This is a genomic window from Niabella beijingensis, assembly GCF_020034665.1.
Lineage (GTDB): Bacteria > Bacteroidota > Bacteroidia > Chitinophagales > Chitinophagaceae > Niabella > Niabella beijingensis.
Genome location: NZ_JAIQDI010000001.1, coordinates 3,625,065 through 3,740,407, shown reverse-complemented (window position 1 = coordinate 3,740,407; position 115,343 = coordinate 3,625,065). Strand labels below are relative to the sequence as shown.

98 protein-coding genes, 1 tRNA gene and 1 pseudogene (2 of these 100 cut by a window edge) are annotated in these 115,343 nt (G+C 48.2%); 37 read left to right on the top strand and 63 right to left on the bottom strand.

Features of this window, described 5'->3' with window-relative positions; genetic code table 11:
• The 4 genes in view from K7B07_RS15735 to hpt are tightly spaced (at most 18 nt apart) and all read left to right on the top strand, a layout consistent with a single transcriptional unit that may run on beyond the window.
• Nucleotides 1-1,331: the 3' portion of a sodium:solute symporter gene (locus K7B07_RS15735; protein ID WP_223711206.1), read on the top strand. It extends 148 nt beyond the left edge of the window; the window shows 1,331 of its 1,479 coding nt (coding positions 149-1,479); the start codon falls outside the window, past its left edge; it ends in the stop codon at nt 1,329-1,331.
• Between the two features lie 18 nt (nt 1,332-1,349).
• Nucleotides 1,350-1,988 carry an O-methyltransferase gene (locus K7B07_RS15730; RefSeq protein WP_223711205.1) on the top strand — a complete coding sequence of 213 codons (639 nt, stop codon included), beginning with the start codon at nt 1,350-1,352 and terminating at the stop codon, nt 1,986-1,988.
• Between the two features lie 9 nt (nt 1,989-1,997).
• Nucleotides 1,998-2,972, top strand: a complete 975-nt coding sequence (locus tag K7B07_RS15725; RefSeq protein ID WP_223711203.1) for a glucosaminidase domain-containing protein — start codon at nt 1,998-2,000, stop codon at nt 2,970-2,972.
• Nucleotides 2,973-2,974: 2 nt separating this feature from the next.
• A complete protein-coding gene (gene hpt, locus K7B07_RS15720) occupies nt 2,975-3,517 on the top strand; it encodes a hypoxanthine phosphoribosyltransferase (RefSeq protein ID WP_223711201.1) in 543 nt (180 codons plus the stop codon).
• A gap of 286 nt (nt 3,518-3,803) precedes the next feature.
• Here hpt and K7B07_RS15715 read toward each other — a convergent pair whose 3' ends face one another.
• From K7B07_RS15715 to K7B07_RS15705, 3 genes are all read right to left on the bottom strand, one after another.
• Nucleotides 3,804-4,547 (bottom strand): DUF2846 domain-containing protein, encoded by a 744-nt coding sequence (locus tag K7B07_RS15715; RefSeq protein ID WP_223711200.1) that lies wholly within the window; start codon nt 4,545-4,547, stop codon nt 3,804-3,806.
• A 69-nt stretch (nt 4,548-4,616) separates the two neighbouring features.
• Nucleotides 4,617-6,974: a M1 family metallopeptidase gene (locus tag K7B07_RS15710; protein WP_223711198.1), complete on the bottom strand. Its 2,358-nt coding sequence runs from the start codon at nt 6,972-6,974 to the stop codon at nt 4,617-4,619.
• A gap of 9 nt (nt 6,975-6,983) precedes the next feature.
• Complete coding sequence (locus K7B07_RS15705; protein WP_223711196.1) at nt 6,984-7,565, bottom strand: HupE/UreJ family protein; 582 nt, start codon at nt 7,563-7,565, stop codon at nt 6,984-6,986.
• A 107-nt stretch (nt 7,566-7,672) separates the two neighbouring features.
• Here K7B07_RS15705 and K7B07_RS15700 point away from each other — a divergent pair, with 107 nt between their 5' ends.
• From K7B07_RS15700 to K7B07_RS15685, 4 genes are all read left to right on the top strand, one after another.
• Nucleotides 7,673-8,170, top strand: a complete 498-nt coding sequence (locus K7B07_RS15700) for a DUF6702 family protein (protein ID WP_223711194.1) — start codon at nt 7,673-7,675, stop codon at nt 8,168-8,170.
• Nucleotides 8,171-8,276: 106 nt separating this feature from the next.
• Nucleotides 8,277-9,869, top strand: a complete 1,593-nt coding sequence (lnt, locus tag K7B07_RS15695; RefSeq protein WP_223711192.1) for an apolipoprotein N-acyltransferase — start codon at nt 8,277-8,279, stop codon at nt 9,867-9,869.
• Nucleotides 9,869-10,666 carry an alpha/beta fold hydrolase gene (locus K7B07_RS15690; protein ID WP_223711190.1) on the top strand — a complete coding sequence of 266 codons (798 nt, stop codon included), beginning with the start codon at nt 9,869-9,871 and terminating at the stop codon, nt 10,664-10,666. Before lnt ends, K7B07_RS15690 begins: the two co-directional genes overlap by 1 nt.
• Before the next feature lie 71 nt (nt 10,667-10,737).
• Nucleotides 10,738-11,496, top strand: a complete 759-nt coding sequence (locus K7B07_RS15685; protein ID WP_223711188.1) for an SDR family NAD(P)-dependent oxidoreductase — start codon at nt 10,738-10,740, stop codon at nt 11,494-11,496.
• Between the two features lie 50 nt (nt 11,497-11,546).
• Here K7B07_RS15685 and K7B07_RS15680 read toward each other — a convergent pair whose 3' ends face one another.
• Genes K7B07_RS15680 through K7B07_RS15665 form a run of 4 tightly spaced genes read right to left on the bottom strand, consistent with a single transcriptional unit; the run spans nt 11,547 to nt 19,257 of the window.
• Entirely contained in the window at nt 11,547-12,671 is a 1,125-nt protein-coding gene (locus K7B07_RS15680) for a DUF4998 domain-containing protein (protein WP_223711187.1), read from the bottom strand.
• Between the two features lie 9 nt (nt 12,672-12,680).
• Entirely contained in the window at nt 12,681-13,856 is a 1,176-nt protein-coding gene (locus K7B07_RS15675) for a DUF5000 domain-containing lipoprotein (protein ID WP_223711185.1), read from the bottom strand.
• 23 nt (nt 13,857-13,879) lie between these two features.
• Nucleotides 13,880-15,814: a RagB/SusD family nutrient uptake outer membrane protein gene (locus K7B07_RS15670; RefSeq protein ID WP_223711183.1), complete on the bottom strand. Its 1,935-nt coding sequence runs from the start codon at nt 15,812-15,814 to the stop codon at nt 13,880-13,882.
• An 11-nt stretch (nt 15,815-15,825) separates the two neighbouring features.
• A complete protein-coding gene (locus K7B07_RS15665; RefSeq protein ID WP_223711182.1) occupies nt 15,826-19,257 on the bottom strand; it encodes a TonB-dependent receptor in 3,432 nt (1,143 codons plus the stop codon).
• Between the two features lie 293 nt (nt 19,258-19,550).
• On the opposite strand from K7B07_RS15665, the gene K7B07_RS15660 reads away from it, so the two are divergent.
• Both K7B07_RS15660 and K7B07_RS15655 read left to right on the top strand, forming a co-directional pair.
• The gene (locus K7B07_RS15660) at nt 19,551-20,591 is read left to right on the top strand and encodes an NAD(P)H-dependent glycerol-3-phosphate dehydrogenase (protein ID WP_223711180.1); all 1,041 of its coding nucleotides are present in this window, start codon (nt 19,551-19,553) and stop codon (nt 20,589-20,591) included.
• A 105-nt stretch (nt 20,592-20,696) separates the two neighbouring features.
• Nucleotides 20,697-20,981 carry a hypothetical protein gene (locus K7B07_RS15655; RefSeq protein WP_223711179.1) on the top strand — a complete coding sequence of 95 codons (285 nt, stop codon included), beginning with the start codon at nt 20,697-20,699 and terminating at the stop codon, nt 20,979-20,981.
• Between the two features lie 220 nt (nt 20,982-21,201).
• Here the strand turns inward: K7B07_RS15655 and ftsZ are convergent, their stop codons facing one another.
• From ftsZ to K7B07_RS15580, 15 genes are all read right to left on the bottom strand, one after another.
• On the bottom strand, nt 21,202-23,118 hold the full coding sequence (gene ftsZ / locus K7B07_RS15650; protein WP_223711177.1) for a cell division protein FtsZ: 1,917 nt from the start codon (nt 23,116-23,118) through the stop codon (nt 21,202-21,204).
• 80 nt (nt 23,119-23,198) lie between these two features.
• Nucleotides 23,199-24,581 carry a cell division protein FtsA gene (ftsA, locus tag K7B07_RS15645; RefSeq protein ID WP_223711175.1) on the bottom strand — a complete coding sequence of 461 codons (1,383 nt, stop codon included), beginning with the start codon at nt 24,579-24,581 and terminating at the stop codon, nt 23,199-23,201.
• 11 nt (nt 24,582-24,592) lie between these two features.
• Nucleotides 24,593-25,900 (bottom strand): cell division protein FtsQ/DivIB, encoded by a 1,308-nt coding sequence (locus tag K7B07_RS15640; RefSeq protein ID WP_223711173.1) that lies wholly within the window; start codon nt 25,898-25,900, stop codon nt 24,593-24,595.
• A gap of 23 nt (nt 25,901-25,923) precedes the next feature.
• Nucleotides 25,924-27,312, bottom strand: a complete 1,389-nt coding sequence (gene murC / locus K7B07_RS15635; RefSeq protein WP_223711171.1) for a UDP-N-acetylmuramate--L-alanine ligase — start codon at nt 27,310-27,312, stop codon at nt 25,924-25,926.
• Between the two features lies 1 nt (nt 27,313).
• A complete protein-coding gene (murG, locus tag K7B07_RS15630; RefSeq protein ID WP_223711170.1) occupies nt 27,314-28,402 on the bottom strand; it encodes an undecaprenyldiphospho-muramoylpentapeptide beta-N-acetylglucosaminyltransferase in 1,089 nt (362 codons plus the stop codon).
• Complete coding sequence (locus K7B07_RS15625; protein WP_223711168.1) at nt 28,395-29,726, bottom strand: FtsW/RodA/SpoVE family cell cycle protein; 1,332 nt, start codon at nt 29,724-29,726, stop codon at nt 28,395-28,397. Before K7B07_RS15625 ends, murG begins: the two co-directional genes overlap by 8 nt.
• A 14-nt stretch (nt 29,727-29,740) precedes the next feature.
• Nucleotides 29,741-31,078, bottom strand: a complete 1,338-nt coding sequence (gene murD, locus K7B07_RS15620; protein ID WP_223711166.1) for a UDP-N-acetylmuramoyl-L-alanine--D-glutamate ligase — start codon at nt 31,076-31,078, stop codon at nt 29,741-29,743.
• A 3-nt stretch (nt 31,079-31,081) separates the two neighbouring features.
• Nucleotides 31,082-32,362 (bottom strand): phospho-N-acetylmuramoyl-pentapeptide-transferase, encoded by a 1,281-nt coding sequence (mraY, locus tag K7B07_RS15615; protein ID WP_223711165.1) that lies wholly within the window; start codon nt 32,360-32,362, stop codon nt 31,082-31,084.
• Nucleotides 32,363-32,376: 14 nt separating this feature from the next.
• Nucleotides 32,377-33,837 carry a UDP-N-acetylmuramoyl-L-alanyl-D-glutamate--2,6-diaminopimelate ligase gene (locus K7B07_RS15610; RefSeq protein ID WP_223711163.1) on the bottom strand — a complete coding sequence of 487 codons (1,461 nt, stop codon included), beginning with the start codon at nt 33,835-33,837 and terminating at the stop codon, nt 32,377-32,379.
• A gap of 9 nt (nt 33,838-33,846) precedes the next feature.
• Nucleotides 33,847-35,979 (bottom strand): penicillin-binding protein, encoded by a 2,133-nt coding sequence (locus K7B07_RS15605; RefSeq protein ID WP_223711162.1) that lies wholly within the window; start codon nt 35,977-35,979, stop codon nt 33,847-33,849.
• A gap of 6 nt (nt 35,980-35,985) precedes the next feature.
• Nucleotides 35,986-36,336, bottom strand: a complete 351-nt coding sequence (locus K7B07_RS15600; RefSeq protein ID WP_223711160.1) for an FtsL-like putative cell division protein — start codon at nt 36,334-36,336, stop codon at nt 35,986-35,988.
• Between the two features lie 37 nt (nt 36,337-36,373).
• Entirely contained in the window at nt 36,374-37,330 is a 957-nt protein-coding gene (gene rsmH, locus K7B07_RS15595; protein WP_223711158.1) for a 16S rRNA (cytosine(1402)-N(4))-methyltransferase RsmH, read from the bottom strand.
• Nucleotides 37,331-37,375: 45 nt separating this feature from the next.
• Nucleotides 37,376-37,825: a division/cell wall cluster transcriptional repressor MraZ gene (gene mraZ / locus K7B07_RS15590; protein WP_223711157.1), complete on the bottom strand. Its 450-nt coding sequence runs from the start codon at nt 37,823-37,825 to the stop codon at nt 37,376-37,378.
• A gap of 402 nt (nt 37,826-38,227) precedes the next feature.
• Complete coding sequence (locus K7B07_RS15585) at nt 38,228-39,469, bottom strand: dicarboxylate/amino acid:cation symporter (RefSeq protein ID WP_223711155.1); 1,242 nt, start codon at nt 39,467-39,469, stop codon at nt 38,228-38,230.
• 83 nt (nt 39,470-39,552) lie between these two features.
• Nucleotides 39,553-40,047 (bottom strand): hypothetical protein, encoded by a 495-nt coding sequence (locus tag K7B07_RS15580; protein WP_223711153.1) that lies wholly within the window; start codon nt 40,045-40,047, stop codon nt 39,553-39,555.
• Nucleotides 40,048-40,519: 472 nt separating this feature from the next.
• Here K7B07_RS15580 and abc-f point away from each other — a divergent pair, with 472 nt between their 5' ends.
• On the top strand, nt 40,520-42,121 hold the full coding sequence (abc-f, locus tag K7B07_RS15575; protein WP_223711152.1) for a ribosomal protection-like ABC-F family protein: 1,602 nt from the start codon (nt 40,520-40,522) through the stop codon (nt 42,119-42,121).
• A 37-nt stretch (nt 42,122-42,158) separates the two neighbouring features.
• On the opposite strand, the gene K7B07_RS15570 is transcribed toward abc-f, so the two are convergent.
• From K7B07_RS15570 to K7B07_RS15550, 5 genes are all read right to left on the bottom strand, one after another.
• Entirely contained in the window at nt 42,159-42,587 is a 429-nt protein-coding gene (locus K7B07_RS15570; RefSeq protein WP_223711150.1) for a pyrimidine dimer DNA glycosylase/endonuclease V, read from the bottom strand.
• Between the two features lie 769 nt (nt 42,588-43,356).
• Nucleotides 43,357-43,686, bottom strand: a complete 330-nt coding sequence (locus K7B07_RS15565; protein ID WP_223711149.1) for an MmcQ/YjbR family DNA-binding protein — start codon at nt 43,684-43,686, stop codon at nt 43,357-43,359.
• A gap of 9 nt (nt 43,687-43,695) precedes the next feature.
• The gene (locus K7B07_RS15560) at nt 43,696-44,178 is read right to left on the bottom strand and encodes a DinB family protein (protein ID WP_223711147.1); all 483 of its coding nucleotides are present in this window, start codon (nt 44,176-44,178) and stop codon (nt 43,696-43,698) included.
• Between the two features lie 47 nt (nt 44,179-44,225).
• Nucleotides 44,226-44,852: a chloramphenicol acetyltransferase gene (locus K7B07_RS15555; RefSeq protein ID WP_223711145.1), complete on the bottom strand. Its 627-nt coding sequence runs from the start codon at nt 44,850-44,852 to the stop codon at nt 44,226-44,228.
• Nucleotides 44,853-44,856: 4 nt separating this feature from the next.
• Nucleotides 44,857-45,546, bottom strand: a complete 690-nt coding sequence (locus tag K7B07_RS15550; RefSeq protein ID WP_223711143.1) for an HAD family hydrolase — start codon at nt 45,544-45,546, stop codon at nt 44,857-44,859.
• A gap of 94 nt (nt 45,547-45,640) precedes the next feature.
• Between K7B07_RS15550 and K7B07_RS15545 the strand changes: the two genes are divergently transcribed.
• The 4 genes from K7B07_RS15545 (at nt 45,641) to K7B07_RS15530 (ending at nt 50,737) form a co-directional block, all read left to right on the top strand.
• The gene (locus tag K7B07_RS15545; protein WP_223711141.1) at nt 45,641-46,237 is read left to right on the top strand and encodes a Crp/Fnr family transcriptional regulator; all 597 of its coding nucleotides are present in this window, start codon (nt 45,641-45,643) and stop codon (nt 46,235-46,237) included.
• Nucleotides 46,238-46,364: 127 nt separating this feature from the next.
• Nucleotides 46,365-46,571, top strand: a complete 207-nt coding sequence (locus K7B07_RS15540) for a hypothetical protein (RefSeq protein WP_223711140.1) — start codon at nt 46,365-46,367, stop codon at nt 46,569-46,571.
• Nucleotides 46,572-46,843: 272 nt separating this feature from the next.
• A complete protein-coding gene (locus K7B07_RS15535) occupies nt 46,844-49,291 on the top strand; it encodes a TonB-dependent receptor (protein ID WP_223711138.1) in 2,448 nt (815 codons plus the stop codon).
• Between the two features lie 225 nt (nt 49,292-49,516).
• Nucleotides 49,517-50,737 (top strand): S-adenosylmethionine:tRNA ribosyltransferase-isomerase, encoded by a 1,221-nt coding sequence (locus tag K7B07_RS15530; RefSeq protein ID WP_223711136.1) that lies wholly within the window; start codon nt 49,517-49,519, stop codon nt 50,735-50,737.
• A 4-nt stretch (nt 50,738-50,741) separates the two neighbouring features.
• Here K7B07_RS15530 and K7B07_RS15525 read toward each other — a convergent pair whose 3' ends face one another.
• From K7B07_RS15525 to K7B07_RS15505, 5 genes are all read right to left on the bottom strand, one after another.
• Nucleotides 50,742-51,797 (bottom strand): agmatine deiminase family protein, encoded by a 1,056-nt coding sequence (locus tag K7B07_RS15525; RefSeq protein ID WP_223711134.1) that lies wholly within the window; start codon nt 51,795-51,797, stop codon nt 50,742-50,744.
• Nucleotides 51,798-51,830: 33 nt separating this feature from the next.
• The gene (locus K7B07_RS15520) at nt 51,831-52,709 is read right to left on the bottom strand and encodes a carbon-nitrogen hydrolase (protein WP_223711133.1); all 879 of its coding nucleotides are present in this window, start codon (nt 52,707-52,709) and stop codon (nt 51,831-51,833) included.
• 71 nt (nt 52,710-52,780) lie between these two features.
• Nucleotides 52,781-53,203, bottom strand: coding sequence for a DUF4293 domain-containing protein (locus K7B07_RS15515; protein WP_223711131.1), 423 nt, complete (start codon nt 53,201-53,203; stop codon nt 52,781-52,783).
• Nucleotides 53,204-53,271: 68 nt separating this feature from the next.
• The gene (locus K7B07_RS15510) at nt 53,272-54,552 is read right to left on the bottom strand and encodes a serine hydroxymethyltransferase (RefSeq protein ID WP_223711129.1); all 1,281 of its coding nucleotides are present in this window, start codon (nt 54,550-54,552) and stop codon (nt 53,272-53,274) included.
• 72 nt (nt 54,553-54,624) lie between these two features.
• Nucleotides 54,625-55,896, bottom strand: a complete 1,272-nt coding sequence (locus K7B07_RS15505) for a Na+/H+ antiporter (protein ID WP_223711127.1) — start codon at nt 55,894-55,896, stop codon at nt 54,625-54,627.
• A 217-nt stretch (nt 55,897-56,113) separates the two neighbouring features.
• Between K7B07_RS15505 and K7B07_RS15500 the strand changes: the two genes are divergently transcribed.
• The 4 genes and pseudogenes from K7B07_RS15500 (at nt 56,114) to K7B07_RS15485 (ending at nt 62,843) form a co-directional block, all read left to right on the top strand.
• Nucleotides 56,114-57,103 carry a sugar phosphate nucleotidyltransferase gene (locus K7B07_RS15500; protein WP_223711125.1) on the top strand — a complete coding sequence of 330 codons (990 nt, stop codon included), beginning with the start codon at nt 56,114-56,116 and terminating at the stop codon, nt 57,101-57,103.
• Between the two features lie 278 nt (nt 57,104-57,381).
• Entirely contained in the window at nt 57,382-60,705 is a 3,324-nt protein-coding gene (gene secA, locus K7B07_RS15495) for a preprotein translocase subunit SecA (protein WP_223711124.1), read from the top strand.
• A gap of 273 nt (nt 60,706-60,978) precedes the next feature.
• A complete protein-coding gene (locus tag K7B07_RS15490; protein ID WP_223711122.1) occupies nt 60,979-62,217 on the top strand; it encodes an MFS transporter in 1,239 nt (412 codons plus the stop codon).
• 68 nt (nt 62,218-62,285) lie between these two features.
• Nucleotides 62,286-62,843: pseudogene (locus tag K7B07_RS15485) on the top strand (GNAT family N-acetyltransferase).
• On the opposite strand, the gene K7B07_RS15480 reads toward K7B07_RS15485, so the two are convergent.
• A complete protein-coding gene (locus K7B07_RS15480) occupies nt 62,840-64,891 on the bottom strand; it encodes a M48 family metalloprotease (RefSeq protein WP_223711121.1) in 2,052 nt (683 codons plus the stop codon). The pseudogene K7B07_RS15485 and the gene K7B07_RS15480 sit on opposite strands and share 4 nt — an antisense overlap.
• Nucleotides 64,892-65,031: 140 nt before the next feature.
• Between K7B07_RS15480 and K7B07_RS15475 the strand changes: the two genes are divergently transcribed.
• The 6 genes from K7B07_RS15475 (at nt 65,032) to K7B07_RS15450 (ending at nt 69,633) form a co-directional block, all read left to right on the top strand.
• Nucleotides 65,032-66,435 (top strand): pyridoxal phosphate-dependent decarboxylase family protein, encoded by a 1,404-nt coding sequence (locus K7B07_RS15475; RefSeq protein ID WP_223711119.1) that lies wholly within the window; start codon nt 65,032-65,034, stop codon nt 66,433-66,435.
• An 18-nt stretch (nt 66,436-66,453) separates the two neighbouring features.
• Nucleotides 66,454-67,290 carry a hypothetical protein gene (locus tag K7B07_RS15470; protein ID WP_223711118.1) on the top strand — a complete coding sequence of 279 codons (837 nt, stop codon included), beginning with the start codon at nt 66,454-66,456 and terminating at the stop codon, nt 67,288-67,290.
• Between the two features lie 101 nt (nt 67,291-67,391).
• Nucleotides 67,392-67,898: a GbsR/MarR family transcriptional regulator gene (locus K7B07_RS15465; RefSeq protein WP_223711116.1), complete on the top strand. Its 507-nt coding sequence runs from the start codon at nt 67,392-67,394 to the stop codon at nt 67,896-67,898.
• Between the two features lie 2 nt (nt 67,899-67,900).
• Nucleotides 67,901-68,257 carry a hypothetical protein gene (locus K7B07_RS15460; protein ID WP_223711114.1) on the top strand — a complete coding sequence of 119 codons (357 nt, stop codon included), beginning with the start codon at nt 67,901-67,903 and terminating at the stop codon, nt 68,255-68,257.
• A gap of 12 nt (nt 68,258-68,269) precedes the next feature.
• Nucleotides 68,270-68,668, top strand: coding sequence for a hypothetical protein (locus K7B07_RS15455; RefSeq protein WP_223711113.1), 399 nt, complete (start codon nt 68,270-68,272; stop codon nt 68,666-68,668).
• 71 nt (nt 68,669-68,739) lie between these two features.
• Nucleotides 68,740-69,633, top strand: coding sequence for a TIGR01777 family oxidoreductase (locus K7B07_RS15450; protein ID WP_223711111.1), 894 nt, complete (start codon nt 68,740-68,742; stop codon nt 69,631-69,633).
• Nucleotides 69,634-69,711: 78 nt separating this feature from the next.
• Here the strand turns inward: K7B07_RS15450 and K7B07_RS15445 are convergent, their stop codons facing one another.
• Nucleotides 69,712-70,368, bottom strand: coding sequence for a metal-dependent transcriptional regulator (locus K7B07_RS15445; RefSeq protein ID WP_223711110.1), 657 nt, complete (start codon nt 70,366-70,368; stop codon nt 69,712-69,714).
• Between the two features lie 91 nt (nt 70,369-70,459).
• On the opposite strand from K7B07_RS15445, the gene K7B07_RS15430 reads away from it, so the two are divergent.
• The 7 genes from K7B07_RS15430 (at nt 70,460) to K7B07_RS15400 (ending at nt 76,455) form a co-directional block, all read left to right on the top strand.
• Nucleotides 70,460-72,727, top strand: coding sequence for a TonB-dependent receptor (locus tag K7B07_RS15430; RefSeq protein ID WP_276225267.1), 2,268 nt, complete (start codon nt 70,460-70,462; stop codon nt 72,725-72,727).
• A 6-nt stretch (nt 72,728-72,733) separates the two neighbouring features.
• A complete protein-coding gene (locus K7B07_RS15425; protein ID WP_223711108.1) occupies nt 72,734-73,270 on the top strand; it encodes a thioredoxin family protein in 537 nt (178 codons plus the stop codon).
• Between the two features lie 46 nt (nt 73,271-73,316).
• A complete protein-coding gene (locus K7B07_RS15420) occupies nt 73,317-74,120 on the top strand; it encodes a penicillin-binding transpeptidase domain-containing protein (protein WP_223711106.1) in 804 nt (267 codons plus the stop codon).
• Between the two features lie 72 nt (nt 74,121-74,192).
• A complete protein-coding gene (locus K7B07_RS15415; RefSeq protein ID WP_223711105.1) occupies nt 74,193-74,981 on the top strand; it encodes an MBL fold metallo-hydrolase in 789 nt (262 codons plus the stop codon).
• 24 nt (nt 74,982-75,005) lie between these two features.
• Nucleotides 75,006-75,473: an SRPBCC family protein gene (locus tag K7B07_RS15410; protein WP_223711103.1), complete on the top strand. Its 468-nt coding sequence runs from the start codon at nt 75,006-75,008 to the stop codon at nt 75,471-75,473.
• Between the two features lie 103 nt (nt 75,474-75,576).
• Nucleotides 75,577-75,921 (top strand): tRNA-binding protein, encoded by a 345-nt coding sequence (locus tag K7B07_RS15405; RefSeq protein ID WP_223711101.1) that lies wholly within the window; start codon nt 75,577-75,579, stop codon nt 75,919-75,921.
• Nucleotides 75,922-75,942: 21 nt separating this feature from the next.
• On the top strand, nt 75,943-76,455 hold the full coding sequence (locus K7B07_RS15400) for an O-acetyl-ADP-ribose deacetylase (protein ID WP_223711100.1): 513 nt from the start codon (nt 75,943-75,945) through the stop codon (nt 76,453-76,455).
• A gap of 4 nt (nt 76,456-76,459) precedes the next feature.
• Here K7B07_RS15400 and K7B07_RS15395 read toward each other — a convergent pair whose 3' ends face one another.
• Both K7B07_RS15395 and K7B07_RS15390 read right to left on the bottom strand, forming a co-directional pair.
• Complete coding sequence (locus K7B07_RS15395; RefSeq protein ID WP_223711098.1) at nt 76,460-76,822, bottom strand: DUF4377 domain-containing protein; 363 nt, start codon at nt 76,820-76,822, stop codon at nt 76,460-76,462.
• 47 nt (nt 76,823-76,869) lie between these two features.
• Complete coding sequence (locus K7B07_RS15390) at nt 76,870-78,063, bottom strand: carboxypeptidase-like regulatory domain-containing protein (protein WP_223711097.1); 1,194 nt, start codon at nt 78,061-78,063, stop codon at nt 76,870-76,872.
• Between the two features lie 109 nt (nt 78,064-78,172).
• Between K7B07_RS15390 and K7B07_RS15385 the strand changes: the two genes are divergently transcribed.
• Nucleotides 78,173-79,468, top strand: coding sequence for an amidohydrolase (locus K7B07_RS15385; protein WP_223711095.1), 1,296 nt, complete (start codon nt 78,173-78,175; stop codon nt 79,466-79,468).
• A gap of 217 nt (nt 79,469-79,685) precedes the next feature.
• Here the strand turns inward: K7B07_RS15385 and K7B07_RS15380 are convergent, their stop codons facing one another.
• The 9 genes from K7B07_RS15380 to trpB form a co-directional block, all read right to left on the bottom strand.
• Nucleotides 79,686-80,675, bottom strand: a complete 990-nt coding sequence (locus K7B07_RS15380) for a DUF4302 domain-containing protein (protein ID WP_223711093.1) — start codon at nt 80,673-80,675, stop codon at nt 79,686-79,688.
• A 22-nt stretch (nt 80,676-80,697) separates the two neighbouring features.
• Nucleotides 80,698-81,555, bottom strand: a complete 858-nt coding sequence (locus tag K7B07_RS15375) for a putative zinc-binding metallopeptidase (protein WP_223711092.1) — start codon at nt 81,553-81,555, stop codon at nt 80,698-80,700.
• Between the two features lie 42 nt (nt 81,556-81,597).
• Nucleotides 81,598-83,046, bottom strand: a complete 1,449-nt coding sequence (locus tag K7B07_RS15370; RefSeq protein WP_223711090.1) for a RagB/SusD family nutrient uptake outer membrane protein — start codon at nt 83,044-83,046, stop codon at nt 81,598-81,600.
• 20 nt (nt 83,047-83,066) lie between these two features.
• Nucleotides 83,067-86,414, bottom strand: a complete 3,348-nt coding sequence (locus tag K7B07_RS15365; protein WP_223711088.1) for a SusC/RagA family TonB-linked outer membrane protein — start codon at nt 86,412-86,414, stop codon at nt 83,067-83,069.
• A 156-nt stretch (nt 86,415-86,570) separates the two neighbouring features.
• Nucleotides 86,571-87,617 carry a FecR family protein gene (locus K7B07_RS15360; RefSeq protein WP_223711086.1) on the bottom strand — a complete coding sequence of 349 codons (1,047 nt, stop codon included), beginning with the start codon at nt 87,615-87,617 and terminating at the stop codon, nt 86,571-86,573.
• Complete coding sequence (locus K7B07_RS15355) at nt 87,614-88,174, bottom strand: sigma-70 family RNA polymerase sigma factor (RefSeq protein WP_223711084.1); 561 nt, start codon at nt 88,172-88,174, stop codon at nt 87,614-87,616. The genes K7B07_RS15360 and K7B07_RS15355 overlap by 4 nt, the downstream gene beginning before the upstream one ends.
• A 504-nt stretch (nt 88,175-88,678) precedes the next feature.
• Nucleotides 88,679-89,755 carry a TlpA disulfide reductase family protein gene (locus K7B07_RS15350; protein WP_223711083.1) on the bottom strand — a complete coding sequence of 359 codons (1,077 nt, stop codon included), beginning with the start codon at nt 89,753-89,755 and terminating at the stop codon, nt 88,679-88,681.
• A 253-nt stretch (nt 89,756-90,008) separates the two neighbouring features.
• On the bottom strand, nt 90,009-90,779 hold the full coding sequence (gene trpA, locus K7B07_RS15345) for a tryptophan synthase subunit alpha (RefSeq protein ID WP_223711081.1): 771 nt from the start codon (nt 90,777-90,779) through the stop codon (nt 90,009-90,011).
• A gap of 25 nt (nt 90,780-90,804) precedes the next feature.
• Nucleotides 90,805-92,004 (bottom strand): tryptophan synthase subunit beta, encoded by a 1,200-nt coding sequence (gene trpB, locus K7B07_RS15340; protein ID WP_223711079.1) that lies wholly within the window; start codon nt 92,002-92,004, stop codon nt 90,805-90,807.
• A 176-nt stretch (nt 92,005-92,180) separates the two neighbouring features.
• Between trpB and K7B07_RS15335 the strand changes: the two genes are divergently transcribed.
• Nucleotides 92,181-92,384: a hypothetical protein gene (locus K7B07_RS15335; RefSeq protein WP_223711077.1), complete on the top strand. Its 204-nt coding sequence runs from the start codon at nt 92,181-92,183 to the stop codon at nt 92,382-92,384.
• A 63-nt stretch (nt 92,385-92,447) separates the two neighbouring features.
• Here K7B07_RS15335 and K7B07_RS15330 read toward each other — a convergent pair whose 3' ends face one another.
• The 3 genes from K7B07_RS15330 to K7B07_RS15320 form a co-directional block, all read right to left on the bottom strand.
• Entirely contained in the window at nt 92,448-94,334 is a 1,887-nt protein-coding gene (locus tag K7B07_RS15330) for an OstA-like protein (protein WP_223711075.1), read from the bottom strand.
• Nucleotide 94,335: 1 nt separating this feature from the next.
• Nucleotides 94,336-95,319, bottom strand: coding sequence for an MlaD family protein (locus K7B07_RS15325; RefSeq protein WP_223711073.1), 984 nt, complete (start codon nt 95,317-95,319; stop codon nt 94,336-94,338).
• Between the two features lie 145 nt (nt 95,320-95,464).
• Nucleotides 95,465-96,481: an N-acetylmuramoyl-L-alanine amidase family protein gene (locus K7B07_RS15320; protein ID WP_223711071.1), complete on the bottom strand. Its 1,017-nt coding sequence runs from the start codon at nt 96,479-96,481 to the stop codon at nt 95,465-95,467.
• Nucleotides 96,482-96,634: 153 nt separating this feature from the next.
• Between K7B07_RS15320 and K7B07_RS15315 the strand changes: the two genes are divergently transcribed.
• The gene (locus K7B07_RS15315) at nt 96,635-99,430 is read left to right on the top strand and encodes a putative LPS assembly protein LptD (RefSeq protein WP_223711069.1); all 2,796 of its coding nucleotides are present in this window, start codon (nt 96,635-96,637) and stop codon (nt 99,428-99,430) included.
• Here the strand turns inward: K7B07_RS15315 and K7B07_RS15310 are convergent.
• From K7B07_RS15310 to K7B07_RS15265, 10 genes are all read right to left on the bottom strand, one after another.
• Entirely contained in the window at nt 99,424-100,314 is an 891-nt protein-coding gene (locus K7B07_RS15310; protein WP_223711068.1) for a lysophospholipid acyltransferase family protein, read from the bottom strand. The two genes, K7B07_RS15315 and K7B07_RS15310, sit on opposite strands and share 7 nt — an antisense overlap.
• Nucleotides 100,315-101,211 (bottom strand): vWA domain-containing protein, encoded by an 897-nt coding sequence (locus K7B07_RS15305; RefSeq protein WP_223711066.1) that lies wholly within the window; start codon nt 101,209-101,211, stop codon nt 100,315-100,317.
• A gap of 84 nt (nt 101,212-101,295) precedes the next feature.
• The gene (locus K7B07_RS15300; RefSeq protein WP_223711064.1) at nt 101,296-103,125 is read right to left on the bottom strand and encodes an OmpA family protein; all 1,830 of its coding nucleotides are present in this window, start codon (nt 103,123-103,125) and stop codon (nt 101,296-101,298) included.
• An 84-nt stretch (nt 103,126-103,209) separates the two neighbouring features.
• On the bottom strand, nt 103,210-103,692 hold the full coding sequence (locus K7B07_RS15295; protein ID WP_223711063.1) for a GNAT family N-acetyltransferase: 483 nt from the start codon (nt 103,690-103,692) through the stop codon (nt 103,210-103,212).
• Entirely contained in the window at nt 103,658-103,909 is a 252-nt protein-coding gene (locus K7B07_RS15290) for a hypothetical protein (RefSeq protein WP_223711061.1), read from the bottom strand. Before K7B07_RS15290 ends, K7B07_RS15295 begins: the two co-directional genes overlap by 35 nt.
• A gap of 132 nt (nt 103,910-104,041) precedes the next feature.
• Complete coding sequence (locus K7B07_RS15285; RefSeq protein WP_223711059.1) at nt 104,042-104,674, bottom strand: phosphoribosylanthranilate isomerase; 633 nt, start codon at nt 104,672-104,674, stop codon at nt 104,042-104,044.
• The gene (gene trpC, locus K7B07_RS15280; protein ID WP_223711057.1) at nt 104,671-105,459 is read right to left on the bottom strand and encodes an indole-3-glycerol phosphate synthase TrpC; all 789 of its coding nucleotides are present in this window, start codon (nt 105,457-105,459) and stop codon (nt 104,671-104,673) included. Before trpC ends, K7B07_RS15285 begins: the two co-directional genes overlap by 4 nt.
• 119 nt (nt 105,460-105,578) lie before the next feature.
• Nucleotides 105,579-106,571: an anthranilate phosphoribosyltransferase gene (trpD, locus tag K7B07_RS15275; RefSeq protein ID WP_223711055.1), complete on the bottom strand. Its 993-nt coding sequence runs from the start codon at nt 106,569-106,571 to the stop codon at nt 105,579-105,581.
• A gap of 133 nt (nt 106,572-106,704) precedes the next feature.
• Nucleotides 106,705-107,274: an anthranilate synthase component II gene (locus K7B07_RS15270; RefSeq protein ID WP_223711053.1), complete on the bottom strand. Its 570-nt coding sequence runs from the start codon at nt 107,272-107,274 to the stop codon at nt 106,705-106,707.
• A 164-nt stretch (nt 107,275-107,438) separates the two neighbouring features.
• The gene (locus tag K7B07_RS15265; RefSeq protein ID WP_223711051.1) at nt 107,439-108,857 is read right to left on the bottom strand and encodes an anthranilate synthase component I family protein; all 1,419 of its coding nucleotides are present in this window, start codon (nt 108,855-108,857) and stop codon (nt 107,439-107,441) included.
• 306 nt (nt 108,858-109,163) lie between these two features.
• Between K7B07_RS15265 and K7B07_RS15260 the strand changes: the two genes are divergently transcribed.
• Nucleotides 109,164-109,237 (top strand) — tRNA-Arg (locus K7B07_RS15260).
• Between the two features lie 505 nt (nt 109,238-109,742).
• Here the strand turns inward: K7B07_RS15260 and K7B07_RS15255 are convergent.
• From K7B07_RS15255 to K7B07_RS15245, 3 genes are all read right to left on the bottom strand, one after another.
• Nucleotides 109,743-110,450, bottom strand: coding sequence for a methyltransferase domain-containing protein (locus K7B07_RS15255; RefSeq protein ID WP_223711050.1), 708 nt, complete (start codon nt 110,448-110,450; stop codon nt 109,743-109,745).
• Between the two features lie 307 nt (nt 110,451-110,757).
• Nucleotides 110,758-111,141 carry a hypothetical protein gene (locus K7B07_RS15250; protein WP_223711048.1) on the bottom strand — a complete coding sequence of 128 codons (384 nt, stop codon included), beginning with the start codon at nt 111,139-111,141 and terminating at the stop codon, nt 110,758-110,760.
• Nucleotides 111,142-111,669: 528 nt separating this feature from the next.
• A complete protein-coding gene (locus K7B07_RS15245) occupies nt 111,670-112,599 on the bottom strand; it encodes an SRPBCC family protein (protein WP_223711046.1) in 930 nt (309 codons plus the stop codon).
• Between the two features lie 198 nt (nt 112,600-112,797).
• Between K7B07_RS15245 and K7B07_RS15240 the strand changes: the two genes are divergently transcribed.
• A complete protein-coding gene (locus K7B07_RS15240) occupies nt 112,798-113,787 on the top strand; it encodes a GlxA family transcriptional regulator (protein WP_223711045.1) in 990 nt (329 codons plus the stop codon).
• A 113-nt stretch (nt 113,788-113,900) separates the two neighbouring features.
• Here the strand turns inward: K7B07_RS15240 and K7B07_RS15235 are convergent, their stop codons facing one another.
• Nucleotides 113,901-114,296, bottom strand: a complete 396-nt coding sequence (locus K7B07_RS15235; protein WP_223711043.1) for a hypothetical protein — start codon at nt 114,294-114,296, stop codon at nt 113,901-113,903.
• Between the two features lie 1,016 nt (nt 114,297-115,312).
• Nucleotides 115,313-115,343, bottom strand: partial view of a PH domain-containing protein gene (locus tag K7B07_RS15230; protein ID WP_223711041.1) — the 3' portion only. The gene runs 482 nt beyond the window's last position; 31 of the gene's 513 nt are visible here — the last part of the coding sequence; its start codon lies off the right edge, out of view; it ends in the stop codon at nt 115,313-115,315.

Genomic DNA, 115,343 nt, shown 5'->3' with positions numbered 1-115,343 from the left:
TCGGCACCTCGCTGAGTGGTGTTACCTTTGTAAGTGTACCCGGTGCTGTAGGCAAGGATGCTTTTGGTTATATGCAGGTGGTACTGGGTTATATGATCGGATACCTGCTGATCGCTTATGTATTGCTTCCTTTGTATTACCGGCTGCAGCTTACTTCTATTTATGGTTATTTAAAAACGCGGATGGGCATGCTGTCCTATAAGACCGGTGCCTGGTTTTTTATCCTGTCCCGTCTGGTTGGCGCCACTGCAAGACTTTACCTCGTGGTGCATATATTACAGATTACCATCCTCGATAGTTTTGGCATCCCCTTCTGGGTTTCTACACTTATTATCCTTGTAATGATCATTCTGTACACTTTTGAAGGCGGTGTGAAAACCATCGTGTGGACCGATACCCTGCAAACCACCTGTATGCTGCTGGGATTGATCATCTGCACCATTTACCTGCTGAACCATATGAATATGGGGGTGGGCGAAAGCCTGGAAGCCATGCGTAACAACGGACTTTCACAGATATTCAAGACCGACCCTTCCAAAAATGATTTCTTTATCAAACAGATCCTAGCAGGTGCTTTTATCACACTTAGCATGACCGGTATCGACCAGGAAATGATGCAGAAAAGTATTTCGGTGACCAACCTGAAAGATTCCCAGAAGAACATGATATCACTGGCGTTTATCATGGTGGTGGTGATCGGGCTTTTCCTGTACCTGGGCGGACTGCTGCACCTGTTTGCTGCACAGGAAAATCTTACCGCGAAAGGAGATGCTTTGTTCCCGGATGTGGCGGTCAACCACATGCCGCCCTATATTTCCATTATTTTTATTGTGGCGCTGATCTCGGCCCTGTTTCCCAGTGCTGACGGCGCCATGACGGCCCTGACCTCTTCTTTTTGTATCGATATAGCAGGATTACAGCGGCGTAAAGACATGAACGAGGCACAAAAGAAACGGTTCCGTCAGAAAGTACACTTGCTGGTGGCCTTCTCTTTCCTGCTGTTGGTACTGATGTTTTACTGGATCAATGACAACAGCATGATCGGAATTATCCTGAAACTGGCCGGATACACCTATGGCCCGCTGCTGGGACTTTTCGCCTTCGGAATTTTTACCAAACGCCGCCCGCAGGACCGCCTGGTGCCTTATGTATGCTTTATCGCTCCCATCATCTGTTTCTTTATCGACCGGTATCAGCAGGAACTTTTCGGTGATTTTAAAATCGGGCTGGAACTGATAATAATTAATGCGACACTGACGTTTATAGGACTGTTGATCATCTCGAAGCCTGTTTCTGACCTCTCACAGCTGGAGCAGGATTCGGTTCATTAATGATCCAAAGAACACAAAATGGAACTACTACCTCTTGAATTAGAGCAGTTTGCGGTTAATTTTTCCACAACTCCCGATCCGTTACGACAGGAGGTGGAGGCGTATACCCAAAAAAATCATGCGGAACCACACATGCTGAGCGGTCCGGTGCAGGGAAAATTGCTGGAAATGATCAGCCATATGATCCGCCCCCGACGGATCCTGGAAATCGGCACTTTTACCGGCTACAGTGGGTTGAGCCTTGCCGAGGGGCTAACAAACGACGGTGAGCTTCACACGATCGAGTTCAGAGCCGAAACAGCCGCGATTGCAGACCGTTTTTTCCGGAAATCAACCTGTTTTTCTAAAATAAAACTGCATGTGGGCAACGCGCTGGACATTATCCCGTCTTTAAATGAAACCTGGGACCTGGTCTTTATCGATGCCGATAAACCGGGTTATATGGATTATTTTAAGCTGGTATTGCCTTCTGTTCGGAAAAATGGTTTTATCTTAGCGGATAACATTTTTTTCCACGGACAGGTTTTTGACGAAAATCCAAAGGGGAAAAGTGCAAAAGCCATCAAGGCATTTAACGATTTTGTTCACCAAAGGGAGGATATCGATAAACTGGTTCTGACCATCAGAGACGGGCTTTATTTATTGCGTAAATTGTAATTGATTCAGATGATGCGAAAGTTATTTTTAGCAACCACCTTGTTTATAACAATTACTGCTGCCGCCCAACAATCCGAGAAAGTTGCGGCTTATATCCAACAATACCGGGGCATCGCCATACAGGAGATGCAGCGCACCGGGGTACCCGCCGCTATCAAACTGGCCCAGGCCATCCTGGAGTCCAATGCGGGTGACGGAGATCTGGCATTACGGTCTAACAACCATTTTGGCATTAAATGTAAAACCGGCTATACCGGCCCTTATGTATTGCATGATGACGACCGTCCGCAGGAACGCTTTATAAAGTATGAGCAGCCGGAAGCCTCCTTCCGCGATCATTCCGATTTTCTGAAGGGACGCGACCGGTATGCATTCCTGTTCCAGCTGGATCCCACCGACTATAAAGCCTGGGCATTGGGGTTAAAAAAAGCCGGCTATGCCACCAATCCCAAATACCCGCAGCTGCTGATCGGTCTCATCGAGCGTTATAATCTCGAAGACTATACCCTGATCGCAATGGGTAAAAAAGAAATGCCACAGGAGCTGAAAGCGGCATTTGCAGTGGCAAAAGAGGAAGAAGTGGTTGTAAAAAAAGCTCCCCGGCAATACCCGCAGGGCGATTTCCTGATCAACCAGGCCCGGGTGGTCTTTGCAAAACAGGGTACCGCCTATGAAGCAATAGCAGCAAAATACAACATTCCCCTGACGCGCCTTTTCCTGTATAACGACCTTCAGGAAGACCGGCAGTTGCAGCAGGACGCCCTGGTTTTTCTGCAGCTGAAAAGAACCGAAAGCCCAAAAGCTTTTCATGAAGTGGAAGCCGGGGAAACCCTTTACAATATTGCCCAGGAAGAAGGCATCCGGATGGAGTCGTTGTTAAAATACAATAACCTTACAAAATTTGCTTCGCCGGCAATAGGGTCTAAGCTATATTTGCAGGATATGAGCACCGCGAAAAGTTCCGTGGCTCAAAACACTCCTTAAATATGGCCTCAATCACCATACACGAAAAACGTTTTTCGGTTTATCTTTCGGACGAAGTGTTACAAAAACGCATCCGGGAACTGGCAGCTGCCATCAACGCGGACTATGCCGGCAAAAAGGTATACTTCCTGGCCATTCTCAATGGTTCCTTTATGTTCGCCGCCGATTTTTTCAAATACCTTACCATCGACAGTGAGATCTGTTTTATCAAGCTGGTTTCCTATAAGGGATTAAAATCCTCGGGCGAGGTTACCACAGCGATCGGACTGGAAGAAGACCTTCACGGAAAGAATGTAGTGATACTTGAAGATATTATCGACACCGGAAAAACCCTTCATTATTTTCTGCCACAACTTCTGCACCAGCAACCCAGCTCGCTGAAGATCGTTGCCCTGCTGCATAAGCAGGAAATGACCAAATACGAAGTGCCGATCGATTATACAGGTTTTGTCATCCCCAATAAATTTGTGGTAGGCTATGGTCTGGACTATGACGGACTGGGCCGGAACTATAAGGACATCTACCAGCTGGCGGATGAAGAATAAGCGGTACTTTATAGTGCGGAACTTAAGGGGATTAAATTTTTGAAACATTAAGGCGTTAAGGGTCATTAAGTACTCCGAAACTTTGTGCTTCTTTGTGTCTTTAAGGCTTTGTGGCTGACTGACGCAAATACACGAACACGCCAGGAACTATTAAGGATAATTTTGTGTACCCTGGGGCCGGTCAGTTCTTGAAACATTCAGGCATTAAGAATCATTAAGTGCTTCAAAACTTTGTGCTTCTTTGAGGCTTTGTGGTTACCCGATTTTTAACAGCTCCCACCTGCTTTTATTTGGGGGTTCTGGGCCTTACCCTTTCATATTCATCCCTGCCCTGCTCAGGATCTATAAGATTAAGAGAGGGTTGTCCCACCCATACCCCCATAGCGATCGCGCATTTGATGTAGTAGGTCTTTCCAAATTGTATATTCAGCGGAATGATCGCCTTTGCTTCGGTTTTGGCCCATACTTTCTGTTTTCCTTCCTTATACACCCGTACCTCATAACGGGAATTGTTCACAGCCCGCCATACCACACTATCATCCAGGTTGATATTATATCCGATAGCCGCGCCTGTGAAACTTTTCGGCCGGTAAAAATAAATAGTGGCATAGGTAGCCGTGTCAGAACCGGCAACAGGCTCCGGTACGGCTGCAGCCGTAGCCTGGCGTAAAGAGTCGATGTGCTCTATTGATAAAATATTGCCTTTGATCCGGTAACAGGTGCTCCAGATATCCGGCTCTTTCACCTCTGTGAGTTGTATCGCATTACCGCCGGCCTTTCTTGCTTTCTCCTGGGCTTTTTCAATGACCCGCTGATACTGGCAGTCAGTGGTAAATCCTTTATCCCCGATCTTAAACTGTCCGATCGTTTTTGCTGTTGCAGGGATTTCTTTGTTCAGATCAAATACCAGTATTTCGTCTGCAGTATCCCTGACCTGCGGGATCACTCCGGCAGTTGCCGTTGTGAATAATACGGTACCGGACAACAGCAAGGCCATCGGTAAGCACAGCTTTAATAAAAACTTTCTCATAACGTTATATTTTCGGTATACCAGATAGGTTACTGCTAATATACACCAGTTGCCGCATTAGCAGCAGCATTATTTCTGCTGCTGCATCGGATTGGAACCCGTGCTTTGGCCCCGGGCAGCACCGGTCCGTTGCGAGAATGCCTTAAACCGGGTAGGTTCCGGCAACTGGTTCCATACATTATTGCTTTCATCAATATCGGCGGTCTCCCGGAGCGGATCCAGGCGGATCGACTGTACTTCCTTATCCTTTACAAATAATTTATTGACCCGGTTTTCATTGTGGCGCCAGATCTGTGCCGGGATGCGGTCGACCTGCCGGCTGCCGTCCTTAAAGGTCCATTCAATAATGAGCGGCATTACCATTCCCCCTTTGTTGGAAAAGACCAGTTCATAAAAATATTTGCCGGCGAACCGTTGTTTTGCTTCCGGTGTGAGAGGAACAACAGGAGGTCTCAGTTCTGTTGTGTAGGTCTGTGTAGAGTCGTACCGTTCCTGACCGCGGGCATAACGCCAGTAGAAATCTCTTGCCCCCTGGTCTGCGTCTGTATAGAACGTAATGTTCCGGTCATCCCGGTTCCTTATTTTTGAAATATCATCAAACTCGGGCACCGCGGGTGCATCGATTTTTTTGGTAACCGTTTTTGCCGCTGGCGGCACTGCATCTATATCCGCCCGGGCCACCTTCACGGAGTCCAGTGAAATATCCACCGGGTTGGTGTTGTAGAACCATCCCCTCCAGAACCAGTCCAGGTCCTCCCCGCTGGCGTCTTCCAGCGTGCGGAACAGGTCTGCCGGTGTTGGGTGCTTAAACGCCCAGCGGTGGGCATACTCCTTAAAAGAAAAATCAAAAAGCTCCCGCCCCATAATTGTTTCCCTTAAGATATTAAGACCGGTTGCGGGTTTGGCATAAGCATTGGGCCCAAATTGCACAATATTCTCCGAGTTGGTCATGATCGGTTCCAGCTGATCCTTTGGCAGCTTCATATAATCTACGATCGTCCATGCCGGTCCGCGTTTGCTGGGGAATTTGTTATCCCACAGTTCTTCGGTCAGGTATTGTACAAACGTGTTCAATCCTTCATCCATCCAGGTCCACTGACGCTCGTCACTGTTGACGATCATCGGGAAAAAATTATGCCCCACCTCATGGATCACCACGCCCAGCATTCCATTCTTTGTAGCTTCACTGTAAGTACCATCCTTTTCGGTACGGCCATAGTTAAAACAGATCATCGGATATTCCATCCCGTTGGCAGCCTCCACACTTTGGGCTACGGGATAGGGATAGGGTATCGTAAAGGCGGAGTAGGTCTTGATCGTATGCGCTACTGCCCTTGTTGAAAATTTACGGTACAGACCATACGCCTCTTTTCCGTAGAAGCTCATGCACATCACTTTTTTCCCGTTGATCAGCTGCGGCATGGCGTCCCATATAAATTTCCGGGAGGAGGTCCAGGCAAAATCCCTTACGTTATCCGCCTTGAAATGCCAGGTCTGGGTCTTGGTACTTTTGTTCCGCTCGGCAGCCCTGGCTTCCTCCAGGGTAACGATCTCCACCGGCTCCTTTGCATTGGCCGCCTGCTGGTAACGCGCCTGCTGTGCCGGTGTTAACACCTGCTGGTAGTTCTGGCATTCCCCGGTGCTTCCCACAATATGATCTGCGGGTACCGTCATCTGAACATCAAAATTTCCGAAGGTCAGTGCAAATTCCCCGCGGCCGGTGAACTGGTGGTTCTGCCATCCCTGGAAATCGCTGTATACACATACCCGGGGATACCATTGCGTAATGGTATATAAACAGTTCCCGTCCTCAGGGAACAGTTCATATCCTCCCCGTCCGCCATAAACCATACGATCAGAGATCTTATAGGACCAGTCGATCCTGAACTGGAACCGCTGTCCGGGTTTCAAAGCTGCCGGCAGGTCAACCCGCATCATAGTTTTATTGATCGTATAAGACAGGGGCTTTCCGGTCATATCTGTTATGGATCCGATCTTATGTCCGTATCCGTTATCCGGACCGGACGCTTCCTCCATCTGATTCAGTGCTTTGTCGGTGAGCATAGCCGGAAGCCTGCTGTTATCTTCATAACCGGCATTGTTGCGGTTGCTGTGTTCGTTCTCATCCAGCTGCAGCCATATATAGGTCAGTACATCCGGTGAATTGTTAAAATAATTCAGTGTTTCACTGCCTGTCAATTGCTGTTTTTCTTCATCCAGCGTACATTTGATCACATAGTCGCAGCGCTGCTGCCAGTATTTCGGACCAGGCGCGCCACTTGCGGTGCGGTATTCATTGGGTGTGGGCAGGATCGTTCCCAGCTGTTCAAATTTATTACCATGATTGCTGCCGGGATTGTTCTGGATATCCTGGGCATTTCCTGTTACGTACCAAAAACAGATAACGGCTAATAAAATTTTTCTCATGCGCGCGATTTATGATAATGAAGGGATCCGCTCCAGCGCCATTTTCAATGAAAGCAGGAAAACAAGCGCGGACACCACGAAAATATACATTCTTTGGGGGATTTTCATACGGCCTACCACCAGATTTGTTACCACGAGGATCAGCAGTACCACAAGTACCTGTCCGGCCTCCAGTCCCAGGTTGAAGCCCAGCAATCCGGTGCCGACCGATTCATCGCTTGCCAGCATCAGCCGGATGGTATTGGCGAACCCAAGGCCATGGATCAGTCCGAAAAACAGCGCCAGAAAATAATTGACATTGATCCGTTGCGGTTTGTTCCGCCGGAGGATGTTCCATAAAGCCGTACAGACAATGGTAAGGGGGATCAGGAACTCCACCCAGGATGAGGACACCCGGATAAGGTCGAAAACACTGAGTGCCAGGGTTAATGAATGCCCGATGGTAAAAGCCGTAACCAGCACCAGCACCCGCTTCCAGTCGTTAAAGGTATAGATCACCGCCAACGCAAGGATGAACAGCTGATGATCCAGCGCATCCAGGCTGATGATGTGCTTCCATCCCTCAATAAAATAAAACCAAAAGCTGTTCATAAATGGCGGCGCCGGATTTAATACGGTCAGTCATCAAATATAATTTACCCTATTCAAATATTATCCTTTTATTTGTATCAATGGCTTGGGGCTGCTATAAAAGGAGCATGTTACTGGTAGTACTGGCGGGAATGCTGCTGGCCGGGTTCTCTCTTCCGGGATGGCATCCGTTTCATGTAAGCGCCTCGGAGATCGAATATAACAGCAAACAACAACGCCTGGAGATCAGTACAAAGATTTTTACCGACGACTTTGAGGCCATTCTTTCCAGGGTTTATAAAACACCGGTGGACTTTAGTAACAAAGCCCTTAAAGCTAAAATGGATACGCTGGTTACCCGGTACCTTACCACCCATCTGAGCATTCAAAGCAACGGGCGGGCGCAGCAGCTGAAACTTTTTGGCTGGGAGATCGACCACGAAGCCGTGTATGTTTATACTGTGGTCACCAATGCATCACTGAACACAGGCAATATTCTTGTTGAGAATACCATCCTCTATGATCTTTTCAGCGACCAGATGAATATTGTACATTTTATTGTGGACGGTACACGTAAAAGCAATAAACTGAGTTATCCGGAACGGAAGCTGCAATTTAGATTTTAGCTTTCAGCCCGTCAGCATTCAGCACAACAGGATAAGGGACTATAAAAAACGTTCCGGCTGCCGCATTCCTGATCTTTTGCTACATTTGGGTTCTAAGTAACGGTACATGAATCTAAAGAACAGTTCCGGTTTATGGATGGCCCTGCTGGGTGGACTTCTGCTGTGGGCGGGCTGGCCCACCTCCCCTCTTACGCTGTTGTTGTTTGTAGCCTGGATACCGTTGCTGTACCTGGCAGAAACAACCGCATCCTGGAAGCGGTTCTTTTTGCTGAGCTATATTGTGCTTCTTTTATGGAATGTGCTTACCACCTGGTGGGTGGCTAAGGCGAGTGTCCCCGGCGGGATCAGTGCCTTCCTGGCCAACAGCCTGATCATGTGTGTGCCCTGGCTGGCGTATTTTTTTACCCGCATCCGTTTTAACCGGTTCATTTCGGGTATGTCCCTGATCGCGTTCTGGATGACCTTTGAATGGATCCATCTCAACTGGGACCTGAGCTGGCCCTGGCTGACGCTGGGTAATGCTTTTGCACTGCACCCCAACTGGGTGCAATGGTATGAATATACGGGCGCAGCTGGCGGAAGCCTTTGGATCCTGCTCAGCAATGTACTTGTTTTTAATGTGTTGCTCCGTTACCGGGAGGAAGGCCGCAGCACCGGTTACTTTAAACTGGCAGCGGCCTGGGTACTCACGCTTTGTCTGCCTGTTTTTCTCAGCCGGCTGATCAAACAACCACTGACCCTGCTGCATAACAAATACAATGTAGTCACCGTTCAGCCCAATTATGATCCCTGGGATACCAAGTTTGTGGCAGGCCGGGAGGAAATGCAGCTGCAGGAGCTGATCACCCTGTCTGAAAAACAACTGGACGCCAACACTACACTGGTGGTGTGGCCGGAGACCGCCGTTCCCTATACCGTGCTGGAAGACCAGCTTGGGGAGAACCGGTTCCTCACACCACTATGGGGTTTCCTGAAGCGGCATCCGCAGGCGAATCTTTTAACCGGACTTGAAGGACGCCGGCTCTTTAACACACGCGTCAGCCGGTATGCCCAAAAATTACCGGACGGCAGCTTTGTGGAAGGCTATAACAGTGCCGCACTTTTTGACAGCACCGCTGCACAGATCTATCATAAGTCCAAACTTGTACCCGGCCCGGAAGTATTGCCGGCTTTTCTCAGTTTTATGGGACCTGTATTTGAGAAGTTCGGAGGCACGATGGGTGGCTATGCACGCGACACTACCGAACGGGTGCTGCAAACTTCCAGTCACACATTCCGCGTCACGCCGGCCGTCTGTTATGAAAGCATCTATGGCGATTATCTTTCCCGGTTCAACCGCAAAGGAGCCGATCTGATCTGTGTGATCACCAATGACGGCTGGTGGGGCGATACCCAGGGATACCGGCAGCATATGCAGTATGCACGCCTCCGCGCCATCGAAAGCCGCAAATGGGTGATTCGCAGTGCCAATACAGGCATCAGCTGCTTTATCGACCCTTATGGTAATATTATCCAGCAGCTACCCTGGAACCGGCAGGGCACATTGAAGCAGACCGTTGCCGCTTTTGTGTCAGAAACTTTTTATACGAGATACGGGGACTGGCTTTATAAAACAGCAGCCGGTATCGGCGTGGCACTTTTATTGCTCGCTGTTTATAAGCAATTCATCCAGAAGCAATCATCAATAAAACCTTCCTGATGGGAACAAAAACAATCACGATCAATAACAGCATTATCCATTATGTCATTGAAGGCGTGGGGCGGCCCGTGGTACTGCTCCATGGTTTTGGAGAAGACGGCACGGTGTGGGACAACCAGGTCGAATACCTGCGGCATAATTACCAGGTCATCGTGCCGGATATCCCCGGCAGCGGCCAGTCTGAGCTGACCACCGATGTCAGCATGGACGGTATTGCGGACATGGTCAAACGTATCATTGATGAAGAAGAGCTGGAGTCGGTGACGTTGATCGGTCATAGCATGGGAGGATACACCACTCTTGCGTTCGCAGAAAAATACCCGCATTCACTCGATGGTTTCGGGCTTTTTCATTCCACGGCAGCAGCGGATACGGAAGAGAAAAAGGAAGCAAGACGGAAGGGCATTGCATTTATTGAAAAGAACGGGGCGGCCGAATTCCTCCGCTCCACGATCCCTAACCTGTTTTCCGATACGACGAAACAGGAACAGCCGGAGCTTATTAAAAATTTTGAAGCGTCGCTGCCTCCGTTCTCCAAAGCCGCACTCAAAAACTACTATGAAGCAATGATCGCGCGGCCGGAACGTACCCGTCTTTTTTCCGGAACGGAATTGCCCGTACTTTTTATCATCGGGGAAAAAGATACCCTCATTTCCTTTGAAGATGTATTGAAACAGGCGTCAATTCCCAGGATCTCCCACATTCATATCCTGCGGAAATCCGGACATATGGGAATGCTGGAGGAGGCGGAGAAAGCAACCACGGCTATCGAGGAATTCCTGATGGCACTGAAGTAAGGAGCGGACCCCACCACACAATTTTGAACGCGGCCGCGCATAAAGCGGCTATCTAAAGCTGAAAATAAAAGATGGATAAGATCGTTTTTATAACAGGGGCAACAGCAGGCTTTGGTGAAGCCTGTGCCCGGAAATTTGCCGCCAATAACCATAACCTCATTATTACAGGACGAAGACAGGAACGGCTGCAGCAACTGGCGGAAGAACTGACGGGTACCTATCCCGTAGCAGTGCTGCCACTTGTTTTTGATGTGAGAAACCGGGAACAGGTGCTGGAAATGATCGGCTCGATACCTGAACAATGGAAACGGATCGACGTGCTGATCAATAATGCCGGCCTGGCTGCAGGAAAGGATGACTTTGCCCAGGCAAGCCTGGACGACTGGGATACGATGGTAGATACCAATATCAAAGGCTTCGCCTACGTGGCGCAGGCGGTATCCAACTTGATGATCCCGCATAAACGCGGACATATTATCAACCTCGGTTCGGTGGCGGCTAAACAGGTTTATGCACAGGGCAATATGTATTGTGCTACCAAACATGCCGTGGAAGCACTTTCCCAGGCCATGCGGATCGATCTGCTGCCTTATCACATCAAGGTAACTGCCATTCATCCCGGTGCTGCCAATACCGAATTCTCCACAGTCCGTTTCAAAGGCGACCGCATCGCCGCCGACAAAGTATACGAAGGATTGATTCCGTTGGTGGCAGCTGATGTGGCCGAAACCATTTTTTATTGTGCCGGCCTGCCGGACCATGTTTGTATCAACGACCTGGTGATCACGTGCACACAACAGGCGGATTGTTTTTATTACGACCGGGGATAGGCATCCACAGAGAACATCATAAAATATTATTCCACCGGTACCCGTTCGTCTCAGTTCCCGTATACAAAGACCTCCGCAATACTGGAGAACGGTATACGGTAACTATCCGTCACTATAAGTTTCAGGTAACGCCCGGGTGTTACCGCCGCCGCATTAATCGTAAGTTTGTCACTTACTGTTGACGGATAGGTTCCCTCCCCGATAAGCAGCCAATCCGGGGCGTCAGGGTCATTACTGTTTCCAAGATAGATCTGTATGTGCTTAGCGTCCGTATTGCCGGCTCTCCGGTAGACGTCCAGGTAAGCGATCTTTTTAGGTGAAGTCATATCGACGACGGCCCAATGCGGCAGGGGTGCATTTGAAGGATCCCATTGCGAATGCCAGTAGGTGCTCAGATCACCATCCAGCAATGTTGCTTTGCCACCACCGTCACTGGCGGTTTCGTCGGACACAACCGGCACCGACCACTGATCCCGGGAATACAGGAAAGTGGCAGGAAAGGCTTCCGTATGGGTAACCCATTCTGTTGTAAAGGTATCGATGGCTTCTGCTTCGGGAATATAAAGCGAGCGGTGTTCAAAGGTGGTACCGGGTTTTACTTCAATGGCCACATCAAAAGAAGCGGACGGCATGCGCGTTGTATGCAGGGATCCATCTTTTCCTGTATACCTTACTTCGGTAAATACAAGGCCCTGCGGTGCGGCGTACCAGTTAACGGTGCCTTCCCGGTCTGTAAGCATCATATCTTTTACCCGTCTGTTCAGTAATGTACTGGCATATAATGCTCCATAAGATGAGCCAAACTGATTGTAGAACAGGGACCGGTGCCCGAAATTATCTACGGCATAGATATCAAAGGAATAACTTCTCTCCGTCATATTGGTTATGAGAGCTTCGATGGAGTCCTTTCCATTTTTAAATTGTACGGGAATTACCAGGGAGTCCTTATGGCTGTTCCAAAGTACCACAAGCTGTTTTACATTTACGCCGTTATACATCCACAACCGCATCTTCATCCGGTTATGTCCTGCAATAAATGCAACGGAGTCGGGTTTGGGCGCATACACAAGTTCTCCGTCTTTGATAAACTCTTTATGTACATCCGTGTATTTGTCGCATCCTGAAAGGATCAGGGCGCCGATAATAAAACTACAGATAATGATTAATGCTTTCATAACACATGATTATTTTGGCTGGCCGTAGAAATCCACATCAGCCGGATGTGTAAATGTTGTTCCTCCCCAGGTAGAGCGGATCACGATCCGGATATAGCGCATCGCCGGCTGATCCAGCCCAAACACAAATTCGTGTCCATTCTCCGCTACCCGGAAGTCTTCATCTGTTACAGTTCCTCCCGGCGACGCTGAGGGCTTCACTATCTCACTGCTCATGATCTTGGTCCATTCATTCCAGTCTCCGTTTTGTGACGGCCGGTCTGCCCGGCCGTATACATCAAATTGCTGCGGGTTTCCCCAGTTATAATAGGTATCGGAAAACTTACGTTGAAAAATAACGATCCGGCTGATCTTTGCCATCAGCGACAGATCGACCGTAAACGCCGCAGGCAGTGAATTGGCAGCTGAATGTCCAAATGTATTATGGTCATCATCTATAATATAGTTGTCTTTTCCTTCCCAATTCGTGAAATTCTGGTCGTTTGCAAGCTTCATCACGGTCATCCTTGATTTCCCCAGCTTCTCTTCATACAGGGGCGTTATCTTGCCTCCGGCAGGCATCAGCGAATCGGAACGGTTACCATAGTTATCTTTAACCACAACACTGAATCTACGGGGAACCGGATCATATCCCCTGATACTTTGTGTTGCAGAATCAGCTTTTGATGTGATCACTTTTACCAGCTGCATGCGGCCCAGTGAGTCCGGTGTGAAAAATTCAAAAGTAAGCGGTGCCTGATATTCGTTCTTCCAGCTGTACTGTGCACCGCCAAAGTCGCTGATGATATTCATGGTTTTGATCAACTTGTTAAGTCCCGATTCCAGCGGTTGGATTTTTACAATTACAGGATCGGATAATTCCTGTGCCCGGTTCACAGTAAAAAGGGTTACCTCATGCATTTCTATATCGTTAAACCCCATAATATTGAGCTTATTCTCATAATAAGAAGAGCTGGATTCGAATGTTCGGCCATTGGGGAGTTTATAAACGGCTTTCACACTCAGGATATCTTCCTGGTTCGGTATCTTATAACTGATCACAGCTCCCCCGGGCAGGTTTTGAACAGCGATATCCGTTACCGGTTGGGGTTTTCCAAGACTTTTGGAAATGGGCTCATTTACCTTTTTAGTGCACGCATGCAGCAGAAAGGAAAGGATCAATAATAAAACAGTACTTTTTTTCATACGAGCAATATTTTAGTTGCGGGCTACCATCCCGGATTTTGAACCAATAGAGGATTTTTAATAATATCGTCCAGCGGAACAGGAGCAAAATAATCCCGTACGGTAAATTTCTGAGTATAAATGGTCGTAACTGTATAGTACTCTTCGGGCACGGAGGCATATACATTCCACCCCTGTATCGGCCTGTTCTGTTCCCTGATGGCCGTTTTCCATCTGCGGCTGTCCCAGTAATAGGAGGATTCACAAGCCAATTCGATCTTCCGCTCCTGCTGAATGATCTCCCGCATACCGGCCTTTGTAGCTGGCTTCTGCGGCTGGTTTGAAAAACCGGACCAGCTTTCTACCACTCCTTTCAGTCCGGCGCGGGCGCGTATCCTGTCAATGAGCTGAAACACCTCTGCATCAGGAGCCGGTTTGGACTCATTCAGGGCCTCGGCACAGAGCAGCAGCAGATCAGCAAAACGCATATCCGGATACGGATAGGTTTCTTCCGATACACTATTGGCATCGCGCCAGGTGGTATTCATCGAAATCAATTTTTTTGGCCAGTACCCCGTTGCATTGTATTCTCCCGGATTGAATACGGATGAAAATTCTCCAAAACGGTTTCGCGGATACAGGGCTTCGGCGTCGTTATCCGGATAGTTCTTATAAGAATTGCCGTACCATCTCCCGCGGTCGAACCCCAGTGTGGCATAGTACCGAAGCTCCCGGTCAAAGTTCAGCGAAGCGGTTACGCCATCTTTGGCGATCAGCAGGTTGTGCGCTTCGTCGCCAACACGGGTATTATAACGTGTAGCATAAGGGTACGTCCGATCCTCATTAATAGGTATTCCTTTGTCTGAATAAAAGACCTCCACCGTCGATAAGGGAACGCTTAGGGTACCCGTATTGGAAGAAGGTGTGGAGGTTCCCTGCTCAAACCGGGTAATAGCAGCTATCTGATATCCCCAATTTGCGGGATAGGACGAATTACCCCAAATGATCTCCGGATTCCACTTCTGTGTCACAGCACTTCTCAGCGTATTGATCACAAGTGTTGTATCAGACATTTTTTTTGCGCTTACCGCAAGGTAATCCTCCCTTTGATACAAACGGATACCGGCTTCCTCGCAAACCATTACTGCCGCCCGGCATGCAGCTGCCGCACTGTCCCATCGTTTCGCATCATACGTCTGGTTAAAGAACGGCTCGTTATCCTGGTTGACAAAACCATTGTAATCCGTATTCCCGTTGAATAGGGGACTGGCCCAATAAACCGAAACCAGGGCCTTCATAAAATGTGCCACGGGAAGTGTAAACCTTCCGATCTCGGTAGCCCGGTCTTCGATTATCTTCGGCAATGCGTTGCTGCTGATCGCTTCATTGATCAGGTCCAGAACATATTTAAAACAATCATCTATTTTCTCACGATATACCCTAACCCCTTGTGTAGATTCATTTACAGGAATATTGGTCCGTAAAGGGCAGATAGGGCCGTAATACTTGATAAGATAGAAATGATAATAGGCTTTCAGCAACTTCACCTCCGCCTTCATCCGCTCTTTTTCATATTGATTGAGATCCTTTACCCCATCCACGCGCTCCAGGAAAGTATTACAATCGCGGACCCCGGCATACAGCGACCGGATGAACTCTCCTTTGGAACTCCAGTAATTAATAAGATTTAAAGAGGCGCTGTTCTCTCCCAGCGCGGCCTGCATCCCTCCCTGGTTTCTACGGTCCTTATTAAGGGTTATCTCAAAAGCACCCAACATTCCCGGGTTCTCATTCCAGCCGGCAGATTTGGGCGTTCCCCAATAGCAGGTGGCGAGAAATTTTAAAGTAGTATATCGGTCTGCAAAAGCATTGTCCAGTGTTGCAATATTGTCCGGAACAACATCGAGGTATTTACTGCAGGAACTGATCACCGGCAGCCATACCAGACAAACAATTATTTTTTGAATAAACTGCTTCATATTCGTTGAATTTAAAAGCCAATATTTAAGCCTATATTGTATACTTTCTGAACAGGATATCCCAACCCTTCCCCGGCCATTTCCGGATCCCAGAGTTTAAACGAACTCCAGTAGAACAGATTTAGTCCGCTGAAATAAATCCTCAGGTTGGCGATCTTATACCGGTTCAGCAACGTTTTGGGAACCGTATAGCCAATCTCCGCCGACTTTAACCGGATGAATCCGGCATTTTGCATAAACCAGGTGCTGGTTTGCGTATTATTGTTAATCGTGTAATTGGACAGGCGTGGCCACAAGGCATAGGGGTTGCGGTTGGACTCCGACCAGTAGCTGTCGGCAAAAACCTTTAGCACCGCATTTTGCCCGATCCGTCCATCGTCTGAATCACCATCAATAAAAGGTGTTACATTCTGCATGTTGAACCAGAACGACTGCCGGGCTGTTCCCTGGAAAAACACCGACAGATCAAATCCCCTATATCCCAGTGAGGTTCCAAAACCATAAACGATCTCCGGTGTTACCGGATGACCGATCGGCACCATATCCAGTTCATCGATCTTACCGTCGCGGTTGATGTCGTGATATTTGATATCCCCCGCAGAATAGGCACCAAACGTCTGCAACGGTGAGTTCTTTACCTCGAGTGAATCGATAAATAAACGATCCGCCACATAGCCCCAAACCTGCCCTATCGGATGCCCTACACGCGACTTCCAGGGCGTAGTGGAGTAATCGGGTTCTTCCCATTTCAGTACTTTGTTTGTAGCATAGGTAAATGTTCCCCGGCCGTTGATCCAGAGCCCGCTGCTGAACGACTTATCGTAATTCAGTTCGATATCAATCCCTTTTCCTTCCGCTTCTCCCAGATTGGCTTTCACTTCCGGTATGATACCCATTGTAGCGGGAATGATCCGGCTCAAAAGAATATTTGTTCTTCGTTCATGATATACTTCAATAATGGAGGAAATGCCGTTGACCAGGTTGATCTCCAGTCCCAGGTTCTTTTTATAGGAGGTCTCCCATCCGATCTGATCATTGGCGTAACGGTCTACGCGCACACCCAAAGGGTTTTCGTTCATATTGATGCCCCAGTTTACCATATAGGGAGCATTAAGCGTTACCTGCGACAAATAAAAGAAGCGGTCAAGTGAGCTTCCTATAGCATCATTGCCCACCATCCCGTAAGAACCTCTCAATTTTAGCTGCTTCACCACCGAGCGTAACGGCTCAAAGAATTTTTCGTTGGAAAGCATCCATCCCGCACTTACAGAAGGAAAGAAGCCCCAGCGATTGTTCTTTGAGAAACGCTCCGACCCGTTATAACCAAAGTTCAGTTCTGCAAAATACCGGGTATCATAGTTGTAGGCAAAACGCCCTGCCAGCCCTGCATTCCTTCCGGGCAATGACAACTGGAGATTATCCGCAATTCCCTTTCGTTCCTGCCGTGCCGTAAATACCAGCAAACTGTTGATATTATGCCGGCCGAATGAACCGTTGTATTCCGTGGCACCCTCAAAATAAAAGACATTATTAATGAATCGCTGCCCCGGCAGGTAGTTAATGTATTCCGTTCCCTGGGCGGGGTTCAGACGCATTAACGTGTACGTATCGCGGATCAGGTCGAAGGACTTTAAATTATAATAGAAGGGAAAGTAGGCCCGGGTGACATTATATTCTGAATACCGGTCAAAATTTATCAGTGTACGCGCTGTAAGACCTTTTAAGATCGATTTCAGATTCTGTTTGAATTCAAAAGTAACGAACATCGTATTCTTGCTGTAATCTCTGTATCCCTTTAATGACTCCGCATAAGGATTAAGATAATTGGCATCTCCGAAATTTCCAAACAGAATGTGCTTTGCATAAGAAAATACCGAATCCGGCTCATAGTAAGGTTTAAACAATACCGGGTTAGCCTGCAACACTTTGCGATACATAGCGGCTCCTCCGTCGATCGGTCCGGTATAGTCATCGAATGTTGCGGCAAAACGGGTGATCATCTCTGTTGTCTTCGTAAGATTGATATTGACATTTGACCGGAACTGGTATTTCATCAGGCTGATATTGGAATTGAAATTGTTCCGTTTGTCTACGATCATATTCCCGTTATCCTTGGTAACGCTTGCCCCTACATAGTACCGTGCCACATTGCCGCCGCCTCTCAGGTTAACATTCACCCGGTTATTGATGATGTGATCCCTGAACATTGCCTTATTCCAGTCTGTTGACGGATAGATATCACGATGCAATCCCATTTCCGTCATGGTTATTTTTTCTTCAGAATAAAGGGCCAGCCCAAGCGGATCCCTTGTTTTAACCGCTTCGTTCTGCATGCGCATAAAGGTGACCGGATCAGCGATCTGGACCTTTTCCGTTGCCGATGAAGATGAATTCTCAATTCTCAGATTCACCTGCACTTTGCCTTCACGGCCCTCCTTGGTGGTAACGAATATTACGCCGTTGGCACCCCTGGCACCATACAGCGACGTGGCAGTAGCATCCTTCATAATACTGAAACTGGCAATATCATCGGTGTTTAACCGTGCCAGGTCATCCGGCCCCAGTTCTATGCCGTCAATCAATATCAGCGGATCCTTCTTGGCCTCTGCACCAAAAGTGGTGATACCTCTTATAAAGAAGCTGGCGTTGTCCCGGCCGGGCTCACCGCTTCGCTGGTATGAGATCATACCTGCCACTCTTCCGGCAAATGCCGTGGTGAGGTTGCTGCTGGGCACCCGCAGTTCCTCCGGCTTAATGGTGGTGATCGATCCCAGAACGCTCGCCTTTTTTTGCCGGGAATAAGCTACCACAGAAACCTCGTTTAAACTACCGGCTTCTGCATCCATTATGATCGTGAGCGGCTTTATATCAGAAATAAATATCGAAAGATCCTTATACCCCACATAGGAAAAATCAAGACTGTCATAACGACTTACCTGCAAACGGAATTCACCTTTGTTATTGGTCGTGGTACCCGTCTGTGAGCCCCGTATACTGACCGATACATTTGAGAGCGGCGATCCTGTTCGATCCTGCACCGTGCCGGAGATCATCATGTTTCCCGTGGCGGCATTCTGTTGCTGTGGAACAGGAGCCTCCGCTTCTCCCGGCGCAAAAAGATAAACCCCGTTCTCCTGCCGGTCATAACGGACCCGCTGGCCCTGCAGCACATGGGTCAGGGCTTCTGCTACAGACACTGCTTTAAGGGCGAGTTTTACCTCTTTATCATAATCAATAAAATTATCATTGTAAATAAACCGTGCATCCGATTGTTGTTCAATCAATTTTAATGCGGCTTTTACTGTGTGGGTACCTTCAATTGTTATTCCTTCAGATTGTGCAGACAGAGAAGCAGGAGCGACTAGAAACAGGCTGATAAAAAACAAAAAGCACCCGCTTAAACGTCCCCTATTCAATAAGGGAATGCTTATTTTTTTAAACATAAACCAGTTTTTAAAATAAATGTCCAGCTAGGTAAGGGCGTCCCCATCCTATCCAATAGTTACGGAAAAAGAAAACCGACCCGCGCGGTCGTTCAATAAATACAATCGTTTTAAATAATTAATAAACGTAAATGGCTAAACAACGTTTTTTGGCTTAAAGTCTCTAACCAAATATACACATTTTTTAAAACCAACTTTATTTTTTTTATTTTTTTCCCTGACTGCTGAAAGACCTGGCATCCCCCTTTGGTTTTCTCATATTTGTTACCTTTACCGATCAAATATTGAATCTATTGGCAATTAAATTCGGTGTAGCAGGAAGCGGCAGCTGGGCAACAGCATTGGTAAAGATCCTTACAGATAACGGACACAGGGTAAACTGGTGCGTACGCAGTGATACAACCGCCGGCTTTATAAAACAGCGGCATCACAATCCCAAACACCTTACCAGTGCGGTTTTAAACACCAAACTGTTACATCTTACCACCGACCTGGAAAACATTGCCGAACGGTCGGACATCATTATACTGGCAATGCCTTCCGCTTACGTAGCGGAAAGTCTTCACGAATTGCCAACCACCGTATTTAAAAATAAAAAGATCCTCTCTGCGATCAAAGGCATCCTCCCGGGAGAGAATATTCTGCTTAATGAATACCTCGAACGTCATTTTGATGTTTCACTGAAAGATTATTTCGCAGTACTTGGTCCCTGCCATGCAGAAGAAGTTGCAGCAGAAAAACTTTCCTATCTTACCTTTTCAGGAGTCGACGAGGCACTGGCCATCAAAATATCCGGTTATTTCCGGTCGCCATTTATCAATACCGTGGTCAACACGGACATACTGGGTGTTCAATATGCAGCCGTACTGAAGAACATCTATGCACTGGGTGCAGGTATCGCGCACGGACTCGATTATGGTGATAACTTCCAAAGCGTTTATATCGCAAACAGCGCGGATGAAATGGCAGGCTTCCTTCGAAAATTCGGTGCCGAACATATCGTGGTAGGAGAACACGCGGACCTCGATGATCCCGAAAAAAAATATGCCAACTATTCGGCATCTGTTTACCTGGGCGACCTGCTGGTAACCTGCTATTCCCTGCACAGCCGCAACCGTACCTTTGGCAATATGATCGGCAAAGGGTACAGCGTACAGGCGGCACAGCTGGAGCTGCGTATGGTAGCAGAAGGATACAATGCCGCCCGGTGCATCTACGACACCAATAAATCCCTGAAAGCCGAAATGCCCATTGCAGCAACGATCTACAGCATTCTCTGGGAAGGCATGCCTCCGGCGAAAGGCTTTGAGAAGATCGAAGGATTCCTGATCTGATGTTCCGCTCAATCAGATACGAACAGTGACCTTCCGGCAATAGTATAACACCGAAGCATTTTTTTTAATATCTTGTGGATATAATGCTTATTAAATTTAACGAGTATGTCTGTACCTGTTTTTCCCAATGGATTTGACTCCTGGCAGAAAACCCATTTTGAAGTGGTGGAAGCACTTTGTTATCTGCGGGATATTGAAGAACCCAGTCAGCATAAAAGCTTCAGCGAAATGCTGAACCGGAGCGCTACTGAAGAACTTTACCAGCTTGCCCAGGAACTGACGGATCAGTTTGAGGAGGATACAAAAGATCATCCGCGCGACCGGACTCTGTTTGAGGAAATCGAAGAATTTGTGGTCCGGGAAGTAAAACGCAGGCATTCGGACAAGTAACCGATTCACAACAATTACAGCAACTTCTTTTCCTGCCGGTCCCTGTATTGATCCGGCAGTAATACCCTGCTCCGCACAGGCATAGCAAATCCTGTCGTATCCGCATGCTCCGGTTTGTCTCGGGCACAAATAAGCCCCGATAAATAATTACCGGGGCTACAACTATAAACTATACACCCAAACTCCTCACCCGTATAACGGGATTGAATTTCCACAGGAATCAGTCTGGTTTTTTACCATCCAGGAAGGTGTTAATGGTATTGATCTGACCCTGATTTTTATCATCGGAGCTTACTTCAAACTTACTATAGTAACTTTCAATGTGGTTGGAATTGTTCTGTAATTCCATATTGCGGCGGATATAGGCCGGAACAGTTTCATATTCGCTGTTGGGATCATTCACGTTTACATTAAACGAGAGGTTCCGCAATTTCTGCAGGCGCTCTACCTGTTTGCGTTTTTGCAATTGCATCTCTTCTTCCGGAGACAGCTGGGGCTGCTGGGGTTGTTGCGGCTGCTCCTTCTCAACATGATTCATTACTACTTTGGGTTCCTCTGTCCGCAATTCAGTACGCTCTACCAGCTCCATTTTTTCTTCAGGCTCCGGATCCGGCACCGGCTTCTTGGCCGTCACTTCTTCTTTCCGGGGCTCGGCATAAATATTTGAAGGCTTGGCCAGATAGCTGCGTACGCCTACTCCCGCAGAAAGATCCTGCTCCGGTTCGGGTTCTTTCGACAGCGGTGCTTCCAGCACCCGGTCTTCCGCAGGTACTGCCGGAGAATAAAAGGCACTTTCTTCTTCTGCCACGATCTCCACGGTTGCTTCAGAAACCGTTTCTGGTTCGGCATTCATCCCTATTTTTTCATTGTCTTCCTTAGACAGCGTGTAATGTACATCCGCTGTTTCCTTTCCAAGACCAAGATCCGATATGTCTTCCAGGGTAGGCATGGGCGTATCCATATACACAGGCTCATCCACCAGTTTGGGCATCATAGGATCTACCTGCAGGCCCAGGCTTTTTTCGGCTTCTTTTATCTCATGCTCGATCACCTCCGGCTGCTCTGTCCGGGATTCGATTTTTGAGGCGGCGTTTTCCTGGGGGGTCAGTGTCATCACGATCTTACCTTCCGCCTGTTCCTCTTTCTTCAGTATCGGCTTTACAAAAGGATCTTTATTTTCAAAACCGGTGGCGATCAGCGTGATACCGATCTCATCACCCAATGAATTATCATATCCCAGGCCAAGGATCACGTCGGTGTTCTCTCCTGCCTGGCTCAGCAGGTGTGCCTGTATCACTTCCACCTCATCCATAGTGAACTCAGAATCACCTTCTGCAGAATTGATATTGATGAGGATCCATTTTGCACCACGGATATCATTATCATTCAGCAGCGGGGAGTTCAGCGCCTCTTCAATGGCACGCTGCGCCCTGTTCTCTCCGGAAGAGGTAGCGCTACCAAGGATGGCCACACCGCCGTTCTTCATTACGGTACAAACATCTGCAAAGTCCACATTGATCTGTCCGGTGCTGTTGATCACATCCGTGATACATTTAGCCGCAGTGGCAAGTACATTGTCTGCTTTTTCAAAAGCTTCCCGCATTTTCAGGTTTCCGAACTGATGCCGCAATTTATCATTGCTGATCACCAGCAGCGTATCCACATATTGTTTTAAGATTTTAATACCTTCCTCAGCCTGTTTATGTCTTTTTTTACCTTCATAAGCAAACGGCATGGTTACGATACCTACCGTAAGCACTCCAAGGTCCTTACAGATTTTTGCGATAATGGGCGCACCTCCGGTTCCGGTTCCGCCACCCATACCGGCGGTGATGAATGCCATTTTTGTATTCACCTCCACGATACGTTTGATCTCTTCCAGCGATTCTTCGGTTGCCTGGCGCCCGATCTCGGGATTGGCGCCTGCTCCCAGACCGGAGGTCAGCTGTGGCCCCAGCTGTATGCGGTTGGGGATCTGGCTGTTCGAAAGTGCCTGGGCATCTGTATTACAAATGATGAAGTTTACGCCGTCGATGTTTTGACTGAACATGTGATTAACGGCATTACCACCGCCACCACCTACTCCAATCACTTTGATGATGGAGGACTGTTCTTTGGGTAGATCAAAATGTATCATCTTAAAAAATTTGTGGTTCCCTTCCATGAAACCTGTTTAGTAAATGGGTTAATTATAGTTGAGTGATTAGTTGTGTTGTTTTATAAATGACCATCTTCTTCTTCCTTGAAGATGTCGATGATGCCGTTTTTAAATTTGTCCCAGAAGTTTTTCAGGGGTTGTCTTTTTTCAACAGTGGCGGTGGCCACGCTTTCTTCCACAACAGCAACGGCGCCCAATGCGTCTGCTGCTTCCTGCTTGATCAGATCCTGCGGTACGGGGATGTTGATAAAGCTTTTCTCGAAGACCTTGCGGTTGTTTTCAAAATCGTCGTATCCTTTCAGGATCAGCCCCAGGCAGGTGGAATACGTGGGTTTGGCAAGCTCTTCGATATGTCCGGCAGCCAGGTGTTCGTTAGGCAGGCCGATGCGTGCCGGAAGTCCGGTAACATATTCTGTAAGCTGGATCAGGTGCCGCAATTGCGAACCTCCGCCTGTAAGAACGATACCCCCATTCAGCTGGCGGTTGTCCATTCCGATCTGTTTTAGGTGATAGGTAACAAAATCCAGGATCTCGCTCATACGCGCCTGGATGATATTGGCCAGGTTCTTTACGCTGATCTCTTTTGCAGGCATGCCCCGCAACCCCGGTATGGTGATATATGCGTTGGCTTTGGCTTCATTGGCCAGTGCACTTCCAAACTGGGTTTTCATCTGCTCTGCCTGGCTTTTTAATACTCCCAGACCGGTTTTAATATCGTTGGTAATATTTTCCCCTGCAAACGGGATCACCGCCGTATGACGCAATACGCCGTCTGCAAACACCGCCAGGTCGGTGGTACCGCCACCAATATCAACAATGGCCACACCGGCTTCCAGGTCTTCCTGTCCCATTACCGCGGCGGCTGAAGCCAGAGGCTGCAGCACCAGGTCCTTTGTATACAATCCCGCTTTTTCCACACTGCGGTTGATATTGCGGATCGCATTCTTATCCCCTGTAATGATATGGAAATTGGCGCCCAGTTTTACACCGCTGTATCCGATGGGGCGTACAATGTTGGGCATATTGTCTACCGTATATTCCTGGGGGATCACGTCAATGATCTGGTCACCGGCCGGGATATAGGTCTTGTATTGTTTGCTGACCAGCAGGTCTACTTCCGCCTGGTTGATCTCTTCTTCCTCATTCTCGCGCACGATATCCCCGCGGGTCTGCAGACTTTTTATATGATGCCCTGCAATACCGACATATACCTCTCCGATATTCAGATTGGGGTTCACCGACAAACAATTGTCCAATGCCAGTTTAATGGCTTTGATCGTTTCGTCGATATTCAATACCTGGCCATGCTTCACGCCATTGGAGTTGGCTTTGCCAAAGCCAAGAATTTCCAGTTTTCCAAATTCGTTCTTGCGCCCGGCAATAACAGCAATCTTGGTGGTTCCAATGTCCAGTCCTACGATAATGGGTTGTTCAGGATTCATATATTTCGTTTTTAGTTGTTCTTTTTAACCGGTGCTTTTTTAGAAGCACTTTTCTTTTCCGTCTCCCTGCGCTTTGTTACCGCAGGTTTTGTTGTTTTCTTTGCAGTTGCTGCTTTCGACACCTGCTTCTTTTTATCATCTGTTTTTGCCTGCGGCTTTCCGGAACTGCTTTTTTTTGTTGTTGCAACAGTATTCTTTGCGGATGCCGTGCTTTTACCTGCTTCTTTTTTCGCCGGGCTCTTTTCTTCCGTTTTCTTCACTTCTTTTTTTACAGGGTCCTTTGCTGTTGCTTCCTTCTTTTCATCATTGCCGCCGTTGAGAGCAGCAGCAACCGGCTGCTCAGGCTTATCGCCTACCGACATCAATGCCAGGGTGTCCATTCCATCTTCTCCCGCCGGTTTCTCATACAACATCCGCGCGTCCGCTGAGGTATCGGCTTGTATCATCCGTATGTTAGGTACAACCTGGGCCACTTCGATCAGGTCATTTGCTTTTCGTGACTGCTGTAGTAACTCTTCAATATTCTTGCGCAGCTGCAGGGAGTCCAGTTTGGAATAACGGCCTTTGACCCCTACCACCTGGCCTCCGTACTGTACATCGATCCGCTGGTATTTATCAAAACCCGTGCGCTTCAGTACCTGGTCATAAAACAGGTACAGGCGATGGAATTTGGAAGCGATATCACTGCCATCTCCCAGATCCACACGATGATTACCTACAACCGGTACCATCTCCATATCCCAGCAATCACTCCCGCATTTGTGAATATCGATCTGCGATACCTGGGCTACCCAGAAGGAATCGCTGTTGATAAAAGAAGCAGTGGCGATCATATTTTCCAGCAAGGCGCTGTCTGCTGCATTCATCACCTTGCGGTTAGGATATCCGGTAAATACGGGAACATCCAGGGAGATCTTATCCGAAAGCGGGATCTGTTTTCCGGCCTCGTCTATATAGAACGACTGGCCATCGTTTGAAAAGACCCTTGCCAGCGGTTTGCGCTCGGTTACATTTACCCGGAGGATGTCCTTATTATCAAAATACAGTTCCGCGTTGTACACCCAGGAGCTCTGTTCCAGCAGGTCTTCGATACGAGGAAGATTGAACCCGCTTTTACGCTGACCGGTAACCGGGCCGGCTGAAGCTTGCTTCAATAATTTTACGATCTGCTCTTTGGAGGTAAACAGGCTTCCGTTCTCCGCACCACGGATGCTGATCTCATACCCCTTGCAGTTGCTGTCGTCCTGCACGCGCATGGCCGCAACGACCAGTGTAAACATACCTGCGCCCACACCCAACCACATGAGTGTTAACAACATCCTTTTTATCGCCCTTTTCCTGTTCACTTCGTTTCTGTTAATCGTTCTTTTATCTGTTCTACCAATTTGTCGATATCACCGGCTCCTGCGGTAATGATCACTTCCCCGAATTCCCGTTCCCGGTCCTTCTGAAACGTTTCCGATACCCAGGCCAGTAATGCTTCTTTTGTCATGATTACAGGGTCCGCTCCATCCATCTGCTCGGCAATGGTATGGCTTTCGATTCCGGGTATCGGTTGTTCTCTGGCAGGGTATACCGGTAACAGGATCACCTTGTTAACCCTACTCAAAACAGCAGCAAAATCCTGGGCAAAATCTCTTGTACGGCTGTACAAATGCGGCTGGAAAATTAGCGTACATTTCATTTGGGGAAACAGGGTTTTTACACTATTTATCAACGCCTTCAGTTCCTCCGGATGGTGCGCATAATCATCAATAAAAACCAGGTCTTTTTGTTTAATGATGTATTCAAACCGCCGCTGCACCCCTTTAAACGATGCCACTGCTGTTCGTATCTTTTCCGGGTCAATGTTCAGTGCCTTGGCCACGGCAATGGCGGCCACCATGTTCTCCACATTGTGCATGCCTCCCATGTTCAGGCGCAGTCCGCTGATCTCCGCCGAGGGATGCACCAGGTCAAAGTCGTAGCCGCCGTCACTCATCGTTATATTGACCGCATAAATATTGGCGCTGTCATTCTGCAGGCTGTACTGCCACATATGCTCTGCGCGCAGTTCCCGGCCGATGCCCAGTTTCCGGATCAGCAGGCCGCTGCGTTTCAGCCGTTGTGCAAACTCAGCAAAAGCGTTGCGCACATTCTCCGCGGTACCATAAATATCCAGGTGGTCCGGATCAATGGCCGTTACCACCGCTATATCCGGACTCAGTCTCAAAAAACTGCGGTCGTATTCGTCTGCTTCGATCACACATACATCCCTTTCACTGCTCCAGAAATTCGTACCGTAGTTGGCGGAGATACCACCCAGGAACGCATTGCATCCGTAGCCGCTGTCGCGCAGCAAATGCGCGATCATCGTGGTGGTAGTGGTTTTACCGTGCGTACCGGCCACACATATATTAAAAGAACTTTCCGTGATCTGCTGCAGTACCTCACTGCGCTTCATCACCGGATAGTCATTTGTTTTATAATACTCCAGTTCCCGGTGTGCCGAAGGAACGGCGGGTGTATACACCACCCAGTCGGCATCCCGTGGTGCCTGCTCCGGATCATCCTCATAATGCACCGGAATGCCTTCTGCTGTCAGTGCGTTCGTAAGCGCAGTTGCTGTTTTATCATACCCGCTTACCGCCACTCCTCTTGAATGAAAATAACGCGCCAGGGCACTCATCCCGATACCTCCGATCCCGATAAAGTAGATCCGCTTCAAATCCCCTATTTGTTTTCCCTGCACGTTATATTGTTTTTAAAATTTCATCTGCGATCCGCTCATCCGCATCCGTAACAGACAATCCGGTCAGCGTCTCGCTCATATATTTCCGCGTTGCTTCGTCTTTTGCCAGGGCAATCACTTTTGCGATGGCCTGATCTTTTGCCTCACTGTCCTTTACCAGCCAGGCCGCGCCTTTATCTACCAGCCGTGTGGCATTTACCGTCTGATGATCTTCCGTTGCAAACGGATAGGGCACAAAAATGACCGGTTTGCGGGCCACACAGATCTCCGCTACGGTCATGGCGCCGGCCCTTGCCATAATGATATCCGCAGCGGCATAAGCCTGTTGCATCTCTGTGATAAACTCGTTCGCCCATATCTCCTTATGTTCTACTGCGATCTCCGTCGCTTCCTTTGACAGGGTTTTCCCCGTCTGCCAGATGAGCTGCAGCCCGGCCTTGAGCAGCGCGCCCACATGCGTAATCACTGCTTCGTTTATGGAACGCGCGCCCAGGCTTCCGCCCACTACCAGCACTGTCAGCTTATCGGGCGGCAGTGAAAAATACCGGAGTGCCTGTTCCCTGCTTATGTTCATGGATGCGATCGCCTGCCGTACCGGGTTCCCGGTCACCAGGATCTTATCCGCAGGAAAAAACTTCTCCATTCCATCCGTTGCTGTAAATACCCGCGTAGCATTCTTACCCAGCATGATATTTGCTTTTCCTGCAAAGGAATTGGACTCATGAATGAATGTAGGTATACCTCTTGCCTGTGCATATTTTAATACCGGGAAGGTTGAATAGCCTCCTACTCCGATCACCGCATCCGGCGGAAAGGTTTTAAAGATCTTCTTTACCTGGAAAAAACTTTTTACCAGTTTGAAAGGCAATGTGATATTCTTTAGCAGAGAGCTGCGGTTAAAACCCGCAATATCCAGTCCTTTTATCTCATAGCCTGCCTGCGGTACTTTTTCCATCTCCATCTTACCTGCAGCACCTACAAACAGGAACTGCAGCGACGGATCTTTCCGCTGTAATGCGTTGGCAATGGCGATGGCGGGGAAAATATGCCCCCCGGTACCACCACCTGCTATGATTATTCTTTTACTCATCTGTTTTTTCCGCTATTTCTACTTCCACCACTTCTTCCGCAGCCGCTTCAGCTATGGGTTGTGGCCGTTCAATATTCTCCACGTTACGGGATACGCTCAAAATGATACCGATCGCCAGGCAGGTGAACAGGAAACTGGATCCCCCCATACTCACCAGGGGCAGCGTTACCCCTGTTACCGGAAAAAGGTTCACCGTTACCGCCATATTGGCCACCGCCTGGATGGCCAGTGTAAAGCTCAGTCCCAGCGCCAGAAAGGCACCGAAGGCAAAGGGGCACCTTTTAAAGATCCGGATACACCGGTACAGGAATACGATGTATATAAAGAGGATAAAAGCTCCTCCCAGCAATCCGTATTCCTCGATAATGATCGCGAAAATAAAATCGTTATACGCCTGGGGCAGGTAATCTCTTGTGGTACTGTTGCCAGGCCCCACACCCAGGAAACCGCCTTTTGAAATGGCGATCTTGGCCTGGTTCACCTGGTACATCTCATCATTATCCGCTTCTTTACCTCCGTATATAAAATTCTCCACACGTCCGATCCAGGTATCCACCCTTGTGGTCAGTCCGCCGGTGGCTTTCTTCACTGCCTGTGTGGTTTCCGTTGTATCAATATCCTTACCGCTTTTATGCCGTACCATTGCTGCCATGATCAGCATGATAATGGGAATAAGCGCGAGACTCGCCACCAGCAACAGGTGCTTTACGCTTACCCTGCCGATGAATAATAACATCATGCAACTGGCACCGAGCAGCAGGGCCGTAGACAGGTTGGCCGGGGCGATCAGCAGACAGGTGATGCCGATGGGCAGGATGACCGGCAGGAATCCTTTTTTAAAGTTTTTGATCACCTGCTGTTTGCGGCTCAGCAAACGTGCCAGGTACATGAACAACGCCAGCTTTGCCAGATCCGAGGTTTGCATGGTCATATTGATCAGCGGCACCTTTATCCAGCGGCTGCCTTCATTCATCTTTACCCCAAAGAACAGCGTATAGGCCAATAGCGGGATACTTAGTACAAAAAGAATCCGCGCCACTTTGGAGTAAATGGTATAATTGACCCGGTGCGCAAAATAAACAATGGCAAAACCCAGCAGGATAAACACCACCTGCTTGAACAGATATACCTCGGTATTTCCTTTGTATTTCTTATACGCCAAAGAGCCGGTGGCACTGTAAACTGCCAGCAATGAAACCAGCGTCAGGAAAACCACTAATGCCCAGATCACCTTATCCCCCCGGGCATGCTGGTCCAGTCCGCCTTTCCAGCTCCTGGTACGCACCACTTTTTCCTCCGTTCCTATTTCCGCTGTTGCTGCCATTTTTAAATCCGCTTTTATAGTTCGATCACCGCACGCTTGAATTGCGTACCGCGGTCTTCATAATTTTTAAACAGGTCGAAGCTGGCACAGGCCGGGCTTAACAAAACCACATCTCCTTTTTCCGCATGTGCAAAAGCCGCACCCACGGCTTCAGCCGCGCTGGCCGTATCAATAATGACAGATACACTGTCTTTAAATGCCGCATGGATCTTCGTATTGTCGACACCCAGACAGATGATCGCCTTTACTTTTTCGGCCACCAGTTCCTCCATCAGTGAATAATCATTGCCTTTGTCTACGCCCCCAAGGATCAGCACGGTGGGCTTTGTCATACTTTCCAGCGCGTACCAGGTTGAATTAACATTAGTGGCCTTGCTGTCGTTAATAAATTCAACTCCCCTGATGGTAGCTACGTGCTCCATACGGTGCTCCAGGTTCTGAAATGTCTGAACCGCTTCGCGGATCTTTTCCTTCCGGATGTCCATTGTTGCGGCTGTAACGCATGCTGCCATAGTGTTGTACTGATTGTGTTTACCTTTTAGTGTAAAGTCATAAATACTCATGTTCATGAAATCTTCACCCGTTCTTACGTACATATCGCCATCCTTGATAAAAGCCGTTTTATTTTCTCTTTCCATGCTAATCGGTAGTTGAATTGATTGAATATTAAATTTATCTATTGATTCCTTTGTTACCGGGTCATCTGCATTGTATATAAAATAATCGGTAGCCTGCTGATTCTTTACAATGCGGAACTTACTCTTTATATAATTATCGAATTTGTATTCGTAGCGATCCAGGTGATCCTCTGTGATATTGGTCAGCACCGATATATAAGGCCGGAACTCCTCGATATCATCCAGCTGGAAGCTGCTTACCTCTACCACGTATACGGGTTTGGGATCCAGGGCCACCTGCTTTGCAAAGGATTCACCGATATTGCCTACCAGCGCCGCATCCAGTCCGCCAACCTTGCAGATATGATGGATGAGCGATGTAGTAGTGGTCTTCCCGTTGCTGCCGGTTATAGCGATGATCCGGCTGCTGCCTGCAAAACGATAGGCCAGCTCGATTTCACTGATCACCGGGATGCCCTTTAGCCGGATCTTGCGCACCAGCTCATTTTTTTCAGGGATCCCCGGGCTTTTTACCACTTCTTCCGCATCCAGGATCTTTTCTTCCGTGTGGCCATCTTCTTCCCACCCGATACCTGCCTGCCGCAGTTCGCTACGATATATTTCTTTCAAAGAACCGCCGTCTGATAAAAAAACGGTATACCCTTTTTGTTTTGCCAGCAGGGCCGCCCCTACACCACTTTCACCTCCTCCCAATATGACCAGCCGCTTTCCCACTGTCTATCTCAGTTTTAAGGTTACGATACACACCACTACCAGCAATATCTGCACGATCCAGAACCGCGTCACGATCTTTGCTTCGTGGTAACCCAGCTTTTGATAATGATGGTGCAGCGGGCTCATCAGGAAGATCCGCCGGCCCTCTCCGTATTTTTTCTTCGTATACTTAAAATACGTCACCTGCAGCGATACACTCAGCACTTCCACGAGGAACACGCCGCAGAATATCGGTATCAGTAGCTCCTTATGAACGATAATGGCCACGGATGCGATGATACCGCCGAGCGTCAGACTTCCCGTATCACCCATAAACACCTGGGCCGGATAGGAATTGTACCAGAGAAACCCGACGCAGGCTCCGATCATGGCGGCCAGAAAAATAGACAGCTCGCCCAGATTGGGGATGTACATGATATTGAGGTAATCCGCAAAATTGAAATTACCGCTGGCATAGGCAAAGATCCCCAGCATAACACCGATGAGCGCCGAGGTGCCCGTGGCCAGTCCGTCCAGACCGTCGGTAATATTGGCACCATTGGAAACCGCTGTGATGATAAAGACCACGATCAGGATATACAATACCCATGCATACTGCTCCAGTGCTTCCGGAAGCAGCTTGGCATAATTGAATTCATGATTCTTAACAAACGGGATGGTCGTAATCGGCGCCTTTGTGGCTACAAAATGTTTGGTGCGGTTGTTTACCGTTTTGGTAATCACCTCGGTTTCAGCTACGCCCGGAGCGTTGCCGATATACTCCCTCCAGATCTTTACATTGCTGTTAAAATACAGCACAGATCCTACAGTGATACCCAGAACCACCTGGCCAAAAATCTTGAACCAGCCCGCCAGCCCGTCCTTATCCTGTTTTTTGTACGCCTCCCCTTTTTCACGGGCGATACGTTTGGCCCGCAGCTTCAGATAATCATCCAGGAAACCGATAGCCCCCAGCCAGATAGTAGCAAACAACATCAGCAGGATATATACCGTGTTCAATCGTGCAAAGAGCAGTGTGGGAACCAGTATACCCAGGATAATAATGATCCCTCCCATGGTGGGCGTTCCTTTTTTTGCCTGTTCGCCAGCCAGCCCCAGATCCCGAACGGATTCGCCCACCAGCTTATTCCGCAGGATATTGATCAGCCGTTTACCAAATATCAAAGTGATGGTAAGCGCCAGCAGTACCGCCATCATTACCCGGAACGTGATAAATTCCATAAGGTTCCGGCCGGGAAAATTGATGCCGTTCTGCTTAAACCACTCAAATAAATGATACAACATACGTCTTGCTTCTTTTACTTTTCTAACAATCCAAATAATTCGCTTACGGTTTCCCTGTCGTCAAAATGATTCCGGACGCCCTTTATCTCCTGATAGGTTTCATGTCCTTTACCGGCTATAAGTATGATGTCTGATTCATCAGCCAGACTGATCGCCGTCTTTATGGCTTCCTTTCTGTCTGCAATGGAGATACATTTTCTGCGGCTGCCTGCGGGCACACCCGCTTCCATATCTTTTATGATCACCAGCGGATCTTCACTCCTTGGATTATCACTGGTAAAAATGACCTTATCACTGTACTCGCACGCCACTTCTGCCATTACGGGTCTTTTTGTTTTATCCCGGTCGCCTCCGCATCCCACAACCGTGATCACCTGTTCAAATCCTTTCCGTAGTTTTTTAATGGTGGCCAGTACATTCAACAACGCATCCGGTGTATGTGCATAATCCACGATACCGATGATATTTGATTTTGGGGACACGATATAATCAAACCGTCCGGCGGCGCCGTTCAATACGCTTAATGTTTGCAGCACTGCTACCTTCTCCTGACCGAGACTTACCGCCGCGCCGTATACTGCCAGCAGGTTGTAGGCATTGAATTCACCGATCAGGCGGAAATGCACTTCCTGCTCGTCCACCATCATGTGCAATCCCATGATACTGTTGTCCAGTATCTTTCCTTTAAAATCGCTGGTGGTCCTGAGGCTGTAGGTTTTAATGGCCGCTCTGGTGTTCTGCACCATTACCACACCCCGTTTATCATCTACATTTGTAAGCGCAAAAGCTTCTTTTGGCAGCTGATCAAAAAATGTTTTTTTTACCCGGATGTATTCATCAAAGGTTTTATGATAGTCGAGATGATCATGCGTAATATTACTGAAGATCCCCCCTGCAAATTCCAGGCCTTCGATCCGGTGCTGATGGATGGCATGCGAACTTACTTCCATAAAAGCATACTGACACCCTCCGGCCACCATTTGCGCCAGCAGGCTGTTTAGGCTGACTGCATCCGGCGTTGTATGCGTAGCTTCCAGTTTTTCGGCACCGATATGGTTTTGAACCGTACTGATCAGTCCGCAGGTGAACCCAAGGCTGCTGAATAATTTGTACAGCAGTGTGGCAATGGTCGTTTTTCCATTGGTACCGGTAACACCCACCAGCTTCAGCTGTGTGGAAGGCTGCCCGTAAAAATGATGTGCTATGATGCCGGCGGCGGCGGCACTGTCGGCCACCTGCACATAGGTAACCTGTGCTGCCCTTGTTTCCGGAAGCGTTTCGCAAACGATTGCCGCTGCTCCGTTCTGAACCGCATTGTCAATGAACTGGTGTCCGTCCATTCCTCCCTTCACCGCTACAAATACACTTCCGGGCTTTACGTTACGGGAATCAATGGTCACCGCGCTGATCTCAGTTGCGGTGGTTCCCTCTACCGATTGTAATTTGGTTTTATATAATAGCTCCTGTAACTGCACTCAAATGATTTATGCCAGATTTAATGTCACTGCCTGTCCTTTTGCAAAAGAAGCACCCGGCGCGATGGACTGCCCCTGTACCTTACCACTGCCCTGTACTTTTACCCGCAATCCCATCTGCTCCAGTAAACTGATTGCGTTCCGGAGCCCCATTCCTTTTACATTAGGCATTACACTATTGCGGACCGTGTTTCCCGTAACCACCGGTTTCTGCCGGTTGGCATACATAGTGGCCCAGTTGCCCTGCTGCAGGGAATCCACAAACGGAATGTGCAGCATCTCCAGTACATTTTTTATTGCACCGGCGCTGCCTGCATAGAAATAGTTGGAACTGTCTTTTGATCCTTCATACCCCTTGGGCGTTTTACGGTCCACATACATGCTGTAGATCTTGGTAGCGATCTCGCGGAATACCGGCGCACCGATCTGTCCGCCATAGTGTAAGGCGGCACCCGGACTGGTTCTTACCACCACGATACAGGTGTACTGAGGCTGCTCTGCAGGAAAATAACCGACAAACGACGCCTGGTATACATTGTTACCATATTTGGTTTCCCCGTCGGCCACATGCGCCGTGCCGGTCTTTCCGGCAACTTTGAAAGGCATATCTTTAAAGGCCACTCTTCCGGTACCTTCTGTAATGGCCATTTCAAGGCTTTCTTTTGCGGCTTTCAAGGTAGATGGTTTGGCGATCGCTTCCTCCATCACCTGCGGCTGAACATCTTTCACTACCACTCCCTGGTTGCGGATGCTGCTTACGAGGTAAGGCCGCATCATTTTACCGTCGTTTGCCACGGCATTATATAAGGTCAGGGTCTGCAGCGGGCTTACCTGTAAGGCATAGCCAAAACTCATGGTCAGCATATTCATCAATCCACCATGATCCTTCGCCAGCGGTGCCATACGCGGCCGGGGCACATGCGCCAGGTCGACGGGCGACCGGCTGTCCATATGGTATTTTTTCAGATAGGTACCAAATTCAGAAGGGTTGCTGCCAAAAGCTTTCAGCGCTATTTTAGCCAATCCCACATTGGAACTGTGTGCCACACATTCTTCGATGGTAAGTACCGACTTGGGGGAACGTTCGGCATCCGTGACCATACGGGGTCCTACCTGCAGCCGCCCTGCCGTTCCCACCTCTATCAGGTCGTTGGGTTTTGAAGTTCCCTTGTCCAGGGCAGCCAGAAGGGTTACCATTTTTATGGTGGAACCCGGCTCCGTTACGCGGAGTGCATAGTTATCATTTTCCCAGTAAGTGGTGTCTCTTGGGTTACGGCCGAGGTTGGCGATCGCTTTTATCTTGCCGGTCTTTGTTTCCATAACTATGGCGGTACCGTACTGGGCACGGCTTTGCAGCATCATGCGCAGCAATGCCGTTTCCGTAATGTCCTGCATATTCACATCCAGTGTGGTATAAATATCCTTGCCGTTCTCCGGCTCTACCTGGAATCCTTCCACCGGAACGGCACCACCTGAAATATAACGCACCACCCGCTGGCCATTCTGACCATTGAGCAGACTGTCATAGCTCATCTCCAGGCCCACATTCATTTTCTTGATTTTGCCGTCACTGTTCACATATTCCCTGCTGAGCCCGATGGTACGGTTTGCCAGCAGTCCGAAAGGAGCAATGCGCTTGCTGGTTTCTTCCACCACGATACCGCTTTTGTTTTTACCCAGGCGGATCAGGGGAAAGCTGCGCAGCGCTTTAAAATCTTCAAACGATAGTTTCTTTTTTAATGCATAGTAACGGCTGCCTTTTTTATAGGCCTCATCAAACTCTTTCCGGTATTGCTTTGCCGTTTTATCTTTAAAATAGTCGGCCATGGCCACTGCGAAGGAGTCGATGTTCTCCTTATATACCTTTCCGTCCTTCAGCCGCAGGCCCTCGGCCATAAAGTCCATATACACATCAAACTGAGGCAGCGATGTGCTGAGCATCTGGCCGTCTTCGCTGAAGATCGTGCCCCTGTCGGCATTGATCTCAACGATCTTCTGGTGCATGCTGTCGCCCATACCTCTCCAGTGCTCGCCCTGTATACGCTGGATAACGGTGGCCTTACCCAGTACAAACAGGCAAAGCAGCACGATCCCGATAAAACAGAGATACACCCTCCACAATATGTCTTTCTTAATTTCCAATGCCTCTTAATATTTATGTGCGGTTTGCATATATTCTTCCAGTGAATCCTTCAGTACATACGGCGATTCCTGCAATTCGTTCAAACCCAGCGGCTGTAATGCTTTTGTCAGTTCGCTCGGTTTGCTGCGGAACATCACTTCGCTTTTCAGGCTCTTATATTCCCATTGCAGCTCTTTTACGTCTTTTGCTGTGGCATTTATCCTGCGCACAGTTTTATCGGCCATATGTCCGTTATAGATATATACGATCGCCAGGAAAGCCATGTAAAACAGGAAGGGTACCTGTCGTACGATCGACTGGTAGTTGAGCAGCTTTTTCCAGTTCCATCTTGCTTCCTTTCCTTTTTTATCCGTCACCGCTTCTGTTTTTGATTAGTCTGAATTGTTTCCCGGTTCAGATCCGTTCTGCCACGCGCAACTTGGCACTTCGTGATCTGGTATTTATTTTTAGTTCCGCATCCCCTGCTGTTACCGGTTTGCGGGTAATCAGCTTAAAAATTTTTTCCCTGTACTCCTGTACAAAGGGATTCTCTTCTTTTTCCTCAAAACTGCCTTCCCTGAAGAACTGTTTTACCAACCGGTCTTCCAGAGAATGGAAGGTAATGATGGCGATCCTCCCCCCCGGCCGCACTACTTCTTTCGCCTGCTCCAACAATTCCTTAAGGGCTTCCAGCTCCTGATTCACTTCGATACGCAGTGCCTGGAATACCTGGGCGAAATATTTATTGGGGTTGCCTTTTACCACCGGCCGCAATACATTCTTAAAAGCATCGATGGTTTTCAGCGATACCCGGCCCCTTGCTTCTGTGATGGTCCGTGCAAGCGTTCTGGCATTTGTCACTTCCCCATATTGTTCAAACAACTTATGCAACTGCTGCTCGGTGTACGTTTGAAGAATATCAAAGGCGGTCACCGGTTGCCGCTGATCCATCCGCATGTCCATGGCCGCATTGAACCGTATGCTGAATCCCCGCTCTGCCTCATCGAACTGGTGGCTGCTTACTCCCAGGTCTGCCAGCACTCCGTCTACCTGGCTGATCCCGTGCAACCGCAGAAAACGTTTCAGATGCCTGAAGTTCTGCGGAACAAATAATACGCGGTCATCGTTCTCCGGTATGTTCCGCGCTGCGTCTGCATCCTGGTCAAATGCCACCAGGCGTCCGTTTGCCCCCAGCGCCTTCAGGATGGCCGCAGCATGGCCGCCGCCGCCGAAGGTGGCATCTACATAGATCCCACCGGGATCGATGTTCAATGCCGTTATGGTCTCGTGCAGGAGTACCGGGATGTGATAGTCCGCAGGCTGTGAAGTTGATGTGCTAACAAGTTTTTCTTTTTGTTTATTCTTTGCCATGACCTGTCAACTTTTAAACCTGTCCATTCCGGTATCAGCCACCGGTCACAATCCGCCCATAACCTGGTTGGCCAGATCGCTGAACGACTCGGGAGAAAATGAATCAAAGAACTCTTTGTATTTCGAGGTATTCCAGATCTCCATCCGGTTACCGGCAGGTACCAACACAATGTCCTTTTCCAGTGCCGCATACTCTTTCAGGTTAGCCGGCAATAACAGCCTTCCGGCCGTATCAGGTTCCACAAGGGTAGCTCCATTCAAAAAGTAGCGCTTAAAGGCCCGCGCTTTCGGATCAAAATCATTCAGTCCGTTTATTTTTTCCGCCAACGGACTCCAGGAACTAAGCGGGTAAAGACTTAAACATTTTTCAAAACCCCTGTTGATGACAAAACGGTCCGCATCCTCCGGTTGCAGCTGCTTTCTGAAACCAGCCGGCAAAAGGAAGCGTCCTTTTGAATCTATTGTTGCCTCGAATTCACCGAGAAAACCTGTCATAAACCGGGAGTTATTTAAATATTTACTAAACTAACACAAAATAACACTTTTTCCCACTTACATACCAAATTTAACACCAATTCATTTATCCACAAATTAAAATGCGCTGAAATGCAGTCCTGTATTAAGTTTCATCGTTTTGAACGACTGCTTGGAAGTTTTTCATGTGGATATAATGTGAATATATGTGCAAAACCCACACAAATATCTGCAAAAAATGTGCAATCCGCGAACGGACCGCTGAAAAATTCTCATTATATCTTACTAAAATTCAGCCGGTTACTCATTCATGTAACCGGCCGGGGGCATTCTTTTGGTTTTATCCACATTTGGGCCGTTTTGGCCATTTTTTCCAGGTATAAGAAACGCAGGTAGCCGGGACGACCGCTGAAGGAACAGACGTCAGGAAGATGAGGGGCGGAATTTTTCACCGGTAAGCCGGGTAACCACCATTGCAGCTACCGTATTACCGGTTGCGTTCAGGATGGTGGCCAGCGGATCTACCAGGGTACCAATGATCATTACGGCCGGGATCGTTTCCTTGGGCAGGTGATAGGCCGAGATCATCAGCAGCTCCCCGATATAGCCGCCGTTGGGGATTCCCCCCTCCACCATGCTGCACAATACGGTGATACCCAATGCCAGCAACAGGTTATGGGGGGCAAAAAAATCCCAGCCCAGCATCTGGAACACCACATAGATCTTTACGATGGCAGAAATGGAAGAGCCGTTTTTATGCAGGGTGGTACCCAGGGGAATGACCACATTTGCAACCGGGGCGGGGATGCCGATCCGCTCTGCTGCGATGAGGTTGGCAGGCATAGTAGCCAGGCTGCTACAGGTGCTGACCGCTGTAAGCGAAGGCACGATATTGTTTTTCCAGAACAACCGCACTCCCGCGCGGCCATTACCAATGAATGCATACAAAGTAAAAAAGATAAAGAAATACAGGATGCCGGTTCCGTAATACAATGCCATTGGCTTTGCATAGAACCCGAACAACTGGGGTCCCAGATCGGCAGCCTGGTAGGCAATATAAGCCCCCAGCCCTATTGGAGCGCCTTTCATGATCAGCAGCAACAGCTGCTTCATCACTTCATTGCCCGCCACCAAAAAATCATAAAAGGGCTTTGCCGGCTGCCCCGATTTCCGGACCGCTGTTCCCAGTAAAAAAGAAAACACCAGCAATGCCAGCATATTCTGCCGCGATAACAACTGGTAGAACTCGCCTACGGTAAAAAAGGTCACCAGCCGTTCCCCCCAGGTTTTATGATCGCCTTCTTCCATCCCGGCAACAGCTCCCTGCTCCAGTGCAGGTTTTGCCAGCGGAAATAAATAGGCCATCAGTACCGTAAACAACGCTGCCAGTAAAATAAAAACAAGAAAGGTAACCGCCATAGCCGCAAGTACGCGCCCCAGCCGGTTCTTCTGCTCAATGGCAGCCACTGCCACTGCAATGGCAAAAAATACCAGGGGTACCACTGTAACAAAAAGCAGGTTCAGGAATACATCTCCCACTGGTTTCAGATAGGTGACGATTCCGGGAAAAAGCACCCCGGTGATGCCTCCCACCAGCATACCGGCCAGCAACAAAATAATGCTGGCATAGCTATCCCATAATTGTTTCCCAGAAAATCTTGTCATATCCAGATCTGTTCTTATAAATTGAAACCGGATTTTTTTTCATCCACCCTGTTTTGCGCCGGACAGTATTCTTTGTTCCCGTTTTATTGGGCAAGAAGGTCCACAGCGGCTTTCAGGCGGTTCTCCTGGTTCAGTTTGTCAAAAACATCCACTTCTAAATGATAGGAAGCTCCGGCAACCATCGGGTTGCCTGTTGTAAAAGTGGCAGTGATCGTACGGGCCTCAGAAGGTACCACCCCCTCCTTATACTGTTCAAACAGATCCGGAAGATCCAGCACTGCATTCCCTGCTTTATCGGTCACTTTCATGTGGCATCCCGGAAAAACCTTGCCTTCTTTTTGTGTGAAATAGTCCACCCCATCAGCAGCCAGCACCACCTTACTGCCCAGGGGCACTTTATTGCTGGTCAGCCTTTTGTTCCCGTCAGTAAGGAATACATCTGTTACACCAAGTCCGTTATACTCATAGGTTAGCCCGGTTGTAAGGTCTTTCTTGACGCCCTTACTGAAATGACAGCCGCTGCAACCGGCGAATCCTAAGCAAAAAAGCAGTAACAAAACCACTGTATTCTTTTTCATATATTTTCTTTTGGGTATTCCGGCAAATGCGGCACTGTAAATTTAAACAAAATTCCTGCCGAAAGCCATCGCACCATTTCCGGGATCAGCGGCCTTCTGCAGAAACAAAGCTTCTCCCCGATACCAGGAATTCATATTCATGATCCGGCTTCAGATCCGGTTACAGTGAATACGCTTTGATTTCCCGGCTGTGCCAGCGTTTTCCATACGATCAGCAGGCAGCAGCCCGCTGTTAAAAAAAGTTTCCTCATATAATTATAGTTCTGCGGCTATCATCCTTCAAAAATAAGCAGAAAACAACCATCACCAGGGCTTCAAAACATGGGTCATTCTGCCAGTTCAATAAAAATCGTACCTTTGCGGCTCACCATTTATCATTCAATATAGAAAATGTAGGAATTTCTTTCTTTTAAGTACTTCAGACACGGACCGCCAGGGGCGCGCCGATTCGTTTATCCTTAAAGAAAGAGCTATGTTAATACTTCAAAACCTCTCCTACACCCATCCTGATAAAGAAATACTGTTCAGCAATGTTCACCTCAATGTGAACCCGCATGATAAGATCGCGCTGATCGGCAATAACGGCGCGGGCAAGTCTACCCTGCTTAAAATGATCGCGGGCAGGCTCCCTGCTTCCGGAGGGCAGATCATTACAGCGGCTGTCCCCTGCTATATCCCGCAGGTATTCGGCCAGTACAACCATTATACCATTGCGCAGGCACTGGGTGTGGAGCAAAAACGGACTGCCCTCCGTGCCATCCTGAACGGAGATACTTCGGAAGAGCACTTTACCGTACTTGATGACGACTGGACCATTGAGGAGCGGTGCACCGAAGTCCTGACCTCCTGGAGACTGGACCATCTTGATCTTTCCCGTCCGATGGAAACCTTAAGCGGCGGACAGAAAACAAAGGTTTTTCTTGCGGGGATGAGTATCCGTCAGCCGGAACTGCTGTTGCTGGATGAACCCAGCAATCACCTGGATGCCGAAGGCCGGCAACTGTTGTACCAGTTCATCCGCACCACCGCCGCCACATTGATCATCGTTAGTCACGACCGGGAGCTGCTGAACCTTCTCAACAGGGTATGCGAGCTCAGTAAACGCGGGCTCTCCAGCTATGGCGGAAACTATGATTTTTATGCCGAACAAAAGCAAGCGGAGCGTGAGGCACTGAACCAGGACATACAAAACAAAGAGAAAGCACTCCGCAAAGCAAAAGAAAAGGAACGGGAAACGATGGAACGCCAGCAGAAACTGGATGCCCGCGGAAAAGGCAAACAGGAAAAGGCCGGCGTTGCCCGCATCATGATGAATACCCTCCGCAACAACGCGGAGAAAAGCACCTCAAAGCTCAAAAGCGTTCATGCGGAAAAGATCGGCGGTATTTCGCAGGAATTGCAGGACCTGCGTTCGGAACTGCCGGAAACGGATAAAATGAAATTCGGCTTTGATCATTCCACCCTACATACCGGCAAGATCCTTTTTGCCGCGACAGCCCTCAACTTCAGCTATAACGGCCTCCCACTCTGGAGTGAAGCACTGGACCTGGAGATCGTCAGCGGCGAGCGGCTGGCCCTGAAAGGTACCAACGGTGCCGGCAAAACCACGCTGATAAATGGCATACTGGGCACTTTAACACCGCAAACAGGAAGCATCTCTAAAGCCGAAAGCACCGCAGTGTATATTGATCAGGATTATTCCCTGATCGATAATGGCATCACAGTTTACCAACAGGCGCAACGTTTCAATACCGGGTCGCTCCAGGAACATGAGATCAAGATCCGGCTGAGCCGGTTCTTATTTACCAAAGACAGCTGGGATAAATCCTGCAAGGCGCTCAGCGGCGGCGAAAGAATGCGGCTGATGCTTTGCTGTATCACGATCAGCAACCGTGCTCCTGATATGATCATTCTTGATGAGCCTACCAATAATCTCGATTTGCAGAATATTGAAATACTAACAGCGGCCATCAATGAATACCGGGGAACACTGATCGTTGTATCGCATGACGAACATTTTTTGAGGGAGGTACATATAGAAAAAACGGTAACTCTGAAAAAGGCAGAAAGCTGACAGATCCCCATCCGTACATTACCGCGTGCCGCGCTTGTTACAGGATTTCCCAGGCTTCGATGCCGCCTTCCGTAACGGTCAGGATCCGGTTGGGTTCTATACTTTTCAGTCCCTGCAATTGTTTTAGCCGTTCCGGATCCCTCACTTCCAGCTTCTTCAGCAGATGACGGAATTCATATTCCAGTTGCCCGCTGTTTACGAGGATCCGGGTTCTTGAAAACGGCCGGTTGATCTTTGTCTGATCAAAAGAATAACCGCGCGCCAGCGCTTCTTCATAAACCGTGGCCAGGTAGGCATTGATCGCATCCAGCGGCCTTTTCAGTTTTTTAAACCGGTCCAGCTGGGGATGATTTTTATACCCCTTCGTTTTACCTTCCAGCACCTGCTTTGCCAGGAGCGTTTCCCTCCAGAGGGCAACGATGCCTTTCGCATCAAGATATTTGGGGTGCAGGGACCAGATACGCATGTTGTGTGGTCTGTAAAATTTTTTAAAAATCAAATGTAGGATTTTCTTCCTGCTATTGCTACAACAGCGGGCATTTCGCAGCGGGGAGATCGGACGGCTGGCAGACAGGACATATAGGTTATCTGCTAACCATGCTTCTATCTGTATTTGTAAACCATCGGCACATTGCCAGCGGACTTCAACTAATTAAAAAAAATTAGTATATCAGCAGAAATACCATTTGCAGAACACTGAAGGATTCTTGCTCAAAACCTATATAACTTTACTGTGCGAAAACTAAAAAGACAGGATCAAAAAAGATGGTGAAAGTAACCGAAGCCGGGCTTTTGTCTTTAGTTGCTGCCAGGCTTAAGGGCAAAGTATTGTTTCCCCAAAAGTAGAAGATGCAAAAAACTATTTGCAGAAAATAAAAACAACACCTGCATAATACAAATATGTAAAAATAAACTTTAAAGGCGCCGCCAACGGGCGTCTTTTTTCTATTGAGGCAACGGCCATTTGTACTGTAATCCTGATTCAGCCGGTATACGATTCCCGTTATCAATTTCAGCTGTTCTTCCCACATATACCTTCTGCGCATTCATTTGCAGTCAGTTATCCTGAGAGGTAGGTCTAATAAAAAAATGTTTTTTTATTAAATAAAACTTTTATATACGGATTTCTTCGTAACTTTGGCTTAGTGTTTTTCATAGGTTAGCAACGGCCAGCTCTTTTCAGGGCAGGCCTTTTTTATTTCAGGTAGCTTTTGTTTGGCGGCCTCCCGGCAAAATCATTTCCGTTTTTTGGTCTGCATGATTTCATTATAAGCCGACAGCAGCGCTTCCATTACTATTTCCCTCGCAACGGTATCCAGTACAAAGGTGGTAGCGCCCTTCTCGCCCCATTTATTAGGCACGGGATAAACATGCTCCGGATCCATTTCACAAAAAATGCGTTGCTCTTCCGTGGTCAGAAAAATATTGGTGGTATTGTCTTTGGCCCAATAAGAGGCAAACATACGCCTTCCGGTCACCTTGAGCCCGATCCGGTCAAAATGCGGATAAGCTTCTGTTCCCGGGAAAGAGAGGGCCATTTCCATAAACATTTTCTCAGATATCATTGTCGTTCTTTACGGGTTACCGGTATCCTGCACCAGCGTCATTAATGCACGGATACAACCGGAATGATAGCCTTCATGATACAATAAATATTCCAGCGCTTCGTCGATATTGGTAATCTCAAAGCCATACACTTTCGGGATCATCGCAGAGGGCGTATAATTATCAAACCGGCGCTGGTCATAATCGAGCTGCAGCTGATCCGTGGTGCTGATCAGCAATTCTTTTACCATTTCTATCTCAGGTGCTGCTACAAATGCTTCCGGCCTTGTACCCGGAAGAAACGGAAGCAGGTACCGTTCTTCTACCATAGCGGGCAGACCCGCCCTGCTATAACAAACGGTATGCTGAGCCGAAAGCAAATTTCCCAGGTTCCAGATGATATTGTTACTAAAGGATGTAGGTATGGTATTGAGCTGTTCGACGCTCAGCCCACTGACCTGGTTCAGCAGGAACTGCCGGAGATTTTTTATCTTTTTTATTTTGGGTTCCATCGTCTAAATGTACAAAACTTTTAGCCGGCAGGATCTCCCTGCGCCGGTTACGCCTCATCCAGTAATTGCTGAAAACGGTCCGCAAACTGCCCCACGTGGTAACCATCCATCAACCCGTGATGCACATGTACGGATACCGGCATTCTCTTTTCACCCTGTGGTCCTGCCAATTTTCCAAATGAGATCTTGGGGCAGCTGTCGGGAAAATGAAAACACCTCGCATGCGATAATGCTGTAAAGTTCAGCCAGGGCAGCGCTGAAAAATGGATCACATTTTCACCCGAGACTGCGGGCACCAGCCCTTTCGACTGCCGTACGGTTTCCAGTACCGGCTGTGCCTGCCTGTAAAACAGCATTTCATCCGGGTTATAATCAAGGTATGCAAATCCGAAGGTTCCGTCCGGCCGGTTGATCGTCGGGGAAGCATGTACCACATCATAACTGTATACATCCTCCCCGTGTATACGGTACCGGAAAGGCTCGGTTTCATTCGCCGCTTTCAGCGCTGCATACAGGTAGAACAGGAAAAATGAACCTCCCTGCTGTTTTGCCCGTGCATAGGCCCGGGTACAGTCTGCCTCAAGTGTCACCCCGAAAAAAGGCTCTTCAAATTGTTTAAAAAAGAGAAAATGATCCTTCCTGTTCCAGTTGTCCAGGTTGATACGAGTCCGCATAGTTTCAGAGATAATTTAAGATCTGTTCAATTGTTTCCAGCTGCAAAAAGCGGGGATGTTCCACCCTTTCTTCATGTTGTTCATGCACCCAGGTGGTATGGCAGGGAATGTGTGCGGCATAACCGTTCAACTCCAGCACCGGCAATACATCCGACCGGACGGAATTTCCAAGCATTAAAAAACAATCCGGCTCACAATCCAGCTGTGTTAATAATTTCCGGTAGTCTGCCGGCTTTTTGTTGCTCATAATCGTGATGTGGTGAAAAGCACCGGCCAATCCCGACTTTTCAAGTTTGCGTTCCTGATCCAGCAGATCACCTTTGGTGGCCATTACCAGCCGGTACCTTCCTGTCAGGCGGTCCAGCGTTTCCTCCACTCCCGGCAGTAACACCACCGGCCGCTGCAGTAATTCATGTCCGATCTCGATCGCCTTACGTGTCAGCCCCGGGGAAGCCATTCCTCCGGTCACCGTATCGATGGTTTCGATCATGCAAAGCATAAATCCTTTGATGCCATAGCCATACAACGGCAGGTTTTTCATCTCCGTACGTAATAGTTCCTGTGCTACCGCATGGTGTGGCAGGTAGTTGTTCAGCAACGCACAGAAATGCTGTTCTGCTTCCCGGAAGTACGACTCATTTTCCCACAGCGTATCATCCGTATCAAAGGCAATGGTTTTTATTTTGTGAAGCATCTTTGTTTTTGTATTTTACAATTCATTCATCTGTTGACCACGCAAAAATCCGTAAAGGATTGCTGCAGAAAAAGGACATTTGTCCTGCCCGGTTATGCTTAGAACCAATGATCGTTTTTTATCCTACATCGAAACGCTTTACGCCGGTGAAACGCGTAAGGAACACTTTCAGTTCAAAATCGTTCCGGAAGGAACCATGCTGTTGCGGCAGGGCAGCGCCGGTGCCAGGGTTTATGTATTGAAAGAGGGCATCAGCAAGGTATTTTTCAGCGAAGACAATGGGAAGGAGTATATCCTCGAATTCTCAGGGAGAGGTGAGATCATGGGGGAAATTGAAGTACTCCGTCAGCTTCCCTGCCTTTGCTCCGTGCAGGCGCTGACCGAAGTACAGGCCTACACGATCTCTATCCCTTTTTTCAATGCCCTACTGGAAAAAGATCCGCAGCTGAACCGGTTGCTGCTGGATGTGTTTGCGGAACGGATCGTCAATACCTCCAGCCGGGCGGCTTTTCAGCAATTGTATACCCTGGAGCACAGTGTAACACGACTGCTGGAGTTTCAGTCGAAGCAGCAACTGCAGTTTTCCAAGGAGGACATGGCGGCTTACCTCGGCATTACCCCCCGGAGTTTGAACAGGGTGCTCAAAAGCGTGCAGGTACGATCTGGTACGGCCCAGCAACAGTCGGAATAAAAGAGCGGTTTGCCCCTCTTTCACCAATAAAATTCCGGGAAAATTAATATTGTTTTTTTCATATTAACCGTTTACTTTTAATCAAAAAAGCCCTGCACCCTTTTGTTAAAACCGCAAACCCGTGTACATGAATAATACCAGTCATTATCCCGAATTCGAATATGCTGCTCCTACACTGAATAAATTTATTGAAGCCTCCGGCATTTTTACCATTTTACTTACCTCCGGCGCCATCATTCATTTCCGGCCCGAGAACAGCGCGTCCTTCCGGCAATGGCTGACGGAACATGCTGTTGAAGACATCCGTTCTGCAACAACGGCCGTTACCAGTTAGCCGCACGCCGCATATTCACCAACAGAAGCGCTGCACCTCCGGCTACAGCCGGGTGGTATTATTCCTTTGTGCAAGCATGCCGATTTTTGCAAAGAGATGTGCGGGCGGCAGACATCCCAGCACCTGTGGGCAGAACATCTTCCGGCGTCCGTTCATTGCATCATGCATTAAGCTGCCTTTACCTGCTGTTACAGTTAAGGTTTGCTTCGCAGTACCCTATTTTGCTATATTTGCGGCAATATTGATTCCGTATTGCCAGACTTATCATAGCTATGAACAGATATTCAGGAGTGTTCCTTGCCCTCATTTTTTGCCTGCAGCTGCAGGCACAACAACATACCGTTACGGGATCGGTTGCAGACAGTACGACCCGCCTTCCGCTGGAGGCCGCTACTATAACTCTTTTGACCGACCATCAACCGGCTCCTGTAGTCAGATCTGAAAAGAACGGGAGCTTCCGGATGCAGGTGCCTTCCGGGGGGCCCTCCACCCTGATTGTTTCTTTTACCGGCTACCGCCCCAGAACAATAGTGCTTCCTTCACCATCAGCGGCCGGCGATATTGGTACTGTTTATCTGCAAAACGATGCCACATCACTGGAGGCTATTGTGGTGCAGGGGAAAAAACCTCCTGTAAGTTTCCGGGTAGACCGCCAGGTATATAATGCAGCACAGTTTGGAAATGCAGCTTCCGGAACCGGCATTGATGTGATCCGCAACCTGCCGTCCGTATCGGTAAATGCGCTGGGGGAGATCAGCTTCAGAGGTTCATCCAGTTTCCTGGTACTGATCAATGGTAAACCCACCCAGGGCGACCCGGCTACCATGCTGGGCCAATTACCTGCTGCTGCTATTGAAAATGTGGAGACCATTACCAGCCCCTCGGCAGCTTATGATGCAGATGGGAAAGCCGGCATTATCAATATCATCACCAAAACCGGAATTGAGGATGGATGGATGCTGCAATCCAGTGTTTTGTATGGTTTACCCCCCGTGAAGGACTTTGACAATGCTCATACCCCGCAGCGTTTTGGAGCCGATATTACTGCCGGCTACCGCAAAAACAAATGGGATATAAGCGGAGGGCTCAATTACCTGAGAAATGATATTGCGGGGTATCGTGAGGGCGACGTATATACCATTCGCAACGGGATAAAAACCGCATTCCCTTCCAACGGGGAGCGGAGTTTTAAGCGTTACAATTATGGGGGACGGCTTGCGGCAAGCTATCAGACAAATGTCAATAACCTGGTCAGTGCGGGCTTTTACATCGGTAAAAAATTCCAGTTGCGGGAAGCCGACCTGCTTTATAACAATTACCGCCAGGATATTCAAACAGGAACGGTCTTTGCCCCGTTCACCTACTATAACGCCAATACGCAGGAAAAGGAAGGGCTGTTCAGTCTTGCGAGCCTGGATTATACCCACCGGTTCAGTAAGAATTCCAGTCTTGCGGTTTCTGCGCTTTACGAACATGCCGGGCTTTCGGGCAATACCTATAACCGGAATCTTTATTACCCCAATACTTCAGACACCCTACAATTCACCCACAATCCTAATACCAACCCGCTGAACGCCATCCGGCTGAAAGCCGATTATACACAAAAACTGGGACAACAGCACACGCTGCAAACAGGATATCAGTACCGGTATGATGTTCAGGACGGAAATTTTTTATATTATACAAAAATCCCGGGAACACCTGACTATGTAACGGATCCTGAATTTACCAGTCATGTAAAAACTAATAACCGGATACATGCCGGGTATGTTCAGGCAAATGGCCAGGTCCATAAATTAAACTATAACCTGGGCGGACGGCTGGAATATTCTGAACGGGATCTGATGTTCTCAAAAAATGAAAAAAAGCAACGGCTGTTATTAAACAACTTCTTCCCTGCCGCACAGTTCCGCTATGCGCTTACGGAACAGGCGGCAATCAAGCTCGGGTATAACCGCAGGATCAAACGCACAAACAATTATGAACTGAACCCCTTTCCGGAGCGGGAACATTCCGAAACACTGGAACAGGGCGATCCCAACCTGTTGCCGGAGCTGATCGGCACCTATGAGCTGGGGTGGGAACAAAAACTGGCCGGGGGTTCCTTTTTTCTGACGTTTTATCATCAGCGTACTAAAAATCCCATTCAGCGGGTTAACAAAGTATACAATGATTCTATCCTGAACCGAGTGTTCACCAACGCCGGCAATGCATTTCAAACAGGTATAGAAACCAACCTCAGTATTGCTGTAACGCCCTGGTGGCAATGTGTACTGGGAGGCAATGTGTATCGTTACAAGATCTCCGGTTCTATTTTTGACGGAACATTGCCGGTGTCCAACAACAGTTGGGTATATACGATCAACACCAGTCAGACTTTTACGCTGCCCGCCAACTGGCTGTTGCAGCTTAGTGTAAATTATCTTTCAGAACGGGTGACCGCCCAGGGCGAGGACAGCCGCTTTTTAACGCCGCATTTCCTGGTAAAAAAAACAACAAAAGACAAGCGTTGGTATTTCCAGCTGCAATGGCTGAACATCGATGCAGGCATGAAGGAATCCAACCGTCAGCGGATCACTACTTATGGTGCCGATTTTTACACTACCACCAATTACATCTATGAGCCCGATCAGTTCCAGTTATCGCTGGGATTCAATCTCTCCCGCCGCAACCGGAAGATCAGCCTTCCGCAAAGCGAGATAGGGGAAAAAGAATTCTAGGTCTTACCTGCAACCAGTTCCGGCAACAGTTTTCCTACCGACCGGCCCTGACGTTCCTATGGAAAAGCAATATCGCATACAAGAAATGTTCGTTTCTTTTTTAAGAAAACGCTTATTGTAAAAAATTTCTGACTTTCTGCTGTACGCACTCAGGCCATTGCCGGGGCAAGGCAACCGTTCCGGTAAAATAAAGTAACTTGCGCTTTATTTTAAACCTGATTTATTTTGCATCCGAAGGACCTGAATATTGCTGATTTCGCCTACGAACTTCCCGAAGAGAAAATTGCTTTTTTCCCGTTACCGGAGCGCGACCAGTCAAAGTTGCTGCTTTACAAAAACGGACAACTGTCAGAAGATACCTATCAACAGATCGACCGGCATCTGCCTGAAGGGGCACTTGCCATTTTCAATAATACCAAAGTGGTGGAAGCCCGGTTGCTTTTTAAAAAACCTACCGGGGGCGTGATCGAGATCTTTTGCCTCGAACCATCGGAAAGCTATGCGGACATTACCACTGCCATGGCGCAGCAGGGAAAAGTGCTCTGGCTTTGTATGGTGGGTGGCGCGGCCAAATGGAAAGAGGGTCAGGTGCTCACCTGCGCTGTTGAAGGTGCATTGCTGGAAGCACGTCTTATGGAAAAACGGACGGATAGTTTTCTGATCGAACTCAGCTGGACACCCGAAGCATGGAGCTTTGCAGAAATTCTGCATTTAACCGGACAGATCCCCCTGCCCCCCTATATAAAAAGAAATGCAGAAAAAGAAGATCTGGAACGTTACCAGACCGTTTATGCCGCTCATGATGGTTCTGTAGCTGCACCCACCGCGGGTCTGCATTTTACCAAAGAGGTGCTGCAAAAATTAACACAGAAAAATATCCAGACCGATTTTGTGACCCTGCATGTTGGAGCCGGCACTTTTAAGCCGGTTAAAGCAGCGGTGATGAAGGATCACGAGATGCATGCAGAATTCTTTTCTGTTCCGGCAGCACTCATTCAAAAGATCATTGCCCAGCAGCAGCCGCTGATAGCAGTGGGCACCACCTCCCTGAGAACCCTGGAATCCCTGTACTGGCTGGGCGCAAAGTTATTGCAGGATAAAAATTGTTTTGGAAATGATCTCCCGCAACTCCGTCAATGGGAACCGTATGAATTACCGTTGCAGCACTACCCGGTAGCGGATGCATTGCGGGCATTGCTCGATTATCTTGCAGAGCGGCAGTTTACAACACTGGTGGCCAAAACGCAGATCATCATTGCACCCGGTTATTTTTTTAAGATCGCCGATGCGCTTGTGACCAACTTCCATCAACCTTCCTCCACCCTTCTGTTATTGGTAGCTGCGTTTATCGGGGACGACTGGAAGCGGGTGTATGACTATGCCTTACAGCATCAGTTCCGGTTTTTGAGTTATGGCGACGGGAGTCTTTTATGGCGCACCCGCTAACCGGTTAAACCGCCGGCTCCTGCTGGCTCAGGCAATGAAAGCTTCCCAGCCCCCAGATAATTTCTGTAGAATCGATCCCAACTACTTTACGATCCGGGAATGCTGCTTCAATAATACGAAGCGCCTTATCGTCGTATTTACTACGGAATGTGGGTACAATGACGGCCTGGTTGGCAATGTAAAAATTAGCATAGGACGCCGGCAGGCGCTGCTCTTCCCATATCACTGCTTCCGGCATCGGCAGTTCAATAATAGTAAGTTGTTTGCCGTTTAACAGGCGCATCGCCTTCAGTTGCTTCAGGTTCTGTTGCAGGAGCAGATAGTTCTCGTCTGTTTTATCTTCTTCTACTACTGCCAGTACGGTGTCTCCGTTTACAAATCGGATGGTGTCATCAATATGTCCGTCCGTATCGTCACCAGCAATACCTTCATCCACCCACAACACCTGCTCCGCTCCATAATAATTGTGTAAATAGGTTTCGATCTGCTCCCGGTTTAAATGGGGGTTGCGGTTCTCGTTCAGCAAACAGGCTGTTGAAGTGAGAATGGTTCCCTTACCATTAAATTCAACAGAACCGCCTTCCATAACAATCCCCGGATGAAAAACAGGGATATTATAATGCGCTCCTATTTTTGTAGGGATCACGTCGTCCAGGTCATAGGGCGGATATTTATCGCCCCAGGCATTGTAGCCCCAGTCCACAATAACTTTTTTAACAGCCGCTTCAGGATTGATCAGGAAGGCCGGGCCGTGATCCCTGCACCAGGCATCATTGGTAGGATGATAAAAGAATTCCACTTTCTTCAAGTCGGTACCGGCAGCCTCCAGATGACCGGTTGCAGCGGCTTTCATCGCCACATCGGCAACATTGATGCACACTTTTTCTCCGGCTGCCAGCTCCTTAACGAACTGAGCATAATATGGATAAATAGTATGGATCTTATCCGGCCAGGAAGCTTCCTTATGTGGCCAGCTCAGCCAGGTGGCTTCATGCGGATGCCATTCAGCGGGAAACTGATACCCCAGTTCCTTTGGGGTTGCTGCTGCAGTTGTATTCAACGTATCTGTTTTTTAGGGGTAAAAAATCTGTTCTCACGCTTCATCATCAATGTAGCGCTTTGTTATAGGAGCATACGAATCGATCCGCCGGTCTCTTAAGAATGGCCAGTGGGTACGGTAGGTATCGGTTTTGGAAAGGTCCAGCTCCTGTACATGTACTTCTTCTTTGTCGTGCGAAGCCAGGTAGTCCAGCGACCCGAATGGATTGGAAATAAATGATCCACCCCAGAACTGCATGGCTCCATTCTGCTCCAGTCCCACGCGGTTCACACTGACTACATGCACACCATTCGCAACGGCATGACTGCGCTGGATGGTCTGCCAGGCGTTGTATTGTTCCTTATTCGTAGCCTCATCCTGACTGGTGGCCCAGCCGATGGCGGTAGGATAGAACAGGATCTCTGCACCCATCAGGCTGGTAATGCGCGCCCCTTCAGGATACCACTGATCCCAGCAGATCAGCACACCAATAGCAGCAAATTTTGTTTTGAATACCTTGTACCCCAGGTCTCCGGGTGTAAAATAAAATTTTTCATAATACGCCGGATCATCGGGTATATGCATTTTCCGGTATTTGCCCAGATAGCTGCCGTCTGCATCCAGCACAGCCGTGGTATTATGGTACAACCCTTCCGTCCTTTTCTCAAAAAGAGAGGCAATGATCACCACACCCAGCTCTTTTGCCACCTGGCTTAATACATCCGTGGATGGCCCCGGTATGGGTTCCGCCAGTTTAAAATTTCCGTAGTCTTCCACATCGCAGAAGTACAGCGATGTGAACAGTTCCTGTAAACACACGATCTGTGCGCCCTTTGCTGCTGCTTCCTTTATTTTTCCAATGGCCTTATCCAGGTTCTGCTGTTTGTCAGCACTGCAACTCATCTGAACCAGGCCCACTTGTACTTTTGCCATATAATGATGTTGATCGGTTTTTTAATTAAAAAAACAGGCGCCTTTTAAGGAGGCGCCTGAAGTATACGTTGCTATCGCAGCCGGTCCAGGTCCCGGATCAGCTTCTGGTCCCTGCGGATGCCTTTCATCGCAAAGAAAAAGCCGATGACGATCCCCACGGTAAACAATGCCGACAACGAGATCCGCCCGCCCGGTTCGAAGTTATTGATATATTTTATATACAATGCGATCAGTCCTGCTGACGCCAGCAGTCCTGCCAGTGTGAGCCGAAGCTGGAGTTTGCGGTTCTTAAACAGAAAAACAGCAGCAGCACCCAGCAGGATGATGGCTCCGGTAAGCAACATCAGCCATATGTTATCTGTTGCCGTAACTTCCGCACCCGTTACCCCTTCTGTGCCATTGATTACCGTTCCGTTATAAAAAGGATACTTGAACGTAAAGCCGGCGCATATAACGGACAGCAGCAGCCACAATGTTTGTTTTCTCTGGATCATGTTGAAAGATTTAAGATTCGGATCCGTTACAAAGGGATGGTCCCCGAGTTTCAGATCTCAAACAGTAATTATCCCAGTTCCGGATACAACGGAAATTGTTGCATAAATACCTTTACCTCTTCCTTCACTGAAGCAATGGTGTTTTCATCATCAGCATTCATCAGCACCCGGTCAATCAGTTCCGCCACCTGCTGTACATCGGCTTCCTTCATTCCCCGGGTGGTAACCGCGGGCACGCCCACACGGATCCCGGAAGTTACAAACGGGGATTTATCATCAAACGGAACTGCATTCTTATTTAAGGTGATATGGGCTTTATCCAGTGTTTCCTGTGCTTTTTTCCCGGTAAGATTTTTATTCCGGAGATCGATCAGCATCAGGTGATTGTCCGTACCATCGCTGATCAGCTTATAGCCTTTATCCACAAATGCCTTAGCCATTGCCTGTGCATTGGCGATGATTTGTTTACCGTATGCTTTCCAGTCATCGGATAAGATCTCCCCGAAGGAAACAGCCTTGGCGGCGATAATATGTTCCAGCGGACCACCCTGCATACCCGGGAATACGGCCAGGTCCAGCAGTTGGCTCATGGTGCGGGTATTGCCTTTGGGATCTTTATGTCCCCAGGGATTCTCAAAATCGTTACGCAGCATGATGATACCACCACGCGGCCCGCGCAGGGTCTTGTGTGTGGTGCTGGTAATGATATGACAATGTTCAAAAGGATCGTTCAATAATCCGGCAGCGATCAGTCCGGCGGGGTGGGCGATATCGGCCATCACCAACGCTCCGACCTTATCCGCAACAGCGCGGATACGGGCATAGTCCCAGTCGCGGCTGTAGGCAGAAGCGCCGCAGATGATCATTTTGGGCTTTTCGGCCAGGGCCTTTGCTTCCAGGTCTTCATAATCTACCAGCCCGGTTTCTTTAACCACACCATAAGAGATCACCTGGTAGTGTTTCCCGCTGAAATTCACGGGGCTGCCGTGGGTCAGGTGCCCGCCCATACTCAGGTTCAGGCCCATTATTTTATCGCCGGGGTTCAGCGCTGCAAAAAATACAGCGGCATTTGCCTGGGCACCACTGTGTGGCTGTACGTTGGCCCAGCTGAGGTTAAAGATCTTTTTCAGACGGTCAATCGCCAGGGATTCGATCTCATCCACTACTTCGCAGCCACCATAATACCGTTTTCCGGGGTATCCTTCTGCATATTTATTGGTCAGTACGGTGCCCATTGCTTTGATCACGGGCAGGGAAGCAAAATTTTCTGAAGCGATCAGTTCAATGCCATTACGCTGGCGGTCTAGTTCCTTATTGATAAGGTCAAATACTGTATTATCCTGTTGCATGGCGCAAAGTTAAGGGGGTACGGGGATGTTGAAAAGTTTATGGGTTGAAAAATTCCCCGCCCTGTTATCCGGTTATGCGCCCGTTCCTTTTTTTGTAAGGTTCTTTACAATGGAAGGCAGCAGCAGGCCCTGACCGAGTATCGTAATGATCACCACTACGGTTGCAATAAATATAATATCATTCCGCATTGGCAGCGGGCTGCCATCTTTTAAATGCAGGGGCAGGCCGATGGCGATGGCCAGCGAAACAATACCCCGCATGCCGGACCAGCTGATGATAACGCTTTCCTGGAAGCTGAGCAGGGCCGATTCCCGGACCGCCCTCCGCGAATTTTGCAGCCGCGGATCCTTAAACCCTTTTTCAAGCCGTCTTCTCTGACCAAAGACCCGCATCATCCGCAGCAGGATCGTTACGATCGTGATCAGAAAGGCATACCCGATATACGGCAGGAACCGCGAGGGATCGATATTGCGGATCACCACCGGGAATTCCAGTCCGATAAAAATAAAGATCAGTCCGTTGAGCAGGTATACCACCACATCCCAAATGGTTTTGGATTGCTGACGCAAGGATGCGGAAAACTGAAGCCCGCTCAGCCGGGACACACTAAAACCAAGAACCACCACGGCGATAACGCCGGATACCTGGAGCTCTTCGGCGATCAGGTAGGCAGTGAACGGCGCAAGAAGCGTAAAACCCAGCACCGCCATGGCACTTTTACGCACATAGCGCAGCACCACTGCCAGCAGCTTGCCCAGCAGCAGTCCTACCAGGAAGCCCCCGCCCATCAGCAGGAGAAAGGTCAGCGAAGCTTTCCACCATACAAAAGTGGTTCCCATAACGGCCGCTACCGCAAAGCGGTATGCCACCAGCGCAGAAGCATCATTGATCAGGCTTTCGCCCTCCAGTATGGTAACCGTATGCTTCGGAAGACCCAGGTTGCGGGTAATGCTGATGGCAGCCACCGCATCCGTAGCCGCCAAAATGGCGCCCAGCACAAATGATAAGGGCCAGGTCATACCCGGTATCAGGTAATACGAAAGTACCGCTACACCAGCAGTGGTGAGGAACACCAGCCCGATGGCCAGTGCACTGATGGTTCCCATATTATCCCGGAAATCCCTGAAATGGATATTAAATGCCGCGTCATACAACAAAGGAGGAAGAAATAATAAAAAAATAATTTCCGGATCGATCTCGGGCACCGGCATGGAGGGAATAAAGCCTACCGCAATGCCTGCAACGATCAGTACGATGGGAGGAGCTGTTTTTATTTTTTCCGCCACTACATTCAGCAGTATCATTAAGCCCAGCAATACCAGTATGATCGTGTAATTGGCCATCGGTTACAATTGTTTTTAAAATAATGCTCCTTTAAAATTAAAATCCTGCAACAGCCACCTGTTTTTTAAAGGAGCTACAGGTTCTGGTCTGCGGGTTACCGCACCATCCGGTTCCCTTAAGGAGAAATTACTTAACTTCACGCTCCCAAGGAACAGGGATGGTGCCCGTTTTTCAGCATCCGATAAAATTAAACGAACATAACGACTTTTTAAATACATGAAGGCGATTATTCCTGTAGCAGGAGCCGGAACAAAACTACGACCACAAAGTTATACGCAACCCAAGGCGTTAATTCCCCTGGCCGGTAAAACCGTGCTGAGTTTTATCATCGACCAGCTGAAAGAAGCCGGTATAGAGGAGTTTGTTTTCATTGTGGGCTTCCTGGGTGATAAGATTTCCGATTATGTGAAAGAACATCATCCGGATATACAGGCCCACTATGTAAGCCAGCAGGAGCGCCGGGGTATCGGCCATGCAGTAAACCTTACCCGCAACATCGTTGAAGGCGATGAGGTGTTTATCTCCCTGGGGGATACCATCTGTGAATATGATGTACCGGCAGTGCTGAACAGTGACCATTCCATGATCGGTATCCGCAAGGTGGATAACCCGCGCGATTTCGGTGTGGCGGAGATCGATAACAGCGGGTTTATCGAATCCGTTGTGGAAAAGCCCCATATCCCCAAATCAAACATGGCCATGGTAGGCATCTATAAGATCCGGGAGAGCGAACTCCTCTTCGAATGCCTGGCCTCCAATATCCGTAAAGGACTGCTTACCCACGGCGAATTCAATATTACCGACGCACTGCATTGCATGATCCAGAACGGTGTAAAATTCGAAGCCTTTAAGGTAGACAACTGGTTTGATGCGGGAAATAAAGAGACCCTGCTGCGTTCCAATGCCACGCTCCTGAGAAAATACAAGGCGACCGCAGACGCTTCCCAGTTCGAGAATACTGTGATCGTACCTCCGGTAAGCATCGGCAACGGATGCGTGATCCGTAATTCCATCATCGGGCCGAATGTAACGCTTGGAGAAAATACCTTCCTGGATCAGTCTATTATCCGGAACTCCATTGTAGGAGCTTTCTCCAATTTGTTTGACATTGTGCTGGAACATTCCGTCATCGGCTCCGACTCCAGCATTAAAGGCGAGACCCGGAGCCTGAACATCGGAGACAATACGAGTATTGATCTGGGATGAGCACCGGGGGTTGAGATTTCAGACTTGAGACTTGAGATTTGAGGCTTGGGATTTGGGATTTGAGATTTACAATTGGAACCTGAAGCATTAGCTATCAACAATATCGGAGGTGCTGCGGTCACCCCCCGTTTCCGGTCCTGCATTAGGATTCCCGCGGCCAAAACCCGAACCCCCAAAAAACTTTCGTATCTTTGCCCTCCTGTCAAAATGGCTTAAAAAGGATATAGCATTGTTTTTGAAGAAGGACTACTTTTAATAAAATAATATTACGAGCACATATGTTTGGTTTCCTATCTAAAATGTTTGGTGGCAGCAAATCGGAAAAAGATGTAAAAAAGCTTGCACCTGTCATCGAACAGATCAACAAAAATTTCACTCAGTACCAATCACTTAGTAATGACGAGCTGCGAAATAAAACGCAGGTTTTCCGTCAGCGCATCCAGGACGGGCTGGGCGAAATTGATGCTAAAATAGCTGCCCTCAACGGCCAGGCAGATGAGCTGCCGCATGAGGAGCTCCTGCAGAAAGACGCTATTTACAAGCAGATCGATGACCTGAAAAAGGAGCGTGATAAAGAAATTGAAAAAGTGCTGGAGGAAATTCTCCCGGAGGCTTTTGCCGTGGTGAAAGAGACCGCCCGCCGCTTTACAGAAAATACCGAGCTGGTTTCCAAAGCCACCGACCTGGACCGGCAGCTGGCACGTACTGCAGAATACATTACGATCGATGGCGATAACGCCATCTATAAAAACAGCTGGTCTGCCGCAGGTGCCAAAATCACCTGGAACATGGTTCACTATGATGTACAGCTGATCGGTGGCGCCGTGCTGCATTCCGGTAAGATCGCCGAAATGGCCACAGGGGAAGGAAAGACCCTGGTATCTACCCTGCCCGCTTATCTTAATGCACTGGCAGGAGAAGGCGTGCACATCGTAACCGTAAACGACTACCTGGCCCGCCGTGACCAGGAATGGAACGGACCTGTTTTTGAATGGCTGGGACTGCGGGTGGATTGTATCGACAAACATCAGCCCAATTCTGAATCCCGCCGCAATGCTTACCTGGCCGATATTACCTACGGTACCAACAATGAATTTGGTTTCGACTACCTGCGGGATAATATGGTGCACAATGCCTCCGAAATGGTACAGCGCAAACACCATTATGCCATGGTGGATGAGGTGGACAGCGTACTGATCGATGACGCCCGTACCCCCCTGATCATCAGTGGTCCGGTAGATAAAGGCGACGAACAGCAGTACCATATTCACAAGCCCCGTGTACAGCAATTGTACCAGGAGCAGGAGCGCATCGTCCGTAATAATTTAAATGAGGCCAAACGCCTTTTTGAAAAAGGAGAAGATGATCCAAAAACCGGCGGATTGCATTTATACCGTGCCTTCCGGGGATTGCCCAAATACAGCCCGCTGATCAAGTTCCTGAGTGAACCCGGGGTAAAGGTAAAAATGCAGAAAGCAGAGAACTATTACCTCCAGGAACAGGAGCGTAATATGAAAATTGTAGATGAGGACCTGCTCTTTAAGATCGATGAAAAGACGAATTCTGTAGACCTTACCGAAAAGGGATTGGGCATGATCACAAAGGTTGGTGAAGACGCCGACTTCTTTGTGTTACCGGATATCGGGGCCTCCCTTGCTGATGTGGAGAAAAGCGATGCCAGTTCCGAAGAAAAATTAAAACAGAAAGAAGCATTGCTGAATGATTACTCACAGAAAGCAGACCGTATTCACTCGGTACAGCAACTGCTGAAAGCTTACGCGCTTTTCCAGAAGGATGATGAATATGTGATTGTGGATGGTGCTATTAAAATTGTGGACGAGCAGACCGGCCGTATCATGGAGGGTCGCCGTTATTCCGACGGCCTGCACCAGGCACTGGAAGCCAAAGAGAATGTGAAGATCGAAGCCGCCACACAAACCTATGCCACCATCACCCTGCAGAACTTCTTCCGGATGTATCACAAGCTGGCGGGGATGACCGGTACAGCAGAAACAGAAGCGGCAGAGCTGTGGAGCATTTATAAACTGGATGTGGTAACCATTCCCACGAATGTATCCATTGTTCGTAAGGATCTGCAGGACATGGTTTATAAGACCAAGCGTGAAAAATATAAAGCGGTTATTGACGAAATTGAACAACTGCGTACCGCGGGCCGCCCCGTTCTTGTGGGTACTACCTCGGTAGAGATCAGTGAATTGCTCAGTCGTATGCTGCAGCAGAAAAAGATACCGCACAATGTACTGAACGCCAAACAGCACGCGCGCGAGGCGGAGATCGTGGCGGAAGCGGGTCTGGCTGGGGCCGTGACCATCGCCACCAACATGGCAGGCCGTGGTACGGATATCAAGCTGGGGCCGGGGGTGAAAGAGGCCGGCGGACTGGCCATCATCGGTACTGAACGCCATGAAAGCCGCCGGGTAGACCGCCAGTTAAGAGGTCGTGCCGGCCGTCAGGGAGACCCCGGAAGTTCGCTGTTCTATGTATCCCTGGAAGATGACCTGATGCGTATGTTCGGTAGCGAACGTATTGCCAGCATGATGGATAAAATGGGTTATAAGGAAGGTGATGTGATCCAGCACAGCATGATCAGCAACAGCATCCAGCGCGCACAGAAAAAAGTGGAGGAAAACAATTTTGGTATCCGTAAGCGGCTGCTGGAATACGATGATGTAATGAATAAACAGCGGAACGCTGTTTATGAAAAACGGAATCACGCATTATTTGGCGAACGTTTATCCCTGGATATTGACAATGCCTTCTCTATCGTTGCCGAAAGCCTCTGTACTTCTTTTAAAGAACAGGAGGACTTTGAAGGCTTTAAACTGGCCAGCATTGTGAACTTTGGTATGGATACCTCTATCAACGAGGAAGAATTCCACAACACCGATGCGACCAAGCTCGCCGATAAATTATATGCAGAAGCACTGGCCCGTTATGCAGAGCACAACCAGTCCATTCAAAAACAGGCCGTGCCGGTGTTCCAGAACATCCGCGATACGCAGGGCGCACATATCGAAAATGTGGTAGTACCGTTTATGGACGGCCGTAAAGCCATCAATGTACTGGCTCCGCTGGATAAGACCATCACCAGCGAAGGCCGCGAGCTGGTATCTGCTATGGAAAAATCGATCACACTCGCGGTGATCGATGACGCCTGGAAAGAACACCTGCGTGCGATGGACGATCTGAAACAAAGTGTGCAGACCGCCTACCTAGAGCAAAAAGACCCGCTGGTGATCTATAAGGTAGAAGCCTTCCAGCTGTTCAATAATATGACCACCAACCTGAATAAGGATATCATCTCCTTCCTTACACAGGCCAATCTTCCCGCACAGGAAGAAGCCCCCAGCTACAAGGAAGGCCGTGAGCAACGGACCGATCTGAGCAAGATGCGGGTGAACAAGGATGAGATCGATGCAGCAGGTGAGGATTATGGTGCCAACGAGAAGGATTATTTTGATCCTTCCCAGCCGCCTGTAAAACAGGAACCGATCCGTGTGGGGCCAAAGGTTGGACGGAATGACCCTTGTCCCTGCGGCAGCGGAAAGAAATACAAGAACTGCCATGGCAGAAACGAATAACCCCCGATCCCCGCAGCTGCGGGGATTTTTTTTATCCTGCAACGGATGCGCGCTTTTCCGGCAACTGTCAATTTGTTTAGCCATAGAAACACAAAGGGATTCCAGGCAAACCAGCAGCGCTTTAGTACATCTGTGGCAACTCAACCGCCGTCCCGGGCACGATCAGGGCAGGCCTACCGCTCCTGTATTAAATGACATAAGGAATGCCCGCTTCTTTGAAAACTAAAAAAACAACCTTATTTTCAGGTTTTTAACACTGAACGCCCTTATTATATGAAACGGTCGCTGCGCATCCAACTGTCCCTGATGATGTTCCTGGAATTTTTTATGAAAGGCTCCTGGTTTGTTACCCTGGGCACTTATTTAAAAAACAACCTGGGTGCCTCTCCGCTGGAAGTATCCAATATTTTCTCTACCCAGTCGCTGGGTGCCGTAATAGCGCCCTTCTTTATCGGATTCATTGCAGACCGTTACTTTAATGCAGAACGCGTGATGGGCGTATTGCATCTTATCGGTGCCGGCTTATTGCTGATGATGTACCGGGCCGGCAACGCTGCTGCCATCTATCCCTATGTGTTGTTTTATTTTATCGGCTATATGTCCACCCTGGCCCTTACCAGTTCGGTGGCTTTCAGAAATCTTACCGATCCTAAAAAACAATATCCTTCCATACGCATCTTTGGCACGATCGGATGGGTGATTGCAGGATTTGCCATCAGTTACCTGTTTCGCTGGGATACCAGAGAAGCGGTTGCCGCCGGGGCATTGCAAAAGACCTTTCTGCTGGGAGCAGCCTGTTCTGCCCTTCTTGGCCTGCTTTGTTTTTTCCTTCCGGCCACACCTCCTTTAAAGAAAAATCAGACCTCCTTTCACTGGGGCGATGTACTGGGCTTACAGGCGCTGAAACTATTGCGCCAAAAGGGATTTCTTATTTTCTTTCTCACCGCCATCGTCATCTGTATTCCCATTTCATTTTATTACCAGCACACCAATCCCTTCCTGGTGGCAACCGGACTGCCCGAACCCACGGCAAAAATGGCATTGGGGCAGCTTTCCGAAGCTCTCTGCCTGCTGCTGATCCCTTTCTTTTTTGCACGGCTCGGATACAAGAAGATGATCCTGCTGGGCATCGGTGCCTGGGCACTGCGCTACCTGCTCTTTGCCTTTGGCAACGGACAGGATCTTGCATTCATGCTGATCCTTGGTATTATACTGCATGGAGTGTGTTACGACTTTATGTTTGTGGTAGGCCAGATCTATACGGATACCATTGCCGGCGAACAATACCGTTCTTCCGCGCAGGGACTGGTAACCGTGGCCATGTACGGGATCGGTATGCTGATCGGCTTCTGGATTGCGGGTTTTGTAGCCGATGCGCTTAAGGCCTATGAAGGGACCCGGTACTGGCGTCACCTCTGGCTGGCTCCGGCCGCAATGGCAATGGGTTGTTTGCTGCTGTTTGCTGCACTGTTCAAAGAACAACGGCCGCCACAGTCCTCTCCTTCCGCATAACCGGTCCCCTGCACCCTTCACCCGGGGCATGATAAACCCCGGTGTTTTGTTTACCCTACCTTTACCGGATGAAATACATCCTTGAAACAGACCAGCTGATCATACGCGAACTGGCAGAAACAGATGAAGAAGGTATGTTCCTGATGGATGCTGATCCGGAGGTGCACCGCTACCTGGGCAGGAAACCCATCACTACCAAACAGGAAGCGTCGGATGCCATCCGCATGATCCGCCGGCAATACAACGATTTTGGTATCGGCCGGTGGGCGCTGGTGGAAAAGAGCTCCGGTACTTTTATCGGCTGGACCTGATTTAAATACCGCACAGAGATCACAAACGGGCACAGGAACTATTATGATATCGGCTACCGGCTCCGCCGCGACTTCTGGGGAAAGGGTTATGCGGCAGTATCGGCTGCAGCCTGCCTCCGGTACGGGTTTGAGCAGCTCGGTTTCCAGGAAGTGTTTGCCATGGCGCATGTCGAAAATACTGCATCCAATAAGATACTCCGCCGCATCGGCATGAAAGCTGCTGCACCGTTTGAACTGGAAGGCATGCCGCATTTCTGGTACGAACAGTATATAAACGATTACCGGGCCACGCTTCATCCCGGGCAGGGCGCTTAGAGTGCCCCGGTAAACAACAGCTCCTCCTGCTTTTTCAACAGGCGCTGTTTCAGTATAAAATATCCCCTGCCTACCAGGAAGCCATAATGGTTCAGGCTGTCGATCAGCAACTTCAGCACAGCATCATCATAATGATCGATCACATGATAGGCGCTGCTGTTTTCAATATATTGTTTCATGATATCACGCATCCCTGCCGTACAGGCCGTTTCATACAGTGGATCCGTCATCATATTTTTCAGCTGCGCTTTGAATGCCTGTTCCAGAGGTTTCAATTGCTCAAAATTAGACTGGATCATTTTGTGAGGCGTGGCTTCATAAATAAAGTTCAGCCGGTCCCAGATCGCGCGGGAGGTCTCCAGCCGTTTGTCAAACGAGCTGTCATACGCAAAAAGCGCGTTGTAAGCTTCTTTCACTTCCTGTTCCCGGCCCTGCTGCGCCGCAATAAAAAGCAGGTGCCGGTAAATATTCCGGTCATTTTCGCGGATCTGTCCGTTAATGACATCCAAATCGGATCTTAATTGTTGCTGCACTACCGGTGCCGCCGCTCTTTTGTATTTGATACCATCATAATCGAATGTTTTCACCTTGATGCTCTGGTCCGTGATCTGTTGCAATGCTTCAATATCGTTCTTTAACGCCACAGCCATATATACCTGGTCTACCCACTCCTCACTGAAGAAATTGGTGTCGGTCTGTTGCTGTGCCGCAACCGCATCCGTATCAAATGCCTCAATATCCTTGTTATCATAGTAGGAACGGAATACCGGGTTGAAAGTATAAGCCTGGTAATTACTGTCGTATTCCGCTTCAAATGCCTTCAGGGGATAATGTTCAACGGCCTTGGTATACGCTACATTGCGGAAGATCTCATCGGTAAAATATTCCTGGTACTGCTCCAGCCGCTTTATGGTCGCGTTCGCGGGCGCATGGTCATAACTGCCGTCTCCGCGGTTCAGTGTATCCATCCGGGCCACACGTTCTTCCGTAGTGGGGTGCGAAGCCCACTGGTTGTTCAGCTTCAGCCGCGACTTATTAAACCTGGCGCGGTGTGCGGCAGTGATTATGGGCAACCCTTCCTCAAAGGGAATGCCATCTGCGCGCGCATGGAACCTGCTGATGAAATCCTGCTCCGGATAAATATTCGGACTCCGGGTATTGTCGTCGATCTTTTGTTCATAGAACCGCAACACAGACGTAAATGCATAATCCGAAAGCTCCATGCGCCAGAGCGCATTCTGTAACGGTGCAGGCCCGGCGATTGTAGCAGCTATGGCATCTGCATGAAATTCCATTTCCCGCGAAAGCCCGAGATAGCCCAGGTTCACCACCTGGTACATTTTTCCGAGTACCCATTGAATACCGCCGACGATCTTTACCCCGATGGCTACAAATACCGTAAAATAACCGCTGGCCCTGCTCCATCGCTGCATCAGGCTGTTGTAAGAATCATTCTCATAGAGCATATTGAAAATGATCTGATTCACATTATATACATAACTGCCCACTTTCATGGTCCGTTGTGAAAAATGCCCGAATTCATGAGCAAGGATCCCCTTCAGTTCATCCTTTGATACGGTGTTGATCAGCCCCAGTCCGATCTGAAGGTTCTTCTGCACCGGTAAAAACATGCTCCAGAAACTGGAATCATAAAATACGGCAGCATTAACCTCTGATGACAGGTAGACATTCTTGGGCGGATTTGTTGCAACGCCTTTCACGATGGTATCGATCATCCGGAACAGTTCCGGTTCCTCCTCCCTGCTGATCTTCAGCAAATGAGAACGATCGGTTTTTTTTGCGCTGAAAACAAATTTAAACAGGAAGATCAGTATAAATACGCCCAGCCCTGCCAAACCGATCCCCAGCATTACAGTGATAGCCCTTGGAAAATGCGCCACCAGTTGTATGGCCGCGTACACACAGGCCACGGCAAACCCCACACCCAGCAGCACCAGTAGAAGATACACCAGTACAAAAAGAAAAATAGTAAAGACCGCATGCCGGGTACGCCGTCTGAAGTCGTCAGTTAGTTGTATATTCTTCATCGCAAGTTATGAATTGAAAAGGGACGCTGTCCCCTCTACAAAGATTGAGACTTTTTACTGGATACAAAAATATTTTATCCGGAGGCCGTTCACCCGCAACATGGTTTATCCTACATTTACAACTCACCAACAGGTACCACATGAACAAGCCATTACAGGAGGATCTGGATTCGCTGGAAAGAATAATACAACTGGTAAGCGGGCAGGGGCTGAACTATTTAAAAGCGCTCCATACCCGCTATACCACCGCTGATATCAGAATACCCGGACAGGGAGCGCTTCCTCAAAAAGGCGGGGGCAGCATCGCGGCATTGCAGCTGTTTAACCAACGCTGGGAATCCGCTATGGTGGCGGCTTCCGGCCCCCGTTACTGGGGCTTTGTTACCGGAGGCACCACCCCCGCAGCCATCGCCGGCGACTGGCTGGCAACCGTATACGATCAAAACACACAAACCGCAAAAGGCGAGGGCGATCTGTCTGCAGCCATTGAACTGGAAACCATCGGCCTGTTGCGGGAACTGCTAAACCTGCCGGAGTGCTTCCTCGGAGGGTTTGTAACCGGTGCCACCATGTCCAATTTTACCTGCCTTGCAGTAGCCCGCCAATGGCTGGGAAACCAGCAGGGAACGGATATTGCCAAACAGGGCATTACACAACAGCTGCCGGTGCTCACCGCCACCCCACACTCCTCCTCAGTAAAATCGCTGGCCATGCTGGGTATGGGCAGTGGAAACATCATAACCGTCAACACGCTTCAACCCAACCGGGAAGCGATCGATATCCGTGATCTCGAGGCAAAGATCCGGGCGCTGAACGGGCAGCCTTTTATCCTGATCTCCAGTGCAGGGACCGTCAATACCGTAGACTATGATGATTTCGCAGCCATCGCCGCGCTCCGGAGCCACTACAATTTCTGGTGGCATATCGATGCTGCTTTTGGTGGTTTTGCCATTCTTTCCGAAACACATCAACACCTGCTGAAGGACTGGGAACAGGCCGACAGCATTACGGTTGACTGTCATAAATGGCTGAACGTTCCATATGAAAGCGCCGTATTCCTGATCCGGGAACAGCACCGGTTACTACAGGTGACTGCCTTTCAGAATTCCAATGCGCCTTACCTCGGTGATCCGCTGGAATCCTTTAACTACCTGAACCTGCTGCCGGAGAATTCAAGACGCCTCAAGGCACTCCCCGCCTGGTTTACGCTTATGGCGTATGGCCGGGATGGATACAAACAGATCATCGAAGAAAGCATCCGGCTGGCGCAGATTTTCGGCGCCTTTGTGGCCTCCCGGCCGGAACTGCAGCTGCTGGCGCCTGTAAGACTGAACACGGTCTGCTTTACACTAACAGCAGGTAATGCAGAACGCGTAGCGGCTTTTCTTTCGGCACTCAATCAGACCGGTAAGGTATTCATGACGCCTACCCTTTATAAGGATCAGCCGGGCATCCGTGCTACTTTTGTCAATTTCCGCACCACGGAAGCGGATGTGGAACTGGTAAAAGCGCTGATCCTCCGGCTGCTGCCGCATTATAAATAAGCTCTTCAATCGTCGCTTATGAAGAAACAATTTCCTTTATCCGCTGCCCTGCTGCTTTTGGGAATGGTTGCCTGTACATCTGAAAAAGACAAGCGGGCTCCGGTAGCTGCAGATACGCTGAAAACAGCAGCGCCGGCAGAAAAGGCCGCCCCATCCCTGCCGGTTGAAGGCACCCGATTTTTTGCGGTTTATACCCTTTCTTCCAAAACCACCGGGATGGTCATTGAGATCAATAGCGACGGTGAACCCGGCTGGGCGGATTCGGTCTTCTCAAAAGTGGCAAAGACGGAGCACCTCAATGTATACCCGGCCACTTCCTGTACTGCCTGTTCCGTTGCAGACAGCACGGGACCTTTCCTGCTTCTTAAAAACAACGCTCTTGAAAAAGCGATCCGGCAGCAACTGACCGGAGACCTTTATCTGTACGGCACAAAGGGCATGCGGAAAACCAGGTACCGTGAGGTGCTGTATGCGCTTGATGAATGCATTACCAACCTGATCGTTTTAACCATTCGCCCGGAAGATACCACCGGCATCGGACAGCCGCTGCTAGCGGCTTCCCGGCCACTTTCCTTATCGTATCAGTCCTCCTATGCCGCTGTGGACAACCGGATCAGGCAACAGCAGCGTGCCCAGCCGGGCGATTATACGCATATGGACACGGTAGCCACTCATACCTTCGCAAACCAGGATAACTTCTATTTCACCTATACCGATAATTTTACCATCCCCGATCTGCAGAATGAAGCGCGGTTCCGTTTTCCTTCACGTATGATCTTCAAAAGCTACCTGCCGGATTCGCTAGGTCTTTACTGGAGCAACGGGCTGGATCTCTTCGGCATTCCCTGCGACTGACGCTGCGGTTGTTGTAAGTTCTGAAAATTATTTTATTGAATTTTCAATATTTTTTGAAAATTCAATAACAACGTTTATCTTTGTGCTGTAAAACAACAGCAATGAATTTAGAAGCATCCAAACAAAAGTTCATCAACACCTGGGGCGCCCTGGGTACAGAGTGGGGTATTAACAAGTCTGTAGCGCAGGTACAGGCCCTGCTGCTGGTTTCGGACGAGCCGCTTTCCACGGATACCATTATGGAAACGCTTACCATTTCACGGGGCAATGCCAACATGAGTCTCCGTCAGCTGCTGGATTATGGCATTATTTATAAAAAAGTGATCGCCGGAGACCGGAAGGAATATTTTGTTGCTGAAAAGGATATCTGGAAATGGGCACTCAAAATAGCGTTGATGCGCAAACAGAAAGAAATCGACCCGGTGCTGAATGTACTGACGGAACTGGAAACGGAAACAAAAAAAGACAAAACCGCTGAAGGCAAAGCGCTGTACAAGACCATTCACGAGATACAAACATTTACGGAGCAGCTGAGCACCCTTGTAGAACGGGTGGCCACTTCCACCCGCGGGGAGCTGCTGCTGAAATTGCTGAAACTCATCGCATAGTTATGAACTACAATATCCTCGCCTATATCATCTACGCCGCCGTTACCATTTACATTATTTCCCGGGTCGGCCGGTTGTTTCACAAAAACGGAAGGGTATTTATTCTGAGGCTTTTTCACGATCATACGGCGCAGGCCGATGCCACCAACAATATCATCCTGATCGCCTACTACCTGTTCAACATCGGCTATGCCATTGTACAGTTCAGCAACTGGCAGACGGTACGTGACATTCAAACGCTGATCGCCTCCATCGCCAACAAAACCGGAATGCTGGTGGGTATCCTGGCAGTGACCCATTATTTCAATATGGCGCTCATCTATATCCTTTCAAAAAGAATACTCCATTATTCATCATAAAACACAATCATCATGAAAGACTTAGTCGTAATAGCATACCTGGTTTACCTGCCGGTAGTGATCCTGCTTACTTTTTATGTGGCCCACAGCCTGTTCCGCAACAGCCTGGTATACATGAAGGACATTTTTAACGGACGCGATGAAATAGCCGTTGCTACCAACACCCTTTTCAGGATCGGGTTCTACCTGCTGAACCTCGGCTTTGCCCTTTATATCCTGGAGATCACCCGGCATCTTGAAACACCGCAGGCCGCCATCGAGGCCCTGAGCGTAAAGATCGGGGGATTCAGCATCTATCTGGGCATTATGCTGTTCCTGAACATGTACCTGTTCTTCCGGGGTAAAAGAGTTGCAAAACAAAAAAGGATCAGCGCACAGTTCAACGCCGGTCCTCATCTGCCCCAGGCGTAGTACAGCACCATGAAATGTTTGCACACCGGGAGGATGACTTTATGCAGCCATCCTCCCTTAAAAAAGCCGGAATGAAACAAAAAATAATCATCGCAGGTGGCACCGGGTTTATCGGACAGTACCTTATGAAACGGTTCCGGGAAGCGGGTTACGAGGTGCTGCTGATCTCCAGGAACAGCTCCCGCATCACCTGGACGGATGCCCACAAAATAAGAACGGCCCTCGAAGGCGCCGAAGCCCTTATCAACCTGGCAGGTAAATCCGTCGATTGCCGCTACACGGAGGTGAATAAACAGATCATCCTGGGATCCCGGGTTCAGACCACCAAACAATTACAGCTGGCTGTTGACCAATGCAGCACTCCTCCAAAACTATGGATCAACTCCAGTACAGCTACCATTTACCGCCATGCGGAAGACCGCCCGATGGATGAGACGGAAGGTGAGATCGGGACCGGTTTTTCTGTGAACGTAGCCAAAGCATGGGAACAGGCTTTCTTTGAACACCCGACACCGGCGACCCGGAAAGTGGCGTTGCGCACAGCCATTGTACTGGGCAAAGGCGGTGGCGTAATGGCCCCTTACACCCGTCTTGTAAAATTTGGCCTCGGCGGTTCCCAGGGAAGCGGGCGCCAGGTATTTAGCTGGATCCATATTGAGGATGTATATCAGATCATCCGCTTTGTGATGCAACAGCCGTCTCTTGAAGGGGTCTACAACGCCGCCGCACCAGGTCCTGTATTCAACCAACAATTTATGCAGGCACTCCGGGAACGGATCCGGCCTCCCGTATACTTTTCATCACCGGAATGGCTCCTGCAACTGGGTGCCCAACTGATCGGCACCGAAACAGAACTGGTACTAAAGAGCAGATGGGTTATTCCGAAAAAATTACAGGAAGCAGGTTTTCAATTCCGGTATCCAACGGTAAACGAAGCGCTGGATGAGATCTTCGGTGAAAAATAAATGATGAAAGGCGAATAGTGCAAAGACAATATCCGGTCCCGTCTGACTGCTGATAGCTATTCACCGACCGCTTTCCGTTCAATCTACCAGCAAACTATTACTGAACTTTTCGGAAACCGTAAGCTTTTCCTTTCCCACCTGCAGGATCATTGAACCATCAAAGGAAATTTTTTCCAGCACCTTGATCTTTGTACCGATACCGATCGATAACTGTTCCAGGTATTGCAAAAAAACAGAAGAAGTATCTTTTACAGCGGCAACCGTGCACGACTGATGGACGGCTACCGACGATAACAGGGTCGTGGCCCTGGGCGGCATTTTTCCATTAGGTTTGGGGATCGGATCTCCATGCGGATCATAATCCGGGTAATTTAAAAATTTGTCCAGGCGCTCCGTCAGCTTGTCCGACTGGATGTGCTCCAGCTGTTCGGCAACCTCATGCACCTCATCCCAGCTAAACTCCAGCACCTCACACAAAAATGTTTCCCACAACCGGTGTTTGCGCATCACAAACATCGCCACCTCTTTCCCTGATCGTGTCAGTGAGATCTTGCCGTATTTCTTGTAACTCACATACTCCTTTTCCTTCAGCCGCTTCAGCATATCATTCACCGTTGCCGGTTTCAGCCCCAGGTGTGCCGCAAGATCATTCGTACCCGCCTCCTTTTTCCCGGCTTCATCAGCGGTAAGATATAACAGCGCTTTCAGGTAATTTTCTTCGGTATTGGACAACATCTGCCAAAACTAATAAAAAAAGCCAAATAATAAAGTTAGGTTAACCTAACTTTATTATTTTTGCATATAGAATTTAAAAAGTAAGAATACTATGAAATATCTGCTGTCAATATTACTGACACTGTTTTTGAGTCCGGCCCTTACAAAAGCCCAGTTTATGATCAGGGGAAGCGTGATGCACCGTTCGGGGGCCATTGCACATGCCACCATTCAGGCGCATACCGTAACTGCGGTGGCAGATGAAGCAGGTAATTTTATACTTCGGGAATTGCCGGCGGGAAAAACGGCATTGCACATTTCAGCTGCCGGATACGGGGAGAAAGACACCACGCTGGAGCTCCGGAGTGATACCCTGTTAACCATACAACTGGAACGTCTTGCGCCTGATATGCAGGAGATCGTGGTTTCAGGCACTTTAAAGGCGGTCTCCCGCCAGGACAGCCCCGTACCGGTTGAAGTATACACCGCCCGCTATTTTAAGGCCAACCCCACCCCTTCGCTCTTTGATGCGCTGCAGAACATCAACGGTGTGCGGCCGCAGCTGAATTGCAATATCTGCAATACAGGAGACATTCATATCAACGGGCTGGAAGGGCCTTATACCATGATCCTGATAGACGGAATGCCCATTGTCAGCGGGCTTTCCACCGTGTATGGCTTAAGCGGTATCCCGCAGTCGCTGACCGAGCGTGTGGAAATCGTAAAAGGTCCGGCCTCCACCCTTTACGGAAGCGAGGCCGTTGGCGGGCTCGTAAACATCATCACGCATAAACCCGGCAATACGCCTGCCCTTTCCGTGGATGTTTTTGGTACCTCCTGGAGGGAACTCAATGCAGATCTGGCCTCCGGCTTCCGGGTCGGCAAAAAGCTGCGTGGTCTGGCAGGCATTAACTATTTTAATTACAGTTCCCCTTTTGATCATAATCACGACGGGTTCACCGATGTGACCCTGCAGCACCGGGTCTCCGTTTTTAATAAATGGGAACTGGACCGGAAGAACGGGCGCCTGTTTTCCCTGGCAGGAAGGTATGTGCACGAAGACCGGTGGGGCGGGGAATTCAACTGGAATAAAAAGTTCCGCGGAGGCGACAGCGTCTATGGTGAAAGCATTTATACCCGGCGCTGGGAGCTGTTCGGTGCATATGAGCTGCCGGTAAAAGAAAAGATGCAGCTGCTCTTCAGCGCCAACGGTCATGATCAGAACAGCGCATATGGAATGATACCGTTTGATGCCCGGCAATATATCGGCTTTTTACAGCTGACCTGGAATAAAACGCTGAACCGGCATGACCTCACATCAGGAACCGCCCTGCGATATACCTACTATGATGACAACACACCGGCCACCGCAACGCAGCCGGAACGCACCTGGCTGCCGGGCGTTTTTGTACAGGACGAGATCACCCTTAACGAAAATAACAAACTGCTGGCGGGGCTGCGCTACGACTACAACTCGATCCATGGAAGTATCCTTACACCACGTCTGAACTATAAATGGAACAGTCCCGATAAAAACAATACCCTGCGTTTCAGCATCGGCAACGGCTACCGGGTGGCACAGGTATTTACAGAGGACCATGCCGCTCTCACCGGTGCCCGGGAGGTTATTTTTATGGAGGCCTTAAAGCCGGAAACCTCCTGGAACACGAATATCAATTTCGTAAAAAGGATCTATACCACTTCCGGAGGAATGATCGGCCTGGATGCCACAGCCTTCTATACCTATTTCAACAATAAGATCATTGCCGATTACGACAGCAACCCGAAGGAGATCCGCTTCCAGAACCTCAGCGGACATGCCGTTTCCCGGGGCGTATCGCTGAACCTGGACCTGGCGCTGATTTCCGGGCTGAAACTTCTTGCCGGCGCTACTTATATGGATGTGTACAGCGTGGAAGACCAGGTAAGAACACGCCAGCTGTTCACCGAAAAATTCACGGGTGTATGGAACATCGGATATCAATTCCCGAAGTGGGGACTGAGCATCGATTATACCGGTAATGTTTACAGTCCCATGCGGCTTCCGTTGCTGAGTGACACCGACCCCCGCCCGGAATTCTCGCCCTGGTGGAGCATCCAGAATATTCAGCTCACCAAAAAGATCGGACCTGAACTGGAGCTCTATGGCGGCATTAAGAACCTGCTCAACTGGACCCCCGGCAGGGGTTTGCCCTTCCTGATCGCACGTGCCAATGATCCATTCGACAAGCAAGTGCAGTTTGACGCTGATGGGAAGGCAGCGGTAACAGCAGATAATCCTTATGGCCTGACCTTCGATCCCTCCTATGTATATGCACCCAACCAGGGGATCCGGGGATTTCTCGGAATACGCTGGAACCGTACGGCATTTAAAAAATAGACAGTAATGAAGTTGCTACAGCATACGATACCATTTATCCTTACCGGCCTGCTGTGCTGCCTGCAACCGGAGGCCCAACCCATGTCCCGGTCATTCAAACAACTCGACAGCCTCCGGCAAATACATCCAAAGCCAATTATTATCTTCGTGTACACCGACTGGTGCCGGTATTGCAGGGCAATGGAAGCCGTTACATTCCGCAATAAAAAAGTTGCCACCTGCCTGGACCGGCATTTTTATTTTGCAATGCTTAATGCGGAAGAACGCCGCAGTATCCGTTTTCTGGACAGCAGTTTCCGCTACCGGCCCACAGGAATACAAAGCGGTGAACATGAACTGGCGGCCTGGCTCCGTAACGGTCAGCCTGCTGCCTATCCTGCGCTTTTTATTCTGTCGTCCCGCGGGGAACCATTACTCCGGACCAACAGTTATCTCATCCCCGAAGACCTGATCCGGCTATTGGAAGCCGTACCCAAAAACGATCCCACCATCCATAAGGCAGCCGCTGAAACAAACAGGGCCGTACCATACGGAAATCACTAAAAAAACAGCAGCAATTGAATGGAGTAGATTAAATTGCAGTTCCTTTATGCGTACATTATTCCTGTTTTGTTTTCTATTCACAGCAGCCCGCGCCGGGTGCCAAACCGATGTTCAGCAACCGTTCAAAGCCTGCCGTGTAACGGGCAGCACAACGCTATTTGACCTGAAGAATAACCGCTGGATGATCAGTGACAGTGCAGATGCTGCAAAGGGAACACAACCGGCATCTACCTTCAAGATCATCAACCTCCTCATAGCGCTTGAGACCCGTGTGATCAATGACGAGAACGCGATCGTAAAATGGCCCGGGCATACCGATACCACGCTTTATGGCTACCGGCCCGATATTTATAGAGATATGTCTGTAAAAGAAGCCTTTGAAGTATCGGCCGGATGGGTATTTATTGAACTGGCCAAACGCATCGGCCGGGAAAAATACCGCTACTACCTGGATAAATGTGATTATGGAAACGGAGACCTTACTGAGAAGGATGCCGACTTCTGGAACTTTGGACCTTTTGCCATTACCCCGAAAAACCAGGTCGCATTTCTCATAAAGGTTTATAAAGAACACCAATTACCGTTCTCGAAAAGAAACCTGGCCATTCTGAAGAAGGTGATGATCACCGAAGAAAAGGAACAGGATACCATCCGCTCAAAAACAGGATGGACCCGCATCGCAGGAAAAAACATCGGCTGGTGGACCGGATATGTGACCACAAAAGACAATGTTTATTTCTTTGCTACCCGTATCCTGAACGATCGTGCCGACAATAATCCGGACTTTGGCAATTGCAGGAAAACCATCACCCGGTATTTCCTGGAGCAGTTGGAGGCATTGCACCACTGATCTGCAGGTCATAAATTTTTGAGCCCACTGCCGGAAAAGTTTTATCATTGTGGTGCTAAAAACAGCCTTTGTATGATAGCCGAATCATTTATCTGTACCACCTGCGGTACTGCCTATGCGTCAGCAGCCCGCCCCCCGGCAGACTGCCCGGTTTGTGAAGATGAGCGCCAGTATGTAAATCCGCTGGGGCAAAGCTGGACAACGCTCCGGCAGATCAATAACACGCACAAAAACATCCTAGATAAAATAAACGATTCGCTTTACGCTATCTATACGGCTCCTGCGTTCGCCATCGGTCAAAGAGCACACCTGCTGCTGACCCCCCAGGGCAACATCCTGTGGGACTGCATTGCCAACCTCGATACCACCACCATCGGCCTGATAAATAAACTGGGTGGCATCCGCAAAATAGCCATTTCCCATCCGCATTACTATACGACCATGGCCGAATGGAGCCAAGCCTTTCAGGCGCCGGTTTATATCCACCGGCGGGACGCGCAGTGGATACCCCGCCGGGACTTCGACCTGCAGCTGTGGGACGGATTGAAACATGAGATCCTGCCCGGCGCAACATTGATTAACAGTGCCGGACATTTTGATGGCGGAGCCATCCTGCATTACGACCGGTTCTTGCTTACAGGCGATATCATACAGGTAGCACCCGATTTAAAAACTGCCGGCTTTATGTACAGCTATCCCAACTATATTCCGCTCGATAAAAAAAGTATTCTGCACATTCAGGCATCATTGAACGGGGTTGACTTTGATGCCCTGTATGGCGCCTTTGGAAGATATATCACCCGGCAGGCAAGAGCTGCCTTCGACTATTCCATCGCGCGCTATCTGAAGATCTTTGAATAAAGCTTACCTTTATAAAAACGATCTATGGCAACAACAACACAGAATTTTGCAAAAGCAGAAATGCTGATCCGCAGACCCGTTGCAACGGTTTTCGAAGCCTTCGTAGATCCGGCCATCACCACGCAGATCTGGTTTACCAGGAGTTCCGGCAGACTGGAAACGGGAAAAACAATCGAATGGGTATGGGAGATGTATAACCACACCGTTCCTGTTAAAGTGATCGATATTGAGACGAACAGGAAGATCGTGATCGAATGGGGGAACTACGAGGAGCAAACAACGGTAACCTGGACCTTTACAGCTATCGACAAAGCCAGCACTTTTGTGAGCATTATAAACAGCGGGTTTAAAGGAGCTACCGATCAGCTCATCGCGCAGGTGCGCGATTCCACAGAAGGGTTCACACTGGTACTTGCCAATCTGAAAGCCTTGCTGGAACATGGCATCCGGCTGAACCTGGTAGGCGACCGGTTTCCAAAGGAAATGCAATGATCCGCTACCATCCCCCCTGCAAAGCATCCGCCTTAAAAAAGGATGGTAAGAATCTCTTTTATTTTTTTATCGTATATTCCGGATTTACGCAATGAACATGGATATGCATACAGAACCAACGATCAACTGGTCGGATTTTACCAAGATCGAAATGCGTGTAGGAACGATCACGCATGCCGAAGTGTTTAAAGAAGCACACAAACCCGCGTATAAATTAACCATCGATTTCGGGGAATACGGGTATTATAAATCTTCCGCACAGATCACAACGCTTTACAGTGTTGAATCCCTTCCCGGGAAACAGGTGATCGCTGTCCTGAATTTTCCACCCAAGCAGATCGCTAACTTTTACAGTGAATGCCTGGTGCTGGGCACGGTAGGCGAAGCCAACACCATTACCCTCCTTTCACCGGGGCAACCGGTGCCCAACGGCCTCAGAATCGGATAGCGTTCCTTAAAAAAAAGGATCATGATACAGGTACTGGCAGGCGATATTACAAAAGTGACGGCAGATGCCATTGTAAATGCAGCTAACTCCTCCCTGATGGGCGGCGGCGGTGTGGATGGTGCCATTCATCGTGCCGGTGGTCCCGAGATCCTTGCCGAATGCAGGAAGATCGTTGCGCAGCAGGGCGGTTGCAAAACAGGTGAGGCGGTGACCACAACGGCCGGCCTGCTGCCGGCAAAATATGTGATCCATACAGTAGGTCCCGTATGGAACGGCGGACAGAAGCAGGAGGCCGAAAAACTACGTTCCTGTTATATCAACTCCCTGAAGCAGGCCGTGGAACATCATTGCAGAAGTATTGCCTTTCCCGGAATCAGTACCGGCATTTATGGTTACCCCAAAAACGAAGCGGCATCTGTTGCAGTTAATGCCGTTAAAGATTTCCTGGCACAACACTCCCTTATTGAGGAGATCTATTTCGTTTGCTTCGATCCCGGATATGAGCAGTGCATCCGGCATGAACTCGATCAATAACGCATCATTGTTTTTGCTTCTCCAGCTGCTTTACCAGGGTGTACCGTATGGAGGATGCATCAGCCGGAACCTGTTCTTTGGGAATCGCCTCCTCTTTTACCACCAGCTTATAAACATAACCCGGTTCATATTCGAATCCGGTAATCGTTCCGTAAAACAAAGTCCATGCGTCCGGCTTCAATACATCTCCTTTCTGAACCTGAAGGCATTTCATCGGACCCACGCCTGAGCAATCCACCCTGCTGCTGTTGATCCAGTAAACAGCTTCCCCTTCTTTTAAAACAGGAGCAGGTCCGTTTTTCGTATGGGTACAGCTGATGAATAGTAACGCCAGTAAAAGGACGCTGCACAAATAATTATACTTCATAAGAAATAAGTTGTTTGAAATTGCATCAAAAATGGTACCGCACTTCCTCAGGGTTTGTAATCCAGCGGGAGCATATCGCCCACCTTATCGCTCCACCACCAGTAACCCGATGTGATAATATTTTCAGGAGGGGCCCAATTGCCATGTTCATCAATCACCAGTGCGCCCTTTAATTGTATCAGGGAAAGCGGATAAAGCGGTTTGCGTTTTTCACCGATATATACCAGGTACTCCGGTGCTTCCATACTGTTAAGGTAGGTAACCGCGAGGAAATTGTTCCAGTATACCACTTTATTCTGTCCCTTTGCTCCCGCAAGTACGCTGTCGGCAGTCAGCATATATGAGGAATAATAATCGTCATAATCATTCTCACGCAGTATCCTGTCGTAATATGCGGTTGAGTCCGCCGGCTCATTCACCCGCCCTGCCCTACTTCCCCCGCGGCCCAGCTCAATCGCCCGGGCCCTTCTAAGTTCCCGCACCCGTTTCTTTTCCGCATTCCATACCCGGGTCATCCGTCTTATACGAAAGCCCTCCTCCTCTATCTGATTCTGATAAAGCGCCCTTATAAAATGCATTGCAGAGCCATAGTAGACTGTCTGCCGTTTCCTGGCAACCGCTCTTGCTGAAGCACGGCGTTTTTCCGTGAACAATGCAAAACCCGCATAGTAGGAGCTGTGTTCCGTAAAATTCATTTTAAAATCCATAAGATCGTACCGGATGGTATAACCCAGCTGTGGATTGTCGATGATCAGGGGTGCTGTGGCAACTGCTTCGAGTATATTTTGCTTTTTATAAAAACGAAACCGGATCACCTCTTTGTTCTTCAGTACACATTTGCCGGCTACGGGGGTATGCCCCAGAAAGGTCTCCAGGAATGTTTTCCCCCATTTCTCCCAGGTTTCTGAAATATATCCGCCTACCACTACATTCTCCAGCTCCTTTATCTTTGGCTTCAATACAAAACGCAGCCGCAATTCCATTGCATCCGGTTTTACTGTATACACCAATGTCTCATACCCCACACTCGACACCACCAGCTCGCCGGAAGGTGCATCTGCAAGGGTAAAACTTCCGTCCGCAGCAGTGACCGTTCCTGTTGATGTGTTATTGAGAAACACGCTTGCCCCGGCCACTGGCAGATTCGCATCGCCGTCTACCACTATCCCCGACAGCCGGTGCTGTGCAGCTGCAACCTGGATCCATAAACAATATACGAATGCAATCAGTCCTTGTTTCATTGAATAAAAATAAGATTCCATTTCCAATATTACGAACATTTCGTAGAGTATTTTTCTACAGTGCCCCCTGATGCTGGCGGGTTACGCCGGGAATGCATTAAATTGCTGTATGAAAAAAATCGTTTCCCTGTTCCTGTGTATCGGCCTCCTTACCGGGGTGAGGATTTCAGGGCAGAACAGGGCCCTCGTCATCAGCCGGCAATCGGAAGCGTTGCAAAACAAACTCATTCAATGGCGCCGGCACCTGCATCAGTATCCTGAGCTCAGCAACCGGGAGGTTAAAACGCAGCAGTATGTACTGGCCCATCTTAAAAGGCTCGGAATAGAAACGCAGCTTCTTGCCAAAACCGGTGTAGTGGGCATCCTGAAAGGCGGTAAGCCCGGTCCGGTGATCGCTTTGAGAGCCGACATGGACGCATTACCCGTCCTCGAACGCAACGGGCTACCATTCAGATCCACAGCGAAAGGCGAGTACCTGGGAAAGGAAGTTCCGGTAATGCATGCCTGCGGACATGATGCCCATGTTGCCATGCTGATGGGCGCCGCAGAAGTATTGTCCGGTATGAAAAGCGCTATCGCGGGTACTGTTAAATTCATTTTCCAGCCGGCTGAAGAAGGTGCTCCCGGAGATGAGGAAGGTGGTGCGGAACTAATGGTTAAGGAAGGGGTACTGGATGCTCCCAAAGTAGCTGCTGTATTCGGCATGCACATCGAAAGCTGGATCGAAGAAGGAAAAGTATTTTATAAACCGGGGCCCTTTATGGCCGCCAGCGACTGGTTCACAATCAAAGTAAAAGGCAGCCAGTCGCACGGCGCCCAGCCCTGGAAAGGTGTTGACCCGATTGCTGTCAGCGCGCAGATCATCAATGCCCTGCAGCAGATCGTAAGCCGGCAGCAGGATCTTACAAAAGCGCCTGTTGTGCTCACTGTGGGAAAAATAAACTCCGGTGTCCGCAACAATATCATTCCGGAGGAACTGGAAATGGCCGGCACCATCCGCACCTTTGATACCGCCATGCAGCGTGATGTACACCGGCGGATCCATAAGATCGCCACCGGTATCGCGGCAGCAAATGGTGCTACGGCCGAAGTGACCATCAAAAACAATACACCGGTAACTTTTAACAACAGGGAACTGACCCAAAAGATCATACCCACACTTGAAAAAGCCGTGGGAAGGGAAAATGTACAGGAAACGAATTGGGTAACAGGCGCGGAGGACTTTGCCTATTACGGCCTTACTACCCCTGCGGTTTTTCTTTATTACGGTGGTATGCCTAAAGGCAACGATCCGGCCAAGGCACCACCGCATCATACACCTGATTTTATGATATCAGACCGTATGCTTTATAACGGGGTAAAAATATTTTGTAACCTGGTGTTTGATTATCCCGGCATTCAATAACCGCGTAATGCATCTTTCCCAAGCCGGTCAGTTTGCAACAACCCTTCTACCAAGAGCAGTAAAACCGCAACGCCTATTGTTATCCCCAAAAACAATAGCTCTGCCTTCAGCCGTCCCCGGTTATGTTCTTTAAGGGAGGCTACAATGCCTTTGCAACGCTGAAACACAGCAAAACAGAAAAAGGCCACACCTGCCAAATCGGTCAGCTGCATAGTGACTAGAATCCAATGGTACCCGTCATACAAACCTTCCCGTTTTCATCCATTGCATACACTTCAATGGTACTTCCCTTTATCGATTTAACGATCAGATAATCCGTTCTCAGAAGATTTATAAATGCATTCGGCGCGGTTAAAAAGTATTCTGCCGGTGTTAACGCAGTAATCGGCTGCCAGTAGATCAACCCCGGCCCCACGATGGTATTTGCATACATTACATCTGTATTGATCGGATAATCCTTCTGATATTCGATAACGATAGGATTAAGCGCCGGGTTTGTCTGTGTTGCCGGCTGATATGCCTTAATCAGATTCAGGGAACCCGGATCCCAGGTATCCAGGTAAGTTCCGCTTTTTATAGAATCTGTTGAAAAAGTCGGCTTTAGCCGGATGTCCAGATTGCGGCCATAAAAGGAAGTGTGTGTAAACAAATTGGGCAATGAAGATGTATTTAAAAAATCAGCTACCCATTTATTGCGCTCTGCTGTAGCCTTATACAGTTTTATTAAAGCACCACCTTCCGATTGATAAATATTACCCTTCCGGAAGGGCTGAATTGTAATAGAATCATTTGTAACAGAAAGTACTTTAAAAAAGAAGTCCGTTACCTCTGTATTGCCACCTGTATATATCTGTGAAATAAAGGACTGCGTTGAAAAGGACAGCAGGGGCAATCCGGTGCTTGCGGAAAGCAGGAATTGCGATTCAGCTTCTTTTGTAAAAGCGCTGGTAATTTTCACGGTACCGGATAAGGTATCGAATTTCATCAATACCGGCATAGCCGTCCTTACATTCTTATTAAGGTTCTTCAACATCAGTATCCAGCCATCTTTGGTATCATGAAGTGCTGTTTTAATTTCATTCTGAAGGGTTGCAGCTCTTTCACGGGAGGCCGAACCATCCGACGACAGATCATTTTTCTGACAGGCACTCAGACAAACAGACAATATGAAAATAAAAACAGCGCCTTTAAATATATTTTTGCTCATTCTTGTAGATTAATAGTTACAGTTAAAGTGCAATGGCTGCAGAGTCCAGGTAAACTTTCATTTCGTGCAGATCCATTCCCATATCCAGGTACTTACTATAGATCATATTATACTTTTTGCGAAGTTTGTCATTCTTGGCAACGATTTTCATAATGGAATCTTTTGAAAAACGCAAACAGGCTTCCACAGTTGTGGCAAAATCTTCTTCCGGTGCGTATCCCCCGTAATTACGAAAAAAACCATCCTCCTGCGCCTGCTCATCCGTTCTGCTGGTATAGCCGGGAGTGCCATAATATTCACCCTGCGATACCCGGTCATAATCATATCCTCTTCCATATTTATGATCCATCTGATGCGCATGTTCATGAAACAGGATACACATATGTTCCCTCACTGTGGCCCTCGTAAAGCTCATATTGTCAACACCGCCCATACCCAGCCGGTAAAACTGTCCGTTTAAACCGGCACCGGCGGCGCCGCCGGAAGAAATGCTGTTGAATTTGATCGCGCTGCCCACAATCAGGAACTCAATCGGTTTCTGCTCTGCCCAGAATTTAGGAAACCGTTGCTTTAAAGGGCCCAGCCACATTTTTCTCACGACTATATCGGCATATGCCATTGCCCGGTTGTATGTAGTTGGCGTAAAAAATGTTGTCGGGTCAATCACCCGGGGAGTGAACTGGTAGTACACCTGTACACCATAGTTATTTTGAATCGTATCAATAAGGGAATCCAACCCGTTTTTAGGCCCGGAGTGAACTACTTCCAGGTAGTCAACAGGTGCTTCCCGCACCAGCGCTGTTTCTTTGTTGCAGCTGAAAAACAGGATAACCATGAAGCACAGTAAAAACAAAAATGATTTATAATATATTTTTTTCATGTCAGATAAATTATTTAATGGAATCTTCTGTTGCTATTGTTATTATCTTGGATTCAGAACGATACCCGGATTGCCCAGCTGCTCGGTCAGCGGTATCTGTAATGCCTTCCGCAGATCGGTAGCGCCGATGCTGGCAGCCACCGGCAATCCTCTTCCAAGCACATGTTCTACCGGAATTTTAAAGCGTTTTACATCAAACCAGCGCAGTCCTTCATTTAAAAACTCCTTCCGGCGCTCAGCTACAACAATGCGTATCAGGCTGTCTCTTGAAACAGCTGTCGTCAGCGGTGTATAATTGGTATACCGTGCCGCCCGCAGGGTGTTGAGATCATCCAGTGCGGATGCCACCGGGTTTGCAGTACCGCGTAAAACGGCCTCTGCCCGGTTGAGCAATACTTCATCGGTTGTAAAATAAGCGGCCCGTACAAAACTATTCGGATTATTGGGCTGGGTATTGTATTTGGTACATACCACCTGGTTATCGATTACCGTACCGACAGAGACCAGTATACTGTCCCGCCGGTCCCTTCCGTAAGGTGTGCTTTTAAACTGTGCTCTGACTTCATCTGTCGGGAAAAAGCCACACAAGGTGTAGCCTGTCGGGGTTAAAAAACCCAGGTTCAATGAATAGCAGTTCATGAGAATATTGGGATGAGTGGGAGGATCCATAAACATGGTGGCATAATATTCACGGTTGTATTTCCGGTTAACGGCTAAATCGGCGGCCAGGTCACGTACGATTCTTCCTTTTTCGGCGATCACGGCATCCGCGTATTTAACCGCAGCATCCCAATTGCCTTTATACAGCTCCATCCGGGTCATGAATGCATTGGCACTGGCGATCGAGAAATGATAGGGATTTTTTGACACATAGGCCTGCCCTTTTTTCAAAAACGCGATTCCTTCAGTGGCGTCTTTTTCCACCTGATCATATACCTCTTTTACAGAATTCCGTTTTATCAGCTTTTTGTTCTCCTGGCTCACGGCGGTCACCAGCCCGATGCCCAGGTCTTTATCTGCTGTAGCAGGATCATAATGCTGACTGAAAAGATTAACCAGCATAAAATGACAATAGGCCCTGATCAGTAATGCTTCCCCCATAACCGCGGCCTTGTATTCTTCTGTTCCCCGTTCGGAACTCATTACACCCTCAATCACAACATTCGCGCGGTAAATTTTTGCATAAAACTCTGAGTAGGCATTTTCAGGTCCGGTGGGGATATTCTGCGGATATTCGTCTTTGTATAAATACATGGGCAGGAAACGCTCATTAATACTCGCCTGCGCCAATGTTGCATAATACTGGTAATCATCTGTTAATATGTCTGTAAACATTTCATGGCGTGCGGGGTAGGCGTCCGTTAATACCTGTGCATACTGTTCCGTAAGCGTAGGTCGTACCCGGTTATCATAGGGCGTATCTAAGAATCGTTTACAACCCGCCGAAAAGAACAGTGTAAGAAGTACTATTATATAATAGCTGCGTTTCATAATTTCTTTTATTAAATAGTCTAGAATTGTGCTAGGATTCTTAAGGAATAACTTTTGGTATTGGGAAGTGCTACGCCTGTAATAAGGCTTTCAGGATCTACGCCTCTCAGTTTTCTATCGGCCCAGTAGTAGATATTGTTTGCGGAAGCCATTATGCGTAAACTTTTAATAACACGGGTACGTTCCAGTGCCTTCCGGTTCACATCATAAGAAAGCATTACTTCACTCAGACGCAGCACATCAGCTTTCGCCACCATGATATCACTGCGGTTGTAGGCAAATTCATTCTGAATTCCCGCAGATGCCAGATAAGCAGCCTGAATGCTGGAAACCAGCCCGGGTATATTGGTAAATTGCTCATCTCCTGCCGAACGCCAGCGTGCATCAATATCCTGCGCTACCGCCAGGTTATCCGCGTAGGTGCGTTGCACCATCGGATTTCTGAAGACCTTGTTGCCGTAGCTGTACGTAAAGAAAATACGCAGTTCAAACGGTCCATAGCCAAAGGTGTTTGAAAAGGAACCGGTGGTGGTGGGCTCCCTTGGTCCCATATAGGATACCAGGGAATCATTGGTGCTCGAAAGTAAAACATTGTCTATCCGGCGTCCGGTGTTACCAATTGCAAAAGTCGGCTGCCCGTTGGCATCCAGCCCTGCAAAATTATAGGCATATAGTCCGTACAGTGGTTTACCGATCTTACCAAATCCTTCCGGCCGGGTGACATTGGTTAACAACGGCGATTGCAGTACCCCGTCGATCATGGTGTTTTTTACATACCCGTAAATAATGCCGGTTCCCCAGCGAAATTTGTTCGAATTGAACCAGTTGCTGACATTAAAGGTAAAATCAAACCCTTTATTGGTCATGGAAGCCCAGTTGATTACCTTACTGGCAAATCCTTCTTCAAAAGGCATGCTTCCCGGTGCAATCAGGTTTTCGTTCTTTCTTGAATAATATTCGGCTACAATCGAGTAGCGTTTCAAAAATGCGATGTCCAGTCCGATATTGGTTATGTAGTCCTTTTCCCAGGCGAGGTTATAAAGTTCAGGAGAGAAGATCCGAAGGCCAACCTGGCTGTTTACATCATCAACCCTTACCGCATTGTAAAACTGTCCGTTCAGCATGGGCGAGGTATTATAAGCGTTTCCTCTTAAGGCATAACTGCCTCTTATTGTAAAACGATCGATAACGGAATTCAGTTTTAATGTTTCAAAGAATTGTTCACGGTCTACATTCCAGGAAACACCTACATTGTAATTGGGCAGAAACCGCGAACGGGTCAGTGTTCCAAACACATTGCTGCCATCCGATCGCGCCATCAGATCAAGATTATACCTGTTCTTAAGGGTATATTGTACATTCAGAAAACCGCCAACAGCCCTTTCGTTGATAAAGTTTTCCCTGTAATAACGTTCGTCGTTTAAAATAGCATATTTCATTGCCTGCTGGCTGGGGGAAATAATCTTTCCCCCATAATACAGATAGCCATATGCTCTTGTGCTATCGCTCTCATAGCTGTTCGACCTTATTTCAACACCTCCGAAAAATGTTAGCCGGTGTTGATTCGTTATCTGCTTCACATAGTTCAGGGTGGCCCGTCCGTATAGCTCGGTACCATTGCTGTTATAAGCATCAAGGATACCACCCCGGGGTAGTATCGTCTCCGGAATGGAATTCGGATCGGTGGGATCTTTAAACAGATAAGGATTGGCACTGCGTACCGGATCGGGATAATCGGCCCGGTAAGCGGCCGCCACATTGGAATATTCGGTCATTACGTGGCTGATTTCTGCCCTGTTTTTTCTTGCAGAAAGCAGTACTTCCAGTGTCAGGTCTTTAGTGAATTTATAGCTGGGGCGTACTGTTACAGCAATCCCCTGGGTTTTAATGCCGGTAAAATTTTCATTCAGCTCATCCAGAATATTAAACGGTGCATAGTTTCTGCGGTAGTATTTATAACTGCCGTCTTCGTTATAAGGACTCATGGCCCTGCTGGTAGTAGTGGCATAGATGGTGGGATTCAGTTCAAAAGCCCTCGATACTGTGCCGTTGGGAGTCGTACTGTTAAACGTTCCCGGGGCCATCTGGTCTCTGAAATTTGCAGTAAGATCCACATCAAGATCCATGCGCTTGGTTACATTAATAATAGTACGCAGATCAATCGTATAACGTTTCGTATTATATCCGATGGAAGCCCCGTTATCACCGGCATAACTTCCGGAAAGATAGTAAGTGGCTTTTTCACTGCCGCCGGACAAAGAAAGTGAATGCTCCTGTACCAGGTTATTCTTGAACAACACATCAAACCAGTTGGTATTTCTGTATGCCGCATTATCCACCTCTTTATTAAACTGATCCTTTGAAATAAGATTCTCTGCGTAACGGAAATAAGCGTCCGTAAATGCGCCTGTGGAAGTGGGGTAATTGAGTACAGACAGGTATCCATAATTATAAAGATCGCGTGCCAGCTCAATCTGCTGTTTTGAATTCATCAGGTTGAACCGGTCAATATCCGGCTTTAACCCCATACTCAGCGCCGAGCTAAAGTTGATATTCATATCACCCTTTCGGCCTTTTTTGGTTGTAATGGATATAATGCCATTTGCCGCGCGGGTACCATAAAGGGCTGTGGCGGAGCCGTCCTTCAGAATGGAAATATCCTCAATATCGTTGGCATTCAGCCCGGCAATTACAGAACTCAGTAAACTGGCGGGATCGCCGGAATACAACTGGTTTACCGTTACGTTTGCAGGGGCACTGATAGGGACACCATTCAAAACATATAAAGGCTCCTGGTTGGCGCTGATTGAGGCATTACCATGAATCCGTATTTTGGGTGTGGCACCAAAAGTCCCTGAAGGGCTGGAGACGCTTACCCCCGCAGCCGCTCCCTGCAGCATTTTGGAAACATCCATATACCCCGAGCGGTTGATCAGCTCCCGGTCCACCTGCACCACAGAACCTGTAAACTTCCGCCGGTCGATGCGCTGAAAACCGGTAACCACAACATCCTGCATCAGCAGGGAATCTTTTTTCAGCTTTACCACAATGGATGTGTTGCCCTGCGCGTTCAGGCTGTATCCGGTGATCGTATGCTCCTTGTAGCCTATATTGCTAAAGGTAAAACTGTACCGTCCTTCAGGGTTAACAGCACCAAAACGAAACACACCCGTACTGTCTGTAGTGGTTTGATATATCAGTTTGGCATTGGTGGTGTTGCGGGCTACAACGGTTACCTGTATCAGCGGTTCGTCCTCTTCATTTGTAACCACTCCATTTACAGAGGTGGTTGTTTGACCCGTTCCGGTCAACGGAACAAAATAGCAAAACAATATCAGCAAAGAGGCTCCAGTCAATTTACGTCTCATTAAAACAAATAGTTTTTTTGTTTTTAATAGTTCAATCACTCAAGAATACGCTTTTTAAAGAGGGCATCCCCTACTCTTGTTAAGAAAAAATTAAAAAAAAGTTACCTTTTCCTTTTAAAAAGGGAGAATCGGGTATTCCGGAGTTTTGAAAAACGCTTATCGGGATATGGAAAATGCGTCCGGAGCAGTTTTAACCAGTTTCAGCTGGTTGACCATGGCAATTTTCTTCAGCAAAGGCTCCACCGGTTCTTTCCGGGAATAATCCGCAATAATATAGATGTCTTCAAGATCCTGGCTGGAATACGCAATGCGGATATTATAGAGGGCGGCCAGTTGGTCCAAAACCGATCGGAGCGGCGCAGTTCTGAAAGAAATCGATTCGTTTGCCGGTTGGGGCTGTTTGGTATTTCGGGGTAGTGCCCGGACAGGCGCCGGTTTTGGGCGGCCAAATGCTGAAGCAGTAAACCGGTTTTGCGCAATGGTATATTCCAGCTGATGATGGGGCGTTAAATAATATCGCATACTGTCGCCCTGCGTCTTGTGCCATACCAGTACCTTGCCTTCAAAAAGCTTTACGGTGATCTGTTCAGCTGTTGCTTTTACTTTAAAGCTGGTTCCTACCGCTTTTGTGGCAATATGACCCGCTTCAACAATAAAAGGCCGGGAGGTATCTTTTTCAACATTAAAATCGGCTTCGCCTTCCAGAAGAAGGTATCGGTCCGTTTCACCAAAATTGCGCTGATAGCTGAGTCTGCTGTTACTGTAAAGCGTAACCTGCGAATGATCCGGCAGCGTGATGTGTTCCGAACGGGTAGTACGGTTGAAGTGCTCGATCCTTGCAGGTGGTACTTCAGCCACCTCGGGAACCGCAGCCGGCGTGACCCCTGAACGATAAAAAAACAAAAAGCAAAAGAGGACACATACCGTGGTGGTTATACCGGATGCCCATACAAGCCGGCGCTTTGTCCGTTTCCGGTTGATAGAATGATGAACGGCAGCCAGCATTTGTTCGGGAGCAACCGCTCCCGGAGCCGGTGTACTGCTGAGCCCGGAGCCTGCATCAGGATCCAGGTAATGGTTCAGTGCCTCGGGATGGTATTCAAAAAAAGACAGTACCTGCTCCTGCTCCTCTTCGGAACAATGTCCCGAAAAAAAACGGAAGATCAGTTGATCATTTATCAGTATATGCCGGCCTTCATTCATCGATTAAAAAGAATCATAATCATAACCGTTGTATTCCAAAGAGGTTTGATGTACTTTAATGCTTTTGTAATGTGGTTCTCCACTGTTTTTGGACTGATCTGTAATAATTCGGAGATTTCCTTATGCGAAAGCCCTGCCAGCCTGCTCAATTCAAATACCCGTTTCCGCGCGGGCGGCAGTGCATCCAGTATTTTGTCCAACCGTCTGTACGTATCTTTGTAGCTGATATTGTTTAACAAATGATTGTCCGGGTCCTGGATCATGGTACTTGCCTCAAGGTACCGGATGTCATTTTTCTTCCGGCACATTTTCCTCAGCTGATCGATCAGCACGGTTTTGGCGATCCGGAAGACCTGAATGCCGATGTCAATGTCCACAGCCACCTGCTTTCGCCGCTCCCACAATTTTATAAAAGTGAGCTGTGTAACCTCCTCCGCAAAATAACTGTTCCCTATTTTATTCAGAACATAATTATACACCTGAGGTTGAAATGCATAATAAATAGCGTTAAATGCCTGTTTGTCGCCTTCGATTAGATTCAGTACGTCAATGTTCATCCGGTAACAATTTGATGCCCTGCGCTTATACAACTCCCTGTCTGAGAACGATAGCCATGGTGCATATGTTAGACTTAAAATTTCTCAAAAAAACATGTCGGTAGTTATAAAGATATTACTATTTGACTAAAAATAAGCCTGTCCGCTGCCGCGTAACTGGTCAGACCAGGCAATCAATGCACCAATTAATACCAGGGGCACCCTTAAACGTCGCTTTTCTTATAAGGGAGCTGATTCTGTATTGCACAAGAGTTCCCTGACAGGCCTGGTTCGTAATGCCCTTTAAAGCCATCAGGGGCAGTTCCGGCCCTTTTACCAAAGGCAACCCTTCAAAGCAGGATAGTGGCGGAAGCAATGGCAGCAGGCACAGCCGCAAAATCACGACTTCAGTGTCCATATATCATAGAGTCCGGCACCCGGATATTACACACCCTGACCATCAATGGTCAGGGTGTACATCAGATCTGTTAAACAGCTGAAAATATGGATCGGCGCGTACCGGGGCTATTTTTTATCCAGCAGTTCGGCCAGTTTGTGTTCAAGGTCTTCCCCGCGCAGGTCCTTTGCAAGGATCTTTCCGTCGGGCCCCAGCAGGAAGTTGCGTGGGATAGCAGTGATCCGGTATTTCTGGGCCACTTCATTTTCCCAGCCCTTCAGGTCACTTACCTGTGTCCAGGTGAGCGCATCCTTTTTTATTGCAGCCAGCCAGGGCTCCTTTTCTTCGTCCAGGGAAACGCCCAGCACGGTAAAGTCCTTATCCTTATATTTTTTAAATGTTTTTACCAGGTTCACATTCTCCCTGCGGCAGGGACCACACCAGCTGGCCCAGAAATCCACCAGCACATATTTGCCACGGAACTGTGCCAGAGATACTTCCTTACCACTGGTATCCTTTTGCATAAAATCTGTGGCGATACTGCCTACCGCATTAAAACGTGCATCCACCAATGCCTTTTTCAGCTGTCCGCCCATCGCGGTGGCCATCGCATCCTTTCCCAGCATTGCCGCCCTTTTTTCCAGGAGTGCCACATCCTCTGTAAAGCCGATCGTGGATAAGATCACCATGGCGCTTACCGGTGAAGAGGGGTGCTTTGTAATAAAAAGATCTACCTGCTTCTGGATTTCGTCAATCTGGGTTTTCAAAGCATCATTCAGGCCCTCACCACCCGTTCCGGACTGCAGCTCCATACCCACCTGGTTGATCTTTTCGAATTTGGGTATAAAAACATCCTGAAACTCGGTGAAATCGTCCTGTGTTTTTGATCCGGTGAAATTCCAGTCATCCATTTTTGTTTTTACAGATCCGGCCACTTTCACATTCTCATTTCCCAGGAAAACAGCGGTCTTCATCGTATCCCCTACCATCAGCCCGAGGATCGTGGGAGCTTCCAGCTTTGCGGACAATACAAAACCGCCCCCTTTGGATTTGGTGGTACCAATGGTTGAAGAGGAATTCTCCAGGTCAATCAGTAACACGTCGGTATTGTCCGGCAATCCGTCTACGGTTCCTGTAAGTGTCAATTTCTGGGCCATCGTGCACAAAGGCAGCATCAATGCAAAAAAGAAAATAAGTCTGTTCATGTAGCTGTTTATTTTTTTGAAACGGGCAACAAATAATGCCGCCTCAGTAAAACAAGATTACTATTTATTTGTTGGATCGATCCGGAACACTCCCCTTTAAAAACCGCAATACCCCCAGATCTGCTGTGCCGGATATTTATAATCTCCTGATTCCTTGACGTATGGAAGCATAAGTTGGAACACCGCTATTTACTATTTAGCAAAATATTAGGAAAGTGATTCTGTCAAAAACAGGTTTCTGCTTTTGCAATACTTATCCCAATACCGTTTTAATAAATTTTCCGGTAGCACCGGGAATGTCTGTTTGCCCTTCCAATGCTTTTATAAAGGCCGAACCAATGATTGCTCCGTTGGAGAAACGGCAGGCCCTGGAAAAGGTTTCATGATCCTTTATTCCGAAACCTACCAGTACCGGATTGCTCAGGTTGTAACCGGCCAGGCGTTCCAGGTATTGTTCAACTGCAGAAAAATCTTTTTCATTGCCGGTTGTTGATGAAGAGGATACCGCATAAAGGAACCCACTGCTCAGTGCATCCAGCTTACGTACACGGGCTTCGGATGTTTCAGGTGTAACAAGGAATATAAAATCAAGTCCGTGACGATCTACAATGGACTTATAAGTTGCTTCAAATTCAAAGGGAGGCAGATCCGGGAGGATGAGTCCGTCGACACCGGCCGCTGCTGCATCTGCGCAAAATTTCTCAAAACCGTATTGCAATACCGGGTTCATATATCCCATCAGTACCACGGGTATCTGAATCCGGGTACGCATGGGCTTCAGTTGTTCAAACAGCCGGGAGATGGTCATTCCCGCTTTTAAAGCGATCGTGCTGCTGCTCTGGATCACTTCCCCATCTGCAAGCGGATCGCTGTAGGGCATCCCCAGTTCGATGATATCCGCTCCGTTCTGCTGCAGTGCTTCCATAACCGCCAGTGTGCTGTCAACCTGGGGGAAACCGGCGGTACAATATACATTCAGCACCTGCTGCTGCTTTTGTTCAAATAGTTGCTTCAGTCTTGTCATGATCGATCCTCTTCTTAAGTGCTGTTTATTTTGAATGCCTGTCCATGTAGCGCATGTAGGTTTCCATGTCCTTATCGCCGCGTCCGCTCAGACAAACGACAACATTGTCTTCTTTTGCAAACCGGATCTTATTGAGTGCCGCCAGGGCGTGCGCGCTTTCCAGCGCCGGGATGATCCCCTCCAGTTCCGCCAGTTCAAAAGCGGCCTGGAGTGCCTCTTCGTCCGTTGCATTTAAAAAATTGCCCCTGCCGGTCACAAACAGGTTGGCGTGCATGGGCCCGATGCCGGGATAGTCAAGCCCCGCAGAAATGCTATAGGGTTCTTCCACCTGTCCGTCTTCCGTCTGCATCAGGTAGCTTCTGCTGCCATGTAAAATCCCGGGTTTTCCCAGCTGCGTGGCCGCTGCGCTTTTATCGGTATCGATGCCACATCCGGCTGCTTCCACGGCGTAGATGGCAACAGCAGGTTCATCCAGGAAATGATAAAAGGTTCCTGCAGCATTGCTGCCTCCGCCTACACAGGCGATAACAGCGGCCGGCAGTTCCGATCCCGTCTTTTCCGCCAGCTGTGCCCTGATCTCTTTGCTGATCACGCTCTGGAAGCGGGCCACCATATCCGGATAAGGATGGGGTCCCACCACACTTCCGATGATGTAAAAAGTATCGTTCGGGTTATTGATCCAGTCCCGGATCGCCTCGTTGGTGGCATCCTTAAGCGTTTTGCTACCGCTTTTTGCCGGGATCACGGTGGCACCCAGCATCTTCATCCTTGCTACATTCGGTGCCTGGCGCTCGATATCTTTCTCCCCCATGTATACGATGCACTCCAGGCCCTTCAAGGCACATACGGTGGCAGTGGCCACACCATGTTGCCCGGCACCTGTTTCTGCAATAATGCGTTTTTTCCCAAGGCGCTCTGCCACCAGTATCTGACCGATAGTATTGTTTACCTTATGTGCTCCGGTATGACAAAGATCCTCCCGCTTTAAATAGACATTGGTGCCGTACTTCTGACTCAGGCGTCCTGCATAATACAGCGGGGTTTCCCGGCCGGCATAGTCGGTCAGCAACAAATGGTATTCTTTCTGAAAAGCCGGGTCGGCTATGATCTTAAGATAGTTTTCCCGCAGTTCTTCCACATTCCGATACAACATTTCCGGAATATAAGCGCCTCCAAATTCTCCATAATATCCCTGCTCATCCGGTTCCTTATATGATGCCTGCATTTTATTTACCCCTGTACTTTTTGGTGAGGCGTAAAGATACAAGAAATGGGTGTATAATCCGGTCCTGTTTGCCAATGTAATGAGACTGAACGCTGTACCCCATTGTGCAAAACAATTTTTGCAGGCCCTCCCATTCTGATGTATATTTAGGACACAGATCACAAAAAGCGGTAAACATGAGAGTGATTTTAGATGATAAAATCCACCGGCCTGAAAAGGATGCTCATCAGTCAGCTTTTTTGAGTAATATAAGTTTTACGGCAGACGCCATCGTTCATCTTGCAGAAAAAACCGCAACGTTTAATATTGCAGAATGGATATGGCATATTGAAATCATCGACGGCAGGGAATGGTACATCGTAACGGATAAAAAAGCCTGAAGAGCAACCAGCCAGCAGCGGGGAAATTTCCATACAGGGACGGGTAATGTTATGCACTGTTGTTTACTGCAGCAGTTCGTATTTTGTTTTGGGCCGTTCTGCCTCTCGCCATTTAAAATCAGGTAACCGCATTTCATCCGGTGATTTATCCTTTAGAGGATAGAGGGTTCCGCTGGCTTCGCTTCTCAACACCACCTTTTTCAGTTCTTTATTGGAAAAATAGGCATCCAGGATATCGGATTTTGTCTGGTTGACACCGATATAGGAGCTGTCCTCATCCTGAACATAGTAAATACATTCGGCAGAGCCTTTTGCCCGAACGGAGTCCATGTTACCATCCGTGAAATATCCGTCCAGTCTGGTAGCTTTTACCTGGTTGTATGCCTGATCCTCCACATGATTGATCATAAATCCCCTTTTAAAGGCTTCAAACCGGTCCATTTGCTTGTTCTTCGTATGCAGCAGGATGGTGTCTCCTGTTATCTGGCTGGCCTTTCCCCATACAACGGGATCCTGGTATAAACGGAAGGTGGAATCCTTAAAGGAGTAGAACAGGCTGTCGCATACCGCCTGGAGCGAATCGCTGAAGATCCTTACGTGGTGAAAGCCTTCAAAATAGCGGTTCGTACTGTCGTTATCCGCCGGTTTTTCCTTTACTGCATTTTTTCCCTGTGCCGGCAGTGCGGGAACTCCTGTGGTTTGCCTGGGCGGGGTTTCTCCCGGTTTGGAGAGCAGCTCCGCATGCGTTAATACCTTGGGCACTTCGGCTATTGCCCGGGCGGGAATGCTGTCCCGGGCAGTTGCCGGCTTTTCCGGCTCAAGTGCGGCCGGCAGCGGGAGCTTCTTCTCATTGCCGGATATACCGGTGGAATCCGTCCCGGGCACTATGTCAGCTGCTTTTGATACAACCGGCAGCAGGGAATCTGAAGGCACAGCTGCGGAATCCGGCGTTATCCGGATGCGGTCTCCTCCCAGCGCCGGCGACACGGCATACAGGTCGGTCAGTTTTGCGCTGAACAATGTATCGGCGGTAATATAGATCGAGTCTTCCCCCTGCTTTATGATCATCAGCGGCTTTAGCGTAGCCAGTACGGCTTCGGTCGTCCTGTTCTGGTAAATAAGGTTACCGATAAGTGTTGTTTTACGGATGGTGTCAATCACCACAGCATTTCCTTCCGCTTTGGCAAATCCATTGTCCAGGGAAACATTATCCGCCTCTACCGTTACGCCTTTCCCGTCATTGATCAGCGGACGTTGTCCGAACTGCGCATCACCACTCTTGAGGTTATAATAACCGGCCCGGGTGTCGATGGTCGCATTTGTACTGTCCTTTATATGCGTCAATGCGATAAAGCGGGCGATCTGGTTTTCGGTATTGTATTGCAGCGAGTCGGTGGTGATCCGGTATCCGGGATCATTCACCAGTACATTTTTCTTGAAAAAGACATCTTTAAGATCTGTATAGTAAAAAGCCTCCTTACTGGTGATCACCGTTTTTTTATTAACCACCTTCCCGCCATTCTTATAAATGGCGATATTGGTGCTCATATTGTATTCCAGGTCGGGGGTGGTAAGTGTAGCGTGTCCGTCGGTCAGCTTTACATCCTTATCCAGGTAAGCGATCTGCTTTTCTATAAGATACCGTAAATGACCGGAATAGATATTTGTAGTATCGGAATCGTTGATGTGGACATTGCCCCAGGCCTCAAAGGTACGGGTGCGGTCGTTTTTCACACAACGGTCGCATTTAAAAATCGTGGTCCCCTGTTTCATCACCACACTACCCACCAGTATGGTAAGTTCGGTGCTGTCGTTCGCCTTTTTTAATGAAATGCTGTCGGCATGAATGATATCTACCGGAGTGCCCGCCGGTTGCTGAGCACCTGCGATACCTGCCCCTATCAGCAGAACAAGAAACAGGCTGTATTTCAGAAAAAGGGAGTTATACATCTTATCGGGGAACCGTATCCTTTATTGCAGGTGCAGTAAGCTCACCTGCCTTATTTTTCTTGCCAAAAACAGAAATGTTCACATAGCGTTTGGGATGCACCCGGATATCATCCAGCAGGATTTCGGCACTCAGTGCCACTCCATTCAACCGGTTATACAACTGCCGGTCGTTCATCAGTGCGCCGATGCTTCCTTCAGGACTGGAGATCTTGTTCACTGCATCGCGCAGCGCCACCACCGTCGTACTAAGCGTATCCAGTGTCTGCTCCAGCTGCAGCTTTGAAAGATTACCTGTTAATGCGTTCACATTACCCAGGATCTGGTCCACCTGTCCGTTATTCCTTTTTAAGGACTCTGTAAAAACGCTCATATTATCCAGCGACGCCGCCAGCGGCTTCTGAACACTTGACAACAGGAGGTTCAGTGAGCCAACGGTATTTTTCAGGTGCGCGATGGCCTCCTGGAGGTTGCGCTGTGTAGGCACATCCAGCGTATTATTGAAATGAGACAACAGCAATGTGAGTGAGTCCGCCACGGTTCTCACCTTCCCCATCAGCGGTTTGGCCTCAGACGAAAGATCGCCCAGCAACCCTTCTTCCACCCGGGTTTTGATCTCGGCCTCATCACCAAGATACTCTTTGGAGTTCCCTTTGTCGATCACTACCTCTGATGCTCCCAGCAGACTTCCGGAAATATAGGCGACGGAATTCGCAGGAATATTCACATCCTCGGTAATACTCAGGGTAACTCTGATCGCGCTTACATTGGCATCCGCCGGCTCAATTTTATATACCGAACCGATGGCAAGACCGTTTATTTTTACGAAGTTGGACTTCTCCAGTCCGCCTACCGATCTGAATATTGCGTAAATTTTGGGATTGTGGTTAAAAATATCCTTTCCCTTTAAAAACCTGAACCCGAATATCAGGGCGGTAATAGCTATCACGGCCAATACACCCACCTTAAGTTCATTTGATATTTTCATGAAACATGGTTTAAGTTCTGTCCTCTGCCAATTGACTCAAATAATATTGCAAATAACGTCCGAAAAAATTAAAAACAAGCTTAATTATACAAAAAACTCGTTATCAGAATCTTAATTCTCCGGCCCATTCCGTCAATCCGGCATATCAGTCTGCTTTACCTGCTGCTGCAAGGGACTGCGGAGCTGTGGTGCTGTATTTTTCAATGTATGTTTTAACTGCGTCCAGTATACTGTTCACAATTTCTTCCTGACCTTGGGAGCTGACCAGGTAGGCTTCATCCTCTTTATTGCTGATAAAGCCCATTTCTACCAGAACGCTTGGCATTCCGGTAGCCTGAAGCACCCAGATACCCTTATGGTTGCGCTGCTGTACACCCCTGCTGGTACGCCCGTCAGCAATAAAATTCTTTTCCACAAGTGTGGCCAGTGAATAGCTTTTTCTGAAATAGTTCTGTGTATAGATCAGCATCCGTACCCGTTCAGCAGGATCGTTTGAATCCGGCATCGGAGGGGCATCGGCACCATCGCCGGTTTCTTCGTTGTAGTAGTCCTTGTCGTCATCATCGATATTTTTCATCGAGTTGACCTTCTGCTCATTTTTTCCAACAGCCCAGATATAGGTTTCTGTACCCCTTGCCTTGTTTTCAACCCATACATCCTCGTATTTGTTTACATAATAGGTCTTTTTTACCTTTTTTTTCTTTTTGCCCTTCCCTACGGTTACTGTTTTTGTATGCGCCTCCCTTCCCACGACCTTTTTTATATACCAGCCTCCGGGCCTTCTCCCCGCCGCGTTGCAATGGAGGGAAATAAACAGGTCGCCATTGTTCCGGTTGGCAAAATCCGCCCGGTAACGGTTGGCCGCAACAGAATTTGACAGCCCGCCCGGTAATGCAGAAGTGGTCCTTGTTTCCAGGATATTGATTCCCTTCAACTGGTTCCTCATGGCCGTTGCCAGCTTTCTGGCCACCTGCAGGGTAATCGCCGCTTCAGTGGTCTGAAGCCCTTCTGCCCCCACATCGCTTCCTCCATGTCCCGCGTCTACAATGATCGTTTTAACAGCACCCGACTTTGCCCCGGAATTACCCTGCTGGGCAGCAATAACAGAAAAACATCCTGCAGTAAGTATAAATAATAGAAACGGACTTATAAATTTTTTCATAATTTTTTTCAGGCTTCGACGTAATATCTGATTTTTAGTTTCAAGCTTCACAAAATCTTTACTATGTTATTTATACATTTGCGCCGTACTTTGGCACAAACCCTAATGCGCAAATTTAAAAGATTTTATTTTGTTGTCCTTTTTCTAACAGCTATGATATTGATGGCTGGTAAAAAAGACGTTGCTGCTGTTGCGGGTTCGGACCGGCAGGGAGTGCCCTCATTTTCCTTTCAAAAAGACACGGTTCCGCAAAAATCCATAAAAGATACGCTTCCGGGCAACGACAGCCTAAAGATAGCCGATTCTACCAAACTGACAACAGATACAGGCCGGGTAAAAACAGATACGTTCCGGTTGAAAATATCCAAAGACACCCTGTCAGGACCGGTGAACTATTTTGGCCAGGATTCCATTGTAGGCTTTCTTGACTCCAAAAAGATCAATCTTTACGGAAAAGCCAAGGCTGAATATGAAGACATGACGCTTACGGCCCCTGAGATCGGCATCGACCAGACCAACCATATTGTAACTGCCAAAGCAGGCAAGGACAGTACGGGCGAAATATCGGATTATGCCGAAATGAAGCAGGGACAGGAAGAATATAAGAGTGAGGGGATGGAATACAATATCAAGACCCAGCAGGGTATTACCAAGGGAACCATTACCCAGCAGGGAGAGATGTTCATTCATTCCGACATTGCAAAAAAGATCGATGCGCGTACGATGTACGGACAGGGTACATTTTTTACCACCTGTAACCTCGATCATCCGCATTTCGGCTTCCGGGCACGCCGCTCAAAAATCGTTAACAAAAAATTAGCGGTTACGGGAGCTGTCCGGCCGGAATTTGACTCGGTACCGGTTCCGGTGTACCTGCCATTTGGTATCTATCCGCTGTATCAGGGTCGCCATTCGGGGCTCATGACCCCCTCTTTTGAGCGGAATGATCAATGGGGGCTGGGACTCTCCCGCCTGGGTTATTACCAGGTGATCAATGATAACTGGGATGTACAGGTATATGGAAATATTTACTCCTACGGAAGCTGGATGGTGGATGTATTGCCCACCTACCGGAAAATTTACAAATACCAGGGATCGGTAAAATTCGGATTACAGCGTTACCGGCGTAATTTCAGGGGCGACCCCGATTTTTCGCTGACCAAGACCTATTCGTTTGCCTGGACCCATTCTTCCGACACCCGCTCTCGTCCGGGGGTCAGTTTTTCTGCCAATGTGAACATGAGCTCCACCCGTTACAATGAGAACATTCCGAACAGTAATCTTATGAACCTGATGAACAACACAGCAGGGTCTTCCATTACTTATTCAAAAACCTGGCAGGATAAGCCCTTTAACTTTACAGCGAGCTTTAACCATAACCAGAACAATGCCGCGCGCCTGGTGACCTTTAATTTCCCCAACATGGCGTTCACGGTGAATACGATTTATCCTTTCCAGAAAAAGAACTCCGTGGGCACCAAAAAATGGTACGAGCAATTGGGGATCGGCTACCAGGGCGGATTCCAGACAGCTATGTCATTTTATGAACTGGCGGATTCAACAAAGGATTCACTGCGTACGCGCGGGCTGTACCGCGGTACTTTCCAGCGTATGTGGGATACACTGCAGTGGAATGGTAACCAGAGCATCCCCATCACCCTTTCCCTGCCTCCGATACTGGGCGGGGCGGTGATGATTTCCCCTTCCATCTCGTACTCGCAAACCCTGGTGAACAAGAAAACCGATTATTCCTTTATCCCCGAACTGGATACAGTTATAGGGGTGGCCACTAACAAGATCGCACTGCGCCAGCAGATGAGCATGGGTATCAGTATCAATACCGCGCTTTACGGAACCTATCAGTTCCGTAACAAACGAATACAGGGCATCCGCCACGTGATCCGCCCCAATCTGTCGCTAAGTTATACACCGGATATGAACCGGAACAACTGGCAGCGGGTTCAGGTGATCTCCAAAGACAAAAAAGATACCTCCTACAGGTATTACGACAAACTGGCTGGTATCGGTTCTCCTCCTGTGGACATATTCACGGCCCGAAGGTTTGGTGGTATCAATTTTGGTATCGACAATAACCTGGAGATGAAGGTAAAGGCGAAGAAAAAGCCCAAGGCAGATTCCGATTCCACGGATGAGAGTACGACCGACGGTGCTAACGGCGTAGATGAGAACGGCTTTAAAAAGATCCGGCTGATCGATGGTTTCGGATTCAGTTCTTCCTATAATATGTTTGCAGATTCGATGCAGTTATCGCCTTTCAGTCTTTATTTCCGTACCAACCTTTTTGAAAAGATCAATATCAGCGCCAATGGTACCATAACCCCCTACAAACTGGATGCGAACGGGGTTCCCACCAAGTACTATGCCTGGCAGGACGGGCGGTTCAATATAGGCACACTGACGAACGCCAGCATTACCATGAGCACCAGCTTCCAGAGCAAGCCCAAAGACGCCAACAAAGCCAAACAGCGGGAAGAAGCCCTGAACCAGCAGATGAATGATCCCATGCTGCAGGCGGATCAGCAACGCCTGCTGGAATACATGCGGCAAAACCCTGCAGAGTTCGTGGACTTCAACACGCCCTGGTCAATAAATCTCTCCTATTCATTAATGTATACAAAGCCCAACCGTACCACGGGCCTCAGCGCGGGGAACGGGATCAATTCCAGCACGAATTTTAACGGCAGTTTCAACCTGACCCCTAAATGGAATTTCAGTGTCAACGGCGCCTATGATTTCAAGACCAAGCAGATCCAGACCGTGGGTTTCACCATTTCGCGCGACCTCCATTGCTGGCAGTTCTCCGCAAGCGTATCGCCGGTGGGTGTATACAAATATTACAATTTTACCATCAGTCCGAAATCGGGTATGCTGCAGGATCTGAAGATCAACCGGAACCGGTCGTTCTTTAACGGCGGACCCCGTTACTGATGCTGCTGAAGATAATCCTTCATAATCGTAAAAATCTCCTCCTTTAACCGAGCAGTTGTTTTTGACAGCGGCGACACCGGTTCCAGAAAATGGATCTCAAGCGTACGTGGCAAAAAGAAAAATGGTTTACTTAAAGGCACGGCCTTTTTTGTTCCCAGGATCACCGCAGGAATGATCGCATGCCCCGTATCTTCCGATAGCTTGAATGCCCCGTTATAAAAGGGTTTCAGCAGCTCCCTGGTACGGTTACGGGTGCCTTCAGGGTAAATACACATATGCATTCCCTGTTTCAGCACCGCTTTCATTTTTTCAATGCTTTTTTTCCGGCTTTTTTCACTTTTCCGGTCAACAAGCACGGAGCCTTTTGAGTAATACCAGCCAAATATCGGAATCCTGGCAAAACTATTCTTGGCGATCGTTTTATTGGGCCCGGGAATAAATGCCGACGACAGCGGGATATCCAAAAGGGAATTATGGTTGCAGGTAACTACATAGCCGGTACCCTTTTTAAAATGTTCTGTACCCCGTACCCGTATGCGGCACCCGATAAGAAAGAACCATACATGCATCCATACTTTGGAAACCCGGATAAAATAAGCAGTGGATGCCGGTTCTGGAAACAGATAGGAAATAAGGGCAAACGGTAATACAAGAAGGAAGGTGATGACAAAGGTAATCAACGCCCAGGCTGCGCAAATCCGACCCGCTATTTCTTTAAATATCTGCATTCTTTGGCTGTTATAAAAATCAAAAATAGCGGTTTTTAGTTCAGCAGCCGGGATCTTTGGAGCAACGGTTTTTGCCGGCGGCAGGAACCGCTTAAAAAAAGAACGGCGCCGCTCCCGGAAGAGCAACGCCGCATTGCTGCTGACGAAGGTGTACATTTATCGCCCGGCGCCGCCGTCCTGATCGCAGATATTTTCAATAATGGAAATAAGATCCCTGGAGATCGTATTGAAATTATCAAATTCATAGGCCTGGCCGCCGGTATTGTTGGCAATAAGCTGCAGTTTGTAATTGGCCGTATACCACGGACTTCCTTTAAAAGTGGTGAGCAGGATGCATTGAATGCCCATGCTGTTGGCAGTGGCCGCCAGTGCAGCCAGGTAGGCATCATCCGCCGCATTCGCATTATCATCATCGCCTCCTGCCGGCGCATCGGTAATGATCACTGCCAGTTTGGTGATATTTCCGCTGCGCCAGGCGCCCGCAAACTGGTTGCTCAGGATCTCATTCAGCAACAGGTCGCCGGGTTCGGGGCCGCCGATACCCGCGCCCAGCTTCAGGGCATTGCTGTTATTCAGTTTGGCCAGCTGTGCACTGAAACTGGTTTTATTCGCCGGTGAAAATTTTTCCATCATCGTCAGGTACTGGTTGGTGGTTGGTCCGGTGCTGATCACCAGTTTCTGATTGGCCGGCAGGTTCACATAATCAGGTGCATTAAGGTATTGTGGTGTGGGATATTCGGCCCCGGGCTTCGTATACTCATCAAAAATAGAAAGCGAAAGCCTGTAATCACCACCGGACTCCGCTACAATGGCGTTGGCAATATTATTCACTTCTTTTTTTACCGAATCGATGGCCGGTCCCATGCTTCCCGTATAGTCGATCAGGAATGCCACATCCATACCGGCGCTACAACCCTGTGTTGCCATTTCAGGAGCGGAATAATTACAATTTTCTGTTTTACTGCAGGACAGGAGCTGCGATGCCAGGAAAAGCAGGACCAGCAGGCCGGGAAAACCGGACGAGGTTTTCGTTAGCGGGATTATTGTTTTCATATCGTTTTTTTTAATGGAACAAATCGTTTAAAAGAAACGGGCGTTATCACCCGTTCCTCCGGTATTTTAACAGATTCGGCACTTTTACTTCGGACAAATCACTTTCATCTCCGTGCGCCGGTTGAACTGATGTTCTGCTTCCGAACAGTTAACGCCATCAGCACAACGGTTTAGCAACTGTGTTTCTCCATACCCTTTTGCGATGATCCGGTCTCCGGCAACTCCCCTGGAAACGAGGTAGGCCCTGGCAGCATTGGCCCTGTTTTGCGAAAGCCGCTGGTTATATGTATGCGAGGCCCTGGAATCGGTATGGGAAGCCAGTTCCACGCGAACCCCGGGGTTATCGGTCATGAACTGTACCAGCCGGTTCAGCTCGGGTTTGGCATCCTCACGGATAAAATATTTATCAAGATCATAGTGGATGTTCTCCAGGCGGATGGCTTTATCGCAATCGGTTTCCTCCATGCACATTTCCAGTTTTACAAACAGGGTGGTGTTACGGTCGTAGTCCGCAGCTTTTATGTGCACCATCTGGGAAAAATATTTTTCTTTTTTCCCATACAGGATCATTTCTGATTTTTGTTTCAGGTGAAACAGGAAGGCGCCTTCCTTATCCGTTTGCGTGTTTTTTTCCACGGCGCCGGCACGGTCGCGCAGCACCACGGTAGCGCCCGGCAGCGGCATAACGGAATTACATACCACGGCTTTGCCCTTAAGAATAAAATCAGCATTGGTATAGAGCAGCTCTTTCTGCAACGTTCCATTGGAAATAAATGCAGTCGTTTCCGTCTGCGCCGGTTTAAGGTCAACAGCGTACAGCTTTCCGTTTATGGTATAATTTCCGGGGGTGATATTGTTAAATACGATTACCCCAAAGGCATTGGTCACACCCGATCTTATGGTGTTGCCGGAAGCATCTTTAACGATCACATCTGTTTCAGCAAGTACCTCTTTGGTATACTGATCGCGGGCAGTAACGGCCAGGGCATACACCTCACAGGTAGTGCAGGTTTCAGGAGCTACAGGCGGAGCTGCCGGTGGTACCGGCCGGGCCTTCCTGCGGGAAGGCAGCCGGAAGCTAAGACCCGCATAGCCGCCTATGGAAGCAATAGCACAGGCACAGCTTTTATCGATCGTTCGCAGGTTTTTTTCCATAAACACAAATGCCCCTTCTTCATTCGGCTCAAAGGCACGGTATGCCGCCGAATACCCTGCCGTTCCCACAGCGTCGCCGGCATTGAAGTGACGCAGGTAATATGCGCCGATATGCACACCGATCTTTTCGTTAAAAAAGTAATGCGCACTGAGTGATCCCTTTGCGCTCAGACTGTTATTAACATGATACCCTCCGTGCTCATTGAGCACCTGCTCCGTGGCGCTGCTTTTACCGGTCAGCGTAAGTGCGCCACCTTTGATGGAAGCCAGGCCCACCCTGCCATTCAGCTCCACAGCGAACCGGCCCTGGCGATCCGTGTAATGCATCCCGGGTCCCACACCATAAAAGATCCGGGTAATGCCTGCGCGGGTTAGTGAAAAATCGCCGATCATCGTATTATTCACCGGATCAAAAACAGCATCCGCAGGGTACTTGTTGACAGGTTGATTTTTAATATAGTCAGCATCCGCACCAACGCTGAACCATTTCCAGTAATACCCCGCGGTTACACCCAGGTTCAGTCCTCCTTTATAATCGATATAAGGCGTGTTGTTTTTATAATCGGGGAACAGGTCATAACCGCCGTTCAATCCAAACCGCCAACCTTTTACAGGCAAGCCGGGTGCCGCCGCTTCATCCCGGTGCTGCTGCGCATAAAGTTGCTGCGAAACAAACAGCAGCAGTACTGCACCCAGAACCGGTAATAATCTTCCTGCGGGTCTGCACATTTTAATGCAGGTCAACTCTTTCGTTTGCATGATATTCAGTTTTAAAAGTGATGGTACCTTTTAACTGCTATATCCGCGAACGCTTTGATTTGTTACCCCTGGCAAATGTTTTTTTTATTCCTGCCCGAATCCGCTGATGATTTTCTCCAGATAAATAAGACGCAGCCCTTTATTTACCTTCGCCTCCCTGGTTTCGGAATAACCCAGTTTCCGATAGAGATACAGGTTCTTTTGGCTGTTGTGACCGGTAAATAATTCGTACCGGCGAACCGGTTGCAATTCTTTTTCAATAGAATGCATCAGCAGTTTGCCAATGCCCTGGTTCCGGTGCCCCGGTGCTACGATCAGTTTATTAATGTATCCGGTACCGTCTTTTACATACCCCCGTACAGCGCCCACCATTACCTGTTCCTCCCGGGCGATCATACAAACCACATCCTGCTTCACTTCTGCATACAGTTCTTCAAGTGTTTGCGTTAGCGGGGGGATCGTGTAATCATTATAAATTGCCGCTTCGGACTGATAACAGCATTTCTGTAATTCCAGCACTGCGGGCAGATCCTTAAACAAGGCATGTATGATGCTTATCGATTTCATTGGTTAAAGGTTTGCTTTTTACGAAGACATCATAGATATTCAATGACTGGTGCAATGATGCCCCAAAGAATGAGTCGACCTTTTCCCTGACCGCAGGTTTTATACGGGTCCGGAACGGGTCTTTAACGGCCGCTTCCTGTTTTGTTTTACAGGCAGGATAGCCGGTGGCAAGCAGCAGGAAAAATAACGACCGGGAGAAGCGCTGACTCAATTGCATTTTTTTAAATAAGACATTGACAACCGCCAAATCCATAAACCGTGTCAGGGAGTTTTAAAAAATTATCGTTCTCCGGTCCAGCAGTTATATAAGCTTTTGATCCTGTGCGGCTGGACCTGATCCTGTGGTTGATCAGCCGTGGAGGCGGTTCAAAAAATGCTCCAGCAACCGGATATCCTTTATCCCCGGTGCCGTCTCAAACTTACTGTTTACATCCAGGGCATGGACCGTATTGGCTGTAAGAAAAGCCTTCAGTTCTTCCAGGTCATCCGGACCAATACCTCCGCTTAAAAAATACGGTACACCTGGTTCTGCATGTTGCAGTCCGGACCAGTCGAATTTTTTTCCTGTACCGCCGTATTCCTTTGCTTTTGTATCAAACAGGAATGCATCGGCGACATCCGTATAGGGGGAGGTCAGTTGCTTCAGGTCTTCCTTACCGGTTATGCGGAATACTTTTACAATTTCTGCCGCGTTCTTCAGCCGGCTACAAAGCTCCGGTGTTTCATCACCATGCAGCTGTATCATATCCAGACCATAGGCCGCCACCGCATCCAATACTTCTTCCACTGTGGCATTTACAAATACCCCCGCCTTTTTAATACCGTTCAGCCGTTTCAGTGCCGCCGGATCGATGTTGCCGCCAATATATCTCGGAGAAGGCGGATAAAAAATAAACCCTGCATAGTCCACCCCCATTGCGGCCAGTTGTGCCACCTGTTGCAGCTGCGTCATACCACATACTTTGATCAGGGGACGGGTCATGCTTTTGTAGTTAAGTTGTTTACAAAACCGGCAAATGCCACAGGCGGGTTTTCCTGGCGCATAAAATATTCGCCGATCAGAAATCCTTTAAAGCCGTTCCGGCGGAACAAAAGAATGTCTTCAATTTTATCAATACCGCTCTCAGCGATTTTCAGCTTATCATCCGGTATCTTTTCCGCCATTTTCAGACTGCGCTCGAGGTCCACAGAAAACGTTTTCAGATCCCGGTTATTGATCCCCACGATCTTTGTAGCATCGCAAATATGTTCCAGCTCCGCTCCGGCATGTAATTCCAGGATCGTCTCCAGCCCGAGTGAGGCGGCAAACAAGGCCAGCCGTTCCACTTCAGCGGGGGTAAGACAGGCAGCGATCAGCAGGATCACATCCGCGCCTACCGACCGTGCTTCCACGATCTGGTATTCATCAATAATAAAATCCTTACGCAGGATCGGAATATCATTTTTGCGGGCAGCGGTAAGATCAGCAAAGGAACCACCAAAAAAAGGACCGTCAGTCAGCACGGATAATGCAGCGGCTCCGTATTTTGTATACGCTTCCGTGATTGCTGTCACATCCGCATCTTTATTGATAAATCCTTTGGAAGGCGATTTTCGTTTAAACTCGGCAATGATCCCCGTGCTCCCCGGCTGCTGCAGGGAGGCCGCCAGTGAACGTACCGACCGGCTGAATGCCTCCGTGTGCTCCAGTTGCCGGATGGAGGTTTGTGCCTTGCGCTCCGCAACTTCTATCCGTTTCTGTTCGATGATCGTATCAAGAATATTCATATCGTTTTTTGAGACTTGGGTCCCGATAGTTATCGGGATGGGATTTGGGGTTTGCGATTTGAGAATTGAGAATTGAGATGAGGACCTCTCTCCTGCTGATGACTGATAGCTGATAGCCCCTACTGCAATGCGATCAGTTTTTGCAGGCATTGGTAGGCGCGGCCCGACCGGAGGCTTTCTTTGGCTGCTTCAAAAGCCTCTGTATAATCGGGATAAACACCTGTTACCTGCAAGGCTACAGCCGCATTGGCCAGTACTACCGCCTCCTGTTGCGGGGTTCCCTTTGCCTGGATGATATCCGAAAAGATCGTTGCGGCAGCTTCGATCGTATCACCACCTTTGATGACTTCCGGTACCACCTCCATCCCACCCAGCTCTGTAGCAGCAAATACCTGTTCGCCCGTTGCTGTAATTACTTTGGAGTCGCCCGTCAGGGAAATCTCATCATAGCCATCCAGTCCATGCACAATTGCAAAGTTCTTCGACTGCTGCTGCATCAGGTAATTGTACAACCGGGCCATTTCCAGGTTGTATACGCCGATGATGCTGAATGTAGGGAACGCCGGGTTTACCAGTGGTCCCAGCATATTAAAAAACGTGCGCATACCCAGGTTCTTACGGATCGGGCCTACATTTTTTAACGCCGGGTGAAACAATGGCGCATGCAGAAAACAGATATTGGCTTCCTCCAGCTCACGCCGCAGCGCCGCATTGTCATTTTTGAATTTATAGCCCATCGACTCCACCACATTGGAAGACCCGCTGATGGTGGACGCACCATAGTTGCCGTGTTTGGTCACTTTATTCCCGGTTCCGGCCACAATAAAACAGGAAAGTGTGGAGATATTAAACGTATTCTTTCCATCGCCCCCGGTACCCACGATATCGATCGTGTCCATTCCCTCAAATTCCATGGGCAGACAAAGTTCCAGCAGTGCTTCCTGGAAACCCTGTAACTCCTGCAGGGTAATGCTGCGCATCAGGTACACCGTCATAAAGGCGGTCACCTCATGCTCGTTATAAACACCCTTGCCGATATTCACCAGCACTTCCTTTGCTGTTGCCCTGTCAAGATTTTTGTGTTCAAATAAAAGGGTTAATATCTTCTTCATTGTTTTATTTTTTGTGCCGGCTGCGGTACAAGGCCGGGCCGTCTTGCGTCGCACACTTCAACACCTGTGCTATAAATATCTCTTCGCCGCTATGCGGCTACAACTGTTGTACCGCTACGCAGTGCCTTTTGCATCAGTTCGTCAGCCAGTTCCGTATGATGGTCTCGCCCATCGGGGTCAGTACACTTTCCGGGTGAAACTGTACGCCCTGTACATCGTAGGTCTTATGCCGCAGGCCCATGATCATATCCTGGTCGTCCACTGCCGTTATTTCCAGCTCCTCCGGAAAATTTTCACGGGAGACCACCCAGGAATGATAGCGGCCGATCTCAAACTGATCCGGCATGTCCGTAAACAGGTTACCACTGCGCCGGATGATATTGCAGTTGGTGGCTACTCCGTGATACACGTTGGGAAGGTTGTACAGCGTACCGCCAAAGACCTCACCGATGGCCTGTTGTCCCAAACACACACCCAGTATGGATTTGGTGGCAGCATATTCACGGATCAGCGGCAGCAACAGCCCGGATTCCACCGGAATACCCGGTCCCGGAGACAGGATGATCTTATCATATTGTTTCACTTCTTCCAGCGGCAGCTGGTCGTTCCGGTACACATCCACTTTCTGATGCAGGATCTTTTCCACCATGTGTACCAGGTTGTAGGTAAATGAATCGTAATTATCGAAAACCAATAGTTTCATATCCGAATTTCTAATTTCTTATTTTAGTTTGCAAAAGACCCGTCCACTTTTCACTATTTACTTCTCCCGTTCTTCTTCTCCCCATCCGGCCGCCAGGAGCACTGCAGCACAAGTGTGCGACGCAACGATGCTGATGCCTGCACTGCAGCCGGGCCCCAACAGTTTTACAGTATCTTTTCAGCCTCAACGATCGCCTTTTTTAAAGCCCCGAGTTTATTGTTCACTTCCTGCAGTTCGCCTTCCGGGTTGCTGGCCGCAACAATGCCGCCACCGGCCTGGCAGGTGAGCGTATTATGGCGACTTAAAAAGCTGCGGATCATGATGGCCTGGTTACAGCTGCCGTCGAAGCCCATAAACCCGATAGCACCACCATAAAAGCTCCGTGCAGTAGGCTCCAGCTGGCTGATCAGTTCCATGGCCCTGATCTTGGGTGCGCCGCTTAATGTACCCGCAGGAAAGGTCTTTCCAAACAGGTCGAAGGGACTGGTTTCCGGATATACGGTACCGTTCACCTCGCTCACCAGGTGGATGACATGCGAGTAATAGTGCGGCTCTTTAAAATGACTCACATGCACATCGCCACAGCCGCGGCTCAGGTCATTGCGTGCCAGGTCTACCAGCATTACGTGCTCTGCATTTTCCTTGGGGTCTGCCTGCAGGGTCTTTGTCTGCTCCGCATCGGTCTTATCATCCCCCGTGCGCCGGATGGTGCCCGCAATGGGGTGTATGGTTGCCTGCCCCTGCCGGATGATCAGCTGCGACTCCGGCGAGGAGCCCATCAGTTTATAATCGCCATAATCGAAAAAGAACAGGTAGGGTGATGGGTTGATGCTTCTGAGGCTGCGGTAGACATTAAATTCGTCACCGGTGAACTGTTGTGTAAAACGGCGGCTCAGCACGATCTGGAACACATCGCCCCGGTGGCAGTGCGCGATCCCTGCCCGCACCATATCGCGGTGTGCGTCATCCGACATATTGGAAGCTTCGGCTCCTTTTTTGCGGAAGGGATATACCGGCACATCCTTACCCATGATCAGCGATTGCAGTACTTCCCGCTCGCTTTTCACCCCTTCGATCTTATTCTCAAGGATCAGCAGCTCATCCCGGAAATGATTGATCGCTATAATGTACTGGTAAAGGCGGTAACGCATCAGCGGAATATCGCTGTTGCTGTTTTTGAACCGGCTGCCCGGGATGGTCTCAAAATACTGGATGGCATCGTAGGTGGTATACCCGTAGAGCCCCTGCGCATAGCGTGCTTCTTTCGTGCTGTTCTCCGCTACTTCAAACCGGTTCATAAAATCGGCAAGGACCTCCGTAATTTTCTGAGTTCCGGCAAGCCGGATCTTTTCTGCTGTTTGTCCCGGTAATTTCAGGTCGATGGTATCCCCTGAGATCATTTCGATCCCCGCTATGGCATTCACTCCTATAAAGGACCAGCTGTTGTTGGTAGCGTTATTATCCGCGCTCTCCAGGAGGATGGTGTCCCGGAAGCGGTCGCGCAGGCGCAGGTAGATCCCCACCGGCGTAAACAGGTCTGCCAGCAACGTTTGTACTTCTGTTTGAATCCTTATTTTTTGCATAGTTTATTTAATTCGATCAATGAAAAACCCCGGTGGGTACCGGGGTTTCACTATATTATTACAACATTGAACAATAGCATCAGTGCCCCCAGAAAGAGTTACTATGCCACCACCAGTTGTTGTTATTTGTATAGTTCATGACGAGCAAATATAAATTTCAAAAACAATACCAGCAAATTTTTTCCGGTTTTGCATCAATGTTTTTCAAAAACAGGTAAATTTAGTCTATCTTTGCGCACTCATTTACGAGGAAAGCGGGAAAATCATTGGTTAGGCCAGTAATCAATGACAATAACAAACATAATTGGCCCGGTAGCTCAGCTGGATAGAGCAACTGCCTTCTAAGCAGTAGGTCATTGGTTCGAATCCAATCCGGGTCACTTAACGCCAAATGGAACCATTGGAAGACAATATGGTGCCATTATTTATATAAACCGAATATCCTCATATCATTTATTTCATCATATTCGCCAAGCTACACCGCATTGCCCCCGGATTGTAGCTACTGATTTGGCCCGGAATTTTTCAGCTTTAAATCCATTCTCTGGAATCGAAATATTTATTTTTACAATTCGACTTTGACTGCGTCTGCTATTTTCTGAAACCTTAGCAACCCTGTTCCAGCTTTTACAAAGGAAATAACAAGTTCCACTTTTCCTTCTCAGGAGAACGCCAAAGAATGTTCCTCAAAGGAAGGATCTACAGAAATTGCATCAGCTCCCAGAGCGTGAAGACACTCCAGGTTCTGCAACAGGTACACAAAATGCGCCTCCCTGTCAAACGGTGTTGTTCTAAAAATTGTGTTGTATTCCAAAATTCTGTTGTCAATAAAAAGACTTATTGCGTTAATAGCACGATTCAGAATTACCATCTTGGTTTTATCAATTAACGTTTTTTACAAATGACAAGGTGGTTCAGGAATGCATCGTACCGCTTAGGAAGAACCCGATTTACTATTTTGCACCAAAGATTAAGGCAGGCAAAGGTGCAAAATGCCACTAGATTTTTAAATGGCCTGATAAAATTCAGCTTTGATAAAACATAACTGTCCAGGTAAGACATAAACATTTGCATTTGAGCCTGCACAGAAGTACCCAGTTTTTCATAATGCACTATTTCGAACCCCTTTCGTTCCAATAAGCTCTTCAAGCCAAAAGAAGTATAGCGACTACAATCATTCGGCACTTCATGTTCTGCTATAATAAAGGGACAGGTAATAAGAATTACAGCTCCGGGTTTCATTACCCGATGTATTTCCACCAGTATTTCTTCCAGGTTAAACACGTGCTCAAACACCTCTGTAGATAAGACACTATCAAACGAATTTGATTCCAGAGGGATGGTTTTACCATCGTAAAAAACATCTATCTCTTCATTCTCGTGACTATGCCCCTGACCTTCATAATCCACTCCGATATACTCATCCACACTAATCAGGCTTTTATAGGGCTTACTACCGCATCCAAAATCCAGCATACGACCTTTCAATACACCAAAATGTTTTTTCAGGTTCGAGATTAACAGGTTCCGTCCCAAATAAACCGACCGGCCGATAGATGGATTAAAGTCTCTGTTTGCTTTTTGCTCGGACATAGTTAATGAAATTGCAACTATTAAGTGTGCGAAAATAATTATATTTTCGCACACTTATTGCTGCTTCGCGTTTAATTTGGTGTTATAGAATCTGTATAATAGTCAGATCCTCTTAAAAACCGCTTTTCAAGCGTATTCTGACATCCTGGCTACCAAAGAAGGAGCTGAAAATTTAGGATTGGTATAATATCTTTTGAACCTACAAATTCAGCAGCATGATGGCTCGCCTCCTGTTGCGATTTTGCTTTATTTCTACCTATTTGGCTTATGTATTCCTGCCTTCGGATTAATCAGCTGTTCGTAAATACTACTGTCTTTTATAAATTGCTTTTCGCCCGATCACTATAAACGACAATGTGAAAAACAGGTGTATGACCACAAATACCCAGGTTGCCGGCCGGGCCTCATGAAGAAGCCCCCAAATATCCAGTAAGGCAATAGTTCCAAAACCTACTATATTCCCGATGATAATAGCGTTCCTGGCGCTGGAAGAGGGTTCGTTTCGTGCCATCCAATCCAGGACCGCGATACCCAGCAACGGACTTCCAAAGACCCTTAAATAGGTGAGTAACTCGGGAGACGGATCGGGCGGTACGGCTCCCGTACCAAAGATCTGTGGTATCATAATAAAACCCAGGCCGGACAGCCCCAGATAAACCGAAGCAGTTATAAACAGTACTTTAAGCTTCATAATTCATTGTATTTAGTGTTGACCAATATTGCTGAACATACCCTCCGGGGAGACTACGGGCTCAACACGAACTCAATAAACACCTTTCCGGGAGGGGTCAGTTCTTCTTTACTGAACCGTTATTTCTATAAAAACAAGGATGAATGAGTAGTAACAGTAGAACAAAACACGGAGCAAAAACACGGGAGAGAAAAATCAAAATATGAGGGTCATCCTTATCGTTGTAAAATTAAAATAATTACCCAAGAATAAACAATTTCGTTCCGGTGGGAACCTGTTGTTAAAGCACCGCGTAAATCCGCAGCCATAGCGGCCCGTCATGGGAATCAAACAACACTTTTACTACAGGAAACAATGACGATCAGATCCTGTGAACCGCACACCGCATCCACACCAACCACTAGCTAGACCTTCATCTCCGGGGCCCCGGCATCTCCAGGTACAAAAAAAATTGCCTTATTAGAGGCAATTGGCACTGTAAAAGAAACATATGAACCCAATGGGAAATAATCCGGCGCTGCACAAATATTATTGATTGAAGTCCGGGTAAGGAAATCCTTTGCCGGTTTCGCAAAGGAATTTCAGGCTTCGGAAAAAAAGCGCCCAATCAAAACTGCAGGAAGCGAACTCCGGCGTATACTCCTTCCACCCATCGTGATGGAAAAGTAATACACAGCCGTCTTTGTGTGGGCTCAGCTCAAATGTGAGCGTAGTACCGATCCAGTCCTCAAATGCTTTGAGGCAACGCCATTGCACCCGGCTGTAAGGCTGAAGTTCCAGAACCTCCATCTCTTTGAAATAATCGGGACCAAAAGCAAATCGTAATACAGCACCCACTTCCGGCCGGGCCACAGTATCGGGGGTCCACCAGCCTGCCAGGCCCTCCCGGGTTGTTACGGCTTCATATACCTTCTCCACGGGAGCTTTGATCAGCAGCCGGTGACAGATACTTTTTCCTGCGGGCAAATTCAGTACAGCATTCTTCTGGGAAGCAGGGATGCCGCCCGTTTCAGTTTCCCTGGGAGTCGGTTTGCCTTTGCCCGTAATAATAAGCGCCTTCAGGCTGTCCTGGATATAGTGCGTCCAGGCATCATGGCATACATTGTAACATTCATATTCCGGCACCAGCCCCTGATGCGTAAACTGTAATATTGTTTCTCCGTTCTTTTCGGAAAGCTCAAAGATCACCTGCGTGCCTTTCCATTCCGTTTCATCCGCCGTGAATTTAAAATAATTATCCAGCACCTTCCATACCACTTTTTTATTGGGCTCCAGTCCGGTGATCCGCATCCGGGAACGATGCACATCCTGGTAGTGATACTCAAACTCGCTGTTGAGCTGGTCGGTGCTGCCTTCAATATTTTCGGACCACCAGCCGCGCACATTATTCACGGCATTGAAAACGGTTTCCGGTGTTGCGGCCACTGCAATTGTTGTTGTAAAATCCTGGCTTTTCATTTTCTGATATTTTTAAATGAGAAATATTGTTGAATACCTGCTTACTACCCCAAAGGTAGTGTGACCCACCCGTGGACAGGGGGTGTAAAACAGACTTTGTAACGGGTTGATCCGGACAGATGTTTTCTTTAATTTTGTATGTCCTGCCGAATTTGTGTGGCTGATATTTTCCGATCACTGAACTCCAAAAAACAATGTATGAAACATCTTACCATCCTCATACCCGATGCACAAGCTGCTCCCAGTACCGTTTCCTGTATTGTAGGTGCCCACCAGGTATTTACCTGTGCCAATAACTACTGGCAGGCCACTGACAGAAATCCGCTGTTCCGGATCGAAACGGCAGGCGTATCGCACGAATCAGCATTCCTTGACGGGCTGCTGACCGTAAAGCCGCAGGCCCATATCGCGTCTATCTCCAGGACCGACCTGATCCTGATCCCTTCCCTGACCATTGACTTTAAAAAAGCGGCAGCGGGCAACATACTGCTCACCGACTGGATCAGGGAGCAGTATAAAATGGGCGCTGAGGTTGCCAGTATGTGCACCGGCGCCTATATGCTGGCGAGTACCGGGCTGCTCCATAAAAAAAATTGCTCCATACACTGGAACGCCGCCGAAAATTTCAAAGACCTGTTTCCCGGGGTACACCTGAAAACCGAAAAGCTCATTACCGACGAAGAAGGTATTTATACCAACGGCGGTGGTTTTTCTTTTCTGAACCTGTTGCTTTACCTGGTTGAGAAATATTACGACCGCCCCACAGCTATTTATTGTTCCAAGATCCTGCAAGTGGAGATCGACCGGCATACCCAGTCGGCTTTTACCATTTTCACCGGGCAGAAATCGCATGGCGATGAAGTGATAAAAAAAGCACAGATTTATATCGAAGAACATTTTGAGGAAAAGATCTCTTTTGAGGAGCTTTCAAAAAAGCTGGCGGTAGGCAGGAGGAACTTCGACCGGCGCTTCATCAAGGCCACCAACAACACACCGGTTGAGTACTTGCAGCGGGTAAAGATCGAATCAGCCAAGAAAGCTTTTGAAACCACCCGCAAAACCATTAATGAGGTAATGTATGAGGTGGGTTACTCCGATACCAAGGCCTTCCGGGAAGTATTCCGGAAGATCACCGGGCTGTCGCCGATGGAGTACAAGCTGAAATACAATAAGGAAACGGTGGTATGAAGGTCCTTCTTAAGGCGTTTATGAATTAAAAGTATATCTACCAAAAATATTCACGAAATAAGGTGTGCCCAGTCACATTAAAAGATACATTCGTTATGTTTAATATATTTCATTTATCTTCCCCAGCTGCCAGCCTTGATTAACGCAGCGATAAAGAGTACAATACTGATAACAATATAAATCCACATAATTGCGTCGAATTTACTTTTATACCGTTCCGATTTAGCTTCCCATCGCATACCAATAGCGTGATAATCGAATTTTTTGATATAGAAGTAACGGATATGGGTAAAAATAATCAGAGTCAATAAAATTCCTCCTGCAACATATTTATTGATCGATTCAGTGCCATACCCTCTGAAGATTAAAATCAGAAGCACTGTGGCATTAATATTAAAAAACTGTAACACGCTCAGAATAAAAGCAGCATCTGAATTTGGATTCCCTTCTTTATCGAGCCCTATTTTCTTAGAGATATTGTAAAATAGAAAATCAAAAAAAACAATCATAAAACTATATATAATTTTAGTGTGGTTTCTATTTTTTAGTCGCTCCTCAAAGGTATTAAAAGGTACAATAACATTGTCCGCTATACCAACTTATTAAGCACATGTAACGTTTGTTTATCGCTCCCCTTCGCTTCTTTTATACGACCAGAAACTGTTCCATTCGGCAAAAGATCGCGTATTTGTCAGAAGTAAACCGGCCGCTGCAGTGTATTTCTGCTGTTTCACCTGCAAAAAATATTGGCACGCACCTGACAGCCAATACCATCAATTACAAGATGGATGATTTCGCATGCGCAGGATTATTACGCCGGAAGTGCTAAAGTTATGATAGAAAAAAAATGCCGATCCACATATATATTATTGGCGACAGCATTGATATAAAAAAATATGCCACAAAAAGTTTACCGTTATTATACGGGTATTTCTCTATTACAGCTTTATACTTTTGATTTTTAAAAATCAAAAAATAATTGGCAATTAAGCATGGAGAAAAATATAACAATACAAAACTGACAAAACTTTTCAAATAGCCTCTAAGTTGTGGAATATTAATTGTATAAAAATCTCTTTTTACTACAAATTTTTCTAAAACTAATTATAAAAACAATGAGATTAAAAGACATCGCTAAGGTCATGAATAAAATACTCATCACTTTCCAGTTTTTCTTATTATTCTCCTGTGATCTACCCCTGACGATACAATCGATCCAAATTTTATAATATAAACTTAACATTTACTTTTAAAATTAGTTGTTTATTCTTGAAAATAGTCTGTCCAGTTATAAATTCCCTGATTGAATTCCTCGACCACTTGCCGATCTGCTTCGGCATCTCCCGTTGAAGGTCGCCACTGCTGTATATCAGGTTCCGGGTTTAAGCTTAAAAAATTCTCATTCAGACATTCAACATAAACAGCGGTTTTCAGGTTGTTAAAAGAAACATCGTACGTTCCGGTACAACTAATGATCGATGATTGCCACTGGCGGGGCTTATATTCTTTTTAAGAGCACCAGATATTATAAAGTAACAGCTGAAATTGATTTCCGC

Coding starts and splice junctions, on each gene's coding strand:
- K7B07_RS15730 (WP_223711205.1), top strand. CDS start 1,350: ATGGAACTACTACCTCTTGAATTAGAGCAGTTTGCGGTTAATTTTTCC.
- K7B07_RS15725 (WP_223711203.1), top strand. CDS start 1,998: ATGATGCGAAAGTTATTTTTAGCAACCACCTTGTTTATAACAATTACT.
- hpt (WP_223711201.1), top strand. CDS start 2,975: ATGGCCTCAATCACCATACACGAAAAACGTTTTTCGGTTTATCTTTCG.
- K7B07_RS15715 (WP_223711200.1), bottom strand. CDS start 4,547: ATGAGAAAGTTTTTATTAAAGCTGTGCTTACCGATGGCCTTGCTGTTG.
- K7B07_RS15710 (WP_223711198.1), bottom strand. CDS start 6,974: ATGAGAAAAATTTTATTAGCCGTTATCTGTTTTTGGTACGTAACAGGA.
- K7B07_RS15705 (WP_223711196.1), bottom strand. CDS start 7,565: ATGAACAGCTTTTGGTTTTATTTTATTGAGGGATGGAAGCACATCATC.
- K7B07_RS15700 (WP_223711194.1), top strand. CDS start 7,673: ATGTTACTGGTAGTACTGGCGGGAATGCTGCTGGCCGGGTTCTCTCTT.
- lnt (WP_223711192.1), top strand. CDS start 8,277: ATGAATCTAAAGAACAGTTCCGGTTTATGGATGGCCCTGCTGGGTGGA.
- K7B07_RS15690 (WP_223711190.1), top strand. CDS start 9,869: ATGGGAACAAAAACAATCACGATCAATAACAGCATTATCCATTATGTC.
- K7B07_RS15685 (WP_223711188.1), top strand. CDS start 10,738: ATGGATAAGATCGTTTTTATAACAGGGGCAACAGCAGGCTTTGGTGAA.
- K7B07_RS15680 (WP_223711187.1), bottom strand. CDS start 12,671: ATGAAAGCATTAATCATTATCTGTAGTTTTATTATCGGCGCCCTGATC.
- K7B07_RS15675 (WP_223711185.1), bottom strand. CDS start 13,856: ATGAAAAAAAGTACTGTTTTATTATTGATCCTTTCCTTTCTGCTGCAT.
- K7B07_RS15670 (WP_223711183.1), bottom strand. CDS start 15,814: ATGAAGCAGTTTATTCAAAAAATAATTGTTTGTCTGGTATGGCTGCCG.
- K7B07_RS15665 (WP_223711182.1), bottom strand. CDS start 19,257: ATGTTTAAAAAAATAAGCATTCCCTTATTGAATAGGGGACGTTTAAGC.
- K7B07_RS15655 (WP_223711179.1), top strand. CDS start 20,697: ATGTCTGTACCTGTTTTTCCCAATGGATTTGACTCCTGGCAGAAAACC.
- ftsZ (WP_223711177.1), bottom strand. CDS start 23,118: ATGATACATTTTGATCTACCCAAAGAACAGTCCTCCATCATCAAAGTG.
- ftsA (WP_223711175.1), bottom strand. CDS start 24,581: ATGAATCCTGAACAACCCATTATCGTAGGACTGGACATTGGAACCACC.
- K7B07_RS15640 (WP_223711173.1), bottom strand. CDS start 25,900: ATGTTGTTAACACTCATGTGGTTGGGTGTGGGCGCAGGTATGTTTACA.
- murG (WP_223711170.1), bottom strand. CDS start 28,402: ATGAGTAAAAGAATAATCATAGCAGGTGGTGGTACCGGGGGGCATATT.
- K7B07_RS15625 (WP_223711168.1), bottom strand. CDS start 29,726: ATGGCAGCAACAGCGGAAATAGGAACGGAGGAAAAAGTGGTGCGTACC.
- mraY (WP_223711165.1), bottom strand. CDS start 32,362: ATGTTGTATCATTTATTTGAGTGGTTTAAGCAGAACGGCATCAATTTT.
- rsmH (WP_223711158.1), bottom strand. CDS start 37,330: ATGGCAAAGAATAAACAAAAAGAAAAACTTGTTAGCACATCAACTTCA.
- mraZ (WP_223711157.1), bottom strand. CDS start 37,825: ATGACAGGTTTTCTCGGTGAATTCGAGGCAACAATAGATTCAAAAGGA.
- K7B07_RS15585 (WP_223711155.1), bottom strand. CDS start 39,469: ATGACAAGATTTTCTGGGAAACAATTATGGGATAGCTATGCCAGCATT.
- K7B07_RS15580 (WP_223711153.1), bottom strand. CDS start 40,047: ATGAAAAAGAATACAGTGGTTTTGTTACTGCTTTTTTGCTTAGGATTC.
- abc-f (WP_223711152.1), top strand. CDS start 40,520: ATGTTAATACTTCAAAACCTCTCCTACACCCATCCTGATAAAGAAATA.
- K7B07_RS15570 (WP_223711150.1), bottom strand. CDS start 42,587: ATGCGTATCTGGTCCCTGCACCCCAAATATCTTGATGCGAAAGGCATC.
- K7B07_RS15565 (WP_223711149.1), bottom strand. CDS start 43,686: ATGATATCTGAGAAAATGTTTATGGAAATGGCCCTCTCTTTCCCGGGA.
- K7B07_RS15560 (WP_223711147.1), bottom strand. CDS start 44,178: ATGGAACCCAAAATAAAAAAGATAAAAAATCTCCGGCAGTTCCTGCTG.
- K7B07_RS15555 (WP_223711145.1), bottom strand. CDS start 44,852: ATGCGGACTCGTATCAACCTGGACAACTGGAACAGGAAGGATCATTTT.
- K7B07_RS15550 (WP_223711143.1), bottom strand. CDS start 45,546: ATGCTTCACAAAATAAAAACCATTGCCTTTGATACGGATGATACGCTG.
- K7B07_RS15545 (WP_223711141.1), top strand. CDS start 45,641: ATGCTTAGAACCAATGATCGTTTTTTATCCTACATCGAAACGCTTTAC.
- K7B07_RS15540 (WP_223711140.1), top strand. CDS start 46,365: ATGAATAATACCAGTCATTATCCCGAATTCGAATATGCTGCTCCTACA.
- K7B07_RS15535 (WP_223711138.1), top strand. CDS start 46,844: ATGAACAGATATTCAGGAGTGTTCCTTGCCCTCATTTTTTGCCTGCAG.
- K7B07_RS15520 (WP_223711133.1), bottom strand. CDS start 52,709: ATGGCAAAAGTACAAGTGGGCCTGGTTCAGATGAGTTGCAGTGCTGAC.
- K7B07_RS15515 (WP_223711131.1), bottom strand. CDS start 53,203: ATGATCCAGAGAAAACAAACATTGTGGCTGCTGCTGTCCGTTATATGC.
- K7B07_RS15510 (WP_223711129.1), bottom strand. CDS start 54,552: ATGCAACAGGATAATACAGTATTTGACCTTATCAATAAGGAACTAGAC.
- K7B07_RS15505 (WP_223711127.1), bottom strand. CDS start 55,896: ATGGCCAATTACACGATCATACTGGTATTGCTGGGCTTAATGATACTG.
- K7B07_RS15500 (WP_223711125.1), top strand. CDS start 56,114: ATGAAGGCGATTATTCCTGTAGCAGGAGCCGGAACAAAACTACGACCA.
- secA (WP_223711124.1), top strand. CDS start 57,382: ATGTTTGGTTTCCTATCTAAAATGTTTGGTGGCAGCAAATCGGAAAAA.
- K7B07_RS15490 (WP_223711122.1), top strand. CDS start 60,979: ATGAAACGGTCGCTGCGCATCCAACTGTCCCTGATGATGTTCCTGGAA.
- K7B07_RS15480 (WP_223711121.1), bottom strand. CDS start 64,891: ATGAAGAATATACAACTAACTGACGACTTCAGACGGCGTACCCGGCAT.
- K7B07_RS15475 (WP_223711119.1), top strand. CDS start 65,032: ATGAACAAGCCATTACAGGAGGATCTGGATTCGCTGGAAAGAATAATA.
- K7B07_RS15470 (WP_223711118.1), top strand. CDS start 66,454: ATGAAGAAACAATTTCCTTTATCCGCTGCCCTGCTGCTTTTGGGAATG.
- K7B07_RS15465 (WP_223711116.1), top strand. CDS start 67,392: ATGAATTTAGAAGCATCCAAACAAAAGTTCATCAACACCTGGGGCGCC.
- K7B07_RS15460 (WP_223711114.1), top strand. CDS start 67,901: ATGAACTACAATATCCTCGCCTATATCATCTACGCCGCCGTTACCATT.
- K7B07_RS15455 (WP_223711113.1), top strand. CDS start 68,270: ATGAAAGACTTAGTCGTAATAGCATACCTGGTTTACCTGCCGGTAGTG.
- K7B07_RS15450 (WP_223711111.1), top strand. CDS start 68,740: ATGAAACAAAAAATAATCATCGCAGGTGGCACCGGGTTTATCGGACAG.
- K7B07_RS15445 (WP_223711110.1), bottom strand. CDS start 70,368: ATGTTGTCCAATACCGAAGAAAATTACCTGAAAGCGCTGTTATATCTT.
- K7B07_RS15430 (WP_276225267.1), top strand. CDS start 70,460: ATGAAATATCTGCTGTCAATATTACTGACACTGTTTTTGAGTCCGGCC.
- K7B07_RS15425 (WP_223711108.1), top strand. CDS start 72,734: ATGAAGTTGCTACAGCATACGATACCATTTATCCTTACCGGCCTGCTG.
- K7B07_RS15420 (WP_223711106.1), top strand. CDS start 73,317: ATGCGTACATTATTCCTGTTTTGTTTTCTATTCACAGCAGCCCGCGCC.
- K7B07_RS15415 (WP_223711105.1), top strand. CDS start 74,193: ATGATAGCCGAATCATTTATCTGTACCACCTGCGGTACTGCCTATGCG.
- K7B07_RS15410 (WP_223711103.1), top strand. CDS start 75,006: ATGGCAACAACAACACAGAATTTTGCAAAAGCAGAAATGCTGATCCGC.
- K7B07_RS15405 (WP_223711101.1), top strand. CDS start 75,577: ATGCATACAGAACCAACGATCAACTGGTCGGATTTTACCAAGATCGAA.
- K7B07_RS15400 (WP_223711100.1), top strand. CDS start 75,943: ATGATACAGGTACTGGCAGGCGATATTACAAAAGTGACGGCAGATGCC.
- K7B07_RS15395 (WP_223711098.1), bottom strand. CDS start 76,822: ATGAAGTATAATTATTTGTGCAGCGTCCTTTTACTGGCGTTACTATTC.
- K7B07_RS15390 (WP_223711097.1), bottom strand. CDS start 78,063: ATGAAACAAGGACTGATTGCATTCGTATATTGTTTATGGATCCAGGTT.
- K7B07_RS15385 (WP_223711095.1), top strand. CDS start 78,173: ATGAAAAAAATCGTTTCCCTGTTCCTGTGTATCGGCCTCCTTACCGGG.
- K7B07_RS15380 (WP_223711093.1), bottom strand. CDS start 80,675: ATGAGCAAAAATATATTTAAAGGCGCTGTTTTTATTTTCATATTGTCT.
- K7B07_RS15375 (WP_223711092.1), bottom strand. CDS start 81,555: ATGAAAAAAATATATTATAAATCATTTTTGTTTTTACTGTGCTTCATG.
- K7B07_RS15370 (WP_223711090.1), bottom strand. CDS start 83,046: ATGAAACGCAGCTATTATATAATAGTACTTCTTACACTGTTCTTTTCG.
- K7B07_RS15365 (WP_223711088.1), bottom strand. CDS start 86,414: ATGAGACGTAAATTGACTGGAGCCTCTTTGCTGATATTGTTTTGCTAT.
- K7B07_RS15360 (WP_223711086.1), bottom strand. CDS start 87,617: ATGAATGAAGGCCGGCATATACTGATAAATGATCAACTGATCTTCCGT.
- K7B07_RS15355 (WP_223711084.1), bottom strand. CDS start 88,174: ATGAACATTGACGTACTGAATCTAATCGAAGGCGACAAACAGGCATTT.
- K7B07_RS15350 (WP_223711083.1), bottom strand. CDS start 89,755: ATGAACAGACTTATTTTCTTTTTTGCATTGATGCTGCCTTTGTGCACG.
- trpA (WP_223711081.1), bottom strand. CDS start 90,779: ATGACAAGACTGAAGCAACTATTTGAACAAAAGCAGCAGCAGGTGCTG.
- trpB (WP_223711079.1), bottom strand. CDS start 92,004: ATGCAGGCATCATATAAGGAACCGGATGAGCAGGGATATTATGGAGAA.
- K7B07_RS15335 (WP_223711077.1), top strand. CDS start 92,181: ATGAGAGTGATTTTAGATGATAAAATCCACCGGCCTGAAAAGGATGCT.
- K7B07_RS15330 (WP_223711075.1), bottom strand. CDS start 94,334: ATGTATAACTCCCTTTTTCTGAAATACAGCCTGTTTCTTGTTCTGCTG.
- K7B07_RS15325 (WP_223711073.1), bottom strand. CDS start 95,319: ATGAAAATATCAAATGAACTTAAGGTGGGTGTATTGGCCGTGATAGCT.
- K7B07_RS15320 (WP_223711071.1), bottom strand. CDS start 96,481: ATGAAAAAATTTATAAGTCCGTTTCTATTATTTATACTTACTGCAGGA.
- K7B07_RS15315 (WP_223711069.1), top strand. CDS start 96,635: ATGATATTGATGGCTGGTAAAAAAGACGTTGCTGCTGTTGCGGGTTCG.
- K7B07_RS15310 (WP_223711068.1), bottom strand. CDS start 100,314: ATGTACACCTTCGTCAGCAGCAATGCGGCGTTGCTCTTCCGGGAGCGG.
- K7B07_RS15305 (WP_223711066.1), bottom strand. CDS start 101,211: ATGAAAACAATAATCCCGCTAACGAAAACCTCGTCCGGTTTTCCCGGC.
- K7B07_RS15300 (WP_223711064.1), bottom strand. CDS start 103,125: ATGCAAACGAAAGAGTTGACCTGCATTAAAATGTGCAGACCCGCAGGA.
- K7B07_RS15295 (WP_223711063.1), bottom strand. CDS start 103,692: ATGAAATCGATAAGCATCATACATGCCTTGTTTAAGGATCTGCCCGCA.
- K7B07_RS15290 (WP_223711061.1), bottom strand. CDS start 103,909: ATGCAATTGAGTCAGCGCTTCTCCCGGTCGTTATTTTTCCTGCTGCTT.
- K7B07_RS15285 (WP_223711059.1), bottom strand. CDS start 104,674: ATGACCCGTCCCCTGATCAAAGTATGTGGTATGACGCAGCTGCAACAG.
- trpC (WP_223711057.1), bottom strand. CDS start 105,459: ATGAATATTCTTGATACGATCATCGAACAGAAACGGATAGAAGTTGCG.
- trpD (WP_223711055.1), bottom strand. CDS start 106,571: ATGAAGAAGATATTAACCCTTTTATTTGAACACAAAAATCTTGACAGG.
- K7B07_RS15270 (WP_223711053.1), bottom strand. CDS start 107,274: ATGAAACTATTGGTTTTCGATAATTACGATTCATTTACCTACAACCTG.
- K7B07_RS15265 (WP_223711051.1), bottom strand. CDS start 108,857: ATGCAAAAAATAAGGATTCAAACAGAAGTACAAACGTTGCTGGCAGAC.
- K7B07_RS15255 (WP_223711050.1), bottom strand. CDS start 110,450: ATGTCCGAGCAAAAAGCAAACAGAGACTTTAATCCATCTATCGGCCGG.
- K7B07_RS15250 (WP_223711048.1), bottom strand. CDS start 111,141: ATGAAGCTTAAAGTACTGTTTATAACTGCTTCGGTTTATCTGGGGCTG.
- K7B07_RS15245 (WP_223711046.1), bottom strand. CDS start 112,599: ATGAAAAGCCAGGATTTTACAACAACAATTGCAGTGGCCGCAACACCG.
- K7B07_RS15240 (WP_223711045.1), top strand. CDS start 112,798: ATGAAACATCTTACCATCCTCATACCCGATGCACAAGCTGCTCCCAGT.
- K7B07_RS15235 (WP_223711043.1), bottom strand. CDS start 114,296: ATGATTGTTTTTTTTGATTTTCTATTTTACAATATCTCTAAGAAAATA.